Source organism: Amycolatopsis sp. NBC_00345 (genome assembly GCF_036116635.1).
GTDB lineage: Bacteria > Actinomycetota > Actinomycetes > Mycobacteriales > Pseudonocardiaceae > Amycolatopsis.
On sequence record NZ_CP107995.1, the window covers coordinates 339,755 to 453,200 of the forward strand.

Here is a 113,446-nt window from a genome sequence, read left to right on the forward strand (position 1 = left end):
GCGCCTCCAGGCGGCACGGCCGCCACTGCCGGGTGCGGCCGCGGCTCACGAGCCCGGCCTGTTCCAGCACTTTCAGGTGCTTCGACACCGCCTGCAGGCTCACCTCGAACGGCGCGGCCAGCTCGTTGACGGTGGCCTCGCCGTGGCAGAGCCGGGCGAGGATGGCCCGCCGCGTCGGGTCGGCCAGCGCGGAGAAGGTGATGCTGAGCTGATCAGTGGCCATGTCTATTCAATCATTCGGTTAATTAACATCTCGGTTGAATATAGCCCTTCACTGGACGATGTCAACCGGCCCGGAAGACGGGTTGAGACCTGCGTTACGTGGGACTCGGGTTTCCAATAGTAGGAAGTCCAAGTATTTTGGAGGGATGAGCAGCGACCTGTACCGTCCGGTGAACCCGGTCCGGTTCGTGACCGCGTCCAGCCTGTTCGACGGGCACGACGCCTCGATCAACATCATGCGGCGGATCCTGCAGTCGCAGGGCGCCGAGGTGGTGCACCTCGGGCACAACCGCTCGGTCGACGAGGTGGCCACCGCCGCCATCGCCGAGGACGTGCAGGGCATCGCCATCTCCGCGTACCAGGGCGGGCACGTCGAGTACTTCAGCTACCTGGTGGAGCTGCTGGCCGAGCGCGGCGCCGGGCACATCAAGGTGTTCGGCGGCGGGGGCGGGGTGATCGTCCGAGAGGAGATCGACCTGCTGCACTCCCGGGGCGTGGCCCGGATCTTCTCGCCCGAGGACGGTTACGAGATGGGCCTGCCGGGCATGATCAACTTGATGATCAAGGCCTGCGACGTGGACCTCTCGGCGCAGCCGCCCGCCTCCGTGGACAAGCTGCTCTCCGGTGAAGTCCCGGCGCTCGCGCGCGTGATCACGCAGCTGCAGCGCGAGGCCCTGCCCGGCGAGTGGCTCAAGACCATCACGGAAACGGCGAAGAAGCGCCACGTCCCGGTGCTCGGCATCACCGGCACCGGCGGCTCCGGCAAGTCCTCGCTCACCGACGAGTTGATCCGCCGCTTCCGCCTGGACCAGGAGGACAAGCTGCGGATCGCGGTGCTCGCCGTGGACCCGTCGCGGCGCAAGGGCGGCGGCGCGCTGCTCGGCGACCGCATCCGGATGAACTGTCTCGACGGCTCGCCCGTCTACTTCCGCTCGCTAGCCACCCGCACCACCGTCGGCGAGATCCCGGTCGGGCTGCGGGAGTCGATCCTCGCGTGCCAGGCCGCGGGGTACGACCTGGTGATCGTGGAGACGCCGGGCATCGGCCAGGGCGACGCGGGCATCGTCGACTACGTGGACGAGTCGCTGTACGTGATGACGCCGGAGTTCGGCGCCGCGTCACAGCTGGAGAAGATCGACATGCTCGACTTCGCCGACGTCGTCGCGATCAACAAGTTCGAGCGCCGCGGCGCCGAGGACGCGCGGCGCGACGTCGCTCGCCAGCTGGTGCGCAACCGCGAGGCGTTCTCGTCCGGGCCCGAGGACATGCCGGTCTACGGGACGAGCGCGGCGAAGTTCAACGACGACGGCGTCACCGCGCTGTACCAGCACCTGCGTGACCTGCTGGCGGGACAAGGGCTTTCGGTCGCGGCGGGGGTGCTGCCGGCGGTCGCGGGCAAGGTCTCCACCGACGCCAGCACGGTCATCCCCGGCAACCGCGCGCGGTACCTCGCGGAGATCGCCGAGACCCTGCGCGGCTACCACGAGAAGACCGCGCAGCAGGTCGCCGCCGTCCGCAAGCGCGACCACCTGGCCGCGGCCAGGGTGGCGTTGTCCGAAGCAGACGCCTCGACCGACGCGCTGGACGGCCTGCTGGCCGCGGCCGAGTCCGATGTGGACGGCGAGTCGACAAAGCTCCTCGAGCGTTTCGAGGCGCTGGCGGGGGAGTACCGCCAGGACGAGCTGGTGGTGAAGATCCGCGACAAGGAGCTGCGCACGCAGCTGTGGCGCGACACGCTGTCGGGCAACCGGATCCCGCGCGTCGCACTGCCGCGCTACTCCGAGCCCGGCGAGCTGCTGTCGTTCCTGCGCCGCGAGCACCTGCCCGGATACTTCCCTTACACCGCGGGTGTTTTCCCGTTCAAGCGCGAGGGTGAGGACCCGGCGCGCATGTTCGCCGGCGAGGGCGACGCGCTCCGCACCAACCGCCGGTTCAAGCTGCTCTCGGCCGACTCGGAGGCCAAGCGGCTGTCCACGGCGTTCGACTCCGTCACCCTCTACGGCCACGACCCCGACACCCGCCCGGACATCTACGGCAAGGTCGGCACGTCCGGCGTCTCCATCGCGACGCTGGAGGACATGAAGGTCCTCTACGACGGCTTCGACCTCACCGCGCCGAACACCTCGGTTTCGATGACGATCAACGGCCCCGCGCCGACGATCCTCGCGTTCTTCCTGAACACGGCGATCGACCAGCGCGTCGAGGCGTTCAAGGCGGAGCACGGGCGCGACCCGTCCGCGGCCGAGCACGCCGAGCTGGCCGAGTGGGCGCTGAAGAACGTGCGCGGCACCGTGCAGGCCGACATCCTCAAGGAGGACCAGGGGCAGAACACCTGCATCTTCTCCACGGAGTTCAGCCTGCGGATGATGGCCGACATCCAGGAGTGGTTCATCGAGCACGCGGTGCGCAACTTCTACTCGGTGTCGATCTCCGGTTACCACATCGCGGAGGCCGGGGCGAACCCGATCTCGCAGCTGGCGTTCACGCTGTCCAACGGCTTCACCTACGTGGAGTCCTACCTCGCGCGCGGCATGAGCATCGACGACTTCGCGCCGAACCTGTCGTTCTTCTTCTCCAACGGCATGGACGCCGAGTACTCGGTGCTCGGCCGGGTGGCGCGGCGGATCTGGGCCGTGGCCATGCGCGAGCGCTACGGCGCGAACGAACGCTCGCAGAAGCTCAAGTACCACGTGCAGACCTCGGGCCGCTCGCTGCACGCGCAGGAGATGAGCTTCAACGACATCCGCACCACGCTGCAGGCGCTCTGTGCGCTCTACGACAACGCGAACTCCTTGCACACCAACGCCTTCGACGAGGCGGTCACCACACCCAGCGAATCGTCGGTGCGCCGCGCGATGGCCATCCAGATGATCATCAACAAGGAGTGGGGCCTGTCGAAGAACGAGAACCCGCTGCAGGGCTCGTTCATCATCGACGAGCTGACCGAGCTGGTCGAGGAGGCCGTGCTGCTGGAGTTCGACCGGATCTCCGAGCGCGGCGGCGTGCTCGGCGCGATGGAGACCGGCTACCAGCGCGGCCGGATCCAGGACGAGTCGATCCTCTACGAGCGCAAGAAGCACGACGGATCGCTGCCGATCGTCGGCGTGAACACCTTCCGCAACCCGCACGAGGGCGAGGAGGACGTCGAGGTCGAGCTGGCGCGGGCGACCGAGGACGAGAAGAAGTCCCAGCTCGACCGGCTGGCCGACTTCCAGCACCGCCACCAGGTGGAGGCCCAGGACGCGCTCAAGGCGCTTCGCGAGGCCGCCACCCGCGGCGGCAATCTGTTCGGTGTGCTGATGGACGCCGCCCGGGTCTGCTCGCTCGGTCAGATCACCGACGCGTTCTTCGAGGTCGGCGGCCAGTACCGGCGCAACGTCTGAGGCGGCGGCCGGGTTACGCGCGTTCGGCGGCCAGCTGCCAGATGGGCGCGCGGACCCGGCCGTTCTCGTCCACTCCCAGCTCGTCGAGTGTGGCGATGTCGAAGTGCGTGCCCGGCGAGAGCGCTTCGACGGAGGCCTTCATCTCCTCCGGCGTCGTGGCCGTGGTGTAGAGCGCCGGCGCCAAGCTGGTGATCTTCCAGCCCTGGCCGACCGTTTCCCGCAGGTTCTGCTCGCTGATCTGGAACGGCGCGGGAAAGCCCTCGGGCAGCGCGTCGGAGAAACAGAGGATGTGCAAGCGGGCGCCGGGACGCGTGGCCCGGACGAGCGCGGCGACGTAACTGTGCCGCTGCTCTTCGTTCAGGCAGTGGTAAAGCGCGCTGTCGAGGACCGTGTCGAAGCGGTTCTCGAGCCCGTCCAGCCGGGTGGCGTCGGCGACCTGGAAGCTGACCTCCAGCCCCTTCGCGGCCGCGCGCTCCTGGGCCTGGCGCACGGCCGTCGGGGCGCCGTCGACGCCCGTCACCCGGTATCCGCGGGAGGCGAGGAACGCGGCGTTCTCGCCGAGCCCGCTGCCCACGTCGAGCACCTCGCCGCGGAAGCCGCCGGATTCCTCCAGCGCGACCAGAACCGGCTGCGGTGCACCGATGTCCCACGGCATCGAGCTGCCCATCGGACTCCGTCCCTGGTACAGCTGCTCGAAGTCGAGGTCCGGCAGGCTCATCTGGGGCTCCTTTTCAACGGTGAATGATTTCTACTCTGCGACCGATCCGGTGAGGTGTCAACCATGGCGGGAATACCCCGGCCGCACGAGGGGTAGAACGAGTCATGGACTTCGGGATCTCCACGTTCGTGACCGACGACGGCATCCGGCCCGATGTGCTGGGCGAGGCACTGGAGGAGCGCGGCTTCGGCTCGCTCTTCCTGGCCGAGCACTCGCACATCCCGGCGAGCCGGGAGACCCCGTACCCCGGCGGCGGTGAGCTCCCGCGGGTGTACTACCGGACGCTTGACCCGTTCGTGGCGCTGACCGCGGCCGCGGCGCGCACGTCCGACCTGGTGCTCGGCACCGGGATCGCCCTGCTGATCCAGCGCGACGTGATCCACACCGCGAAGGAGGTCGCCTCGCTCGACCTGGTCTCGCGCGGGCGGGTCGCGTTCGGCGTCGGCGTGGGGTGGAACCGCGAGGAGATGGCCAACCACGGCACCGACCCGGCCACCCGCGGCGCGCTGATGGACGAGCAGATCGAGGCGCTCAAGGCCATCTGGACCAGCGAGCAGGCCGAATACCACGGCAAGCACGTCGACTTCGACCCGATCTCCGCCTGGCCCAAGCCCGTGCAGCAGCCGCACCCGCCGGTCTACATCGGCGGCGAGAGCCCGGCCGCGCTGCGCCGGCTCGCCAAGCACGGCAACGGCTGGCTGCCGCGCTCGTCCACCCCCATCGACGAGATCCGGCGGGTCCGCGACTGGCTCGCCGAACAGGGCCGCACCGACGTGCCGTTCACCGTGTTCGGCGGTGCCGCGGACGGGGACGTGATCAAGCGGTTCGCCGACGCCGACGTGGAGCGCTACACGTTCATGCTGCCCACTCTGCCCGAGGCCGAGACGCTCGCCGCGCTCGACGACCTCGCCCGGCTGGCGGCGGGGTACCGGTGAACCGTGGTTCGATGAGCGCATGAAGTTCGGGATCTTCAGCTTCGTCACCGACGAGGGCATCCGGCCCGACGCGCTGGCTCGCGGCGTCGAGGAGCGCGGGTTCGATTCGCTGTTCGTCGGAGAGCACTCGCACATCCCCGCGGACCGGCAGTCGCCTTACCCGGCAGGGGGCGAGCTGCCGCCGTTCTACTACCGGATGTATGACCCGTTCGTGGCGCTGACCGCGGCCGCTTCGGTGACGTCGACGCTGTTGCTGGGCACCGGCGTCGCCCTGCTCGCGCAGCGCGACCCGATCCAGACCGCGAAGGAGGTCGCCACACTCGACCACTTCTCCGGCGGGCGGGTGCTCTTCGGCGTGGGCGCGGGCTGGAACCTGGAGGAGATGCGCGACCACGGCACCGACCCGGAGACCCGCGGCCGGCTGCTCGACGAGCGGCTGGACGCGATGAAGGAGCTGTGGACGGCCGAAGAGGCCACTTTCCACGGCGAGTTCACGAATTTCGACCGCGCCGTGGCGTGGCCGAAGCCGGTGCGGCAGCCGTACCCGCCGATCTACGTCGGCGGCAACAGCCGGTTCGCGGCGCGCCGGGCGCACCGGCACGGCGGGGTGTGGATGCCGAACTCGGTGGGCGTGCCGGAGGCGGTCCCGCCGCTGATGGCGCTGCGGGACGAGTTCGCGCCGGGCACCCCGGTGTCGATGTTCACCGTGGGCAGTAAGAACCGCGCCCTGCTGGACGCCTACGCCGGGGCGGGCGTCGAAGGGATCACCTTCCTGCTCGGCATGTATCCGGAGGCGGGGACCCTGAGTCGGCTGGACAATCTGGCCAAAATCGTCGAAGAGTATCGGTGAAGGAGCGGAAAACGCGTGAGTGACGTGCAAATCGGCCTGGCGGCGGCGCTGGAGCAGTTCTCGCCCCGGGAGTCGATCCGGTTGGCGAAGGCCGCGGAGGAGCGGGGCTTCTCCGGGCAGATGGCGGCGGACCACTTCCAGCCTTGGGTCCCGCAGCAGGGTGAGGCCTCGTTCGTGTGGAGCGTGCTGGCTTCGCTGGCCGAGAACACGACGGGTGACCTGGGGCCGGGCGTGACCTGCCCGTCGTTCCGGCTGCACCCGGCGATGGTCGCGCAGGCCGCGGCGACGCTGGAGGCGACCTACCCGGGCCGGACGTGGCTGGGCATCGGGTCGGGCGAGGCGCTGAACGAGCACATCATCGGCGGTTACTGGCCGGAGGCGCCGGAGCGCGTGCGGCGGATGTTCGAGGCGCTCGAGGTGATCCGGAAGCTGTTCACCGGCAAGGACGTCAAGCACAACGGCGAGTTCTTCAAGATGCACAGCACGCGGCTGTGGACGCTGCCGGACACGCCGCCGCCGGTGTACATCGCCTCCGCGGGCCCGTACACCTCGCGCAAGACCGGCGAGCTGGCCGACGGCCTGATCACGCCGGGCGCGTCGATCGACAAGCTGGCCGGGATCGTGGAGAACTTCAACGCCGGCGCGAAGAAGGCCGGCAAGAACCCGGACGAGATGCCGAAGCTGCTGCAGGTGCACCTGTCGTGGGCCGAGGACGACGAGACGGCGTGGGCCAACGCGCTGGACCAGTGGCCCAACGGCGGGATGAAGTTCCCGAAGGCCGACGTGCGCTCGCCGTTCGACTTCCAGCAGATGGCGAAGCTGGTCCGCCGCGAGGACTTCGAGGGCCGCATGGTCGTCTCGTCCGACCTGGACGTGCACCGCGCCGCGCTGCAGAAGTACGTGGACGCGGGCTTCAACCGGATCTACATCCACAACGTGGGCCGCAACCAAGACGCGTTCCTCGACGCCTTCGGCAAGGAAGTACTGCCGAAGCTGAACGCCTGACGCACTGGCGCCAACGCCGTCAAGGCCTCCTTACCCGCGTGCGACGCGGGTAAGGAGGCCTTGACGGACTTTCGGCTACTTGTCCAGCAGCAGGTGGACCGAGAGTTCCAGCCGGTTCGCGACGTCGGCGGCGGACGCCCGGCGCGTCACCCACGCCACCAGGTTCGCCATCCAGACGTCGGCGACCACGTGGAAGATGTCGCGGTCGGCGTCCGTCGGCTCGTCGATCCCCATGGCCTGGGCGAACATCTCCTCCATCTGCCTGCCGACCAGCTCGACCTCGGCGGCGGCGGAGGTGTCGGCGAACATGAACGCGCGCACCATCGCCTCGGTCAGGTGCGGGTCGCGTTGCATCAGCCGGGTATTGCGGCCCAGCACGACCATCAGCCGCTCCGCGGGGGTTTCCCCCGGGATCGCGGCGCGCTCCATCTTTTCCTGCGCCCGCTCGAACTGCCGGGCCAGGCCGGACACGAGCAGGTGGATCTTCGACGGGAAGTAGCGGTACAGCGTGCCCAGCGCGACGTCGGCCTTCTCGGCCACGGCCCGCATCTGGACGGCGTCGTAGCCGCCCTTCGACGCGAGCGCGAGGGTCGCGTCGATGATGCGGCGGCGCCGATCGCGCTGCGCCGCGGACCCGAGCTCGTCGCCGATCGAGCCGAGCCCGTTCGAGCGCGCCTTCGCCGCCGGAGCCTTCGCCTTGCCCGGCATCGGTTTCTCCTCCACGTCCGGAACTCGTTCCAGTTCTGGGCTGAGCGTACCTCCCCTGGCGAAAGGTTCAACCAGTGACCCACTGGCCGAAAAACTGTAACACGTTCTACACTCGCGAGTAGTCCCGTACCCCGCGAGGAGGGCCGATGCCGGTCGCACTCACCGAGGAACAGGCCGCGCTGACCGCGGCAATCCATGACTGGGCGGCTGCCCATGACCCGTTCGCGGCGGTCCGCGCCGCGGAAGGCAGTGGCGCGTCGCTGCCGGAAAGCTTCGCCGCGCTCGGCTTGTTCGGCGTCGCGCTGCCCTCGTCGGCCGGGGGCGCGGACGGAACCGTCGCTGACCTCGCGGCCGGGCTCGCCGCGGCGGCCGAGGCGCTGGTGCCAGGGCCGGTACTCGGCACGGCGCTGGGCGCGTTGCTGCTCGTCGACCATCCGCACGCGAAGGAATTGCTGCCCGCGCTGGCCGAAGGCACGGAACGGATCGCCGTCGGGCTGGCCGGCAGCCCGCTGGTGCCCGGCGCGGACGCGGCGTCGTGGCTGCTGCTGCCCGGACCGGACGGTCACGTGCTGCTGCCGCCGGGCGCCGCGGAGGTGGAACCGTTGGCGCCCATGGACTTCTCGCGTTCGCTGGCGCGGGTGAAGTACTCGCCGTCCTCGGCTGATGAGGGGATCGGCGGCGTCGAAGACATGGCCGCGACGCTCGCCGTCGCCGAGGCCGCGGGGGTCGCGCGGTGGTGCCTGACCACGGCGGTCGAGTACGCGAAGGTGCGAGAGCAGTTCGGTCACCCGATCGGGTCGTTCCAGGCGGTCAAGCACCTGTGCGCGGAGATGCTGTGCCGCGCCGAGTCCGCGGAGGCGCTGGCCTGGGACGCGGCCACCGCGGCAGGCGGTCCGGAACACGCGCTGGCGGCCGCGAGCGCGGCCGCCGTGGCGCTCGACGCGGCCGTCGAAAACGCGAAGGACTGCGTCCAGGTGCTGGGCGGCATCGGGTTCACCTGGGAGCACGCCGCGCACCTGTACCTGCGGCGCGCGCTGGCGCTGCGGCACTGGCTGGGCGGCTCGGCCCGCTGGCGGCGGCGGGCGGCGGACCTGACGCTGGCGGGGGTGCGGCGGACGTTGGCCGTCGACGTCGGCACGGACCCCGAGCTGACCCGCGTGGCCACGGAAATCGCCGCGCTGCCGCCGGAGCGGAGCCGGGTCGCGCTGGCGGAGGCCGGCCTGCTCGCCCCGCACTGGCCCGCGCCCCACGGCCGGGGCGCGGACGCCGCCGAGCAGCTGCGGATCGACGCGGCGCTGGCGTCGGCGGGCGTGCGCCGGCCCGACCTGGTCATCGGCGCGTGGGCGATCCCGACCATCCTCGACCACGGCACCGACGAGCAGCGCGCCCGCTTCGCCGGCCCGACCCTGCGGGGCGAGCTGACCTGGTGCCAGCTGTTCAGCGAACCCGGCGCGGGCTCGGACCTGGCCGCCCTGCGCACCACCGCCCGTCGCGCCGAGGGCGGCTGGCGGCTGACCGGCCAGAAGGTCTGGACGTCGCTGGCGCACGAGGCCGACTGGGCGATCTGCCTCGCCCGCACCGACCCGGAAGTGCCGAAGCACAAGGGCATCACGTACTTCCTGGTCGACATGCGCGCGCCCGGCATCACCACCCGCCCGCTGCGCGAGATCACCGGCGCGAGCGTCTTCAACGAGGTCTTCCTGGACGAGGTTTTCGTCCCCGACGCGGACGTGGTCGGCGAACCGGGCGCGGGCTGGCGCCTGGCCCGCACGACGTTGGCGAACGAACGCGTGGCCATCGGCAGCGGCTCGGCGGTGGGGGAGGGAGTGGAGAATCTGGTGGCCGCGCTGACGGGTTCGGCCGCTCTGGGCGAGGCCGCGCGGGAACGCCTGGGCGCCTTGGTGGGCGAGGGCAGCGCGTGCTCCGTGCTGGACCTGCGGGCCACTCTCCGCCGCCTGGACGGGCGGAGTCCTGGCGCGGAGTCGGGCGTCCGCAAGCTGCTCGGTGTCCGGCACCGCCAGGAGGTCGCGGAGCTCGCCCTCGACCTCTTGGGCCCGTCGGCCCTGGAGTCCGGCGGCGAGGTGCCGCACGAGTTCCTGCTCACCCGCTGCCTGTCGATCGCGGGCGGCACGACCCAGATCCTCCGTACCGCCGCCGCCGAACGGCTGCTCGGCCTGCCTCGCTGAGCGGTGCCGGTGGCGGGCGCGACCCCCAGTACGCGCCCGCCGCCGGGTCGCCCCGGTCTCCCCGTTCCTTCGCCGTGCCCCTAGGGTTTCCGACGCCGTCCTCGTTTCGTCCTCCGGTCGGCATCATGTGCTCCACCTGCGCGTTTTTCGAGCCAGGACGCCGGGTACCAGCCTGGGGGACGAGGGGGAAACGATGAGATTCCGGATTCTCGGGACGCTGGAAGTCCGGGCGTACGGGGACCGGGTCACCTTGGCGAGCCCGCGCCAGCAGCGCGCGCTCGCCGCCCTCCTGCTCAGCCCCAATTCCGTGGTCCCGGTGGAGCGCCTGATCGACGCGCTCTGGGAGGACGAGCCGCCGACGACGGCCGTGAAACAGGTACGGAACTGTGTTTCCGCGTTGCGGGGGCGGCTCGGGGAGGCCGGCGGGGCGATCGTCACCGACGGCCCCGGGTACCGGCTGGTGGCCAGCGCCGACGAGCTCGATTCGCTCCGGTTCCGCCGCCACGTCACGGTGGCGCGGGGGCTCGCCGGGCAGGTGAAGCTCGTTGACGCCGTCGACGAGATCCGGAACGCGCTCGCCCTGTGGCGGGGCCCGGCACTCGACGGGCTCCGGACGACCACGCTGGCCGGCCGGGCGGCGCTGCTCGACGAACAGCGCGCCGACGCCGTTGAGCTCTGCGCCGAATGGCAGCTGCGGCTGGGGGAGACGGGCGAGGTCATCCGTGAGCTGGCCGAGTTCTGCGGCGAGCACCCGATGCGCGAGCGGTCCCACCTGCTCCTGATGCGCGCGCTGGCGAAAGAGGGCCGCTACGCCGAAGCGTCGACGCTCTTCCACAGCCTGCGCCGTCGGCTCGCCGACGAACTCGGCGTCGACCCGAATCCTGACCTGCACCGGCTCCACGAGCAGATCCTCACCGAGGCCACGCCCGCGGCACCGGCCGTCACCGTCGCGGTCGCCGAGCCCGAGCCGGCCGTGGAAACCTTGCCGGAGCACAACTTCGGGCGTGCGGTCACCGAACTGGCCGAAGCCGTCACGTGGCAGTGGCGGGCGGAGGCGGAGCTGCGCTCGCTGCACCGGCCACGGCCGATCGCCCTGCGCTGGTCGGCGGTCTCGGGGAAACCGTCGCTGCGGGGCGAACTCGACGGCGTCGCGGAGATGTTCACCGCGTTGCCCGTCCGGCAGCTGGTCGTGCTCGGTGATCCCGGCTCCGGCAAGTCGGTGCTCTCCCTGGTGCTGACGCTGGACCTGCTGAGCGCCCGCGACCCGGGCGAGCCGGTCCCGGTGCTGCTTTCCCTCGCCTCGTGGGACCCGCGCCGGGAGCACCTGGACCGGTGGCTGGCGGGCCGGCTCGCCGAGAACCACCCGGCCCTGCTCAACGCCCGCGAGTACGGCCGCGACGCGCCGACCCGGCTCGTCCTCGGCGGCCACGTCGTGCCGGTCCTCGACGGCCTCGACGAGATGCCGGCCGACCTGCGCGCGACCGCGCTCGACGCACTGGACCAGACCATGGCCGGGGGCCGGTCACTGGTGCTGACCTGCCGCTCCGCCGAGTACGAGCAGATCACCCGTGAGTCCGGCGCGGCGCTGGGCACCGCCACCGTGGTCCGGCTCGAACCCGTCGCGCGGCAGGAGGCGATCACCTACCTGTCCGCCCGGGAGAGCGCCGAGCACGACCGCTGGCGCCCCGTGGCCGACCGGCTGCGCCGGGATCCGGACGGTCCGCTGGGCCGGGTGCTGCGGACCCCGCTGATGGTCGACCTCGCGCGGATCGCCTACGGCCGTCCCGGCACGGATCCCGCAGAGCTGCTCAGCACCGGCGACGCAGAGGCGCTGGAAGGGCGGCTGCTCGACTCGTTCGTCCCCAACGCCTACGCGCGGGTGCCGGAGCCGCCCGGGCGAAACCCGAAGACCAGCCCGTCCGGGCAGTACACCGCGGCGCAGGCGAACCGCTGGCTGGGCTTCCTGGCCCGGCGCCTCGAACGGGCCCGCAGCCGCGACCTGGCCTGGTGGCAGCTGTACCGCGCGGTGCCCGCCGGGACCCGGGCCGGTCTGGTCGGCCTGCTGATCGCGGTGTTCTTCGTCGCCACCGGCTGGGTCGACGACGGGCCGGTGCTGGCCGCGATCTACGCCCTCTCCTTCGGCGGCGCCGGCTACCTGACCCACCGGTTCGGGCGCCCGCCCGAGCCGCTGCGCACCGAGCTGCGCTTCGCCGGGGCCGCCCGGAAGTTCGCCGGCCGGTTCGCGATCGGCGCCGTCGTGGGCGTCCTGCTCGGCCTGGGCTGGTCGCTGGCCACCGGCCTGGTCGTCTTCCTGGCGCTTGTGTTCGGCCTGGTGTTCGCGGTGCACGTGTGGCTCGCGAAGCCGGTCGACGCGAGCCGCGTGTCCAGCCCGAGGACGATCCTGCGCAACGAGCGGACCGGGGCGATCGCGTTGTCCGCCTCCTTCCTGGTGTCATTGGGGCTGTTCGACGGGATGGCGTTCGCGTTCACCGCGCAGACGCGGTTCCTGCCGGTGTTCGGCGGCCGGTACGACCTCGCGCTGGCGGTCGCCGGCGGGCTGGCGGGCGCGTTGTTCGGGTTCTTCATGGCCCGCGGCGTCGCCGCCGTGTGTTACGGCCTCGCGGGCGCCATCGCCGGCGGCCAGGTGTTCCCGCCGACGACGAGCCCGGTCCTGCCGTTCGTGGTCGGCGTGTGCTTCGGCTGCGGCATCGGCCTCGCGGTCCTCGTGACGCGCGCCTGGGGCAACTACTTCGTCAACCACCTCTGGCTCGCCGCGACCGGCCGCGTGCCCTGGCGCCTCATGCACTTCCTCGACGACGCCCACCGCCGCGGCGTCCTCCGGCAGGCCGGCGGCGTCTACCAGTTCCGCCATGCCCGCCTGCAGGAGCGGCTGGCCGAGGCCGGCCACGACGAGGCGGACCGCCCGGGGTCCTGACCGGTCTCGTCCCCGGCGGCTGAACCCCGCGTCGCGGTGACGGTGATTTCTCCTTGTCACTTGTCGGCGGTACCTGTCTCCGTACATCATCAGTGGGCTGAGGGCTCATCACCCTGGCGTGGAGATGTTTCATACGGCGGGTGATCGACTTGCCGGGCTGTGCCCTGAATGATTGCGGCAGCCGAAATTCGCGTTAAACCCAGGAAGGTTCCCCGTTGCATCTCGTGAAGCGCGCTGTCCTTACCGCGGCGCCGGGATCGACGTAGACGTCAAGACGCCGTGAACATCGACCGCGCTCCGGCCATGGTCACGCGAGCTTACGCGAGTGCGAGGAATGGCCACGACACAACGGGATCGGGCCTGGCGCGCCGTGCGTGATCTCATCGGAGATGCGCTACGACGTCGTGACGTCAAGGCCGGTGTCCGCCGAGTCCGCGTCGGCAGCCGGAGCGGCCAGGAACATGATCCCGGTGGCGACGCCGGCCGTCATGATCAGCTTTCGCACTACGGGTCTCCTTACACCTTCAGGCAGGCGCGCCCACCTGCGTTGGCACTGGCAACTGGCCACTGTTCATCCTGCGCTATTCCCCTCACCGGGCCGCGTGCCGCGCCCTGGCGTACACGAGCTTGAGGCTCCAGTCCGCTTCGGCGCTGCTGGGCCGGTGTGACTAGGCGGGCGTTGCGGCTGCTGAACTACTTGCCTGCGTCGAGGTCGAGGTTTGCGCCTGTGCCGAGGTTGAGGTTTGCTTCGGCGTCGACGAGCCCGCTGTTGGCAGCCTCGTCAGATTTCGCGAGGGAGCCGCCGTTCAGGCCGATACCGATGTTGCCGACGCCTGCGCCGTTGGCGACGACGGCGCCGTTGGCGATGCCGGCAGCGTTGGCTAGCCCGCCGGTGTTCTTGACAATGACCGGGACACCAACGTTGACGACGGTGCCGAGGAGGCCTTCACCGAGGGCTTGAGGTTCCTGCGGGGCAGGATGGGCTGCGAGGGTGGCGAGCAATACCGCTGCGGCAGCGGTGGCGGTGATGGAGGCCTTCTTCATGATTCGCATGGAGCGATCTTTGAGGCCGGGCAGGCGGCCGTCGATACCTCGAAGTGATGAAAGGCGTCCCGTTCACCCCTCCTGACCGTGGGGCACGGGCGGCTGAACGTTCAGCGCAGCCAGTTGGGGCACCCTGCGGTCCGATGGACGTGGCGGACACATCGTCGCTTGATGGCCGCGCTCTCATCCGGGTGGCGTGCGCGTTGACCCGGTGCTCTTGTCACAGTCACAGTCGCGAAGGGGACTTTCGCACCGCCGGTTGCGCCGTTTGTCGTACCCCTGGCCTACGGTGCTGGGCGTGGAGTTCGGTACGCAAACCCAGGCCACCTACGTCCCGTCGGATCCGCCGCGGGACGGGGTGCTGGCGCTCTGGGGAGACGAGGTCGCGGGAGACACCGCGATCGAGCTGGTGCTGCCCTCGGGCGGGAAGTTCGCGCGCACCAAGGTTTCCGCGCGGCTCGTGCCGCTCGAGCGCGCCATCCCGCGGCTGCTCGTGGTGCCCGACGACGCCAGCCCGGCCGTCACCGCGTGGTCGGCGGCCGTCAACGCCGGGGTCAACCTCGTCGCGCGCGGGCGGCTCCGGCCCGCCGTCACGCCCGCCGGTGTCGGGTCGTGGCGGGTCGGGCCGCTTGATGCCGCGGACGAGGCGTTGTTGCGGGACCTGGCCGCCGCGTTGCCGCCGGAGGCCCACGCGCTGCCGCTGTCCGGCGTCAAGCGCATCCGCCTGCACTCGCCGGAGTCGCTGGTCCGCGCGCTCTGGGACGCGGCGGCCGACGTCCTCGTGCGCAGCCCCGCGGCCGCCGTCGGGGCGGGCGGCCCGGCCTTCGCCGAACCCGAGCCCACCCTGATCGGCCCGGACGGCGCGGCCTGGCTGACCGAGCTGGAGGCCCGCCGCCCGCACGGCGCCCAGCTGATCCTGCGCGTCGAGGCGCGAGAGGGCGACGAGCCGGAGTTCGCGGGGGTCCTCGCGGTCCGGTCCACTGTGGAGCCCAGCCTGATCGTCGAGGCCGCGACGCTCTGGGACGCGCCCGAAGCCGTGCTGCACCGCCTCGGCGAGCAGGTCGAGACCCAGCTCCTGCTCGGCCTGCGCCGCGGCGCGCGGGCGTGGGCGCCACTGGGGCGGGTGCTGTCCGAGGCGGCGCCCACCGAGCTGGCGCTGACCGACGACGAGGTCGTCGACCTGCTCACCGACGGCAGCCGCGAGCTGGGCGGCGCCGGCATCGAGGTGCTGTGGCCGAAGGACCTGTTCGCCGGTGAGCTGAAGGCGAAGGCGAGCGCCACCCAGGCCCCGGCGAGCGAGGGCGGCCCGGCCTTCCCGTTGAACGGCCTGCTGAAGTTCCGCTGGCGGCTGAGCCTCGGCGGGTCGGAGCTGACCGACGAGGAGGTCGCGGCGCTGGCCGAGGCCAAGCGCCCGCTGGTGCGCCTGCGCGGCCAGTGGGTGAAGCTCGATCCGTTCCTGCTGGCCCGCATGCGCGCCCGCCGGTCCCGCAAGCTGACCGGCGCCGAGGCGCTGGCCGCCGCGCTCACCGGTGAGCTGGAGCTGGACGGCGAGACGGTCGAGTTCGCGGCCCAGCCCGCGCTGGCCGGGCTGGTGGAACGGCTGCGCGAGCGTGAGCCCGAGCCCGTCGCGCCACCGCCGGGGCTGACCGCGACCCTGCGCCCGTACCAGCTGGCCGGCCTCGGCTGGCTGGCCACGATGACCGGGCTCGGCCTGGGCGCGTGCCTGGCCGACGACATGGGGCTGGGCAAGACCGTCCAGCTGATCGCGCTGCACCTGCACCGCCGCCCGCTCGGCGCCGGGCCCACGCTGGTGCTCTGCCCGACGTCGCTGCTCGGCAACTGGGAGCGCGAGTTCGCGAAGTTCGCGCCGGGCGTGCCGGTGCGCCGGTTCCACGGCGGCGGCCGGCACCTCGACGAGCTGGCGGCCGACGAGGTGGTGCTGGCCACCTACGGCGTGCTGCGCCGCGACCGCGAGTCACTGTCCGAAGTGGAGTGGGGGCTGGTCGCGGCGGACGAGGCCCAGCACGTGAAGAACCCGTTGTCCGCCACGGCGAAGGAGCTGCGGAAGGTGCCGGCGGCCGCGCGCGTGGCGCTCACCGGCACCCCGGTGGAGAACCGGCTCACCGAGCTGTGGTCCCTGGTGGACTGGACGACGCCGGGTCTGCTCGGCTCGCTGGAACGGTTCCGCCGCACCGTCGCGCGGCCGATCGAGCGCGACCGCGACCCGGCGGCGACGGAGCGGCTGGCCACCACCGTGCGGCCGTTCCTGTTGCGGCGCCGCAAAACCGACCCGGACATCGCGCCGGAGCTGCCGCGCAAGACCGAGACCGACCGGTTCGTCCCGCTGACGGCCGAGCAGACGACCCTCTACGAGGCCGTGGTGCGGGAGAACCTGGCGCAGATCCGCGAGTCCCAGGGCGTGCAGCGGCGGGGGCAGGTGCTCAAGCTGCTGACCGAGCTCAAGCAGATCTGCAACCATCCCGCGCAGTTCCTGAAGGAGCCCAACAGCTCGCTGACCGGGCGTTCGGGCAAGCTCGCCGCGTTCGAGGAGCTGCTCGACGTGATCCTCGACGAGGGCGACAGCGTGCTGGTGTTCAGCCAGTACGTGCAGCTCTGCCGGCTGCTCGAACGGCGGCTGGCCGAGCGCGGGCTGCCCACGGAGCTGCTGTCCGGCGAGGTCGGGCCGAAGCGGCGCGACGAGATGGTGGCGCGGTTCCAGGCCGGCGAGGTGCCGGTGTTCCTGTTGTCGCTCAAGGCGGGCGGCGTCGGGCTCAACCTGACGCGGGCCACGCACGTGATCCACTACGACCGCTGGTGGAACCCGGCCGTCGAGGACCAGGCGACCGACCGCGCGTACCGGATCGGCCAGGACCGGCCGGTGCAGGTCCACCGGCTGATCGCCGAGGGCACGCTGGAGGAGCGCATCGCCACCGTGCTGGAGGCCAAGCGCGGGCTGGCCGACGCCGTGGTCGGCGCGGGGGAGAACTGGATCACGGAGCTGTCGGACGACCAGATCGCCGACCTCGTCCGGCTCGGCGGTGCCTGATGCCGCCCCGGCGGACGTTCGGCAACACCTGGTGGGGGCGGGCCTGGGTGGAGGCGCTGGAACACCGCGCGAGCGTCGACCCGAACCGCCTTCCACGCGGGCGCACCTACGCGCGCAAGGACACGGTCAGCGAGCTGAGCGTCGGCGCGGGTGAGGTGACGGCGCGGGTACGGGGGAGTCGTCCGCAGCCGTACCGGGTGAAGATCCGCATGCGCGAGTTCACGCCGGAGGAATGGGAGACGCTGCTCGACGTCGCCGGTCGCCGGCTCGGCCACACCGCGGCGCTGCTCGACGGTGAGCTGCCCGAGGAGCTGGCCGCCCAGTCCCGCGAGGCGGGCGCCGACCTCCTGCCCGGCCCCGGCGACCTGCGGCCGCGCTGCTCGTGCCCGGACTCGGCGAACCCGTGCAAACACGTCGCCGCCGTCTACTACCTGGTGGCCGACGAGGTGGACGCCGACCCGTTTGTGTTGTTCAAGCTTCGCGGCCGGCCCCGCGACGAGGTGCTGGCCGACCTGCGCGCCCGCCGGGCCCCGGCCGCGCGTGCCGCATCCGGGGCCACGTCCGTGCGCCCGCCGGACCCGGGCCTGACGCCGCACCGGGCCTACTCCCGCCGGGTCACCGCTCCGCCCGCGTTGCCGCCGGTGCCCGCCGAGCCGGGTCCGCCCGCGGTCCTGGACCTCGACCCGCCCCTGAGCACCGGCTGGACGGCGGGCTCGTTGAGCACCTTGGCCGCCGACGCCGCGTCGCTGGCCCGTGAGCTGCTGGCCGGAACCGGGGCGGTGGACCTCACGTTCGAGGAAGACCTCGCCCGCCGCGCGGCCCGTCCGGCCGCCGACGTGCTGGCGTTGGCCGCCGCGGCCGGCGTCGCGGCTCCTGACCTGGCCTCGTGGGCTCACGCCTGGCGCGAAGCGGGCCGTCCTGGCCTGGCCGCACTGCGCGACACCTGGACCCCGGGCGCCGCCCCGCTCGCCGCGGCCCGCGCCGACCTGGCCGAGGCGGGCCTGCCGGACCCGGTGAAAACCTGGCGCAATCGCGTCACGCAGGGCCCCTTGCAACTCCGCTACGGCCGCGACCACCGCTGGTACCGCTTCCTCCGCTCCGGGGCGGCCTGGTCACTGGACGGCCCGCCCGCGACCCGGCCACTGGATCTGGCTTACCCGCCGGGTGACCCGGGGTGAGCGCAGTCAGTGCCCCGAAGCGCCCTGGAGTTCCACGCAGCACTCGCCGGGGCGGGGCGGCACCAGGACCGCGTCGACGTTCGGGACGCGCAGGCCGGTCACGATGCCCGTCAGGAACGCTTGCGTGACCCCGCAGACGAGGTCCGGGGCCTTGGCCGCCAGCGGGTGGAACGGGCAGTTGCGCAGGCGCACGCGGGTCGGCGTCTCGCGGCTCGGCTCGAAGCCGTGGCGGGCCAGCACCGTCTCGGCGAGGGTGAGGCCGCGTTCGGCCCCGAGGCGGCCCGGGCGCGAGCCGGCGCGTTCGGCCGTCCCGAGCTCCTCGCCCTGGTCGGCGGCGACGCGCAAGGTCGCCTGCCGGGCGTTTTCGCCTTCGCGCTCGGTGACCACGGCGTCGAGCAGGATGTCGGCGAGCACGCCGTGGCGGCGTGGCGGGATGGTGACCTCGAAGTCGGTGCCGGCGGGCTCGTAGACCTTCGGCGTGCGGCCGACCTTGCGGATCCCGCCGACCGCCTCGTACCGGGCGCGCAGCAGGCCGGCGTCCACGAGCTTGTCGAGGTGGAACGCGGCGAGCTTGCGGGAGATGCCGACCGACGCGGCGGCCTCGTCGCGCGTGACGGGGCGCCGCGCGGCGCGGATGAACGTGTACATGCCGCGGCGCCGGTCCTCTTCCAGCGCCGCCACGGCCTTGATCGCCGGGACGGCGGGCTCAGTCGTCACCCCGCCACGATAACGCCCAAGACCGTGTCCACAAGTGGCCACGCCCACACCTGAGCTGGTCATCTTGACCCCATCACCGAATAAGACCAAGATTCATATGCGAAATATCGACGAAACGAGGGACTGTCCATGCGCTCCGCTCTCCACGTCGTCCACGAACCCGATCCCGGCATCGACCTCGCCGCCGCCGAGCGCGCGGCGGGTGAGTTCCTGCGGGCGCTCGGCGTCAGCCTTGATTCGGAGAGCCTGCGGGGCACGCCGGAGCGCATGGCCCGCGCCTACGCGGAGATGTTCACCCCACGCCCGTTCGACCTCACCACGTTCCCCAACGACGAGGGGTACGACGAGCTGGTGCTGGCCAGGGACATCCCGGTGCGGTCGGTGTGCGAGCACCACCTGCTGCCGTTCACCGGCGTCGCGCACGTGGGCTACCTGCCCGGCGAGCGGATCCTCGGCCTGTCGAAGCTGGCGCGCGTCGTCGAGCACTTCGCGTGCCGGCCGCAGGTGCAGGAGCGCCTGACCAAGCAGGTCGCCGGCTGGCTGTCGGACCAGCTCGGCCCGAAGGGCGTCGGCGTGGTGATCGAGGCGGAGCACTCGTGCATGACCCTGCGCGGCGTGCAGGCCACCGGGTCCAGCACCGTCACCTCGGCCCTGCTGGGCACGCTGCGGGAAGACGCGCGCTCCCGTCAGGAGTTCTTCGCGCTCACCGGCGTCAACAAGTAGCGACTCACTCGCCGTTCGCGGCCCACGCCCGGTAGGTGTGGTCCAGGAACCGCTCCACCCCGCGGACCACGTGGGCGCTGCGGATCGACGGGAACACGTCGAACGCGTGCTGCGCGCCCGCCAGCTCCGCGTAGGCCACCGGCTGCTGGGACTTGGAGCGCAGGCGGTCGACGAACTCGCGCGCCTCCTCCACCGGCACCAGCGAGTCGTGCTTGCCGTGGATCACGAAAAACGGCGGGGCGTCGTCGGACACGCGGTCCAGCGGTGAGGCGGCGATGTAGTCGTCGAGGTAGTTCACCGGGTCGCGGTCGGCGGCGAAGACCCGCCTCGCGAGCAGGCTCTCCAGCCGGTACTGGCTTTCCTCCGCTCCGCTCGTGGCGGCGATGTCGTACACGCCGTAATGCGGCACGCACGCCTGCACGCTCGTGTCCACTTCGGTGAAGCCCGGCTGCAGCGCCGGGTCGTTCTGGCTCAGCGCGAGCAGCGCGGCGAGGTGCCCGCCGGCCGACCCGCCCGTGACGGCGACGAAGCCCGGGTCCCCGCCGTAGGACGCGATGTTCTCGCGGATCCAGGCCAGCGACCGTTTCGCCGCGACGATGTGCGCCGGCCAGCGGCTCGTCGGCGCCAGCGGGTAGTTGATCGCCACGCAGACCCAGCCGCGGCGCGCGAGGTGGCGCATCAGGGGCTGGCCCTGCTCGTCCTTGTTGCCGATCGTCCACGCTCCGCCGTGCACCTGCAGCAGGACGGGCGCGCCGGTCACCGGCTCGCGCGGCCGGAAGACGTCCAGCAGGAACCGCTTGCCGCCCGGCGCGTACGGGATGTTCCGCTCACGCACGACCTCTGGGTCCCGGCCGCGGAACGGCAGCGCCAGCTGTCCCCACGGCGTCGCGAGGTCGCGGGGGCTCGGCGGGTGCGCCAGCCGCGCGCTGTAGTCCGGGCCGAGCGCTTCCGTCAGCGCCGTCTCCACCTCGCCGCGGGCCTTCTGCGCGGTCGCGATCAGCGAGCCGAGCCCGGCGGCCGAAAGCGCGGCGAGCGCGAGCCCGGCGCGGTCGCCCGGAGTGCGCACGCCGCGGCGCGCGAGGTGCTGCGCGGTGTCGGCGAGGGTGAGCCCGAGCAGGTGCGGCGCCAGCTCGTCGGTCAGCCACGCGCCGAAGAACACCGGGACCGAAGTGGAACGACGCCGCGGCGGGCGCAGCGCGAGGGCGGTGAGACCGAGCTGCACCGCCCGGCGGGTCAGGAAGTTCGGCTTCACCACACCGATGCTACCTCCGCGATCCACCCCCCGGCGCGTTCTGGCTTACGCTGGCGACATGCAGAGATTGAGCGGGCTGGACGCGAGTTTCCTCTACCTGGAGACGCCTTCGCAGGTCCTGCACGTCTGCGGCCTGCTCGTCCTGGACGGCTCCACGATCCCCGGCGGCTACTCGTTCGGTGAGGTCAAGCGGCGGCTGGCCGAGCGCGTCGCGCTGATCCCGGCATTCCGCCGCAAACTCCACAATCCACTCTGGAACCTCAGTCACCCGGTGTGGGTCGAGGACGAGGACTTCGACCTCGACAACCACGTGCACCGCATCGGCGTCCCGTCGCCGGGGGACGATCGTGAGTTGGCCGAGCTGTGCGCGCACATCGCGGGTCAGCGACTGGATCGCGCGTACCCGCTGTGGCAGCTCTACGTGATTGAGGGCCTGTCGAACGGCCAGGTCGCGGTGCTGCTCAAGATGCACCACGCGAGTGTCGACGGCGTCGGCGGCGCGAGCCTGATCACTTACCTGGCCGGGCTGGAGCCCGACGCGCCGCTGCCCGAGGTCCCGCACGAGGCGCAGAACAACGGCCTGCCCACGCGCGTCGACCTGATGCGCGAGAGCGTGCAGTCGGTCGTGCGGCGTCCGTTCGAAGTGGTGCGGCTGCTGCCCGAGCTGGTGGAGCTGGTGCCGCGCTGGGTCGGGAAGGCGTTGCGCGGCAAGGGAATGCCCGTCCCGTTCACCGCGCCCCGCACTTCGCTCAACGGCACGATCACCGGCCACCGCTCGGTCGCGTTCGCGCAGGTCGAGCTCGAGGACGTCAAGCGTGTGAAGAACGCTTTCGGCGTCACGGTGAACGACGTGGTGCTGGCGCTCGTTTCCGGCGCGCTGCGGCAGTTCCTGCTCGGCCGCGGCGAGCTGCCGGAGGACCCGCTGGTGGCGACCGTCCCGGTGTCGGTGCACGAGCGCACCGAGCGGGACCAGGGCAGCAACAAGGTGTCCGCGTTCTTCGCGTCGCTGCCCACGCACCTGGGCGACCCGGCGGCGCGGGTGTTCTTCCTCGCCGAGGCGAACCGGCTGTCCAAGGACCACCACTACGACATCGACGCCGACATGCTCGCCGACTGGGCACAGTTCTCCCCGGCGACGGCGTTCGGCCTCGGCGTGCGCGCCTACTCGTCGCTGCGGCTGGCGGAGCGCCACCCGGTGGTGCACAACCTGATCATCTCCAACGTGCCCGGCCCGCCGGTGCCCCTGTACCTGCTCGGCGCGCGCGTCACCGGCCTGTACCCGCTCGGCCCGGTTTTCCATGGCGCGGGCCTGAACATCACGGTCCTGTCCAACGCGGGCAAGGTCGGCATCGGCCTGATCGGGGCCAAGGAACTGGTGAAGGACCTGTGGCCGCTGGCCGAGGCCCTGCCGGAGGCGCTGGACGAGCTGCTGAAGGCGGCGCCGGAGGGTTAGCGTCTGGTGCTCCGGTCGGCTTGATGCGCCCCAGGCTTGGTTGCTCCAGCTGTCGTGGGGTGAGGCGTGGGGCGGCTGGTAGGGCTGGGTTTGTGAGGACTGGGGCCAGCGTCCCTACGTGATTTCCTCTGGCGTCACGTTTGATGTGGCGCGCGAGTTGGCCCTGTTCATCGCCGGCGGCTGTGTGCCGGGGTCAGGCGGCTGCTTCGTGCCCGGCTTCGTCTGTGGTGTCTTTGGCTCGGCTTTCGTGCAGTGGTGGTGGTGTTGTCGCGTACACCCGTCCGGTCGGTGTGGTGATGGTGCCTTGACCGCCGGGTGCTGAAGTGAAGGACCAGTCTGGTTCGTCTTTGAGGCGGTGGTGTCGTCGGCAGCGCGGGCCGAGGTTGTCTTCGGCGGTGTGGCCGCCCTTTGCGAAGTCGCGGGTGTGGTCGATGTCGCTGTACTGCGAGGGACGATGACAGCCGCAATACCACTAAGTTAAGCCGCTGGAGGCCGTAGGGTAATGGTCGGCGGGCCGGCGTGTCGGATGCTGTGGTCGGTGGGTTTTTTGACTCTGTATCGGTTGTATCTGAGTCTCCTGAGGGCGCGTGGGTTTGTTCGGTGTCGCCGCGGCAGGTGGCGACGTTCAAGAATTTCAGTCGTCGTCTCCGCGCGTGCCTTTTTCAGTTTTTGAGGGGGAAAAAGCCGCCTGGCTTGTGACCTGGCGGCGGATGACGCGGAGAGTGCGCATGAACGACAAGCGGTCGGGATCGACATCGGCTTCGTCGGCAGCCCGGCACATGAGCGCCCGTATGCTGTAGTGAGTCAGCAGCAACGCCCATATTTCTTGCTTGACCATCTCCGGCGATTGAGACCTCAGCACTCGCCCTGGCCCGCGTTGATGAGTCTTGACCTCATCAAGCAGGCTTTCGTACTCCCAACGCTCACTATAGGCAGTAGCTAGCTCGATGGCGGGTATGTCTTCAGGGTCGAGTATTGAGGTGATCAGGCGAATGGTGTCATGTTCCTCGGTTCGCTCACGGTCGGGAATCTCGTATTCGACGACACGCACCACCATGGCCTGAGTCGTGTGCGGCATGGCACCGTCTCGGATCCGTGTGAGGATTTCCTTCTTGTGGTAGTTGCGTAATTTCGGCGGGAACACGGCCGAGAGGTAGGAACCGTCCGGCAGGACACGCGCGACCGGCAGCAGAAGATTCGACTTCACCCGCCACAGGGCATCGGCGCCGGTCTCGAGCGTCTCCTGCCAGGCAGGGAAGCTGTAGAAGCTGCGGTCGGCGGTGATGAGCATGTCTGCCTCGAACGAGCGGGTCAGCTCCTTGGCCAGGGTCGTCTCTCCGGCAGGCGCACCGCCAAGCGCGGCATCGACGAGGACATGTGAGCCGCATTCGCCAAGCCCGACGACCCGCACGATCGGGTAGGCACTCGCATTCGGACCGTTGTTGGACCGATCAAACTCGGCGACGTTGGCCGCAGTGTCCGGAATATTCAACGCGCACCCGTCAATCGACATCAACCGCCACGATCTCAGCCATGCGCCTTTCGTGCCCGGGCCCGCCACGGGAACCGCTATATCCTCGAACAACTCCCGCAACGGCTCGGCGCCCAAACGCTGCCGAGCCTGAGTGATCGCCGAGGTCGAAGGAACATGCCACGAATCCGACCACGATCTCATATCCTTCAAAGATCCCACGAGTTTACGCATCACTTCCTCGTAGTCATCATCGAAGAACAAGCACATCGCCATACAAAAACGAACCATCACATGGGCTGGCAGCAGTCGAGATCGCTGCTCGCGACGCCCAGTTCTATTCAGCACGTCCTCAATGAAATCTCTCGGCACCACATCAGACAAGACCCCCAGTGAAATCCGGTCCGTCAACCGAACGTCCGCTCCACCGTTTCCCAGCAATTTCACATGCCCAGTTCGACTCACCACTCAATACTACTCAATCCCGATACCCAAGGAAAGCAATTGCCAGGCGTGTTGCCCAATCATTTCCGCTGCGCAGACGCCCTTAACTTAGTGGTATTGATGACAGCCGGGGTGCTGGCACACCCGATCCCGTGCCTGCACCAGGTCGGCGAGGGCGGCTGGTGGCCGGTAGCGGGTGCGGCCGACGCTGAGGACCTGCCCGGTGTCGGGTTCGGTGATGATCCGCCGCCACACCGAATTCGAATCCGCCGCGAGCGCCCGCGCCAGCCAGGCCGGGACGGTGCCGCAGCCGGAGAGTTCGGCGGGATCCTCGTTCAGCCCGGCCAGCGTCATAAGGTCCACATACAGGTAGACAACGGGCTTGATGCCACTGTCGCCCGGTGTCCGGTTCAGCAGCCGGTCGACCAGGACATCCGCACGCAGTTGATCCAGTGTCCTGGCCTCGCCTCCGCGACGGAGCTTCCGTGCTTGGTGGTCGAGGGAGGTGTAGATCGCCGATGCTTGTTCCACGGGCAGATCACACAGCAAGGTGGACATCGTCTCGTCCTGGTGAATCAGGCAGACGTTGCGGTCGCGCCGTCGCGCGCGGGATCTTCGCTCATATCCTTCGGCGTCCACTTTCTGCACCACCCGATTCACTGCGGCCCGTAACGACGACGGGTTTTTCCCGGCCAGCCGGGTCGCAACAATCGCGTCAACCCGACCGGCCATCTCGTCAGAAAGAGCGATGGTCGGCTCGAATACCATTCGCGCTTTGAACGCGTCGATCTCTCCACGGCGGAATGCCGCGAACGTTGCCGGTAATCGGGTTGTCAGTGCCTGCGCCAGCGCGACATCAGCCCCCGCGCGCCGCTCTGTCACCGACAGCTCCAACGCCAGCTCGGCCGTCACCGACCGGGCAGACCCACCCGTCGCCGCGAACAGTGCGACATCGGCTGCCTGCTCGGCCTCCAGCTGTGCCACCCGGATGGCCCGTTCATGAATCCGAGACAAAACATCGACGGCGTCATTTAAAGAAGAATCTCTAGAACAACTCACCCTTTAATTTTACCGACGCCACCCACCAAAAACGTCACCGAATCGAGTGAACAAGACATCTCCATATCAACCATTAAGTCCGCCCATAATTCGGTTGACAAGCAGCGTCCTCTAACTAGCCGAGTCCTCTTCGGAATCCTCGCCCGCTTCGTCGACGATCGCCGCGTGTACCGCCGTGCAAGCCGCCATCACCGCCGGCACGAACTGGTTCGCCGCCAGCACGCAAGCCGTGTGCCCGGCCGGGATCTCGTACGTGGCCGCGCCCGGGATGCGGCGGGCGAGTGAACGCTGGTGTGCGGGGGCGATGAAGCCGTCGCGGGTCGTGACGACGACCGACGTCGGGATGCGCAGCGTGTGCAGCCACGGCGTCGAGTCGAAGCGGCCGATCTCGTCGAGCGCCACGGCGATCGCCCACGGGCTGGTGGAGCGGAACTCCTCGAGGGCCCACCGGTGGTCCTCCAGGCGCGCGAGCCGTTCGCGGCGCGGCTCGCCCGGCACGAGGCCGATCCGCGCCTGGTCGCGCATCAGGTGCAGGGTGCGGCCGAACAGGTCTAGCGCGACGCGCTGGCGGAAACCGCGGCGGAAGTTGCTCGCCGTGGAGCACAGTACGAGCCCGCTCACGCGTTCGCGCTCCTGGTAGGCGACGAGCTGGCCGACCATGCCGCCCATGGAGTAGCCCGCGATCATGAACCGGTTGATGCCCAGCGCGTCGGCCACCGCCACGACGTCGCCGGCGCAGTCCTGCAGCGTGAACTCCTGCGAGCGGATCCCCTGGCCGTGCCAGCGCTGGTCGAACACCACCACGCGGTAACGCGCCGAGAGCCGCTCCAGCACCGGGTACCAGGTGAGCAGCCCGGTGCACGCGACCGAGTGCAGCAGGATGATCGCGGGCGCGTGCCGCGGGCCGATGTCCACCACCACGGTCTGCCCGCGCCCGGGCAGCGACAGTGGCTGGGGGTCCGGCACGCCGGCGGTGGGCGGGATCGTCGCGAGCCGCCGTGTGGCCTGCCAGCCGACGTCACCCAGCGCGTCTTTGAGAACCTGTTCCGCACCCACGTCGACTCGGCGCCCCCTCTTCGTTCGACGGCGTCTTCCGCTTCTGTGTACCCGGTTGCCGAGGCTTCCGGGGGTTGCCGATCCGCCCCATTCTGGTTAAGACTAGAACGTGTTCCAGTTAGTTCAGGCATCCGGAGGGAGGCCCGGCGTGGACTTCACCCCTGACGATACGCAGGCGGAGATCACCGCGCTGACCGCGCGTGTGCTCACCAAGGCCGACGAGCCGGACGGGCAGTGGCGGGCGATGGCGGACGCGGGCCTGCTCGCGCTCGCCCTGCCCGCCGACCTCGACGGCGACGGTTTGGGCGTCGCCGAGGTCGCGCCGGTGCTCACGGAGGTCGGCCGCGCTGCCGCCGCCGTGCCCGCGTACGCCGCGCTCGCGCTGGGCGTGCTGCCGGTCGAGACGCTCGGCAGCCCCCGTCAGCGCGCGACGCTCCTGCCGTCCGTCGCGACGGGGGAGACCCTGCTCACGGCGGCCTTGCACGAGCCATCGGCGCCGCTGACCACCGTGCCCGGCGCCGTCGCCGAGGCCGTCGACGGCGTCTGGCAGCTGACCGGCGTGAAGGTCGGCGTGCCGTGCGCCGCCGAGTCGGCCCGGATCCTCACCCCGGTGGCGCTGGCCGGCGGAACGGCTGTGGCGCTCGTCGACCCGCGGGCCGACGGCGTCGAGCTGATCCGCGGCCACAGCTCGACCGGTGCGCCCGAGTACACCGTGCGCCTCGACCGCGTGCGGATCACCGACGAGGACCTGCTCCGCGACCGCGCGCCCGGCCACGCCGTCGCGACGTTGCACCGGTTCGCCCTCGCGGGCGCGCTGGCGCTCGGCGACGGCCTGCTGGCCGGGGCGCTCGCACTGACCTCGCGGTACGTCGGCGAACGCGTGCAGTTCGGCCGTCCGCTCGCCACGTTCCAGGCCGTGGCCGGGCAGATCGCCGACGTCTACGTCGCCTCCCGGACCGTGCACCTCGCGGTGACGTCCGCGGTCTGGCGGCTGGCCTCGGGACTCGACGCGGACACCGACCTCGAGATCGCCGCCTACTGGCTGACCGAGCAGGCGCCGCTGGCGCTCGCCACCTGTCATCACCTGCACGGTGGCGTCGGCGTCGACCGGACGTATCCGCTGCACCGGTACTCCTCGGCGGTGAAGGACCTGTCCCGTGCGGTCGGGGGCGCGGCCCACCGGCTCGGGCAGCTGGGCGAACGGGTGGCGGGATGAGCGTGCACATCGAACTGACGGCCGCGCAGCAGGCGTTGCGCGCGGAGCTGCGGGCGTACTTCGCGACCCTCGTGACGCCGGACGAGCGCCGGGCCATGCTGCGCGAGCGGCACGGCACCGTCTACCGGGAGATCGTGCGGCGGATGGGCCGCGACGGGCGGCTCGGCGTCGGCTGGCCGAAGGAGTACGGCGGCCAGGGCTTCGGCGAGATCGAGCAGCACATCTTCGTCGACGAGGCCGCGCGCGCCGACGTCCAGCTCCCGTCCGTGACGCTGCAGACGGTGGGGCCGACGCTGCAGGCGTTCGGCACGGAGGAGCAGAAGGCGCGCTTCCTGCCGAAGATCCTCGCCGGCGAGGTCCACTTCGCCATCGGCTACACCGAGCCGGAGGCGGGCACCGACCTGGCGTCGCTGCGGACCACGGCCGTGCGCGACGGCGACGAGTACGTGGTCAACGGCCAGAAGATCTTCACCACCGGCGGCCACGACGCCGACTACGTGTGGCTCGCCGTGCGCACCGCGCCGGACGCGCCGAAGCACAAGGGCATCTCGATTCTGATCATGGACACGCGCGACCCCGGTTACTCCTGGACGCCGATCATCACCTGCGACGGCGCGCACCACGTGAACGCGACGTACTACAGCGACGTGCGCGTGCCCGCGGAAATGCTGGTGGGCAAGGAGAACGAGGGCTGGCGGCTGATCACCACGCAGCTCAACCACGAGCGCGTGATGCTCGGCCCGGCCGGTCGTGTCGGCGGCCTGCACGACCGGGTGTGGGCGTGGGCGGCCGCGCGCCGCACTCCGGACGGCGTCCCGCTGCTCGACCTGCCGGACGTGCGCGCGGTGCTCGCCGAGACGTTCGCGGTGGCGCGCGTGAACGAGCTGCTGAACTGGCAGGTGGCGGTCTCCGCCTCGGCGGGGCCGGTCGCGGTGGCCGACGCGTCGGCCACCAAGGTGTTCTCCTCCGAGCGGATCCAGCGGATCGGGCGGCTGCTGGACGAGATCGTGGGCCGGCACGGCGACCCCGCCGACGCGGAGACCGCGGAACTCGCCGAGTGGCTGGACACGCTGGCGAAACGGAACCTGGTGCTGACGTTCGGCGGGGGCGTCAGCGAGATCCAGCGTGAGCTGATCGCCTCCGCCGGACTGGGACTGCCGAGGGTGCCGCGATGACGATCGAGGAAGCCGCCGCGAAGATCGCCGCGCAGGGCGAGTGCGCGCCCCGGTACGCGCGCGACCCGGTCAACCAGGCCATGGTGAACAACTGGGTCGAGGCGATCGGCGACGCCAACCCCATTTATACGGATGAGGACTTCGCTTCGTCGAGCGTCCACAAGGGACTCGTCGCGCCACCCGCGATGGCGCAGGTGTGGACGATGGCCGGCCTGCACGGCGGCCGTGCCGAGGACGACCCGATGGGCGCGATCATGGCTGTGCTCGACGACGCCGGGTTCACCTCCGTCGTGGCGACGAACTCCGAGCAGACCTACCACCGGTACCTGCGGCCGGGGGAGCGGCTCGCGGCCACGACGATCCTCGAGGACGTCACCGGCCCGAAGCGCACCGGCCTCGGCGAGGGCTGGTTCGTCACGACCCGCACGAACTGGTACGTCGGTGAGGAACTGGTGGCCGACATGGTGTTCCGGGTGCTGAAGTTCCGGCCGCCTGCTGCTGTTGCTCCGGCCGCGCCGGTGCTGCGGCCGGTGATCAGCCGCGACACGGCGTTCTTCTGGGAAGGGCTGAAGGCGGGCGAGCTGCGCATCCAGCGCTGGGGCACGACGCTGCGGCACCCGCCGGGGCCGATGCCGCCGGACGGGTCGCTCGACGCGGTCCCGGACTACGTCGTGGCGAGCGGCCGCGGCACGGTGTACAGCTACGTCGTCCACCATCACCCGGCGGTGCCGGGAAAGCGGCTGCCGTTTGTGGTGGCGCTGGTGGAGCTGGAGGAGGGTGTGCGCGTGATGGCCGAGCTGCTGGACGCGTCGCCGGAGGAAGTCCACGTCGGACTCCCGGTGATTGCGGCGTTCGTCCGGGTGGACGACGACCTGACCCTGCCCGCGTGGAAGGTGGCGCCATGACTGACTTTTCGGTGTCGGATTTTTCGGTGGGTGCGCAGCTGCCGCCGCTCACGATCGAGGCGACGCCGACGTTCGTGGTCAGCACGGCGCTCGCGACGCGGGACTTCCAGGACGTTCACCACGACCGCGACGCCGCCGTCGCCCGCGGTTCGAAGGACATCTTCCTCAACATCCTCACCGACACCGGCCTGGTGCAGCGGTTCGTGAGCGACTGGGCCGGCCCGGAGGCGCTGGTGCGGTCGATCAAGATCCGGCTGGGCGTGCCGTGTTACGCCTACGAAACCCTGACGTTCACCGGGCGCGTGGTCTCCCGCGACGGCGCCGACGTCGAGCTGGCCGTGTCCGCTGTGGACAGTCTCGGCGAGCACGTCACGGGCACGGTTTCGCTGACCCTGCCGGGAGGTGCCTCGTGACGCTCTCGCGGAAGGCGGCCATCGCCGGGATCGGCGCGACGGAGTTCTCCAAGGAGTCCGGGCGCAGCGAGCTGCGGCTGGCCGCGGAGTGTGTTTCCCACGCGCTGGCGGACGCGGGCCTTTCGTCGTCCGATGTGGACGGTCTGGTGTCGTTCACCATGGACGGCACCGCGGAGATCGCACTGGCGCGCGAACTGGGCATCCCGGAACTGTCGTTCTTCAGCCGGATCCACTACGGCGGCGGGGCGGCGGCCGCGACGGTGCAGCAGGCCGCGCTGGCGGTGGCGAGCGGGGTCGCGGAGGTCGTGGTGGCTTACCGGGCGTTCAACGAGCGTTCGGAGCAGCGGTTCGGCCAGGTGTCCTCCGCCGCGGCCGGGCAGGTGAACTCCTCGGGCGTCGACAACGCGTTCCACTACCCGATGGGCATCGCCACCCCGGCGGCGACGGTGGCCATGGTCGCGCGCCGCTACATGCACGAGTACGGCGCGACGAGCGAGGACTTCGGGCGGATCGCCGTCGTCGACCGCGCGCACGCGGCCACCAACCCGAACGCCTGGTTCCACGGCCGGCCGATCACGCTGGCCGAGCACCAGGCGTCGCGCTGGGTCGCCGAGCCGCTGCACCTGCTGGACTGCTGCCAGGAGAGCGATGGCGGCGTCGCGCTGGTCGTCACTTCGCTGGAGCGGGCGCGCGACCTGCGGTATCCGCCCGCCGTCATCGCGGCCGCGGCCCAGGGGAGCGGGCCGGACCAGTACGTGATGACCAGCTACTACCGTGACGACCTCGCGGGCTTGCCCGAGATGGGCGTGGTCGGGCGGCAGCTGTGGGCGCAGTCGGGACTGGGACCGTCCGATGTGGACGTCGCGGTGCTGTACGACCACTTCACCCCGTACGTGCTGATGCAACTGGAGGAGCTGGGTTTCTGCCCCCGCGGCGAGGCCCCGGGCTTCATCGCCGGCGACACGCTTTCGCTGGGCGGCGCGTTGCCGCTGAACCCGCACGGCGGCCAGCTCGGCGAGGCGTACATCCACGGCATGAACGGCATCGCCGAGGCCGTCCGCCAGGTGCGCGGCACGGCCGTGAACCAGGTGCCCGGCGCGTCGTCGGTGGTGGTCACCGCGGGCACCGGCGTCCCGACCAGTGGGCTGGTCTTGACGAGTCACTGAGCGCGACCCATACCCCGGCCCCGTACGCGTCTCGCGTGAGCCCCGGTAACTCTTGTGGGGCAACGGCTTTCACCCCTCTGCGGGCTGGCGTTCACCGGACCCGGATGTCACGGTTGAATCCCCGCCCGGCGACGCGGAGTGAGGCTGCCCATGACTGTGACGGTTGTGGTGGCGTGGCTGCTCACCGCGGTCTTCGCGGTGCTCGTGCTGCCGTGTGTGCTGCGCCTGATCCGTCTCGACTACGTGCGCCTCGGCCCCAACGTCCGTAATGGCGACCTCGCCGAGCTGCTGCTCGTGGTCGCCATGGTCGCGATGGCGTCGCCGGTCGGCGCCCCGATCCCCGCGGCCGGCTGGCAGGCAATCCTGGCCCTCACGACGGGCTGGTTCGCCGTCGCCTGGTGGCGTTCTCGCGCCGAAGCTGCCGGGTCGCACGCCTCAGGCTGTGGCCATCACGCGCTCTCCGCGGCGGCGATGCTCTACCTGGTCACCGCGATGCCGCACGGCGACATGGTCCACGGCCCCTGGCTCACCATGTCCACCATGGACACCGGGCTCGCCCTCCCGGCCCTCGCGATTCTGGGCGCCGTCTACTTCGCGGCCGACGCCGTCCGGTCGGGTTTCCTGGCCGTCCGCACGCGCGGCCGGTACTCGCCGGGTTTCACGTCGCGCACCGTCTGCCGCGCGGTGATGGGTGCGGGTATGGGGTACATGCTGGTCGCCGCGCTGTGACGGGGCGTATCAGCCAGCCTGCTCGCGGCCGGTCAGCCGAGCCGTCGGACTTCGCCGTCCGGCGGCGGTGAGCCCAGGGCGGGCAGCGCGGTCACCGGGTGACCGGCGACCCACTCGCGCGTCGCGGCCACGTCGCCGGCCAGCGCCTCGATCAGGGCCTCCGCCGTCGTGTACTTCTGCTGGTCACGCAGGTGCCGGCCGAGCCACACGGTGAGCGTCTCGCCGTACAAATCGTCCGCGAAGTCCAGCAGATGGGCCTCGACGAGCCGGTAGCCGTCGGCTCCGTAGTACGTCGGGCGGCGGCCGACCGAGACGGCCGACGCCACGAAAGTCCCGTTCGAGCGCTCCACCCAGCCAGCCCACACGCCGTCGCCGACCTGGCCGCTCTGGTCGCGCAGGGCGATGTTCGCCGTGGGGAACCCGAGCTCGCGGCCGCGTTTGTCACCCGGCTCGACCGGGCCGCGTACCACGAAAAAGGTGCCGTCGTGCTCGTCCGACATCCCGCCGTCCCGTCGTGTGCGAGGGTTTCCGTTCCGGACACGGTATCCCGGACGCGGTGGTCAGCGGGGCACGAGCACTGTGTCGGACAGCACAGGCGCGTCGTCGCGTTCGGGCGCGGTGGTGGTGACCAGCAGCCGGCCGTCCTCGCGCCACACCCGCGTCCGTAGTCGCTCACCAGGGAAAACGACGCCGGCGAACTTCGTGCTGAACGTCGCGACCCGCGCCGGGTCACCGTCGAGGAACGCGTCGATCAGCGACTTCGCCACCACTCCGTAGGTGCAGAGGCCGTGCAGGATCGGCCGGTCGAAGCCGGCCGCGCGGGCGAACGCGGGGTCGGCGTGCAGCGGGTTCCGGTCGCCGCACAGCCGGTACAGAAGCGCCTGCTGCGGCAGCGTCGGGGTCTCCAGCACGGCGTCGGGCTCGCGGTCCGGCCAGGCGATCCGGTCGGACGGCCCGCGCTCGCCGCCGAACCCGCCCTCGCCGCGCGCGAAGATGCTCGACCGCGCCGTCCACAGTGGATCCCCGCCGTCGGCGGTCACCTCGGTCTGCTGCACCAGCACCGCGGCCTTGCCCTTGTCGAACACGTCCACGATGCGCGTGCGCGCCACGGCCTTGCCCTCGACGGGGATCGGCCGGTGCAGCTCGATCTCCTGCTTGCCGTGCAGCACCTTGGCGAGGTCGATGTCCACCCCGGGGAACTTCAGCTTCGGCGGCTCGAACGTGCGCAGGTTCGCCGCCACGGTCGCGAACGTCGGGATCACCCGCAGGCCGTCCTCGTAGGTGTAGCGCAGCTCCCGCTCGTCGACCGGGTCCGCGCCCGCGCCGAGCCCCAGGTGGTACAGCAGCACGTCGGACGGCGTCCAGCCGAACGTCAGCTCGCCGAGATCGGCGCCGACGGCCAGCGCGGGGTCGATGGGCACGGGCTCTCCCTACTCGTAGCTGACGGAAACCTCGTCGGTCAACGGTACCGACTGGCACGCCAGCACGATCCCGTCGGCGATGTCCTCGGCGTCCAGGACCTCGTTGTTCAGCATCTTCACTTCACCGGAGACAAGCCGGCACGCGCACGCGCTGCACTGCCCATCACGGCACGAGTACGGCGCGTCGAGCCCCTCCTCGAGCAGGTGGTCGAGCAGCTTCCGCTGCCGCGGCCACGCGACCTGCCGCGTCTCGCCGTCGAGGCTGATGGTCAGCTGCGTGGTGCCCGCGTCGGCAGACTCGGATTCAGGCTCGGGCTCCGCGGCGCCGGCCTCGAACGGATTCCCGGTGAGCGACAGGAACTTCTCGACATGGACCCGTTCGCGCGGCACGTCCAGCTCGGTCAGCGCGGTCTTCGCCGCCGCCATGAACGGCGCCGGACCGCAGAGGAACGCCTCATGCCCGGCGTACGGCCGCACCAGTTCCCGCAGCTGTTCGGGCCGCGGCAGCCCCTGCAGGCTCTCCAGCCAGTGCAGGACGACGAGCCGTTCCGGATGGCGCGCGCCCAGCTCGGCCAGCGCCCGCGCGAAGATCACCGACTTTTCGTCCCGGTTCGCGTACACGAGCACAATGCGCCCACCGCCGCGTTCCAGTGCCGACTTGAGGATCGACATCACCGGCGTGATCCCGCTCCCCGCGGCGAACAGCAGAAAATCCCCGTCCAGCGACGCCGGGCAGAACACCCCCGACGGCGCCAGCACGTCGACGGCCGCCCCGGCCCGCAGCTCGTCGCACACCCAGTTCGAGCCGTACCCGCTGTCGGTGCGTTTCACGGTCACCTGCACCCGGTTCTCGTGCGGCGCACTCGACAGCGAGTAACACCGCGCGACCGATCCCGTGCGGTCGCTCGGAATCCGCAGGGTCAGGAACTGCCCGGGCTCGTAGACGAACGCGTCGGCGTGCTCCGCGGGCACCTCGAACACGATCGACCGCGCGTCGTCGGTTTCCCACACGACCTCGGCGACGGTCAGTGTGACGACCTCGCTCATCGCGCACCACCGGGAGCGACCCCGCCGCCTGGTTGCTCGGCGGCCGTGGCCAGGCCCAAAGCGCCGTCCCGCACCGCGTCGGCGATGCTGTCCGACAGCTTCTCGCAGGTGTCCAGCAGCGCGGTGTGCCCACCGGCCGCCGCGTGCGCCGCGAAGACCGGACAGCTGCGTGCGGCGTCCGTGGTCCACTGGATGCTGGTGTGCTTGAGGCTGTTCTTCTTCACCAGCACGCAGGTCCCGCAGCTGCGGCACTCGTGCGGCCGCAGCCCGGCGGTGAGGAACTCGGTGACCTCGGCCGTCACACCCCGGCCTCTTCCGCCTCCGCGCGCTGCCGCGCCAGGTTCTCCGCGACCTCCGCCGCCCACGCCTCGTTGGCCTTGGTCGTGTCCACCTCGAACTCGAACCGGCGGGTCATGTCCTCGCTGACGTCGGCGGCATCCACGTAGAACTGCTCGTACCAGCGCCGCAGCTGGTACACCGGCCCGTCCTCCTCGCACAGCAGCGGGTTGTTGATGGCCGACTTGTTCTTCCAGATCTCCACGTCCTGCAGGAAACCCACGCCGATGCCCTTGGCGAGCTTCGCCGCGATCTTGTCCGCGTGCTCGTCCGAGACGCCCGGCATCTTCTTCACCATGATTCCCCACTGCAGCACGAACGAAGTCGGCGACACGGGGTAGTGGCAGTTGATCAGCACGTTCTCGATCTCGAAGCCCTGGAACGAGTTCACCAGGTGGTTGATCATGTACGACGGGCCGAAGTACGAGGCCTCCGACCGCAGCAGGTTGTCCTCGCCGCCGTAGTTCGACGCCATCCCCATGTCCGGGCGGCCCTTGGTGTTGAGGTACTGCGTGGCGACGTGCCCCTCGAAGACGTTCTTGAAGTACGTCGGGTAGGCGTAGTGGATGTAGAAGAAGTGCGCCATGTCCACGACGTTGTCGATGATCTCGCGGCAGTTGGCGTTCTCGATCAGGATGGAGTCCCAGGTCCAGTTGCTCCACTCGTCGCTGAACGCGCCCTCGACGCGCGGCACCACCACGTTGTCCGGCGGCGGGTTGCCCTCGGGGTCGTGCCAGATCAGCAGCTGCTTGTTCTCCTCCAGCACGTGCCACGCGCGAGTGCGCGCCCGCAGCGGAACCCGCTTGGCGTAGGGGATCGAGACGCACTTCCCGCTGCCGCTCCACCGCCAGTCGTGGAACGGGCAGGCGATCTCGTCGCCCTTCACCGAGCCCTGGGAGAGGTCCCCGCCCATGTGCCGGCAGTACCCGTCGAGCACGTTCAGCTGGCCCGCCGAGTCGGCGAAGACGACGAGCTTGGTGCCGAACGCGTTGATGGCGTGCGGTTTCCCGTCACGGAAGGTGTCGGCGAGCCCGAGGCAGTGCCAGCCGCGGGCGAACCGCGCCGGCGGCGCGCCCGCGTCGATCGTGCGGACGGTCTCGGAACCTTGCGTCTGTGGCGTCACTGCCTGCCTCCCGTGCCGGTCCGATCTTCGTTCGCCAGCCGCTCGGCCGCAAGGTAGCCGAACACCATCGCGGGCCCGATCGTCGCGCCGGGCCCGGCGTAGGTACGGCCCATCACGGCCGCGCTGGTGTTTCCCGCCGCGTACAGCCCGGGGACGACGGAGCCGTCCTCACGCAGCACGCGCGCGTTTTCGTCGGTGCGCAGCCCGCCCTTGGTGCCGAGGTCGCCGGGCACGATCTTGACCGCGTAGTACGGCGCCTTCGACAGCTCTCCCAGGCTCGGGTTCGGCCGGTTGCGCGGGTCGCCGTAGTAGTGGTCGTACGCACTGCTGCCGCGGTTGAAGTCCTCGTCGACCCCGGCTCGGGCGAAGCCGTTGAAACGGTCGACGGTCGCCGTCAGCGCTTCGACGGGTACCTCGATGCGTTCGGCGAGTTCGGCGAGGCTGGGCGCCTTCGCGACGATCCCCGCCTTGTACCAGCGGCCGGGCAGCGGCTGCCGCGGGCCGATGCCGGTGAACAGGTAGCGGTCCTTGTACCGCTGGTCGAACACCAGCCACGTCGGGATGTGCTCACCCGGCCCGTCGCCTTCGCCGTACATCGCGTGCACTGCTTCGACGTACGGCGCGGACTCGTTCACGAACCGCTGCCCGCGCGTGTCCACCATCAGGCAGCCCGGCCGCGACCGCTCGGCGAGCGCGAACCACGGGCCGCCGGTCAGCGGCATCGTCGGTCCCCACCAGGCGTCGTCCATCAGGTCGACGGCCGCGCCGAGCTTGAGCCCGGCCGTGATGCCGTCGCCGGTGTTGGCCACGGCGCCGACGGTCCATTCGGTGCCGATCGGCGCGCGCTGGTACTTGGTGCGCATCTCCTCGTTGTGCTCGAAGCCGCCGCAGGCGAGGATCACGCCGCGCCGCGCGCGGAACAGCGTCTCGACGCCGTTGTGCCGGGCGAGCACCCCGGTGACCTGGTCGTCCTCGGTGTGCAGGTCGAGCAGCGGGGTGTCCAGGAGGACCTCGACGCCCGCTCGCCGCAACCCGATCCGGAGCCCGGCCGCAAGCGCTTGTCCCATGGCGAGCAGCTGCTGCCCGCGCAGGCGCCCGGCCAGCCACCGGGCGCCGAGCCCGAGCACCCGGGCCAGACCGCGGGGGTGCCGTGCGATCAGGCTCAGCCAGCGGTAGTCCGACTGCGTGATCGGCACTCCCAGCGGCGGCGCGCTGTACGGCGGCTCGAGGTGCGCGAGGTCCGCGCCGAGCAGCTTGCCGTCCAGCGCCTTCGGCTCCACCGACCGTCCGCCGGGCCGTCCGCCGGGCGCCTCGGGGTGGTAGTCGCTGTACCCGCGGACCCAGCGGAACTTCAGCGGGGTCCGCGCGCCGACGAACTCCAGCACCTCGGGCCCGCGGGCCAGGAAGGCGTCGCGGCGCTCGGCCGGGACGACGTCGCCGACGATCGCCTCCAGGTACTCGCGTGCCCGTTCGGGCGGTTCGTCGATTCCGGCTTCCTTCAGCGCGTGGTTCCCGGGGATCCAGACGCCGCCGCCGGACCGGGCCGTCGACCCGCCGAAGCAGGCCGCCTTCTCCAGGACGACGGTGGTCAACCCCCGGTGCGCGGCGGCTAGGGCCGCGGTCATCCCGGCAGCGCCGCTGCCGACCACCACAACGTCGTACTCGTTCGCCATGCCACCTCACATGCAACGTGTTATAGCGCGTTACTGGCCTGTTCGGAGCCGCTTCTGTCACCATAGACGAGAACGTGTTCCAGTTCTAGGGTGGCTCGATATGGACGAACTCGTGGCGGATGTCGTGATCATCGGATCGGGAGCGGCCGGCGCGTGCGCGGCCATCGAGGCGGCCGACGCGGGCGCCGAAGTGCTCCTGCTCGACCGCTTCGCCGGAGGCGGAGCCAGCCGGGTCAGTGGCGGCGTGGTCTACGCCGGCGGTGGCACCGGACAACAGCGTGCGGCGGGTGTCGAGGACACCGTCGACGCGATGTACGAGTACCTCCGGCTCGAAACCGGCGAAATCGTCTCCGAGCGGACGCTGCGGCGCTTCTGTGAGGAGAGTCCCGCCATGATCACCTGGCTGGAGGCCCAGGGTGTTCCGTTCGAGGGCAGCTTGTGCCCGTACAAGACGTCCTATCCCAGCGACAAGCACTACCTCTACTACTCCGGCAGTGAGGCCTCGGGCGGATTCCGGGAGGCGGCGAAACCCGCGCCGCGCGGACACCGGGTCAAAGGGCCGGGAACCTCGGGCAAGCTCCTCATGGCGCGCCTCGCCGAGGCCGTGCGCCGCCGCGGCATCCGGGTCCTGCCGCAAACGCAGGCGCAAAGCCTGGTGACGGCGGCTGACGGCACCGTCACCGGCGTGGTCGTGGAGAGTCTCCGCGATGCGCCTCGCTGGGCGCGTGCCCGTCACGCACGCCTCTCGGTATACTCCGCGAAGCCGGGCATCTATGTGCCGTCGCTGCGCAAATCGCTGCATCGCCGCGTCGAACGGATCGAACGGCGGCACGGCCGCGAGCTGAAGATCACCGCCCGGCGTGGCGTGATCCTCGCCGCGGGCGGGTTCATCGCGAACCGTGAACTGGTGCGTGAGCACGCGCCCGCCTACCGCGGCGGCCTCGCGCTCGGCACGTCGGCCGACGACGGGTCGGGCATCCGGCTCGGCGTCGAAGCCGGCGGGCGGACGGCCGAAATGGACCGGATCTCGGCGTGGCGGTTCCTGACGCCGCCGGCGGCGTTCCTGGGCGGCCTGCTCGTCGACGCGGCCGGCCACCGGATCATCGACGAGTCCCGCTACGGCGCCGCGATCGGCGAGCGGATGATCACCGCGCACGGCGGCCAGGGCTGGCTGCTCGTCGACGCGCCGATCGTGGCCGAGGCCCGCCGCGACGGGCGTCGGCAAGGACAGTGGTTCGCCTGGCTGCAACTGCGTTATCTCCTGCGCCGGGGCCGCGTCTCCGGTGTCACGGTGGAAGAGGTCGCGCGCCGCGCCGGCGTCGACCCGGCCGGCCTCACGGCCACCTATGAGGCGTATCGGCGCGGGCCGGATCCGATGGGCAAGCCGGCCGAGTTCACGCGCCCGCTGGACACTCCGCCGTATTCGCTCATCGACGTCTCGGTCAAGCCGAACCTCGGCTACCCGTGCCCGATGCTCACCCTCGGGGGGCTCGTGGTCGACGAGGACACCGGCGCGGTGGCCGGCGTGCCCGGGCTGTACGCCGCCGGGCGGACCGCGGTGGGAATCTGTTCTAGCTCCTACGTCAGCGGTCTGTCGCTGGCCGACTGCGTCTTCTCCGGTCGCAGGGCCGGATTGCACAGCGCGCTGGAGCCGGATCGCATCGACAAAAACGAGAACGTGTTCTAGTCTTGGTCGAGTCGAGCGAGAGAGGGACGGCCGATGAGCGAGCTGGCTGCCGACGCGGTGATCACGGCGATCCGGGACCTGCTCCCGGTGCTGCGGGACCGCGCACAGGAGACCGAGGACGCGCGCCGCGTACCCGCCGAGTCGGTCAAAGCACTGCAGGAGACCGGGTTTTTCAAGCTGCTGCAACCGAAACCGTATGGCGGGGTGGAAGCCGACCCGGTGAGCTTCTACACCGCCGTGAAACTCATCGCGAGTGCCTGCGGGTCCACGGGCTGGGTCGCCTCCATCCTCGGCGTCCACCCGTGGCACGTGGCGCTGTTCGATGCGCAGGCGCAGCAGGACGTCTGGGGTGAGGACACCGACGTGCGCATCTCGTCGTCCTACGCCCCGATGGGCAAGGCGACCGTGGTCGACGGCGGCTACCGGCTGTCGGGCCGGTGGAGCTTCTCCTCCGGCTGCGACCACTGCTCGTGGGTCCTGCTCGGCGGGCCGGCGCTCGCCGACGGCAAGCCGGTGGACTTCTGCACCTACCTGGTCCCGATCGCCGACTACTCCATCGTCGACGTCTGGGACACGGTCGGCCTGCGCGGGACGGGCTCCAACGACATCGTCGTCGACGACGTGTTCGTGCCGCAGCACCGGGCGCTGAGCTTCATGGCGACGTCGAAGTGCCGCACGCCGGGCCAGGACGTGAACCCCGGCCCGCTGTACAAGCTGCCGTACGGCTCGGTGCACCCCAGCACGATCACCGCGCCGATCATCGGCATGGCGCAGGGCGCCTACGACGCTCATGTGGAGCACCAGGGCAAGCGCGTCCGCGCGGCGTACGCGGGGGAGCAGTCCAAAGAGGACCCGTTCGCGAAGGTGCGGATCGCCGAGGCCGCCAGCGAGATCGACGCGGCCTGGCTGCAGCTCACGCACAACATCGACGAGCTGTACCAGCACGCGTGCCGCGGCGAGAAGCTGCCGTTCAGCACCCGGCTGCGCGTCCGGCGGGACCAGGTGCGCGGGACCGAGCGGGCGATCTCCGCCATCGACCGGCTCTTCGAGAACTCCGGTGGCCGCGCGATCCAGCGGGGCACGCCGATCCAGCGCTTCTGGCGCGACGCGCACGCCGGCCGGGTGCACGCGGCCAACGACGCCGAGCGCGCGTACGTCATGTTCGGCACCGGCGCCTTCGGGCTGCCCGTCGAGAATGCGATGGTGTGATGGCACCCGAGGGCGCGTACGTCAAGGTCCGAAGTGGACTGAAGCTGCACTACCACGAGGCCGGCTCCGAACACGAGGAGACGGTGATCCTCTTGCACGGCGGCGGCCCCGGCGCGTCGGCGTGGAGCAACTTCGGGCGCAACCTGCCGGTGTTCGGCAAGGCGTACCGCACGCTCGCCGTCGACCAGCCCGGGTTCGGCCGGTCCGACAAGCCGGCCGAGCATCCGCAGTACTTCCGGCACAGCGCCGACGCCGTCGCCGGGCTCATGGACGAGCTGGGCATCGAGCGGGCGCACCTGGTCGGCAACTCGCTCGGCGCCGGTGCCGCCGTCCGGCTGGCCCTCAACCACCCGGACCGCGCCGGCCGGCTGGTGCTCATGGGGGCCGGCGGCCTGAGCGTGAACCTCTTCGCGCCCGATCCGACGGAAGGCGTGCGTAACCTCGCCCGGTTCGGGGCCGACCCGTCGAGGGAGCGCATGGAGGCGTTCCTGCGCATCATGGTGCACAACCAGGCGCTGGTCACCGACGAGCTGATCGACGAGCGGCTCGCCGCCGCGAGCGCGCCGGAGTCCCTGGCCGCGATGCGGGCGATGGGCCGGTCGTTCACGCAGCCGGACACGTACGAGGAAGGGCTGCTCTGGCGCGACGCGTACCGGCTGCGGCAGCGGGTGCTGCTCGTCTGGGGCCGCGAAGACCGGGTCAACCCGCTCGACGGGGCGTTGCTGGCGCTGAAGACGATTCCGCGCGCGCAGCTGCACGTGTTCGGCGGGTGCGGGCACTGGGCGCAGCTGGAGAAGTTCGACGAGTTCAACCGGCTCGCCCTCGACTTTCTCGGGAGTTCGTGATGAGCATCCGCTCGCTGGCATACCTGCGCATCGAAGCGACCGACCTCGACGCCTGGCGTATGTACGGCCTCAAGGTGCTCGGCATGGTCGAAGGCTCCGGGAGCGACCCGGACGCGCTTTACCTGCGCATGGACGACTTTCCCGCGCGGCTCGTGATCTTCCCGGGCACTCGGGACCGGCTGGCGCAGGCCGGCTGGGAGACCGAGAACGCCGCCGGGCTCCAGGAGATCCGCTCGCGGCTGGAGGCGGCTTCCGTGCCGTACAAGGAAGGCACGCCCGAGCAGCTGGGCGACCGGCGGGTGGACGAGCTGATCAGCTTCGACGACCCCTCCGGCAACACCCTCGAGGTGTTCCACGGTGCGGCGCTGCAGCATCGCCGGGTGGTCAGCCCGTACGGCCACCGTTTTGTCACCGGTGAGCAAGGGCTCGGCCACGTGGTGCTGTCGACCCACGACGACGCCGCGTCCCTGGCCTTCTACCGCGACGTGCTCGGTTTCCGGCTGCGCGACTCCATGCGCCTGCCGCCGCAGCTCGTGGGCCGCCCCGCCGACGGCGAACCGGCGTGGCTGCGCTTCTTCGGCTGCAACCCGCGCCACCACAGCCTGGCGTTCCTGCCGATGCCCACGCCCAGCGGGATCGTCCACCTGATGGTCGAGGCCGAGGAGACCGACGACGTGGGGCTCTGCCTCGACCGCGCGCTCCGGCGCAAGGTGCCGATGTCCGCGACGCTCGGGCGGCACGTGAACGACCTGATGCTGTCGTTCTACATGAAGACCCCCGGCGGCTTCGACGTCGAGTTCGGCTGCGAGGGCCGGCAGGTCGACGACGAGAGCTGGATCGCCCGGGAGAGTACGGCGGTTTCGTTGTGGGGGCACGACTTCTCCGTCGGTGTCCAGTGACGGCCGTGCTGGACCCGTTCCGGTTCCGCGCGGTGCTCGGGCACTTCTGCACCGGGGTCACGGTGGTCACGGGACACGACGGTGCCGCACCGGCCGGGTTCGCCTGCCAATCCTTCGCGGCGCTCTCGCTGGACCCGCCGCTGGTGCTGTTCTGCGTGGCGCGGACGTCGCGGACCTGGCCGGTGCTCGCCGAGTCCGGGTCCTTCGCCGTCAACGTGCTCGCCGAGCACCAGCGGGAGGTCAGCGCCGTGTTCGGCGCTCGCGGGGCCGACAAGTTCGCGTCGGTGCCGTGGCGGCCGGCCCCCTCCGGGGCACCGCTGCTCGACGGCGCGCTGACCTGGGTGGACTGCACGCTCGAGGCCGTGCACACCGCCGGTGACCACCTCGTGGTGGTCGGCCGGGTGACGGCGCTGGGGGAGACGTCGGACGCTCGTCCACTGCTGTTCCATCGCGGCCAGTACACCGTGACGGAGCCGGTGCCGGACGCGCTCACGGCGCTGATGCCGTGGCCCCGCCCGGACGACTGGCTGTAGGTCACTTCCAGCGAAAGTGGACAAAAACCCGGCCGAAGTTGTCCTTGTCCTTTTCGACCCGGTGGTACAGCGCCTTGATGTCCTTGCGCTCCAGGAAGCGCAGGACGTGTTTCTTCAGCTGACCGGAACCCTTGCCGGGGATGATCTCGACCAGCGGCGCCTTCTTCGCCACGGCCTCGTCGATGACCGCCTGCAGGGCGCGGTCGATCTCGCCGCCGTGGTTGTAGATGTCGTGCAGGTCGAGTTTCAGCTTCATGGCCTCCAGCCTGCCACTGGTCTCGTCCGTCAAGGCCTCCTTACCCGCGTGGGACGCGGGTAAGGAGGCCTTGACGGCTTTCGGCCGGCAAGAAGTTGATCAGTTACGTGATGTTAACAATTGACCATCTACTCGGAGACTTGGTCCAAACCATGCGACCATCTTGGTCATGAATCATCTTCACGTTCGAGCAACGGCGCCGAACCCCATGATTCTCTTGATTCTCTACGCGCCAGCGGGAGCACGGCGGCGGAGGAACCGCCGAAGATGTGAACCACAGTAGGAGGACCACATGAAGGCAACCCGCTTACTTGTCGGCATCACCGCTGTCGCCGGGACCATGTTCCTGGCCGTCCCCGCCTACGCCGCCAGCGGCCAGGTCGACGGCAACATCACCGTGGGCGGCTCGAGCTGCTCGTGGACCAACGCGACCACCAGTGACGTACCGCCGAACACCGTGACCATCGACCACACGACCGTCAAGCCCAGTTGTAGCGGCAGCATCGTGGCGAGCCTGACCAACGACCCGACAGCGACCTTCGACGACACGGCCGGCACAGTGTCCGCGCCCGAGGTCGACGTCACCGGGACGGTGCTCGGCATCAACTGCTCCTACAAGGTGACCGGCCTGTCGCTCTCCCGCCAGGGAACGACGCGGACTTACACCGGTGGCCCCTTCACCGCCAACGGCGGCGGCGGGCTGTGCCCCAGCACGGAAACCGTGGACTCCGCCACGTTGACCTTCCACTGAGGCTGATGAGCTTCTCCTGATCGACAGCGGCGCGGAGCGACCCCTCTCTTCACGAGGGGCCGCTCCGCGCTTGCCGTTATTCGAGTGTCTGCCACCAGCCGTCGACCGCCGGCGGGTTCGCGACGTTGAGCCGCTCGCCCGGCTTCGGCACGGCGAGCGCGAGGTCGTTGGCCTTGGCTTCGCGCCACACGCGGTCGGCGGGCTCGGCCCAAGGGTGCATGGCGAGGGAGAACGTCGCCCAGTGCACCGGCACGAGCAGGCCGCCCCGCACGTCGATGTGCGCGGCGACGCCTTCCTCCGGGGTCATGTGGATGTCCGGCCAATGCGGGGCGTACGCGCCGATCTGGATCAGGGCGGCGTCGAACGGGCCGTGTTCTTCGCCGATTTTCGCGAAGCCGTCGAAGTAACCGGTGTCGCCGCTGTAGAAGACGCGGTGCCGGGGCCCGGCGATGACCCACGACGTCCAAAGGGTGCTGTCGTTGCTGATCCCCCGGCCGGAGAAGTGCTGTGCCGGGGTGGCGACGAAGCGGATGCCGCCGACCTCGGCCTCCTCGTTCCAGTCGAGCTCCACGATCCGCGAACTCGGCACCTGCCACCGTTCGAGGTGCGCGCCGACGCCCAGTGGCACCAGGAAGGGCGCGTCGTGGGTGGCGAGCAGCTCGCGCACGGTGGCGAGGTCGAGGTGGTCGTAGTGGTCGTGGGAGATCACGATCGCGTCCACCCGGCCGACGGAGCCGAGCGGCACCGGCGGTGCGTGCAGCCGCCGCGGGCCGGCGAACGCGGCGGGCGACACCCGGTCGCTCCACACCGGATCGCACAGCACGCGGGCCCCGTCGATCTCCACGAGCGTGGACGCGTGCCCGTACCAGGTCAGGTAGACGCCGTCGGTGGACTCCGCGGCCGGTTCCGCGACGAGCGGGATCTCCCCGCCGGGCTTGCGCTGCGCCCGGGTCTCACCGAAGAGCATCTCGCGCAGGATGCCGCCCGCGGCCGAGGGCGACGGCGACGCCCGGGTGGACGAGGTGTTGTGGAACAGCCCGTCGGCGAACTGAGGCGACCGGCGCATGCGCTCGGCCCGCGCACCGGTGGCCTTCGCGCCGAAGGCCACCGGGAAATCGCTGAGCGCCGAGACTGTCTTCCTCACCATGTCCCCGAGTCTACGAACGCTTCCTGAGAGGGGCCCCAGTTTCATGCAGGTGGGTGAGTGCTTGCCGGTAGGAGTCGATCAGGCCGGTCTGCAGGTAGGGCACGCCGAGCTCCGCGCAGTAGTCCCGCACGATCGGCTGCGCCCGGCGCAGGTGCACCGAGGGCATGCTCGGGAACAGGTGGTGCTCGATCTGGTAGTTCAGCCCGCCCAGCGCGACGTCGATCACCGCGCCGCCGCGGACGTTGCGGGAGGTGAGCACCTGCTTGCGCAGGAAGTCGAGCTCGGGGCGGCCGGTGAGCGTCGGCATGCCCTTGTGGTTCGGCGCGAAGATCGATCCCATGTAGACACCCCAGACTCCCTGGTGGACCACGAGGAAGAGCAGTGCCAGGCCGGGCGGGAGGACGATGAACAGGGCGGACAGGTAAACGACGAAGTGGGTCGCCAGCAGGGCGGCCTCGACGCGGCGGCCGCGCAGGCCGGGCTTGGCGACCGCGCGGATGCCCGACCAGTGCAGGTTCAGGCCTTCGAGGGTGAGCAGCGGGAAGAACAGGAAGGCCTGGTACCGCCCGATGAACCGGGGCACGCCGCGGCTCGCGCGGGCCTGGTCCTTCGACCAGACGAGGATGTCCGGATCCACGTCGGGATCCAGCTCCTCGTGGTTGGGGTTCGCGTGGTGGCGGGTGTGCTTGTCCATCCACCACCCGTAGCTCATGCCGACGCCGAGGTTGCCGGCGATGCGGCCGGCGATCTCGGTCGGGCGGCGGGTGCGGAACACCTGGCGGTGGGCGAGGTCGTGTGAGAGCAGGGCGATCTGGCCGAACATGAAGGCCTGGAACACCGCGATCGCGAGCTGCCACCACGAGTCGCCGAGCAGCGCGAACGCCACCCAGCCGCCGGTGAACAGCGCGGTCACGAGGGTGATCCGGAACGTGTAGTAGCCGGGGCGCCGCGCGAGCAGGCCGGCGTCGGCGATCCGCCGGGACAACCGGGCGAAGTCGCTGCCGGAACCGGCCGGGGCGGACTGGACGAGGTTCTCTGTGGTCACCTCGTTGAGTGTTTCGGCGATCAGGGCCGGGCAGAACCCTGCACACCCGACGAGCGTTGCGGGGGTTGCCCCTACCCCCTAGGGGTGGACGCGAGCGAGGTGGTGATGCGGCGGGCCGAACAGCTGCGCCGTCGCGTGGGCGCGTTTGAGGTACCGGTGGGCGGGATGTTCCCAGGTGACGGCGATGCCGCCGTGCAACTGGATCATCTCGGCGGCCACCGTCGTGAAGGCTTCGCTGCAGTGCACTTTGGCCACCGCGGCGAGCCGGGACGACGTGGGCGCGGCGTAGGCGGCCGAGCGGGCGGTCTCGACCAGGACGTGCAAATCGGCCATCCGGTGCTTGAGCGCCTGGAAGCTCCCGATCGGACGGCCGAACTGCTCTCGTCGCAGCGTGTAGCCGACGGTGAGCTCCAGGGCGCGCGCGGCGGCACCGGCTTGCTCGGCGGCGAGGACAGCACAGGCGACGTCCCGTACACGGCCGAGGTCGACGGGGCCGAGCGGCCGGGCCGGGACCTGGTCGAGGATCACCGTGGCCAGGTGGCGGGTCTCGTCCATGCCCGCGACGGCCGTCCGCCGGACGCCGGGGTGGGCCGGGTCGACCTCGAACAGAGCGGGGCCGTCGGCGGTCGTCGCGGCGACGAGGAGGACGGTGGCCTCGGCGCCGTCGAGGACGTAGTGCGCGCTCCCGTCCACAGTGTTTCCCTGCGCTTGGACTGCGGGGTGCTGCGGGTCCCAGCGGTCGCCGGCCCAGGCCAGTGCGCCGACAACGCCCTCGGCCAGCTGGGGCAGGATCCTGGCGCACGCGCTGTCGTCGCGGGTGGTGAGCAGTGCCGTCGTGGCGAGCACAGCGGAGCCGAGGAACGGCACGTCGGCCAGGACCCGGCCGAGTTCCTCCGCGACGATCTGCACCTCGGTGATGCCTGCGCCTTCGAGGCCGCCGAAGCGTTCCGGCACGGTCAGGGCGGCGACGCCGATCTGCGCGCACAGTGCGGTCCAAGGCTCGGGCTCGCGTTCGAGGAGCTTGCGCACACCGGCGCGTAGCTGGTCCTGCTCCGGGGTCACGGGGCGATCGCCGCCAGGACGCGGTGACGGTGGACGGCGGGGGTGCCCCAGGCGGTCGTCAGGGCGCGGACGCGGGTGAGCCGCAGGCCGAGTGGGTGTTCGGCGGTGTAGCCGATCGCGCCGTGGACCTGGAGGGCGGTGCGCGCGGCCAGGTGGGCGGCATCGCCGCAGGCGACCTTGGCGGCGGAGACGTCGGCGGGATCGGCGGTGACGGCGGCGCCGTGCAGCAGCGGCCGGGCCAGTTCGAGGGCGGTGGCGACCTCGGCGAGCAGGTGCTTGACCGCCTGGAAACGGCCGATCTCGCGGCCGTACTGGCGGCGTTGGCCGGCGTGCGCGACGGACATCTCCAGCAGCCCGCGGCCCGCGCCCAGGAGCTGGGCGGCGGTGAGGAGGGCACCCAGGTCGAAGGCGCGGGCCGGGTCCAGCGCGGGACCGAGTTCGTCGCCGGGGACGGGCTCGAAGAGATGACGGGAGGGATCGAGCGAGGCTAGGGGAGTGCCGGGGGCGAAGCCGCGCAGGCGAGCGCCGTCGACGAGGAAGCGGGCGTCGGCGATGTCGGCGTCCAAAGCGAACGGGACATGAGGAGGGAAGGCCAGGGACACAAGGGTTTCGCCGGCGGCGGTGGAGGCCAGGATCTCGTCGTCGAGCAGGCAGGGGAGGACGGCGGAGTCCGTCCACGGGCCGGGCGGGCAGAAGCGGCCGAGGACCTCGAAGGCGAGGACGGCGTCGACGGTGGTGGCGCCGGTGCCGTCCTCCTCGGCCAGGCCGCCGCGGTGGGCGGGAGTGGTCAAGGCCGCGACGCCCTGGTCGGCGAGGCGGCGCCAGATCTTCAACCCCGGGCCATGGTCGCCGCTTGCCCAGGCGCGGGTGGCCGCGTCACAGTCCTGAGTGGACAACAGGGAGTCCAGGGACGCGGCGAACGCCTCCTGCTCCGGGGACAACGCGAACTTCACCGGTCTCCCTTCGGCAGGCCGAGCAGGCGTTCCGCGACGATCGTGCGCTGGATCTGGTCCGTGCCGCCGTAGATGGGGCCGGCCAGGGAGAACAGCCAGCCGTCCGTCCAGGGGCCGCGGAGTTCGGCGGACGGGCCGAGGAGGTCGAGGGCGGTTTCGTGGAGGGCAACGTCGAGGTGTGACCAGAACAGCTTGTTGACGCTGGACTCCGGCCCCAGCTCGGCACCGGACGCGAGGCGCGTGACCGTGCCGAAGGTGTAGAGCTGGTACGCCCGCGCGCCGATCCACGCGTCGGCGACGCGCGCTGCCGTCGACTCCGGCCGGCCGGCCGAGGACCACAGGGACACCAGCCGGTCGGCGGCGGCGAGGAAGCGGCCGGGGCTGCGCAGCGACAGGCCGCGTTCGTTGTTGGCGGTGGTCATGGCCACGCGCCAGCCGTTGCCGGGGGTGCCGATCACGTCCGCGTCCGGGACGAACACGTCGTCGAAGAAGATCTCGGCGAAGCCGGGTTCACCGTCGAGCTGGGGGATGGGCCGGACGGTCACGCCGGGGGCGCGCAGGTCGGCCATCAGGTAGGTCAGGCCGTGGTGCCGGGCCGACTCGGGGTCGCTGCGGAACAGGCCGAACGCGCGGTCCGCGAAGGCGGCGCGGGAGCTCCAGGTCTTCTGGCCGTTGAGGAGCCAGCCGCCGTCGGCGGGGGTGGCGGTGCTGCGCAACGCCGCGATGTCGCTGCCGGCTTCGGGCTCAGACCAGGCCTGCGCCCAGACTTCCTCGGCGCGCGCCATCTTCGGCAGGATCCGCGCGAGCTGCTCGGGGGTGCCGTGGGAGAAAAGGGTGGGTGCCAGCATGAAGATGCCGTTCTGGTTGACACGGCCGGGCGCGCCCGCGGCGTAGTACTCCTCCTCGAAGAGCACCCACTCGAGCAGGCTCGCGTCACGGCCGCCGTACTCGCGCGGCCACGAGACGACGGACCAGTGCGCGTCCGCCAGCGCCGCCTCCCACTCACGGTGCGCGGCGAACCCTTCCGCGGTGTCGAACGACGGCAATGGCGACCGCGGCACGTGCGCGGCCAGCCATTCCCGGGCCTCGCCGCGGAACTGACGGGCGGCTTCGTCGAGGTCGAGGTCCATCGCGGTCACGCCTCGCGCTCGGGCGCCGGAGCGCGCATCGAACGGGCGTTCTGGCCGGCCAGGGAATCGCCGGTGGTTTCGGCATTGTGGGAGTGGCCGAGGTGATGGAGGGCGAAGGCCGAGTCCATACCCGAACGCAAGCCCATGAGGTCTTCGGCTTGATTCACGGCCTTTTTCGCCAGCGCCAAGCCAAAGCGCGGCATCTCGGCGATTTTCGACGCCAGCGCCAGGGTTTCCGACTCCAGTGCGGCCCGCGGCACCACGCGGTTCAACATGCCCCACGCCAGTGCCTGCTCCGCGCTGAAGCGCTCGCCCGTGAACAGCACCTCCTTCGCCGCGCGGGGGCCCAGGACCCACGGGTGCGCGAAGTACTCCACGCCCGGGATGCCCATGCGGACCACGGGATCGGCGAAGAACGCGTCGTCGGAGGCGACGATCAGGTCGCAGACCCAGGCGAGCATCAGGGCGCCCGCGATGCACGCGCCCTGCACGCTCGCGATCGTCGGCTTCGGGAGTTCGCGCCAGCGGCGGCACATTCCCAGGTATACCTCGGATTCACGGGCGAAGCGCTGGTCCGCGCCGGACGCGTCCACGTGGTCCCACCAGGTCACCGCGCGGCGGTCGAACGAGACGTCCGCGTCGCGGCCCGGGGAGCCGATGTCGTGGCCCGCCGAGAAGTGCTTGCCCGCGCCGGCCAGGACGATCACCTTCACGGCGTCGTCCGAGACGGCGCGGGTGAAGGCGTCGTCGAGGGCGTAGGTCATCGCCGAGTTCTGGGCGTTGCGATACTCGGGCCGGTTCATGGTGACGATCGCGACCGGTCCACGCCGCTCGTAGACGACCTCAGACATCCTTGTCCTCCCGCAGCACTCGTTTCAGCACCTTGCCCGCCGGGTTGCGCGGCAGCTCCGCCCGGAGCGCCACCGAACGCGGCAGCTTGTAGTTCGCCAGGCTCTCCCGGCAGTGCGCCAGCAGGTCCTCAGTGGACGGATGACGTCCCGGCCTCGCCACCACATACGCGCGGCCGACCTCGCCCAGCCGCGCGTCGGGCACGCCGACGACCGCCGACTCCGCGACGTCCGGGTGCCACGCCAGCACCTGCTCCACTTCGGCCGGGTAGACGTTGAACCCGCCGCACACGTACATGTCCTTCAGCCGGTCGGTGATCCGCAGGTAACCGCGCGGGTCCAGCTCGCCGACGTCGCCGGTGTGCAGCCAGCCCCCGGCGTCGACCGCCGCGGCGGTGGCGTCCGGGTCGTCGAGGTAACCCAGCATCACGTTCGGGCCGCGCAGCAGGACCTCGTCGTGGTCGCCGAGGCGCACCTCGAACCCCGCGGTCGCGCGGCCCGCGAAGCGCGCGACCACCTCGGGCGGGTCGTCGGGGCGGCTCATCGTCGCGACCACGGCCTCGGTCAGCCCGTACGCGGTCAGCACGGTCTCGAAGCCCAGCTCGGCGCGCATCCGCTCGACCAGCGCGACCGGCACCGTCGCCGCGCCCGTGACGGCCAGGCGCAGGCTCGACAGGTCCGCGGCCGCGCGCTCCGGCGCGTCCAGCAGCACCTGGTAGATCGTCGGCGCGCCCGGCAGCACGCTGATCCGCTCGTCCTCGACCATTCGCAGCGTCTCGCGGACGTCGAACACCCGCTGCGGCACGATCGTCGCGCCGGTCAGCACCGCGGCCAGGATCCCTGCCTTGTAACCGAAACTGTGGAAAAACGGGTTCACCACGAGATAGCGGTCGCGCTCGGTCAGCGCGCCGCACGAAGCCCACGCGGCCGCGACGCCGAGCGCCTGCCGGTGCGAGCTCATCGCCCCCTTGCTGCGGCCCGTGGTGCCCGAGGTGAACAGGATGTCGCTGACGTCGCCGGGCGCGGCCGTCGCGGTGAAGTCGTCGGAAAAGCCCTCCAGCGCGGACCACTCCGTGACGCCAGGGACCGGTTCCTCGGGACCTTCCACGGGCACCCGGAGCACCACCGGCGGGAGTGGGCCGAGGGCGGAAATCCGGTCGGTGTCCAGGAAACGGCCGGTGATCACCAGGGCCGACACGCCCGCCCGCGTGAGGATGTCGTGCGTTTCGCGTGCCGTGAACCGGGTGCTGACCGGCACCAGCGTCGCGCCCGCGTACAGCGCGCCGAGGCCCGCGACGACCCAGTGCCACGTGTTGGGGGAGTTGACCGCGACCCGCGCGCCCGGGCGGATGCCTTGTGCCGCCAGGAAGTTCGCGCACTGACGTACCCGGCCGCGCAGCTGGGCCCAGGTCAGCCGCACGGCACCGTCCACCACGGCTTCACCCGTGGGGTACCGCTCCGCGACCGCGTCCAGCGCCGCCGGCACGGTCGGATCGGACAGCGACATCGCAGGCCTCCCTAGCAAGTGCTTGGTAGGGTAACCTACGGACGAGCCCCGAGGCCAGAGGAGGAACGGTGGACGACTTCCGTGCGGACGTCCGGGCCTGGCTGGCCGAGCACCTCGACCCGGCGTTGAAGGGCCTCGGCGGGCCGGGCCGTGAACACGAGGCGTTCGAGGAACGCCGGGCGTGGGAGCGGAAGCTGGGCGCCGCCGGCTGGAACGGGATCGGCTGGCCCCCGCACCACGGCGGCCGCGGCGCGACGCTCGCCGAGCAGGTCGTCTTCCATGAGGAGTACGCCCGCGCCGACGCCCCCGCGCGCGTCAGCCATCTCGGCCAGGAACTGCTCGGCCCCACGCTGATCGCGTTCGGCAGCGAGGCGCAGCAACGCCGTTTCCTGCCGAAGATCCTCGCCGTCGAAGAGCTGTGGTGCCAGGGCTACTCCGAGCCGGGCGCCGGCTCGGACCTCGCCGCGGTGTCGACGTCCGCGCGCTCCGAAGACGGCGAGTGGGTGGTCACCGGGCAAAAGGTGTGGACCTCGCTCGCGCACGTCGCCGACTGGTGTTTTGTGCTCGCCCGCACCGAGCCCGGCTCGAAACGCCACCACGGGCTCAGCTTCCTGCTCGTGCCGCTGCGCCAGGACGGCGTCGACGTCCGGCCGATCCGGCAGCTCACCGGCACGGCCGAGTTCAACGAGGTGTTCTTCGACGGCGCTCGCACCACCGAAGTGGTCGGCGAGCCCGGTGACGGCTGGCGGGTCGCGATGGGGCTGCTCGGCTTCGAACGCGGGGTCGCCACGCTCGGCCAGCAGATCGGCTTCCGCCGTGAGCTGGAAGCGCTGTGCCGGCTCGCCGAAGAAAGCGGCGCGGCGGCCGACCCGCACATCGCCGAACAGCTGAACCGCGCGTGGGTGGGGCTGGAGGTGCTGCGCGCGCACGCCGTCCGCACCCTCGGCGACAGCGGCCCCGGCGCGGCCAGCGTCGTCAAGCTCGTCTGGGCGGGCTGGCACCGGAGGCTGGGCGAGCTGGCCATGCTGGTGCGCGGCGCCTCCGGCCTCGTCGCGCCGGATGAACTCGACTCGTGGCAACGGCTTTTCCTGTTCTCTCGCGCCGACACGATCTACGGCGGCTCCGACGAGATCCAGCGCAATGTCATCGCCGAGCGAGTGCTCGGCCTGCCGAGGGAGGCCCGTCCTTGATCAGTGTCGGAAAATACCCCGAGGGTGCGAACCTGTTGCGGGACAAGGTCGTGGTGGTCACCGCGGCCGCCGGGACGGGCATCGGGTCCGCCGCCGCGAAGCGGTGCCTGGAGGAGGGCGCGCGCGTGGTCGTCAGCGACCGGCACGAGCGGCGCCTGCGCGAGACGGCCGAAGAGCTGGGCGCCGACGTCCACGCCGTCCCGTGCGACGTCACTCGTGAGGAGGACGTCCAACACCTCGTCGACAGCACTGTCGAACACTTCGGCCGCCTCGACGTGCTGATCAACAACGCGGGCCTCGGCGGCACCTGCTCGCTGCTGGACATGACCGACGACGAGTGGTCGCGGGTCCTCGATGTCACCCTGAACGGCACCTTCCGCGCCACCCGCGCCGCGCTGCGCCGGTTCGCCGCGCAGGGGACCGGCGGCGCGATCGTCAACAACGCGTCCGTGCTCGGCTGGCGCGCGCAGGGCGGGCAGGCGCACTACGCGGCGGCCAAGGCCGGGGTGATGGCCCTGACCCGGTGCGCCGCCGTGGACGCCGCCCCGTACGACGTGCGGGTCAACGCCGTGGCGCCCAGCCTCGCGATGCACCCGTTCCTGGCGAAGGTGACCAGCGACGAGCTGCTCGCCGAGCTGACCGCGCGCGAGGTGTCGGGGAGGGCGGCGAAGCCGTGGGAGGTCGCGAATGTGATGGTGTTCCTCGCCAGTGAGTACGCCTCGTACCTCACCGGCGAGGTCGTGTCCGTGAGTGCCCAGCATGCGTGAGGTCGGTCAGTGAGCCCAGTCGTGAAGAACGCCCCCGGATCCCGGCGCGCCGAGCTGCTGGGCTTGGCCGCGCGGCTGTTCGCGGACCGCGGTTACGTGTCCACGACCGTCCGCGACATCGCCGACGCCGCCGGCATCCTGTCCGGCAGCCTCTACCACCACTTCGACTCGAAGGAGTCGATGGCCGACGAGATCCTCACCGGCTTCCTGGACGAGCTCTTCGGCGCGTACGCCGACATCGTCGGGCAGGGCCTGCCGCCGCGCGAGACGCTGGAGGCCGTGGTCGTCGCGTCGTTCGACTCCATCCACCGGCGCCCGGCCGAGGTCGCGATCTACCAGAGCGAGGCCAAGCACCTGATGTCGCTGCCGCGCTTCGCCTACCTCAACGACCGCAACGCCGAGTTCCGCAAGCTGTGGAACGGAATCCTCGCCGACGGGGTCGCGGCGGGCGTGTTCCGGCCGGACCTCGACGTCGAGCTGGTCTACCGGTTCATCCGCGACACGGTGTGGGTCGCGGTCCGCTGGTACAACCCGGACGGCGCGCTGTCCGCGCGTGACGTCGCCGAGCAGTACCTCGGGATCCTGCTGGAGGGCATCGCCGTGCCGGCCGGGAAGCCCGGGACCACGAAGAAACGGAGGAGCCGTGGCTGAGGCCTATGTGCTGGACGCCGTCCGAACCCCCGTCGGCCGCCGCGGCGGCGCGCTCGGCGGGGTGCACCCGGCGGACCTGGGCGCGCACGTGATCCGCGCGGTCGTCGAACGCTCGGGCGTCGACCCGGCGCTGGTGGACGACGTGATCCTCGGCTGCGTCGACACGCTCGGCCCGCAGTCGGGCAACCTCGCGCGCACCGCGTGGCTCGCCGCCGGGTTCCCGAACCACGTGCCGGGCGTGACCGTCGACCGCCAGTGCGGCTCCAGTCAGCAGGCGGTGCACTTCGCCGCGCAGGCCGTGCTCAGCGGCACGGCGGACCTGGTGCTCGCCGGCGGCGTGCAGAACATGACCGCGATCCCGATCAGCGCGGCGATGCTGGCGGGGCGCGAATACGGCTTCCCTGACCCGTTTTCCGGTTCGAAGGGCTGGCAGGAGCGGTACGGCGGGGTGGAGGTCTCGCAGTTCAGCAGCGCGGACATGATCGCCGCGCACTGGGACATCTCACGCGCCGCGATGGAGGAGTTCGCGCTGCGCAGTCACGAGCGCGCGCTGGACGCCATCGCCCACGGCCGCTTCGACGCCGAAATCACGCCGTTCGGCGAATTCCGCACCGACGAGGGACCCCGCCCCGACACCAGCCTCGAGCGGATGGCCGCGCTGAAGCCGTTGAGCGAGGGCTCGCGGATCACCGCGGCCGTCGCGAGCCAGATCTCCGACGGCGCCAGCGCGACCCTGCTCGCGTCCGAGGCCTTCGTGAAAGAGCACGGGCTCAAGCCGCGCGCCCGGATCCACCACCTGTCCGTGCGCGCCGCCGATCCCGTGTGGATGCTGACCGGCCCGATCCCCGCGACCGCGCACGCGTTGCGCAAGACCGGGCTGACGATCGGTGACATCGACCTGTTCGAGGTCAACGAGGCGTTCGCGAGCGTGGTGCTCGCCTGGCTCGACGAGACCGGCGCCGACCCGGAACGGGTGAACGTCAACGGCGGCGGCATCGCGCTCGGCCACCCCATCGGCGCGTCCGGCACGAAGCTGTTCGCCACGCTGCTGCACGAGCTGGAACGCCGGGGCGGCCGTTACGGCCTGCAGACCATGTGCGAGGGCGGCGGCACCGCGAACGTCACGATCATCGAACGGCTCTGACCGCCGGGGACTCCGTCAAGGACTCCTTACCCGCGTAGGACGCAGGTAAGGAGTCCTTGACGGCGTGGGGTTGCCAGTGCCGGGAACTTGAGCGCCCCGCCCCCGCACCGCCGACGCGCACTGTCCACCGTGGACGATTGAAGGCTACATTTGTCCCCTTTAAGACCCATTTGACCGAGTCGGTGGTGCCCTGAAGGCCACCATGAGGGACGTAGAGGCCCTCATGGTGGCCTTCAGGGCACCACCCCCACCTTCGACAGCCCACTGTCGAACTTGAGTTCTGGCATTGGCGTGGGACGCGGTCAAGGAGGCCTTACCGGAACCCAAAGAGACCGGTCACCACACCGCCCAGCCGCGAGGGGCGATGTGGTGACCGGCGAAGGGGCGCGACCGCCGCGCGCGGCCTCGCCCCGCTTCAGCCCACCGGCTCGGACGACCAGGTCGCCGATGGCGCCGGGATCGAGCTGGTGGGCCCGTCGGAGGCGAACTGGCTCTCGAAATCGGCCTCGAACTGGGCGGTGCCGATGCGCGGACCGTCCAGGGAGCTGTGCTCCGGCGACGGGTCGAACCGGGGGTCGAACGGCACGTCGAACTCGCTGTCGAAGCCGCTGTCGAAGCCGCTGCCGAACTCGCTGGGCACCTCGATCTCGGGGGCCGGCGTGTACTCGGGCACCGGCAGCCGCCGCTCGAGTTCGGCGGTCCAGTGGAGCATCGCGCGCGGCTTGTCCCACCCGCAGACGCCCACGAGTTCACCGCCGCGGACGTACCCCGTGATGCCGCCGGCCAGCGGGACGGTGTCCTCGCCGAGCGCGGGCATGCCGGCCGTCTGCAGGCGCACGTCGTACTGCGTCGACCACGCCCGCGGCATGGGCGTGAACGGCTGGGCCGAGGACCGGCCCGCGAGCAGGTTCTCCGCCGCCGCGCGCGCCGACTCCACCGCGTTGATCCAGTGCTCGACACGGCGGGGGACCTCGTCGAAGCGCAGGTTCGGCCACCGCGCGAGGTCTCCGGCGACCACGACGTCGGCCGCGCCCTCGGCGAACAGCGCCGGGTCGCACAGCACGCCGTCGGAGGTGTCGAGGCCGGAGCCGCGCAGGTAGTCGACCGCCGGGACGCTGCCGATCGCCAGCACCACGACGCTCGCCACGAGCAGCTTGTTGTTCGTCAGGTGCAGCCCGACGGCCTCCTTGGTGCTGATCCAGTGCCGCACCTCGGACCTCATCGACAGCTTCGCACGGTGCTGCTTGTGCAGGCCCGCCACGCCGTCCGAGACGCGCTCGCCGAAGCGGTGCAGCGGTGCCTTGGCGTCGCTGACGAGGGTGACGTCGCGGCCGAGGTGCCGCATGCTCGCGGCGAACTCGCAGCCGATCAGGCCGCCGCCGATCACCACCGCGGGCTTGGTGCTCGCCTGCAGGCAGCGGCGCACGGCGATCGAGTCCTCGATCGTGCGCAGCACCCGCACCCGCGGGTCGTGGCGCGGCGAGCCGGGCAGGTGCCGCGGCACGACGCCGGTGGCCAGGATCAGCCCGTCGTACCAGAGCGGCTCGCCGCCGGGCAGGTGCACGACCCGCTCGGCGGTGTCGAGCCACGTGGCCCGGGTGCCGAGCCGCCAGTGCACGTCCAGGTCGCGGTAGGCCCGCAACGACATTTCGTTCGGCCGCACGGTGCCGGTCACGAGCTGTTTCGAGACCATCGGCCGGTGGTACGGGCGGCGGGCTTCGTCGCCCACCAGCACGATTTCGCCGTCGAAGCCGAGCTCACGCAGCCGTTCCGCGGAGCGCAGCCCGGCCACGCCGGCCCCGGCGATGACGATCCGGTCGCCGTCAGCCATCGAAGTCCCCTCTCAGTACCACTGCCTGTGCCGGGCACACCCGCGCGGCGGCGATCGCCTGGTCGATGTCGTCCTCGCCGAGCAGGCGCTTGCGGAAGCGGAGCCGGCCGTCCTGGCCGAGTTCGAAGAGCCGGGGCGCGTCCATCGCGCAGATCCCGTAGAGCTCGCAACGGTCGTTGTCGACGCTGATGCGGGGCCCGCCGCCGGGGCGCTTCACGCGACCTGCTCCTCGACGAGGCCGATCCGCTCCAGCGTCCGTGGCGGCAGGAACCGGAGCAGGGCGAGCGTGAGGGCGGGCACGGCCAGCGTGATGCCGCCGAGCCAGACCACCGACAGGTTCCCGTTCGCGACCGCGCCGAAAAACGCGTGCAGCGCGGTCAGCGCGACGGCCGGGTAGGCGAGCCGGTGCAGCCACAGCCAGCGGCGGTAGGACGTCCACCGCCGGACGCACGCCGTGAGCGCGATGGCCAGCATCAGCTCCAGCCCGACGATCCCGAACGTGTGCCGGGCGAGCGTGCCCGGCATGAACGGGATGCTCAGGTAGGCAAAGGAGAACGGGTTCACCGTCAGGTACAGGAAGGTCAGCGCGTGCAGCGTGCCGAACGCCAGCGTCAGCGTGGCGAGGACCATGTGCCCGCTGCGCAGGGCTTTGCGGCCGGTGACCGAGCGCACCCAGCCGGTGGCGGTGAGCACGCCCCAGCTGAGCGTGAGGCACATGAACGCGTAGGACAGCCGGGCGGAGAGGGCGGTGACGCCCCGGGCGGAGGTGTCGGTGGTCTGCTGCGCGAGGGTGGTCACCGCCTGGTGGAAGGCGTCAACCATGGCTTTCTCCTGATTTCGGGCGAAGCCGGCGGCCGGACTTCACGTAGCGCACCCCGAACATCGTGGCGCCGCCGAGCAGCAGGGCCAGCGCCGCGGCGGTGAGGAGGTCGGTGGTGCGCAGGTCGAGGGCGGCGCCGGCGGGGGCCGCCGTGGTGGACCCGGACGACTGCGGCAGCGCGCTGTAGTCGACGAGGCCGGTGCTCTCGAGCAACGTCATGTGCCGCAGCACGGCCTGGTTGGCGACGGTGGCGTAGTTCCGGATCTCCGGGTTGCGCGTGCCGGCGCGGACCGACGCGATGACGGCGAACACCTGGCCGTGGGCCGCGCGCAGCCGGTTGGCGAAGACGCGGTCGAAATCCTGCGGCGTCGCCGCGTTCCGCAGCTCCGCGAGCCAGCCCTGCTGCTCGGCCGAGGGCTCGTCGGGCAGCGTGACGCCGAGCTTGGCGGCCAGCTGCCGGGTCAGCACGTCGATCCGGCCGTGGTCGACCATCAGCGCCGCGCCGACCGCCTTCACCTGGGGATCGGCGCCGCGGGTCTCGGCCTGCAGGCCGGCCGGCATCTCCCAGAGACCGGCCTGGCGCACCTTCGTGAGCAGCAGCCGGTCACCCGCGTCGACGCCAGGTGCGGTGCTCTGCGCGAACGCGGGGGCAGGCCACAGGAGCGCGAGCACGCCGGACGCGACGAGCAGCACCCGGGCGAGGCGGCGGATCCGGCCGGTTTCGTCAGATCCGGAAGGCATCGGCCCGCCAGGTTTCGGTGGTCGTCTCGATCTTGTGGCCTTCGGGGGTCAGCGGGAACCAGGCGTGGTCCTTGCCCTGGCCCGCGGTCTCGCCCGGCATCTCGTCGCCGCTGAAGCGGTACAGCGGCCAGCCGCCGAGGGTCACCTGGTCGGTGCCGTCGGGCCGGGTGACGCGGCCGACCAGTGCCTGGTCGATGCCGGTGAGGGCGACCTCGCCGGTCGCGCGGACCGGCAGCCACTTCTGCGCACACGCGTCGTCGCAGGTGGCGCGGGAGGGATCGGAGCTGTCCTTGTCGTAGCGGTACACGGTGAACCCGCTGCCGTCGACCACCATCGGGCCGAGGTCGAAGGGGCGGGCGGCGCGCAACGCGGCCCTGCCGGGGTCCGTGACGTCGGTGGGCATCGACAGGCTCATCGGGCCCATACCGGGGTCGCTTCCGGACGGGGAGTAACCGCCGCCGGACTGACATGCGGTCAATACAACGAAAGCGGCCAGGCCGGCGGCCGGCGGGGCGGCCGCGCGGATCAAGCGGTTCACGGCTTCCTCCAGGGGGCGGAACCGCGCCGCGTCGCCGGGGGAGCGACGGGAAAAGGGCGCGGTTGATCCACTGTGGACAGTAAGCCCAAGGTGAATGCGGGGCGTTGCGGGGGGACAACGCTTGTCGGGGTCTTCGAGGGGGGATACGGACACGGCTTGGAAACGGTTCAAAAAAGTTTTGGTACCCGCCGCCGTGATTTTGGTACTGGACGTAGCGGCCCGTGCGCACAAAGATGTGCGGCGTGGGACGGCACAATCGCACGCTGCGCCTTATGGACGATCATGAAAACGAATCCGACGGTCATCACGAGGACCTGGCAAAAGCGCTGTACCAAGAGTTCGGCGGAGCCCTGATGGGGTTCGCGCTGCGCCTGACCGGGAACGACCGTCAATGGGCTGAGGACGTGGTGCAGGAGACCTTGATCAAGGCGTGGCGAAACGCGGACAAGCTCGATCGCCGCCCGGCGATGCTGCGCGCCTGGCTCTTCACGGTGGCGCGACGTACTGTCATCGACGGCTGGCGAAGCCGCAGCGTAAGGCCCCAGGAACTCGAGGAGATCGGGTCCGACGCCATCTGCGTGCCCGACGAGTCGGACAAGACGCTGGCCGCCATGATCATTTACGGTGCGCTGCAAGACCTTTCGCCCGAACAGCGGGAGGCCGTGCAGCAGACCTACCTGAAGGACCGCACCGTGAACGAGGTCGCGGCGACACTGGGTGTGCCGCCGGGCACCGTGAAGTCGCGGATCCACCACGCCGTCCGCGCGCTGCGGAAGGCGCTGGGTTAGATGCGGGCCTGGTCCGCCCACACCGACATCGCCGCGTACGTGCTCGGCGTGCTCGGCGAGGCCGGCAGCCTGCGGTTCGAGGAGCACCTCATGGACTGCCCGGACTGCCAGCTCGACCTCGTCGAGCTGCACGAGCTGCCCGACGTGCTCGACCTGGTGAAGAAGAACTGGCCCGACCCGCCGGTGCCCGCGCCCGGCGGTCGCACCCTGGCCCCCGGGCCGCGGGTGCTGCGGGCCCTGCTGGCCGAGGCGAAGCGGAAGCGACGCCGCCGGACCGGGCTGCTCGTCGCCGTCGCGGCCGCTGCCCTGGTGGTGGCCGCCCCGCTCGTCACGCTCGTGGTGCGCCCGGCCGACGCGGCCGGCCCTTCGGTGAGCCTCGGCGCGCCGACGTCCGTGGAGCAGCCCTCTGTATCCCCGTCCGCGGTACCCCAGCCCTCGGTGTCCCCGTCCGCTGTGTCTCTGTCTGCGGTGCCTCCGCCCGCTGCGTCCCCGCCGATTGGGGCCCTGTCCGTGCCCGGCGGCGGAACCTCGTCCGGCCAGACCGGCGGCGGCTTCGCGGTGACCGCGCGCGTGGCCGTGACCCCGCGGGAGTGGGGCAGCTCCATCGACCTCGAACTGGGCGGCATCACCGGCCCGATCGACTGTGAGCTGCTCGCCATCGCGTCCGACGGGGCCATCCGCACGGTCACCGGCTGGTCCGTGCCCGCGAAGGGCTACGGCATCCCGGGCTCGCCGGGCCTGCTGCACATCAACGGCGGAACTTCCTTGGTGGACAAGGACATCACCCGCTTTGAGGTGCGTTCGGCCGATGGCACGCTGCTCGTCGCGGTCAACCGCTGACCGGGAATCCCTGCTCACGCAAGGGTTTTCGGTCCGGCGACGACGTCTCCGGCCGCCTTGGGTTGATAACGAAAAGATAACGCGCAGATCTCGATGTGAACCATAGGCGCTCGCTCGACGTATTCCCCAGTGCCGGCACCGGAAGTACGGCTCTTCCCCGGGTGCCGCGTGTTTCGACCTCGAGTTGTCGGTAGTTCATGCCCGGGCCGCGGCCGGTTTCGGCGCGCCCGGAGAAACGAACGAGGTGAGCAGTTTCATGACCCGTGATCTTCCACGCCATCGTCCGGCGAAACGGACGAAGATCGTGACCGGCGCGCTCGGCCTGGCGGTCGCCGTCGGCGCGCTGACCGTGATCGCGACCTCGGGCCAGCCGGGAGAGGCAGGCGCGGACCCGGCCGACAAGGCGTTCTTCTTGGACATCACCAAGGTTCCGCGGGGATCGAACGTCAGCCGGACGCAGAACCGCGGCGCCCGCGGCACGTTCACCGTCGACTGTGGACGGAACGAGAACGGCCACTTCAACCCGGACAACTTCATCGCCCAGCCCGGCGTCCGCAACGGGGCCCAGCACCTGCACGACTACGTCGGGAATCTCTCCACCAACGCGGACTCGACCAACGAAAGCCTGGCGAAGGCGGGCACCACCTGCAAGAACGGCGACAAGTCCACTTACTACTGGCCGGTGGTCCGGATCGACACCGACGACGAAGAGGGTGCCTCCGCCGATCCCGCGGCCGAGCCCAGCGCTGACCCCGCGACCGATGCCGGTGCCGACGCGGCCGCCCCGCAGGGTGAAGACGTCGCCGCCGACCGGGCGGACGCGGCGAAGGACGCGGCCGAGCCACACGTCGACTGTCCGGACGTCGCGAGCGCGCTGCCCGAGGTGCCCGACGCCGCGTTGGATCCGGTGAACGCCGAACTCGACGCGATGGACGCCCAGGTCGGCCAGGCGGACCAGCAGCTGACGCAGGGGCAGGACGCTACAGCGGTGCTGGATCAGGTGAAGGGCCAGCGTTCCGCGTCGCTCGGGAAGATCTCGGACGAGATGGCCAAGCAGGGCGCGAAACCCGGCGACACCACGGCACTCACCACGTGCGCCGTGCCGGACCAGCAGGGCAAGGGCCTCGACAACGGCGGCGCCAACAGCGACGGCAGCCAGGGCGAGAGCGCCGCGCAACAGAAACAGAAGCAGGACAACGGGGCCGCGGCCGCGCTGCCCGGAGTGAACGACCAGAACGAGGTGGCCGGCAACGACGGCGACATCCAGCGCGTGGTGTCCGCGACGCTGTCGTTCGGCAGCGGTGGCGCGCGCAAGGTCGTGGCCATGCCCCGATTCCTGCGTGTGCTCTACGGCGACGCCAAGGAAGGCGCGAACGGCCCGGCGAACGCCCGCGCGAGCTGGACGTGCACCGGGTTCGAAGACCGGCTCACCGACCACTACCCGATCTGCCCGCAGGGCAGCAATGTCGAGCGCGTCCACGCGTTCCCGAACTGCTGGGACGGCAAGGACATCGACAGCGCGAACCACCGCACGCACATCGTCTTCCCCGGCGCGAACGGCAACTGCCCGGCCGGCTTCAAGGCCGTGCCGCAGCTGAAGATCACCCTCGTCTACCGCATCCCGCACGACGTCCAGGTCAAGGGACAGTACAAAGTGGACGCTTTCCCGGAGGAGAAGCACAACCCGCGCTCGGACCACGACGACTTCGCCAACGTGATGTCGCAGTCGCAGATGAACCGCGTGGTCTCCTGCATCAACACCGGAAAACGCTGCCAGAACCGGTGACAGCCTCGTGAGTGTTTATGCCGGTTCTAACCGGCATAAACACTCACGAGCCCTGCACTGGGGCCCAGAAGTCGAGCGGCACCCGGCCCGCGGCGAGGCCGTCGTCGTCGAGCAGGTGGCCCATCAGCTTGATACCGCGCAGGGTCACGGCGCGGTCCACGATCTCCAGCCACGGCAGCTTCGCGGCCAGCGCGCTTTCCAACGGCACCGTGTCGTGCTGCGAGTTGAGCCAGACCACCAGCATCAGGTTGGCGGCGCCGCTGATGGCCGCGCACATCCGCACCTCCGGCAGAACCGCCAGCGAACGCGCCGTCGTCTCCAGCTTGTCCGGTGGCACGCGCAGCCACAGCATCGCCGTCACGGGTGCGGGGGACAGCGGGCGCGCGATCTCGCAGCGCAGCCGCACCGCGCCGCGGGCGACGAGCGCGTCCAGCCGGCGGAGCACGGTGCTCGCCCCGACGCCCAGCCGCAGTGCCAGCGAAGCCGCCGAAGCCCGGGCGTCCTCGCCGAGCGCCAGGATCAGCGCCTGGTCGAGTTCGCTGAAGCGCAGTGGTGACGTCGGGCGCGTGGCCGGCACCGCGAGTGCCTCCCGCTGGCCCGGCGAGATCGCCCGCACCCGCCAGCGGCTGCCCTCGGTGAACATCCGCGGCGACACCACCGTCCGCGCCGCCACCACGCCGGGCAGCGTGGCCAGCCGGTGGAGCACGTAGTCGGAGAGGTCGCGCAGGGTGGGGGCGATCAGGTGAACGTGCAGGTCGCAGTGCCCGGCCAGGTACTCGACGGTCGCCACGTGCGGGTCGGCCGCCAGCGCCCGCGCCACCGGTAGCGCCTCCCCGGGCGCGCAGTCGATCTCGACGAACGCCAGCGCCAGCTGCGCCACCACCTCGCCGCCCGGGTACGCGGTCAGCCAGGCCTCGCCCCGCGCCACGAGCGCGTCCCAGCGCCGGGCGGCCGTGACGGCGCCGACCCCGAGCGTCCGGCCCAGCACGGACCACGACGTCCGCGGGCCGGTCTGCAGCGCGTCGACCAGTTTGAGGTCGCTCTCGCTCAACATGGCCGATCCTTCGTATCCAGACGGCGGTTCTGGCGGATTCCCGCGATTCCGGCGGTGGTTGTGTCTGACCCTTGTTTCATCGTCAGGCCACCTTAATGTCGCCGATCCTGCGAGGGAGTCCCTGTGACCTTGCGCTCCGACGCCGCCGCCCTGCACCCCGAACTGGTCGCGTTGCGCCGCGACCTGCACCGCACCCCCGAGATCGGCCTCCACCTGCCGCGCACCCAGGCGAAGGTGCTCGCCGCGCTAGACGGCCTCGGGCTGGAGACCAGCATCGGCCGGAGCCTCAGCTCGGTCACCGCGGTCCTGCGCGGGGGCGGCGGGACCGGCGGCACCGTGCTGTTGCGCGGCGACATGGACGCCTTACCCGTGACCGAGGCGTCCGGCGAGGAGTTCTCGTCCGAGATCCCCGGCGCGATGCACGCCTGCGGGCACGACCTGCACACGGCCGGGCTCGTCGGCGCCGCGAGGCTGCTCGTCGCGCGCCGGGACCAGCTGCCCGGCGACGTCGTCTTCATGTTCCAGCCCGGCGAGGAAGGCTGGGACGGCGCGGGGCACATGATCGAAGAAGGCGTGCTGACCGCGGCGGGCCGTCCGGTCGATGCCGCGTACGGGCTGCACGTCTCCTCTTCACGGCACGAGCGCGGGGTGTTCACCAGCCGTCCGGGGCCGCTGATGGCGGCGTCCGACATGGTGAAGGTGCGGGTGGTCGGCGCCGGCGGGCACGGCTCGTCGCCGGAGGCGGCGCGCGACCCGATCCCGGCCGCGTGCGAAATGGTCACCGCCCTGCAGACGCGGGTGACCCGCGGCTTCGGCGCGTTCGAGCCCGTGGTGCTCACCGTCGGCAGCTTCCACGCGGGCACCCGGCGCAACGTCATCCCGGACGACGCGGTGTTCGAGGCGACCACCCGCTCGTTCGACCTGGAGGTCGGCGCCCGGATCAAGACCGAGTTCATCCGCGTCTGCCAGGGCATCGCCGCGGCGCACGGGCTGGAGGTCGAGATCTCCTACGAGCCCGAGTACCCGCTCACCGTCAACGACGCCGAGGGGCACGAGTTCGTCGCCGACACCGTCCGCGACGTCTTCGGCGAGGAGCGCTTCACCGAGCTGCCGAACCCGATGACCGGCGCCGAGGACTTCTCGCGGGTGCTCCAGCGCGTGCCGGGCGCGTTCGTCTTCCTCGGCGCAGTCCGTGGCGACGACCCGGACCACGCGCCGGGCAACCACTCGCCGCGCGCCGCGTTCGACGACTCGGTGCTGGCCGACGGCGCGACGCTGCTGGCCGAGCTGGCGTGCCGACGGCTCACCGCTCTGGCAGCGTGAGCGCATGCGCAGCTACCACCTCCCGCCGGTCCTCCCCGTGATCGCACTGGTCCTGATGCCGTTCCTGCCGTTCGTCAACTCCACCGGGCTCTGGCTCGGGCTGCCGAAGATGCTGGTGTGGGGCGGCTTCTGGTGCCTGATGTTCACCCCCGCGCTGCTGCTGTCCGAGCGGCTGCTGGCGCGCGCGGGCGAGGAGGAGGGCCGATGATCCTCGCCTTCACCCTGGCCGGGATCGTGCTGATCGGCGTGCTCGGGTTCGTCGGGCGCCGCGGTCCCGCGTCGGACCTGGCCGAGTGGACGGTCGGCGGCCGCAAGTTCGGCGCGCTGACCATGTGGTTCCTGCAGGCGGGCGAGGTGTTCACCACCTTCACCTTCCTGGGCATGGCCGGGCTCGCCTTCTCCGGCGGCGTCGCGGCGATGTACGCGCTGCCGTACGTGCCGATCGCTTACGTGGTCCTGTTCTTCCTGTCCAAGCGGATCTGGGTGATGGGCAAGGAGCGCGGTTACCTGACCCAGGGCGACTTCCTGGAGGACCGGTTCTCCAGCCGCGCGCTCGGCACGGTGTCGGCCGTGCTGGGCGTGGTCTTCGTGCTGCCGTACCTGCAGCTGCAGATCACCGGCCTCGGCCTGATCGTCCGGCTGGTCACCGGCGACACGGCCTCGGGCAACCTGAGCATGGTGGCGGGCAGCGTGCTGGTCGTCGCGTTCGTGCTGTGGGCGGGGCTGCGCGGGGTCGCGGCGACCTCGTACTTCAAGGACGCGATCATGCTGGTGGTACTGGTGGTGCTGATCATCGCCGTGCCGGCGCACTTCGCGGGCGGTGTGTCCGGGGTGTTCCACAAGATCGAGCAGCTGCACCCGGAGAAGCTGTTCATCCACGCCGGCGCGAACGACCAGACCTGGTTCATCACCAGCATGCTGGTCAGCGCGATCGGCGTCGGGCTGATGACGCTGCCGCACAACTGGCCCGCGCTGATGTCCGCGCGCGACCCGAAGGTGCTGCGCCGCAACTACGCCTGGATGCCGGTCTACGAGCTGTGCCTGCTGCTGCCGATGATCATCGGGTTCGCGGCGATCCTGGTGGTGCCCAAGGGCAGCGACCCGAACGGCGTGCTGCTGACCCTGAGCAAGGACGCGCTGCCCGGCTGGGTCACCGGGCTCGTGGTGGTCGCCGCGACGGCGACCGCGATGGTGCCCGCGGCCGGCATCCTGATCGGCATCTCGTCGCTGGTGGCCCGCAACATCGCGCGGGTGCGCGGGGAGCGGCGGCAGTTCTGGATCAACCACGGCACGGTGGTGCTGGCCAGCGCGCTGGCGCTGGTGCTCGGCATCTTCCGGCCGGACCTGCTGGCGAACCTGCTGCTGCTGACCTACTCCGGCTCGGTGCAGCTCGCGCCGGCCAACGTGGCGGGCTTCCTGAAGAAGGTCCCGGTGGGCAAGGTGCCCGTGTTCGCCGGGCTGATCGTCGGCGAGGCCGTGGTGATCTGGCTGACCTTCGTCGACACCAAACTCGCCGGCACGATCAACGTCGGCCTGATCGGGCTCGTCGCGAACATCGTCGTGCTCATGGTCGCGGCGGTGCTGGAGCGGTTCTTCGCCCGTCCCGAAACCCCTGCCAGGCAAGGAGAACCGGCATGACTCGGACCGTGTTCACGGGCGGCTCGGTGTTCGACGGCACCGGCGCCGCGCCCGCCGCCGCGGACGTGGTGATCGAGGACGGCCGCATCGTCGACGTCGGCCCCGGGCTCGACGGCGACCGCGCGGTCGACTGCACCGGCACGACGCTGCTGCCCGGCCTGTTCGACTGCCACGTGCACGTGACGGTGTCCGACATCGGGCTGCTGCCGCGGGTGCAGAAGCCGTTCTCGTACCAGTTCTACGAGGCGGCGCGGAACCTGTGGACCACGCTGAAGCTCGGCATCACGACGGTGCGCGACGCGGCGGGCGCCGACCTCGGCATCAAGCAGGCGGTCGACGACGGCCTGATCCCCGGTCCGCGGCTGCAGATCGCGATCGGCCTGATCAGCCCCACCGGCGGGCACGGCGACCACTGGACGGTGTCCGGCCACTGCGTCCCGCTGTTCCTGCCGCACCCCGGACGGCCCGAGGCGCTGGCCGACGGGCCGGACGAGATGCGCCGCGTCGCCCGGACGCTGCTGCGCGCGGGCGCGGACGTGCTCAAGGTCTGCACCACCGGCGGGGTGCTGTCGCCGCGCGACGACCCGCGGCACTCGCAGTTCACGCTGGAGGAGCTGGACGTGCTCGTCACCGAGGCGGAGATGCAGGGCCGCGCGGTGATGGCGCACGCGCAGGGCGCGGAGGGCATCAAGAACGCCGTGCGCGCCGGCATCCGGTCGGTCGAGCACGGCATCTACCTCGACGACGAGGCGATCGAGCTGATGCTCGTCAACGGCACCTGGCTGGTGCCGACGCTGGTGGCGCCGGTGAACGTGATCCGCGCGGCCGCACGGGGCGTCTCGCTGCCGGACGCGGTGGTGCAGAAGGCGAAGGAGGTCGCGGAGGTGCACGCCGACTCCGTGCGCCGCGCCGTCGCCGCGGGGGTCCGCATCGCGATGGGCACCGACAGCGGCGTCGGGCCGCACGGGACCAACCTGGAGGAGCTGGAGCTGATGCGCTCCTGCGACATGACCCCGGCCGACGTGCTGGCGGCGACCACCTCCTCGGCCGCGCGCCTGCTCGGCCTGGACGGCGACCTGGGCCGCCTGGCCCCCGGCCACCGCGCGGACCTGGTCGTGGTGGCGGGGGATGCCTACGACTTCCCCGCGCTGGCCGGGAACGTCCGCGAGGTGTGGCAGGACGGCGTCCGCGCCGTATGACCCTCCCGCCGTCGTGACCTTGGGTCTCAGAAAGCGCCGAGGCCGGACGGCACGCCGAGCCCGGTCGGGCCGTCCCAGCCCGGCGCGGAGGTGCAGACGGCGGTCTTGAACGGAGCGCAGCCCTGCTGGGCGTTGGAGCCGTTCGCGATGTCGGTGATGCTGCCGGCCGGGGCGCGGTACAGCGTGTTCGGTCCGTCCACATCGGACAGATGGCCGCCACGCGCGTAGAGGCCCGCGACGAACGGCGAGGCCGCGCTGGTGCCACCGGCCACCAGCCAGCCGGCCTTGCCGCCGGCCGGGGCGTAACTGCGGTAGACGGCGACGCCGGTCAGCGGGTCGGCGACGGCGGAGACGTCCGAGCCGGCCCGGTGCCCGTCGCAGTTCGCCGCGACGTCCGCGGGCTGGCCCTGGGCCGGGCCGAGGTCGAGCGCGCAGCCGCTGCCCGCGCCGACCCACCGCTGCTGCTCGCCCGTCGGCGTGAACAGCCCGCCCCAGGCGTGCTGCGTGAAGGTCCCGTTCGCGCCGGTCAGCGACGTGCCGCCGACCGACGTCACCCACGGCAGCTCCTGCGGCCACAGCTGTGCGCCGCCGAGGTAGCCGCGGTCGCCGGAAGCGGCGAGGACCGCCATGCCCGGGTGGTGCAGCGCGACGGCCGGGGCGCCGGTGCCCAGGTACTCGCCCTGCAGGCCGATCGGGATGCCGTAGCTCATGCTGACCGCGCTCGAGCCGAGGCCCGCCGCGTACGTCACGGCCGTGCCGAAGTCGTCGGCGAGCGGGCCGGGCTGCTGCAGCAGGACGGCGCCGAGCAGCCGCGTGACGTCCATCGGGATCTGGACCATCGAGATCCGGCAGCCGGGGCACGCGGCCGAGGCCAGGTCCACGTCCAGCGCCGTCTCGGTGGCGTACGACTCCTCGACGCCCGCGAGGCTCTTGTCCGGCGCGAGCGGCGGGCCGCCGTGGTAGTCGGTGACCTTCAGGCAGCCGTTCGCCGTGGTGCACGCGGGCAGGCCGAACTGGCTCCGGTAGGTGCCGAGGTCCGCCTCCAGCGTCGGGTAGGCGCCGATGCCGACGATCGTCACCATCCCCTTCGCGCCGGTGGCCGCGTCCGGCAGGCCGAACGCGCGCGCCAGCTCCGCGGGGCTGAAGCCCGCGGGCGACGGTGTGGTGAGCGGGCTCGCCGACGTCCGGTCCTGCGCGACCACCCGCGTGAGACAGCCGAGGTCGACCTGGTGGCCCTGCACCACGCCGCCGCACGGGTCGTCGAGGGTGTGGCTGTCGCCCAGGGTCCCGTTCCGCAGGGCCTGCGAGACCGCGGCGGCCGAGCTGTCCGGCGCCGCCGCCACGGCGGGCCCGGCGAGGCCGGTGGTGAGGAGGACGGCCGCGGCGACTACCCGACCCAGCTGCATGGTTTCTCCGTTCGCGAGGACCGGCGACGTTCCAGGCCTACACCGGCCCGGGCCGCTCGGCAGTGGCGGCCACTCGCCCGGGTGACAGCGGCCGCCGCTCTACTGTGGACGGACCGGGCGGCCGGGCCCCGGGCCGTCCGCCGGGCCCGTGGTCGTCCGTCCCGGGATCTGCCCGCTACTGTCGCCGCCGTGAGCGAGAAACCGGAGGACCCGGCCGAAGAGCGGCACGCGTCCTGGCTGGAGCTGTTCTTCGACCTGGTGGCCGTCGCCGGGGTGGGCCAGCTCGCCCACCTGGTGCACGGCAGCACCTCGTGGGCGGACGTCGGGCTCTACGTGGTGTGCTTCCTGGCCTTCTGGACGGCCTGGATGTGCTTCACGGTGTACGGCAACGTGGTCGGCGGCGCCGCGAAGACCATGCCGGTGCTGGCGGCGATGGCGGGCCTGGTGGTGATGGCCGCGTCGGTGGCGGGCATCCACGGTGACCACGCGAAGGTCTTCGCCATCGCCTACATCGCCGTCCGCGTGCTGTCGGACCGGGTCTGGGAGCACCGCAAGGACGGCGTCCGGGTGCTCGTCGACTGGCCGGTGGCGCACATGGGCTTCGGCGTGACGCCGTGGATAGTGTCGATCTGGACGCCCGATTCGTGGCGTTACTGGCTGTGGGCCCTCGGCGTGCTGGTCGACCTGGTGATCACCTTCACCTTCTCCGGCAAGCGCCTGACCGAGAACGTCACGGCCAAGCTGGCGAGCCGGCGCGGCCCGGCCGTCCAGGCGACCGCCGCGCGGCTGGACACGGCGCACTTCGGCGAGCGGCTCGGGCTGTTCACCATCATCGTGCTCGGCGAGGGCGTGCTGACGGTGACCGACGCGATGGCCGAAACGCCCAAGTGGGACCGCCCCCTGTACTGGACGGCGCTCGCCGCGCTGGGCCTGCTTGCGACCCTGTGGGGGGCCGCGCTGCGCGAGGGCTCCGGCGGGATCCCGTACCTCGCCGCCGACCGGCTGAAGCCGCGGCTGCTGCTGCCGCTGCACTGCCTGGTCGCGGGCCTGCTGGCGGCGTTCGCGGGCGGGCTCGGGGACGCCATCGAGTCGGTCGGGCACGAGCACATCGAGACGAGCACGCGCTGGCTGCTGGCCGGGTGCGTGGCGGCGCTGGCGGTGATCGGCGCGCTGTGCGGGCTGAAGTCCGGGCGTCGCGCGTGGTGGGCCGCGGTGGTGCTGGTGCCCGGTCTGGTGCTGCCGGCTGTGGTGGGGTTCTTCGGCGGGAGCTTCACCCCGGTGCGGGTGCTGTGGCTGCTGGTGCTCGCGGCGGGCGCCGGCCTCGGCGGGTGGTTCTTCGCACGGCGGATCACCGCGCGCGGTGAGGCGGGCCGGGGTGTGCGCCCGGTTTAGGCGATTCCGGTGCCGCGAGGATGCCGCGGACTCAGGTCGAGCGCCCGGGTGCGGGCGATTCCGGTGCTGCCGGGACGTTTCCCGCCGTCGGCCGGGCCGTGATCGCAGGCCGTGATCGCAGGCCGGCGGTGCGGGCGCTCAGCCGGCCAGCAGATCGCGCAGGGCCGCGGCGAACTTCGCCGGCATCCGCTGCGGCGCCAGGTGCGCGCCGGGCACCTCGGTGAACGGCAGGCCCAGCTCCAGCGCCAGGATCCGGGCCGGCTGGTAGTGGTAACGGCCGCGGCTGCCCTCGCCGGCCACCGGCAGGATCTCGGTGCTCGCGCGGCGCAGGGCGCGCAGGTCGGGCAGGTAGTCGAAGAACCCGGTCAGCTCACGGTCGAACAGCCGTAGCCAGTCGGACTCGTTCGGCAGCCGCAGGTTCGGCAGGTCCGGCAGCGCCGCGCCCGCGATGGCGTCGGCGAACCGCGTCACCGCGCCCATCAGGTCACCCGAACGGGCCAGCCGCACCTGCTCGGCGGCGGCCGCCAGCCAGCCGGTGGCGTCGGGCATCAGCTGGACCGCGGGCGGCTCGTGCGCCACCAGCACGCTCACCCGGTCCGGGTGCCGTGCCACCAGGTCCAGCCCGATCAGCGCGCCCGCGCTGGTGCCGAACACCGGGATCGCCGCCGCGCCGACGTGGTCGAGCACCGCGAGCGCGTCGTCGGCCTGCCGGGACACCGGCACCGGGCCGGTGGTGGTGTCGGTGCTCGCGAAGTGCCCACGGCGGTCGTAGGTGACGACGGTGTGGTCGGGCTCCAGCTGCTTGCGCAGCGCGCGGTACGCGTCGCCCGCCCCGGTCCCGCCCGGGATGAGCAGCAGCAGCGGACCCGTCCCGCCGACACGGACCTGCAGCTCGCCGTCCGTGACCGGGCACCGGCTTTCCGGGATCATGCAATGAAGTCAAGCACAACGCCCGTCGCCGAGGCGTCGCAGGATCGCCTCCGCGTCGGCCACGATCGCCTCGATCAGCCCGGCCACGGACGGCAGGTCGCGCAGCAGCCCGACGACCTGCCCGGACGCCAGCACCCCGGCCTCGCGGTCGCCGTCGACGAGCCCCGCGCGCAGCAGCATCGGGGTGTTCGCCGCCATCAGCACCTGCGCCCAGTCGCGGCCGCCGCCCCGGCGCATGCGCACGCCCTCACGCACCAGCGCGGGCCAGGAAAGCCCGCTCAGCTTGCGGAACCGGGCGGCGTTGGCGGCCGCTCGCGCGAGCCCGGTGACGCGGCCGGAGCGTTCCAGCGCGTCGACCAGCTCCGTGCGCAGGACCCGGTGCGGCATCCCGTCGACCTTGCGCGTGACGACGGTGCCGGTGAGGTCGTGGTCCAGGTAGGCCTGTTTGACGGAGTCGGGGACCGTGCTCTCGCGGGTGAGCAGGAACCGGGTGCCCATCGCGATGCCGGCCGCGCCGTAAGCCAGCGCGGCGGCCAGGCCGCGCCCGTCGAAGAACCCGCCCGCGGCCACCACGGGGATGTCGACGGCGTCGAGCACGGACGGCAGCAGCAGCGTCGTCGCGACACCGCCGGTGTGCCCGCCGCCCTCGCCGCCCTGCACCACGACGGCGTCCGCTCCCCAGGCCGCCACCTTTTCGGCGTGCCGGGCCGCGCCGACGGACGGCAGCACGACCACGCCGTGGTCCTTCAGCTTCGTGATCAGGTCCCGTTTCGGCGCCAGCGCGAACGACGCGACGCGCACGCCCTCTTCGATCAGCAGGTCGACGCGGCGGGCGGCGTCACCGGCGTCCGCGCGCAGGTTGACGCCGAACGGGTTCGCCGTGCGGGCCTTCGTCTCCTTGATCGCGGCGGCCAGCTCGTCGAACGTCATCGTGGCCGACGCCAGGATGCCCAGCCCGCCCGCCTCCGCCGTCGCCGAGACCAGGCGCGGGCCGGCGACCCAGCCCATCCCGGTCTGCACGACGGGGTGACGGACGCCGGCCAGCTCCGTCAGCGCGGTCTTCACTGGGGAACTTCCTTGTCCCGCGACGAATCCGGGTCAAGCCGGGTGCGCAGCAGCTCCAGCTCATCCGTCGTCGGCAGCCGCGTTTCCCCGGTGTCCGCGGTGTCCAGCGGGAACGACGTGGCTTCCGTGACCTCGTCCACCGACACCCCGGGATGCACCGACAACAGCCGCGGCGCGTGGTCCGGCCCGCCGAAGTCGAGCACGCCCAGGTTCGTCACCACGCGGTGGATGTCGTGGTACGGCAGCGAAAACGCGCCCGCCCGCTGGTAGCCGACGCCGGAGACGACATCCACCTGCGCCACGAAGACCCGCTTGCTGTGCCGCGGCACCCAGTAGCTGGTGCGGTGGTTCACCGTGTTGCCGGGCCCGCCGCGGACGCCGAGCAGCTGCTTGACCGGCTTCCCGTGCGGGCCGATCGCGGAGATGTTCTGGTTGCCGTGCCGGTCGACCTGGTTGGCGCCCATCACCACGTGCCGCTTCCCGTGCGGCACCACGGTGTCCAGCACCTTCCGGAACGGCTGCCAGCCCTCGACGACGCCGTCGGCGGTCACCAGCGACGCCTCGCCATCGGAGAGCAGGATGTCCGGCTCGAAGGTCAGGCGGGCGAGCTTCGCGCCCAGCGCGGGGATGAAGCCCATGGGACTGACCACGATCTCGCCGTCGCCGCGGAACAGGTCGGCGCAGGCGGTCACGCAGACCTCCGCCCGGGTCACGTCGCTCATGCCGCCTCCTCGCTGAATTTCTTGACGGCCTTTTGATAGTCGGTCTCGTCGCCGCTCAGAAATCGGTCCACAAAGGACGGCCACTGGCCCGGGTCCTTGGCCGACGCCGCGTAGTGCCGCTGGAACCGCTCGTCCCGCCCGTAGTCCGGCGCGGCGGTGGTGAAGTGCGCGCCATGCGGGGTTTCGACGACGCCGTGCACACTCGCGCGGTTCAGCAGCAGGCTCTGCACGGGCCCGGCGGCGGTCAGCTCGGCGGTCTCGACGATCCGCTCGGTGGAGACGTAACAGCGGTCGGCGGCCAGGGCGTACAGCTCGTCGAAGTACGGGTCCGGGCCGAGGTACTGGGCGTTGCCGCGGGCGTCCGCGCGGTTGAGGTGGACGAGCGCGGCGTCGAGGCGCAGCGCGGGGACGGCCAGCAGCTCCTCGCCGTCGGCGTACGGCGAGCGGACGGTGCGCAGCCCCGGGTTCAGCGTCATCACGTCGGACCCGAGGCCCGCGCGGGTGGGCAGGAACGGAAGCCGTTGCGCGGCCGCGGAAAGACCGGTGCCGAGGACGCCCTCGTCGTACTCCGTCACCGCGATCGAGCCGGACTCGCGCACGCGGTTGAACCACGGGTCGAACGGCACGGAGTCGAGGGTCACGAAGCCGAACACCAGCCGCTTGAGCTTGCCCGCGGAGGCGAGCAGGCCGACGTCCGGGCCACCGTAGGAGACGACTGTCAGGTCCTTCAGCGGCGAGCGCAGGATCGCGCGCACCAGCGCCATCGGCTTGCGCCGCGAGCCCCAGCCGCCGATGCCGAGTGTCATGCCGTCACGCAGTTCGGCGACCACCTCGTCGGCGGTCATCCGCTTGTCGGTCAAGGCTTCTCCCTCCCGTCCAGGAACTCCTGCCGGGCACCGTCGGACACGCCCGCGAGGTTGAGCTGGAAAGTGAAGCCCTGCTCGAACCGGTAGCTGCGGTGTACGGGTTGCACGTCGATGCCGTTGATGGCCTGCTTCGCCGCGCGGATCACGCGGGTGTCCTTCGCCGCGATGCGCCGGGCGAGGGCGAGCGCGGTCTCGTCCAGCTCTTCGCGCGGCACCACCGCGTACACGGAGCCGTGGTGGTGAAGCTGCTGCGCGGTGATCGTCGACGCTGTGTAGTACAGCGCGCGCATGAGGTGCTGGGGCACGAGCCGCGCGAGGTGCGTGGCCGCGCCGAGCGCGCCGCGGTCCACCTCGGGCAGGCCGAACTCGGCGTCCTCGCTGGCCACCACCACGTCGGCGTTGCCGGCCAGCCCGACCCCGCCGCCGAGGCAGAACCCGTGCACGGCCGCGATCACCGGCACCGCGCAGTCGTAGACGGCGGAGAACGCGGCGGCGCAGCCCTCGTTCGCGCCGATCAGCGCGCTGTAGCCGGGATCGCGCTGGATCTCCTTGATGTCGACGCCCGCGTTGAAGCCGCGTCCCTCGGCTCGCAGGACGACAACGTGTGTGTCCGGATCGCGCCCCGCCTGCTCGACGGCGGCGGCCAGATCGAACCAGCCGCGCACGGTCAGCGCGTTCACCGGGGGCGCGGCCACGGTCACCAGCGTGACGCCGGGCTCCGGGGAGTGCGTGGAAACGGTCGCGGCCATAGTCACCTCTTATGGGTTACAAACCTAGCACTTGCTTGGTACGTTAGCACGGGTACGGCGACGCAGGAGGTCGGTTGTGGCACTGGATCTTCGGCTGGACGGCAGGGTGGTGCTGGTGACCGGAGGGACCCGTGGGGTCGGCGCCGGGATCGCCTCGGTGTTCCGGCAGGCGGGCGCTTCGGTGGTCACCTGCGCGCGCACCGGCGAAGCGGGGCCAGGCTTCGTGCCCTGCGACGTCCGTGATCCCGCCGACGTCACGAGGTTGGTTGACGAAGTCGTGTCGCGTCACGGGCGGTTGGACGTGCTGGTCAACAACGCCGGTGGAGCGCCCTTCGCGGACACGGCCACGGCGTCGCCGCGATTCCACGACAAGGTGGTGGCGCTGAACTTGCTGGCGCCATTGGCCGTCGCGCAGGCGGCGAACGCCGTGATGCAGAAGCAGGACGGCGGCGGGGTGATCGTGAACGTGAGCAGTGTCAGCGCGTTGCGTCCTTCGCCGGGTACAGCTGCGTACGGCGCCGCGAAAGCGGGGCTGGACAACCTGACGGCGACTCTCGCGGTCGAGTGGGCGCCGAAGGTGCGGGTGAACGCGCTGGACGTCGGGATGGTGCGGACCGAGGCGTCCGGGCACTACGGCGACCTGGCGGCGGTGAGCGCGACTGTCCCTTTGGGACGGTTGGCGGAACCGGAAGAGGTGGGCCGGTGCGCGGCGTTCCTGGCGTCGCCGCTGGCCTCCTACGTGAGCGGGGCGCGGCTCGCGGTGCACGGCGGCGGCGAGTCGCCGGCGTACCTGAGCGCGGCCGAGCAGACGGGAGCGAAATGAGTGGGCTGGTCGAAGGACGCGTTGTGGTGGTCACCGGCGCGGGGCGCGGGATCGGGCGGGCGCACGCGCTGGCGTTCGCGGCCGAGGGTGCGCGGGTGGTGGTGAACGACGTCGGCGCGGCGCTGGACGGCAGCGGCGGCGGTGGCGGTCCGGCCGACCTGGTGGCCGACGAAATCCGGGTGCTCGGCGGGAAAGCCGTGGTGAACACCGACGACGTCGCGGATTGGGCCGGTGCGGCGCGGCTGGTTTCGACGGCCGTCGAAGAGTTCGGCGCGTTGGACGTGCTGGTGGCGAACGCCGGCTTCCTGCGCGATCGGATGCTGGTGAACCTGGCCGAGGACGAGTGGGACGCCGTGGTGCGCGTGCACCTGAAGGGACATTTCGCGCCGTTGCGGCATGCCGCGGAGTACTGGCGCGCGGAGTCGAAGGCGGGGCACACGCGGGCGGCGCGGGTCGTGATGACGAGTTCGGGCGCGGGCCTGCTCGGCAGCGTCGGGCAGGGCAACTATTCCGCGGCCAAGGCGGGGATTCTGGGGCTCACGACCGTCGCCGCCGCCGAGCTGGGCCGCTACGGCGTGACGGTGAACGCCATCGCCCCGGCGGCGCGCACGCGCATGACCGAGGGGACGTTCGACATGGCCGCCCCCGACGGCGGTTTCGACGCGATGGCGCCGGGGAACGTGTCCCCGCTGGTGGTGTGGCTGGGTTCGGCGGAGTCGGCGGGCGTCACCGGCCGGGTGTTCGAAGTGGACGGTGGCCGCGTCTGCCTCGCCGACGGCTGGCGCCACGGCCCGGCGCGGGACAAGGGCGCGCGCTGGGAGCCGGGGGAGCTGGGGCCGGTGGTGGCCGAACTGCTGGCGTCGGGCGAGAACCCGGAGCCGGTGTACGGGGCCTGAACCCGCGGGTGACGCTCCTGCTCCGACCCGCCCCCGTCCGGCGGTTTGCTTCGCTGCCGAATTGGCCCATTGTTGTTCCTGAACGCGGTCTCGCGCATTCCACTGAGGACTGAACCCCGGCGATCGGTATGCCTAGTGTGACACTTGCCGACGTCCATGTATCGCGCCGGTAGTGCGGATATAGGCAATTGCCGATATTGCCCCGGTCGGGCGCCCCGTGCGTAACTTGGCCGGGTACACCGTGGCGATCGTTGCGGTTCTTCAGTGTTCTTGCGTAAGTAGGGGAGTTCCCGCGTGTCCGCTTCAGTCATGTCACCGGCCGTCCGCCGTCGGTGGTGGTGGTTCTTGTGGAGTCTGCTGGCCCTGCTGGCGATCGGCGTCGCGGCCTACTTCGTGCCGCCGTACCTGACGGGGAGCTCGGCCGTCCCGATCGACCGGGCCATCGTGGGCTACTACGCGAGCCTGGTGGTGCACGCGCTGCCGGCGGGCCTGACGCTGATCATCGGGCCGTGGCAGTTCGTGCCGCGGCTGCGGGCCCGTTTCCCGCGGCTGCACCGGGTGATGGGCCGGGTGTACTTGATCTCGGTCGTCGCGGCCTCGGCGGCGGCGGCGTATGCGTCCGCGGTCACGAAGAGCGGTTTCGCCCTGCAGGTCGCGTTCTACCTGCTGATCGTGGCTTGGCTGTACACCGCGGCCAAGGCCTACCGGACGATCCGGCGCCGCGAGGTGGCGCTGCACCGGATCTGGATGGTGCGCAACTACGCGCTCACGTTCGCCGCGGTCACCCTGCGGGTCTACCTGATGATCGGCATGCAGGTCCTGCCGTCGTCGGTGCCGTACAAGGACATCTACACCGCGGCCGCGTGGGCGGGCCTTTTGGGCAACGTGCTGATCGCGGAGTACTTCATCATCCAGCGCACGCTGGCGCCGCTGGCCCGGCGGGCCGGCCGCGCCAAGGAAACGGCGGCTGACAGCACGGTTGCCGGCAGCACGGTCGCCGAGCCGGCGCAGCCGGTGGGTCAGGGCAGCTGACGGTCTGGATGCCGGTCTTCCCGGCCGACGGGGTCGTCGGCCGGGATTTCGGTGTGGGGCTGGTTTCCCGGTCGGCAGGGGGTCGGCTGGGGTTTCGGTGGAGGTGCCGGTCGGGAGGGGTTTGGTCCGGGCGTCGGCCGAGGAGCTCGGTGAGGCCGTTTTCCCTGGTCTTGCCGGGCTTTCCCGGTTTTGTCGGTGCCGGGTGCGACACTGCTGAGCATGGCTACCTGGCAGGCGTTCGCGGCGGCGGCACCGTCGCTCGCGGACCGCGTACGTAAGCGTTTCACCTCCGCGGAGTCCCACATCCTGGCCACCCTGCGCCGTGACGGCTCACCCCGAGTCAGCGGCTCGGAGGTGGACTTCCGAGACGGCTCGCTTTACGTCGGCTCGATGCTCGACGCCGTCAAGGCCCGCGACCTCCGCCGCGACGGCCGCTTCGCCATCCACGCCGCCCCAGGCGACCCAGCCGCAGGCGGCGACGCGAAGCTGGCGGGCGTCGCCACCGAGGTGACGGACCCGGCGTTGCTTGCCCGGATCCAGGGCGGCGGCGAACCGAGCCACCTGTTCCACCTCGACATCCGCGAGGCCGCACTGACCTGGGTCGAGGGCAACACCCTGTTCGTCGAGTCCTGGCAGGAGGGAAAAGGCCTCGTGCGTTTCGCCCGGCCGGACAACGGCCCCGCCATCCGCACCGAACTGGACTAGCCCGCCCGCGACAGCGCGGCACACCCACCGGCGACAGCGCGGCGGCGACGGCGTGGTGGCGATGGTGGGCGGGCGTGGGGCGATGGCGGCTGGGCGCGGTGGCGGACAGTGCGGCGGCCGGGCGTGCGGTGGCGATGGTGGGCGGGCGTGGGGCGATGGCGGCTGGGCGCGGTGGCGGACAGTGCGGCGGCCGGGCGTGCGGTGGCGATGGTGGGCGGGCGTGGGGCGATGGCGGCTGGGCGCGGTGGCGGACAGTGCGGCGGCCGGGCGTGCGGTGGCGATGGTGGGCGGGCGTGGGGCGATGGCGGCTGGGCGCGGTGGCGGACAGTGCGGCGGCCGGGCGTGCGGTGGCGATGGTGGGCGGGCGTGGGGCGATGGCGGCTGGGCGCGGTGGCGGACAGTGCGGTGGCACTGCGCGCGGTGGCTGGGCGTGCGGGGGTGATGGTGGGCGAGGCGTGGGGGCGATGGCGGCCGGGTGCGGCGGCGGACAGCGTGGTGGCACTGCGCGCGGCGGCAGGGCGCGCGGTGGCGGACAGCGTGGCGGCAGGGCGCGTGGTGGCGATGGTGGCCGAGATGCGCGGTGGCGATGGCGCTGTGCCTCGCAGCTCCCGTGCCTATTCCGTTTGCGCGTTTGCGGTGGCGGGTCCGGGGCCGGGGCGGCTGGCGTGGTGCCCGCGGTCCGGGCCGGAGGGCGGGTCCAGGGGTCAGGAGTCTGCCCTGGGTCCCATGGCAGGTATCAGGGATTGGCCCAGAGACAGAACGGATGACCGGCGGGGTCCAGGTAAACGCGGACATGCTCCTGCGGCTGGAAGTCCGCGAGCCGCGCACCCGCGGTTTCGGCCTGGGCGGCGGCTTCGGCGAGGTCGTCGGCTTCGATGTCCAGGTGCAGCATCATCTGCTGGTCACCGGGGCGCGCGGGCCAGGCCGGGGGCACGTGGTCCGTTTCCAGCTGGAAGGACAGGCCGGGGCCACCGCCTTCGGGCCGCAGGGTGACCCAGTCCGGCTCGTCCGTGTCGATCGGCCAGCCGAGCAGAGCCTGGTAGAACCGCGCCAGCGCCCGTGGCTCCGGTGTGCCCAGAACAGTTGAGGTCAGCCTCACCACGTCAGCTTAGGTCCGGCAGTTGCCGGGCGAAACACTGCCGGTGTGGTCCGCCGGGCCGACCTCAGCCACCTCACAGGACAGAAGCCCCGCGGGTTGACCTCGGCCCAGCCCACAGGACAGTCGCCCCTGGTCAGCGGCCGCTCAAGTTCACTGCGCCCGCCCCGGATCACGGGTCCGCCGGCCGGCCAACGGTGGCGCTGCCCTCTTCCCCGGCCACCGATGCAACGCTCCCCGGCCTGCCGACAATATGAGGGCAGTACCGATCTCCGCTCTGAAAGGGCTTTCATGCATCGTTTCCCTGGGGGAGCCGTCGTGCGCGGCTTGATTGTCGCGCTCGGCGCCTCGATGGCTGTCGTGGCTGGGCCGGGGGCGGCTTCGGCCTCCGTCGACTCCGTTCCGACGCCGAAGCTGGGCTGGTCCGACTGTGCGGACGGGTTCCTGTGCGCCACCGCCGCGGTGCCGCTGGACTACGACCAGACGTCCGGCCCGAAGATCGACCTCGCGCTCATCAAGCTGCCGGCCACCGATCCCGCGCGGCGGATCGGCACGCTCTTCGTCAACTTCGGCGGGCCGGGCGCGTCCGGCCTGGAGCGGCTGCGGGAGCGGGGCAAGTGGCCGTGGCTGTTCTCCGCCGAGCTGCGCGCGAAGTTCGACGTCGTGTCGTGGGACCCGCGCGGGATCGGCAGCAGCGCCGCGGTCCGCTGCTTCGACTCGCTGGCCGAGCAGGAGTCGTTCTTCGGGTCGTTCCCGGAGATGCCCGGCAACCCGAGCGGCAACGCGGCCTTCTACGCCAAGTCGAAGGAGCTGGCCGACCGCTGCTCGGCCAAGGCGGGCCCGATCCTGGAGCACGTCTCGACGGCCGACACCGCGCGGGACCTGGAGCTGCTGCGCCGCGCGGTCGGTGACACGAAGCTGACCTACCACGGCATTTCCTACGGGACCCAGCTCGGCGCCACGTACGCGAACCTGTTCCCGGACCGCATCCGCGCGATGGTGTTCGACGGCACGATGGACTTCGCCGGCAAGACCGTGCCGCTGGACACCCGGCAGGACGTCGCCACCGGGATCTCGGACACGTTCACGCAGTTCCTCCGGCTGTGCACCGAGGCCGGTCCGAAGTGCGCGTTCTCGTCGGGCGACCCGAAGGCGAAGTGGGCCGCACTGACCGCTCGCGCCAAGCAGGCGCCGATCACTGTGGACGGCGAGACGTGGACGTACTCGGGGATCATCAACGCGGCAGCCGACCTGTCCGACTCGCGCGGCTGGCCGGACATCGCTTCGCTGCTTCAGCGCCTGTACGACGCTCTGTCGACAACTGCTGTGTCAACGACTGCCCTCCGCGCCGCTTCCGAGCCCTACACCTCGAACCGGACCGAGGCCTTCAACGCGATCCAGTGCAGTGACAGCGACGTGCCCACCGACCCGGCGGTCTACAGCCGGTACGCGGAGTCCGAGGACCAGCGGGTCCCGTACTTCGGCCGGATCGCGGTCCTGGACATGATGAGCTGCGCCTTCTGGCAGGCGAAGGCCGCGGACCGGTACACCGGCCCGTGGAACCGCCGGACCTCGGCGGAGATCCTGGTGCTGAACAACCGGTTCGACCCCTCGACTCCGCTACCCGGCGCACAAGACGGCGCCGCGGAGCTGGCCCGCGCGCGGGTCTTCGTGACCGAGAGCTACGGGCACTCGTCGATGTATGTGCCGAGCACGTGCACCGAGCAGGTGAAGCGGGACTACCTGATCTCGGGCGTGTTCCCGGCCGCGGGCAAGACCTGCGCGATCGACGCGAGCCCGTTCGCGGGCTGACCGAGGGCGGGCCTCGCCGTCCTCCGGCGAGGCCCGCCACCCCAGCTAAAAGCCGCTCAGATCCGTTCGATGATCGTCGCCGTGGAGAGGGCGCCGCCGGCGCACATGGTGACCAGGGCAGTGGTGGCGTCGCGGCGTTCCAGCTCGTGCAAGGCCGTCGTGAGCAGGCGGGCGCCAGTGCTGCCGACCGGGTGGCCGAGGGCGATGGCGCCGCCGTTGACGTTCACGCGGGTTTCGTCCGGGTAGTGCACCTGCAGCCACGACAGCACCACCGAAGCGAACGCCTCGTTGATTTCGAACAGGTCCGGGTCACCGATGGTCATGCCCGCCGACGCGAGCACGCGCGACGTCGACTGCACCGGGCCGTCCAGGTGGTAGTACGGCTCAGCGCCCACCAGCGCCTGCGCCACGATCCGCGCGCGCGGGCGCAGGCCCAGCTCGCGGGCCCGCGAAGAGTCCATCAGCAGCAACGCCGCCGCGCCGTCGGAGATCTGCGACGACGTGCCCGCCGTGTGGATCCCGTCCGCCACCACGGGCTTCAGCCGGGCCAGACCGTCCACAGTGGTCTCTCGCAGCCCCTGATCCTTGGTCACCAGGCGGGTTTCGCCCGTCGGCGCACCGTCCGCAAGCACCGGGGCCTTCACCGGCACCACCTCGCGGTCGAAGTGCCCGGCTTCCCACGCGCGCGCCGCCTTCTGTTGCGACGCCGCGCCGAACGCGTCCACGTCCGCGCGCGTCAGCCCGCGCCGCACGGCGATGCGCTCCGCCGCGCCGTACTGGTCGGGCATGTCGATGGACCACGACGCCGGCCGCGGCGTCCCGGTCGTGCCGCGGTTCGCGCCCAGCGGCACCCGGCTCATCGCCTCCGCCCCGCACGCGACCCCCGCGGAGATCGCGCCCGCCGCGATCAGGCCCGCGACCAGGTGCGTCGCCTGCTGGGCCGAGCCGCACTGGGCGTCGATCGTCGTCGCGCCGGTGGTCTCGGGCAGGCCCGCGTGCAGCCACGCGGTCCGGCTCAGGTTCCCGGCCTGCTCACCCGCCTGCGTCACGGCCCCGCCGATCACCTGCTCGACGAGCGCCGGGTCCAGGCCCGCCCGCTCCAGCAGCGCACTCTGCGCCGCGCCCAGCAGCTCGGCCGCGTGCAGCCCGGCCAGCCAGCCGCCGCGCTTGCCGATCGGCGTCCGCACGGCCTCGACGATCACCGGCTCGCCCATAGGTCTCCTCCGTCCGTAGGCACTCCCCAAAACTAGAACACGTTTCGATTTTAGACAAGGCGGCCCTGTAATCCCGACATTTTGATCTTGACCAACTGAGCGCTCGTTCACCTGCGCTTATTTACTCTGCATCGGTAAAGTAAACGGGTTTCACTAAGTGGGTTCCGTAAGTTAACACCGTATGCTCCAATGAGGCTTAGAACGTGTTGCAGTGTGGGAATCAGCGCCGAACCCCGTGCAGGAGGCAGCCGTGGCCGCTCCGCTTTTCCCCGTCGGTTTCGACTTTTCGGACCCGGACCTCTACGCCAGCCGACTGCCGCTGGCCGAGTTCGCGGAGCTCCGGCGAACCGCGCCGGTCTGGTGGAACCCCCAGCCGATGAACACCGCCGGCTTCGGCGACGAAGGCTACTGGGTCGTTTCGCGGCACCAGGACGTCAAGGAAGTCTCCCGCGACAGCGAGCTGTACTCGTCGTGGGAGAAGACCGCGATCATCCGCTTCGACGACCAGATGACGCAGCAGAACCTCGACGCCAATCGCCTGGTGCTGCTGAACATGGACGCCCCGCAGCACACGAAGCTGCGGCGCATCGTCTCGAAGGGCTTCACCCCGCGCTCCATCGCGAAGCTGGAGGACACCCTTCGCGACCGCGCCGAGCGCATCGTCGCCGAAGCCCGCAAGAAGGGCTCGGGCGACTTCGTCACCGACGTCGCGTGCGAGCTGCCGCTGCAGGCGATCGCCGAGCTGATCGGCGTGCCGCAGGAGGACCGGCTCAAGATCTTCGACTGGTCCAACCAGATGGTGGCCTACGACGACCCCGAGTACGAGCTCGAGCCGCTCACCGCGTCCGCCGAGATCGTCGGCTACGCCTGGAACATGGCCGAGGAACGCCGCCGTTGCCCGATGGACGACATCGTCACCAAGCTCGTGCAGGCGGACGTCGACGGCGAGTCGCTCGGCTCCGACGAGTTCGGCTTCTTCGTGATCCTGCTGGCCGTCGCGGGCAACGAAACGACGCGCAACGCCATCACCCACGGCATGAAGGCCTTCCTCGACCACCCGGACCAGTGGGCGCGCTACCGCGAGGAGCGGCCGAAGACGGCGCCGGACGAGATCGTCCGCTGGGCCACGCCGGTGGTCGCGTTCCAGCGCACCGCCACCCGCGACACCGAACTCGGCGGCGCGCACATCCGCAAGGGCGACCGCGTCGGGATGTTCTACAGCTCGGCCAACTTCGACCCCGACGTGTTCGACGAGCCTGAGCGCTTCGACGTGTTCCGTGAGGACAACCCGCACGTCGGCTTCGGCGGCACCGGCTCGCACTACTGCATCGGCGCGAACCTCGCCCGGCTGGAGATCGACCTGATCTTCAACGCGATCGCCGACGTGATGCCGGACATCACCGAGGCCGCGCCGCCGGAACGGCTGCGTTCGAGCTGGATCAACGGCATCAAGCACTACCAGGTCCGCTACGGCTGAGCCCCGCGCCCGGCGGCCGGGCCGGGCATGATGGGCCGATGGTCCAAGCCACCGTCGACGTCGAGTTCGGCGTCCGCGTCACCAAGCCCGGCCTCGCCGCGATTTCGATCGCCGCCGTGCGCGCCGACGAGGACGAGCTGACGGTCTCCGGCGGCGGGACGCCCCGGACCGCCGAGTTCGAGCACGGCACCCGCGCGGAGGTCTACGACCTGCCCGAGGGCGAGCACCGCGTCACCTACCACGGCGTGCGCACGCTGCGCCGGGTCGCGGCCGAGCCGGTGACCGTCGCCGACATCGCCCGCTACACCCGGCCGAGCCGGTACTGCCCGTCCGACCGGATGGGCGGCCTGGTGCCGCCCGCGGTCTACGCCGCCGAAGGTGACGCGGCGCGGGTGCGCGCGATCGTCGACCACGTGAACGGGCGGCTCGCGTACGTCGTGGGCTCCGGGCGCCCGACTGACGACGCGATCGACACGCTGCTGGCCGGCGAAGGCGTCTGCCGCGACTTCGCGCACGTCTGCGTGGCGCTCTGCCGGATCGTCGACATCCCCGCGCGCTTCACCGCCGTCTACGCGCCGGGCCTGCGGCCGATGGACTTCCACGCCGTGTTCGAGGCCGCGGTCGGCGGCCACTGGCAGGTGTTCGACGCCACCCACCTCGCGCCGCGCCAGACCATGCTTCGCATCGCCACCGGACGGGACGCCGCCGACACCCCGTTCCTGGCCACCCTCGGCTGCGAGCTCGACTTCCTCGGCGCCACCGTCTTCGCCACCACCGACGGCGCGCTGCCCCATGACGACTGGGACAAAGCGGTGACCCTGGCCTGAACGCGTGTCCGGTGCGACAAACCGGTGCGTGCTGGGTAGACAGACACCGTGAAGCGTTCCCGTGACAGCCCGGGGCCCAGCCGGTGGGCCCGTGCGCGGGCCCGGTACCGGTGGCTCGACCACCTGGCCCGGGCCACCAACCGGTACATCGACTACGGCGGCTACCACTACGTCGCCTCGATCACCTACTTCAGCCTGCTTTCGCTGGTGCCGCTGCTGATGCTGTCGTCATCGGCCGCCGGTTTCGTGCTGGCGACCCAGCCGCAGCTGCTCGGCTCGCTGGTGCACGCGATCTCCGGCACGCTGCCGGGCACGCTCGGGACCAAGGCCACCGACCTGCTGACCGGCTTCGTCGAGCAGCGCACCAGCGTCGGCCTGGCAGGACTGGTCGTCGGGCTGTACTCGGGCTGGAACTGGATGAACGCGCTGCGGGACGCGCTCACCGCGATGTACGGGCAGAACCGCTCGGACCAGCCGCTGCTGCGCACCATCCTGATGGACGTGCTCGCGTTGCTCGGCCTCGCCGCCGCGCTGCTGGTGTCGTTCCTGATCACCGTGTCCGGCACCGCGGTCGGCCGGTACCTGCTGGGGCTGGTCGGGGTCACCGACGAGAGCTGGGGCCACACCGTGCTGTCGGCGACGTCCGTGCCGCTGGCGCTGCTCGCGGACTGGCTGGTCTTCCTCTGGGTGCTCACGCGGCTGCCGCGCGAGCGGGTCGGCTGGCGCAGCGCGATGCGCGGGGCGGTCGCCGCGGCGCTCGGCTTCGAACTCCTGAAACAGGCCGGTGGCTTCTACCTGAGCCTGATCAGCGACTCGCCTTCGGGCGTCGCGTTCGGCTCGGTGATCGGCCTGCTGTTCTTCATCTCCCTGATCGCGCGGATGCTGATCTACATCACCTCGTGGACGGCCACGGCCGGCGACGCCCCGCAACGGCCGATCCCGCCGCCGTCGCCGACCTCGCTGCGGCCGGTGGTCGCGCCGAAGCCGAGCGGCGCGCTGCCCGCGGCCCTCGGCGTTGTCGCCGGGGTGCTGGGCACGCTGTTCGCTTTGCGCGGCCGCCGCCGTCGAGACTCGTGAGTGTTTATGACGGTTCTAACCGTCATAAACACTCACGAGCTTGGCTTGCCTGACCCGACCACCCACATGCTGAAGTACTGCGAGCCGCCGCCGTACGCGTGGCCGAGCGCGACCCGCGCGCCGTCCACCTGGTAGTCGCCGGCGCGGCCCATCACCTGCTTGGCCGCCTCGGAGAAGCGCAGCATCCCGGACGCGCCGATCGGGTTGGACGACAGCACGCCGCCGGAGGGGTTGACCGGCAGCCGGCCGCCGAGCGCGGTGTCGCCCGCCTCCGTCACCTTCCAGCCCTGGCCCTCCGCGGCGAAGCCGAGGTTCTCCAGCCACATCGGCTCGAACCAGGAGAACGGCACGTAGATCTCCGCGACGTCCACTTCGGACAGTGGGTCGGTGATCCCGGCCTCGTGCCACAGCGCCGCCGCGGCGTCCCGGCCGGCCTGCGGGCTCACCTGGTCCCGCCCGGCGAACGTGGTGGGCTCGGTGCGCATGGCCGTCGCGTGGATCCAGGCGGCGCCGCCCTCGACGGCGTCACCGGCCGCTTCGTCGCCGATCACCATCGCGCAGGCGCCGTCGGAAGACGGGCAGGTCTCGTCGTAGCGGATCGGGTCCCACAGCATCTGCGACGCCTGCACGGACTCGACCGTGATGTCCGCCTGCCGCAGGTGTGCGTACGGGTTGAGCGCCCCGTTGCGACGGTCCTTCGCCGCGACGATGGCGCCGATGTGCTCCGGCGTCCCGGAACGGCGGATGTAGGAGCGCACGTGCGGCGCGAAGTAGCCGCCCGCGCCGGCGCCCACCGGCATCTGGAACGGTGGCAGGATCGACAGGCCCCACATCGCGTTCGACTCCGACTGCTTCTCGAACGCCACGGTGAGCACCCGCCGGTGGATCCCGGCCTGCACCAGCGACGCGGCCACGAGCGCGGTCGAGCCGCCGACGGAGCCCGCGGTGTGCACGCGCAGCAACGGTTTCCCGGTGGCGCCGATGGCGTCGGCCAGGAACAGCTCGGGCATCATCACGCCCTCGAACAGGTCCGGTGCCTTGCCGAGGACCACGGCCTCGATCTCGTCCCAGCCGACGCCGGCGTCGGCCATCGCGCGGTCGATCGCCTCACGCAGCAGGCCGGGCATGGACACGTCGAGGCGCTTGGCCCGGTGGTGCGTCTGCCCGGTGCCGAGCACGGCGGCGAGTTGCTTGGTCATCGCGACTCCAGTGTCTTGCGGGACACCCGCACCCGGTCGGCACGACGAGCGGGCTGTCGCGATGGTGTGCTCATCGTGCCTCCAGGACGGCGAGGAGGTTCTGCTGCAGGGCTGGGCCGCCGGTCGCGTGCGCGAGCGCCTTGGCCGCCTCGCCCCGGTGGATGCGGGCGGCGGCCTCGCCGATCCGGGCCAGCCCGGCGGAGAACATCGGATTTCCGGTCAGCGCGCCGCCGGAGGGGTTGATCCGGACGTCGGCGCCGAGGCCGAGCGCGCCGCGCAGGATCAGCTCCTGGTGCGTGAACGGCGCGTGCAGCTCCGCCAGCTCGACGCCGTCGAGGTCCAGCGCCTTCGCGGCGGCCTCGGTGGACGGCGAGCGGGTGAGGTCCCGCGCGCCGAGCACGGGGGAGTCGACGCGGTGCTCGATCCCGGTGAGGATCGCGGGCCGGTCCACCAGGTCCTTCGCTCGCTCCGCACTGGCCAGCACGATCACCGCGGCGCCGTCGGAGACCGGCGCGATGTCGTGTTCCCGCAACGGATCCGCGACGTACGGCGTGTCCAGCAGCTCGGCCGTCCCGACCACTCCGGACACCTGCGCGGCAGGATTGCCGGCGGCGTCGGCGCGCGAGCGGACGGCGACTTCGGCGAGGTCCTTTTCGGACCACAGCCCGGCGTCCAGGCCCATCCGCGCCTGGAGCCCGGCGATCGCCAGCGAGTCCGGCCACAGCGGGCCGACGACGTACGGGTCCAGCTGCAGCGCGAGCACCCGGCGCAGCTGTCCCGCGCTGGCCTTGCCGAAGCCGTAGACGAGCGCGGTGTCGACCTCGCCCATGCGGATCTTCAGCCAGGCCTCGTACAGCGCCCAGGCCGCGTCCATCTCGACGTGGGACTCGTGGATGGGCGGGAACGCGCCGATGGCGTCCACCGCGGCGATGAACGAGAACGCGCGCCCGGCCAGGTAGTCCGACGAGCCGGAGCACCAGAACCCGATGTCCTCTTTGGACAGTCCGGTGGCGGCGAAGACCTCGGCGAAGATCGGCACCAGCATCTCGACGCCGTTGGTGGTGCCCGGCGTCTCCCGGACGTTCGGCGCCTGCGCGAACCCGGCGACGGCGACTTCAGGCATGTGGTGACCTCACAGCTGACCTCACAGGTGGTGGGCGAAGGATTCGTACGGCGCGTCCGGCTCGCCGGTCGGCTCGAAGTGGCTGATGTTCTCCAGCGACGTCCACCACTCCTCGCGCGGCTTCCACGCGGCGCGCACGCGCAGGCCCATCCGCACGTCCGCGGCGTCGCAGCCGAGCACCAGGTGCAGGAAGGCGATGTCGGCGCCGTCGAGCAGGATGTACGCGGCGACGTACGGCGGCTTGATCCGCTGGCCGAGGAACGGCACGTTGACGATGCAGAACGTGGTGACGATGCCGGTGTCGGGCAGTTCCACCTCGTCGGTGGTCGGCACGCCGTCGGTGGGGCAGGCGCCGCGCGGCGGGATGTAGACCTTGGTGCAGGCCGGGCAGCGCTGCCCGATCAGCTTGCCTTCGGCGAGCCCCCGCAGGTAGCGGCTCTCCTCGGGCGACGCGGAATGCCGGTAGCGCAGGTGTACTGGCGTCATGACCACGCTGACGGGCGCGCCCTCCTCGCGTTTCGCGACCGGGGGCGGCGGCTCGGTGGGCGTGGTGTCCGGCGCGCCGGCGGGCAGGAAGTAGGCGATGTCGCGGATGTGGCCCACGGTCTCGTCGGCCCAGCGGACGCGCACGCGCTGTCCGGTGTGGACACTGCCGGGGTCGCCCGCGTCGAGGGCGTGCAGCAGGGCGGTGTCCGCGCCGTCGAGCCGCACCAGCACCCAGGCGAACGGGCGGCCCAGCGGCTGGCCGTCGAGCGGCTCCGCGCACCACGACCACGAGACGACGGTGCCCTCCTCGGCCACCGGCACGAACTCGGTCAGCGGCGCGGCGGTCACCGGGTCGTACTCGGGCGGGGGCACGTGCACCCGCCCGTCACTGCCGCGCACGCCTTCGATCCGGCGCTCGCGCAGCGCGTTGACGAACCGGCCCAGTACCGGCCCGGTCGAGCGTGTGTAGTCGAAGCCGACGTCGAGCGGGGCGGAGAGCGGGATCTCTGAAACCGTCACGTTCCCGAGTGAAACACGTTCTCGATTCAGGGGCAAGACGCCTGTTGTGCTGTTGTGGAACGCGTTCTAGATTTGAGGGCATGAACCTCGGACTGTGGACCATCGCCGCCGCGGCACCGGACCGGACCGCGCTGGTAGACCCGGACGGCCGGGAAGTCGGCTACGGCGAGCTGGCCGCCAAGGCGGACCGGTACGCGCGCGGGCTGCGGGAGCTGGGCCTCGGCGTCGGCGACGTCGTGGTGCTGCTGCAGCCGAACGGAGACGAACTCGTGGCGGCGTACTTCGCCGCGATCCAGTCCGGGCTGTACGTGGTGGTGGTGAACTGGCACCTCGTCGGCCCGGAAGTCGCCTACATCCTGCAGGACAGCGGCGCGAAGGCGTTCCTCGCGCACGAGCGGTTCGCCGAGGTCGCCGTCGCGGCGGCCGACGAGGCGGGCCTGCCCGAGTCCGCCCGGTTCGCGGTCGGCGCGGTGCCCGGGTTCCGCCGGGTGGAGGAACTGGGCGCGGGCCTGGGCGACGGCCGCCCCGAGGAGCGCACCGCGGGCTCGCCGATGCTGTACACCTCGGGCACGACCGGGCGGCCCAAGGGCGTCCGGCGGCCGCTGACCGGCGCGGACCCGGACGACGTGCCCGCGGCGTCCACCTGGTTCTTCGGGATCTTCGGGCTGAAGCCGCACGACGGGCACGTGCACCTGTGCGGCTCGCCGCTCTACCACACGGCGGTGCTCAACTTCGTCGTGATCTCTTTGCAGCTCGGGCACACCGCGGTGCTGATGGACCGCTGGGACGCGGCGGACATGCTGCGGCTGATCGAGCGGCACCGGGTGACGCACAGCCACATGGTGCCCACGCAGTTCCGCCGGCTGCTGGCGCTGCCGGACGACGTGCGCTCGGGCCACGACCTGAGCTCGCTGCGCGTGATGATCCACGGCGCGGCCCCGTGCCCGCTGGAGGTCAAGCGGCGCATGCTCGACTGGTGGGGCCCCGTCGTCACGGAGTACTACGCGGCCACCGAAGGCGGCGGCACAGTGATCTCGGGGGAGGACTGGCTGCGCAAGCCGGGCTCGGTCGGGCTGCCCTGGCCGGGCTCGACGATCCGCATCCTCGACGACGGCGGTTCGGAGCTGCCGGCGGGCGAGGTCGGCACGGTGTACATGAAGATGGGCGACTCGAAGTTCGAGTACCACCGCGACCCGGAGAAGACGAAGCAGTCGCGCGTCGCGGACCTGTTCACCCTGGGCGACGTCGGGCACCTCGACGCGGACGGCTACCTGTACCTGCACGACCGCAAGGCCGACCTGATCATCTCCGGCGGCGTGAACATCTACCCGGCCGAGATCGAGGGTGAGCTGGTGATGCACCCGAAGGTCGCGGACATCGCCGTGTTCGGCCTCCCGCACGAGGACTGGGGCGAGGAGATCAAGGCCGTGGTCCAGCCGGCGGAGGGGATTTCGCCTTCTCCCGAGCTGACTTCGGAGCTCCTGGCCTACGCGGCGACGCGGCTGGCGCGCTTCAAACTGCCGCGATCGGTGGATTACCTGGACGAGCTGCCGCGTGACCCGAACGGGAAGCTGTACAAGCGGCGGCTGCGGGAGCGCTACGTTTCCTGACGCGTTTCCTGCCTCGTGAGTGGTTATGCCGGTTAGAACCGTCATAGCCACTCACGAGGTTTTTCCCTACTTCGTGGGCACCGAAAGATCGGCGGGTTCGTTGCCCAGAGGCTCGCCGTTGTCGGCCGTCACCCGGATGATGCTCGCGTAGTATTCTTCGCCGCGACAACTCCCAACCCCGCCGTCGCCAACGAGGCACCTTCAGTGCGCTTCATCGGTTCTCAGTCGCGACGCCGTCGATCGGTGTTACAGATCGCACTCACGAGTCATTTGCCCTGAAACCGAGGTTTCCGCTTCTCCGCGAACGCCCGCGGCCCCTCCTTCGCGTCGGCGGAGGAGAAAACCTCGATCCCGTACTGCGCGTCCAGCTTGAAGGCGTCCTCTTCGTGCATGCCTTCGGTGTCGCGCATGGTCTTCAGGATCGCGCGGACGGCGAGGGGGCCGTTCGCGTCGATCAGGGACGCGATCTCCAGCGCGCGCGAGAGGGCTTGGCCGTCCGGGACCACGTGGCCGATCAGGCCGATCGCCAGCGCCTCCTCGGCCGTGATGTGGCGGCCGGTCAGGAGCAGGTCGGCGGCGACGGTGTACGGGATCTGGCGCGGCAGCCGCACGGCGGAGCCGCCCATCGGGAACAGGCTCCAGCGGGCTTCGGAGACGCCGAAGCGCGCGCTCGTGCCCGCCACGCGGATGTCCGTGCCCTGCAGGATCTCCGTGCCGCCCGCGATCGCGGGGCCCTCGACGGCGGCGATCAGCGGCTTGGTGAGACGGCGGCCCTTCAGCAGGCCCTCGATGCGGCTCGGGTCGAACGCGCCGCTGCCGAACGCCGGCGCGTCGCGGGCCATCGCCTTCAGGTCCGCGCCCGCGCAGAACGCGCCGCCCGCGCCCGTCAGCACGCAGCTGCGGACGTCGTCGTCGGAGTCGACGCGGTCCCAGGCCTCGACCATGATCGCGAGCATCTCGCCCGACAGCGCGTTGCGCGCCTCGGGCCGGTTCATGGTGACGACGAGCGTGTGGCCCTCCAGCGTCACCAGTGCGTGCGGCTCAGTCACCGAAACCTCCCGGCACTCCTTCGGACATTGCCCAGAACGATAACATGTTCTACTTTAGGGGAGTGGCACTCAACATCGCGGATTTACTCGAGCACGCCGTCGACGCCGTGCCGGAACGCGTCGCGGTCGTGTGCGGCGAGAGGCAGGTGACGTTCGCGGAGCTGGAAGCCCGCGCGAACCGCCTGGCCCACCATCTCGCCGCCCACGGCGTGGGACGCGGTTCCCACATCGGTGTCTATTCCCGCAACTCCATCGAGGCCCTCGAGGCCATGTTCGCCGCGTACAAACTGCGCGCCATCGCGGTGAACGTCAACTACCGATACGTCCACGGCGAGCTGCGCTACCTGTTCGACAACGCCGACCTGGTCGCACTCGTGCACGAGCGCCGTTACGCGGACAAGGTCGCCGCGGTGCTCCCCGAGACGCCGAAACTGAAACACGTTGTCGTCATCGAAGACGGCTCCGACACCGCTTACGAGACCGGTGTCGCCTACGAGACGGCGCTGGCGGAGAACTCACCCGAGCGCGACTTCGGCGAGCGCAGCGCCGACGACCTGTACATCCTCTACACCGGCGGCACCACCGGCTATCCGAAGGGCGTGCTCTGGCGCCACGAGGACATCTGGCGCGCGCTCGGCGGCGGCATCAACTTCATCACCGGCGAGTACGTGCCCGACGAGTGGGCGCTCGCCGAGCAGGGTAAAGCCGGCTCGCTGGTCCGGCTGCCGGCCGCGCCGCTCATCCACGGCGCCGCGCAGTGGGCCGCGTTCGGCGCGCTGTTCACCGGCAGCCCGGTCGTGTTCGTGCCGCAGTTCGACGCGCACCAGGTGTGGCAGGCCGTGCAGGCGCACAAGGTCCAGGTGCTCACCATCGTCGGCGACGCCATGGCGCGGCCGCTGATCGAGGCCTACCGCGAAGGCGGCTACGACCTGTCGTCGCTCGTCGCGGTGTCGAGCCACGCCGCGCTGTTCTCGCAGTCGGTCAAGCAGGAGCTGCTGGGCCTGCTGCCGAACGTCGTGATCACCGACGCCATCGGCTCCTCGGAAAGCGGTTTCACCGGGATCGGCATGGTGGGCAAGGACTCCGACCACAGCGCGGGCCCGCGGGTCGCGTTCGGCAAGGACGCGATCCTGGTCGACGACGACGGCGCGCTGGTCGAGCCGGCGCCCGGCGCGATCGGGCTGATCGGCCGCCGCGGGCACGTGCCGCTCGGCTACTACAACGACCCGGAGAAGAGCCGCACGATCTTCGTGGACGTCGGCGGCGTCCGGTATGTCGTGCCCGGCGACTACGCGCGGTACGAGGAGGACGGCACCGTCACGTTGCTGGGCCGCGGCTCGCAGTGCGTGAACACCGGCGGGGAGAAGGTGTACCCGGAGGAGGTCGAGGGCGCGCTGAAGTCGCACCCCGACGTGTTCGACGCGCTCGTGATCGGCGTCCCGGACGAGCGGCTCGGCCAGCGCGTGGCCGCCGTCGTGCAGGTGCGGCCGGGCGTGACGCTGAACCTCGACGCGATCGAGGCGCACGTGCGCACCGAGGTCGCCGGTTACAAGGTGCCGCGCACGGTCTGGCTGGCCGAGGAGATCGGCCGGTCGCCGAGCGGCAAACCCGACTACCCGTGGGCGCAGCGCTACGCCGCGGACCACGAACCCGCCTAGGAGCGTGCATGCGGACTTCCCTGTGCGACCGGTTCGGCATCGAGCTGCCGATCGTCGGCTTCACGCCGTCGGAGCACGTCGCCGCCGCGATCAGCCGCGCCGGCGGGCTCGGGGTGCTCGGCTGCGTCCGGTTCAACGACGCCGCGGAACTTGACGCCGTATTGGACTGGATGGACGAGAACACCGACGGGAAGCCGTACGGGGTCGACATCGTGATGCCGGCGAAGATCCCCGAAGAGGGCAGCCAGGTCGACCTCACGAAGCTGATCCCGGACGGCCACCGGGCCTTTGTCGACAAAGTGCTGCGGGAGCTGTCCGTGCCCCCGCTGCCGGACGACACCGACGAGCGGGCCGGGGTGCTCGGCTGGCTGCACTCGGTCGCCCGGTCCCATGTGGACGTCGCGCTGAAGCACCGGATCAGCCTGATCGCGAACGCGCTGGGCTCGCCGCCGCCGGACGTGATCGAGCTCGCGCACGAGGCGGGCGTGCCCGTGGCCGCGCTCGCGGGCAAGGCCGAGCACGCGGTGCGGCATGTCGACAACGGCGTGGACTTCGTGGTGGCCCAAGGCTACGAGGCGGGCGGGCACACCGGCGAGATCGCGTCGATGGTGCTGGTGCCGGAGATCGTGGACGCCGTCGGCTCGCGCGTGCCGGTGCTCGCCGCGGGCGGAATTGGCTCCGGCCGCCAGGTGGCGGCGGCGCTGGCGCTGGGCGCGTCGGGGGTGTGGATGGGCTCGTTCTGGCTCGCCACCGAGGAGTACCGCCAGACCATGACGGGCTCCGGCGGGATGCAGGAGGCGCTGGTCGGCGCGACGTCCTCGGACACCGTCCGCACCCGCATCTACACCGGCAAGCCCGCGCGCCTGCTCAAGACGCGCTGGACGGAGGCCTGGGCCGCGCCGGACGCGCCCGAGCCGCTGCCGATGCCGTTGCAGAACCTGCTCGTTTCCCCAGCGCACAACCGCATCCACGCCTCGGGCGACCCGGGGGTGGTGGCCATGCCGGTGGGGCAGATCGTCGGCCGGATGGACCGCGTCCGCCCGGTGGCCGAGGTGATCGCCGAGCTGGTGGGCGGGTACGAGGAAGCGTTGGCACGGCTGGACAAGACGCGCTGAAAGACTCGTGAGTGGCTATGACGGTTCTAACCGTCATAGCCACTCACGAGGTTGCTAGATGGACGAAGCGGCCGAAGCGATCGCGCTCGCGAAGCTGCTCACCTCGGTGTACACGCCGGGCGCGTGCGCACGGGCACAGCCGGTGCCCCAGCTCGTGATGCCGACCTGGACCCAGGCGTTGTTGTTGTCCCGGCGGAACATCGGGCCGCCGGAGTCGCCCTGGCAGGTGTCGACGCCACCGGAGTCGACGTTGCCCGCGCAGATCTCGGCGTTGGCGATCAGGCCGGTGTAGTCGCCGCCCTGCGCCTTGCAGGTGGCGTCGCTGACGAACGGGACCTGGGCCTTGAGCAGGTACCGCTGCTGCGCCCCGCCCTCGGAGGCGGCGCCCCAGCCGGCGACGGTGAACGTGCCGCTGTTGTTGGCCGTGCTCGACGAGACGGGCAGCGTCGCGATGCCGGTGACCGGGCTGGCCAGCTTGATCAGGGCCCAGTCGCCGCCGGTGGTGTCGTAGGTCGGGGACCGGTAGACGTAGGTGGACTTCACCTTCTTGGCGCTCGCGCTCTGCAGGTCGACCACGCCGAGCGTCGCGGTGATCGAGCTGTTCGAGCCGGTGCGGTCGACGCAGTGGGCGGCGGTGAGGACGATCTGCGACGTGTACAGCGCGCCGCCGCAGCCCATCGACAGCCGGACCATCCAGGGGAACTCACCTTGTGCGGCGCGGCTGCCGCCGATGACCTGCGTGCCGTCCGTCGACGGCGGCGGGGCGGCGACCGCGGCGGGGGTCGCCAGCCCGGCCAACGCGGTGGCGGCGGCGACGCCGATCGCGGCTTTTTTGAGCAGGGTGAACCATCTCTTGCTGGCCAAGGGATTCGTCCTTCCGGTGTCCATGGGTACTGATGTCCACAGTGGAACTACGGGGAAGCGGGAACTTTCGGGGAAACGGGGAGTGCCCCTTCGACTACACCAGAGCCGGAACAACCGGACAACCAACTTTCTTCGGATCTTTCCGGCCCTGGCTCGGCGGACGGGCGAAACTTCCGTGACGGTGCGTCGGCGCGCACCGAAGAGGCCCGGGCCGCGGTGGCCGCGTGGCACGGCTCGATCGAGCGTTGGACCGGTCGTTACCTGGAACTGGCGGCTGTCCGGCGCCACCGGATGACGCGCGGCGCCGGTGTCATCCGATCAGGCGTCCGATCGGGCGGTTCCTGGGACGGCGGGCCACGGGCCGCCCGGCTCGCATAGGCTCGGGACTCGTGCCCACGTCATCGCTGCCTTCGCTGCCGCCGCCGTCACTGCCGCTGTCCCGCCTGTCCGCCGACGGCCCGGTGCGCGACGGCATTCCCGAGCACGGCCGCGTCCCGCGGTACTACGCCGTGAAGGTCGAGCTGCTCGCGGTGATCGCCGAGCTGGGGGAGGGCGCGGTGCTGCCCGCCGAGCGGGAGCTGTGTGAACGCTTCAGTGTTTCGCGCGCCACGGTGCGCCAAGCCGTCAGCGAGCTGGTCCTCGAAGGCCGGCTCAGCCGACGGCAGGGGAGCGGCACGTACGTCGCCCCGCCGAAGCTGGTGCAGCCGCTCGCGCTGGTCAGCTACACCGAGGGCCTGCGCCGTCAGGGCATCGCGCCGGGCCGCACGCTGATCTCGCTGGAGCGCCGGGCCGCGGGGGCCGGGCTGGGCGCCGACCTGCGGATCGACCCGGCTGACGAGGTCATCCACATCGAACGGGTGCTGCTCGCCGACACCGAGCGCGTCGGGCTGGAGTCGACCTACCTGCGGGCGTCCCGGTTCCCGACGCTGCTGGAGGTCTTCGACCCGGAGCAGTCGCTTTACGCCTTCCTGCGCGAGAACCTCGGCGTGGTGTTCGACGGCGCCGAGGAGCGGGTCGAGACGGTGCTGGCCACCCCGCGCGAGGCGCTGCTGATCGGCACCAACCCGGCGCTGCCGATGCTGCTCATGCACCGCGTCTCGTGGGGCCCGGACGGCGAGCCGTTCGAACGCGTCCGCTCGCTCTTCCGCGGCGACCGGCTGAGCTTCATGACGCGCCTGGGCCGCATCGAGTAGCTGTCACGTTCGCGGCGCCCGCCCCGTCCCTCCGTTACCCGGCCGCCCGGCCGGCTCCAGGAGGGAGCAGAAACGATGAATGCCGCACTCTGGACCGGGCAGATCTTCCTGGCCTTGGTCTTCGCGTTGTCGGGGTCGCTGAAGTCGACGATGTCGCGGCAGCGGATGCTGGAGACGGGTCAGACCGGCGCCGCCGCGTTCCCGCTGCCGGTGGTCCGGTTCGCCGCGGTCTGCGAGCTGATCGCCGTGCTCGGCCTGATCTTGCCGCAGCTCACCGGTGTGGCCCCGGCGCTGACCGGCTGGGCCGCGCTCGGCCTCGTCGTGGTGATGATCGGCGCGATGGCGAGCCACGGGCGGCTCGCGGTCGTGCAGCACAAGCCCGCGGAATGGCGCAACGCCGGCGTCAACGTGCTGCTGCTCGCGGTGTGCGTCTTCGTCGCGGTCGGCCGGCTGTGAAGATAACAGAACGGTAACTCATCCGATCCAATATTCGGGGTCGGTTCACCTCGCGTTCGCTGGGGGGTCAGGCGGCGTTGGTGGCGGCCAGCGAGCGTGGCGGCCGTGCGAATCCTCATTGCAGGCGGCGGCGTGCTGGGCACCATGCACGCCTGGTCGGCCGTCGAACGTGGTCATGAAGTCGTCCAGCTGGAGCGGGAGGCCGAGGCGCGCGGCGCGTCCGTGCGGAACTTCGGCCTGGTGTGGGTCGGCGGGCGGGCGGCCGGCGCCGAGCTGGCCACGGCCGTGCGGGCCCGGCGGCTGTGGGAGCGGATCGGCGAGCGGGTGCCGGACCTCGGCTTCCGGGCCAACGGCTCGCTCACGCTCGTGCGCACCGAGGCGGAGCTGGCCGTCGCGAAGGAGGCGGCGGCGAGCCCGGACGCCGCGCGCGGGTTCAAGCTGCTCGACGCCGCGGAGGCGCGCGAGCTGAACCCCGCGCTGCGCGGCGATTTCCTGGGCGCGCTGTGGTGCGACCGCGACGCCGCTGTCGAGCCGCGCACCGCGCAGCCCGCGCTTCGGGCCGCGCTGACGGCGACCGGCCGCTACACCTGGCGCCCCGGCCGTGAGGTCCGCGCGCTGACCTCCAACGGCGTCGTCGACGACCACGGCGAGCGGCACGAGGGCGACGTGGTGCTGTTCTGCACCGGCGCGTGGCTCGGCGGCCTGGTCCGCGAGGTGGCCGGCGAGCTGCCCGTCCGCCGCGTGCGGCTGCAGATGGCCCAGACCGAGCCGCTCGGCGAGCCGCTCACCACGAGCGTCGCCGACGCCGACAGCTTCCGCTACTACCCGGCCTACCGCGGCCCCGCCCTCGACGGGCTCGGCACCGGCCAGCCGCAGGGCGAGGTCGCCGCCGGCCACGCCATGCAGCTGCTCATGGTGCAGCGGCTCGACGGCTCGCTGACGATCGGCGACACGCACGAGTACGCGCAGCCGTTCGGCTTCGACGTCACCGAAGACCCATACGACCACCTCGCCGAGGTGGCCGGCGCGCTGCTCGGCCGCCCGCTGCCGCGGATCCGGCGCCGCTGGGCCGGCGTGTACGCCCAGGCGACCGACGTGGGCGCGATCGTGCACCGGGAACGCTTGGCGGACAACGCTTTCCTCGTCACCGGCCCGGGCGGCCGGGGCATGACCTGCTCCCCGGCCATCGCCGAGGACACGGCCGTGGAGCTGGACCTGTGACCCCCGAGCTGGTGGTGCTGGACATGGCCGGCACCACGGTGCTGGACGACGGCCTGGTCGTGCGCGCCTTCACCGAAGCGATCGGCTCCGCCGGAGTGTCCGAAGAGGACAAACGCTTCCCGGAGATGCTCGCCTACGTCGAGGAGACGATGGGCCAGTCGAAGATCACCGTCTTCCGCGCCCTGCTCGGCGACGAGGCGGCCGCGCAGGAGGCGAACGCCGCGTTCGAGCGCGCGTACGCCCGGCTGGTGGCGGCGGGGGAGTGCGCCCCGGTCGAGGGCGCCGAGGACGTGATCCGCGCGCTGCGCCGCGACGGCGTCAAGGTCGCCTTCGGCACCGGGTTCGCCCCGGCCACGCAGACGGCGATCCTCGACGCGCTGGGCTGGCGCGACCTCGCCGACCTCGCGCTCGCCCCGGGCGAAGGCGTCCGCGGCCGCCCGTTCCCCGACCTGGTGCTGGCCGCGGCGCTGCGGCTCGAAGTGTCCGACGTGCGGCGGATCGCCGTCGCCGGGGACACCCCGTCCGACGTCCGCTCCGGGCTCGCCGCCGGCGCGTCCGTGGTCGCGGGCGTGCTGACCGGCGCGGGCACCCGGGCCGGCCTCGAAGCCGCCGGCGCCACCCACGTCCTCGATTCCATCCGCGACCTCCCCTCTCTGCTGGACTGAAGGAGCTATCCCCATGAAGACCCCGAAGAGAGTGGCGTACGTCTTCGCCGCGGGACTGCTCGGCCTGCTCGCGGCCTGCGGCGGGACCGGCGGCGGCGCGGCCGCGGACGGCAAGACCGTCACCGTGTACACAGTGGACGGTCTCGAAGACTGGTACACCGCCCGGTTCGCCGAATTCAAGCAGCAGACCGGGATCACTGTGCAGGCCGTCACCGCCGGCTCCGGCGAAGTGGCTTCGCGGGTGGAGAAGGAAAAGAGCAACACGAAGGCCGACGTGCTGGTCACGCTGCCGCCGTTCATCCAGCAGGTCGCGCAGCAGGGCCTGCTCGCCTCGTCCGCGCCGCAGGGCACCGAACAGGTGCCGGCCGCGGAGAAGGACCCGCAGGGCCGCTACTTCGCCATGATGAACAACTACATCAGCTTCATCTACAACCCGCAGCAGGCCAAGCCCGCGCCGAAGACCTGGAACGACCTGCTCGACCCGAAGTACCGCGGCAAGCTGCAGTACTCCACGCCCGGCGAGGCCGGCGACGGCACCGCCGTGCTGCTCCAGCTCCAGCACGTGCTGGGCGACCAGGGCGCGCTGGACTACCTGGGCAAGCTGCAGGCGAACAATGTCGGGCCGTCCTCGTCCACCGGCAAGCTGCAGCCGAAGGTGGCGAAGGGCGAGCTGCTGGTGGCCAACGGCGACGTGCAGATGAACCTGGCCGAGATCGGCAAGAGCGGTGGCTTCGACGTCTTCTTCCCGGCGGACGCGCAGGGCAAGCGCTCGACCTTCGCGATCCCGTACGAGGCCGGGCTGGTCACGAACGCGCCGCACGCGGACAACGCCAAGAAGCTGCTGGACTTCCTGTTCTCGCCGGCGACCCAGGCCAAGGCGGCCGACGCCTTCGGCATCCCGGCCCGCGCCGACGTCAAGTCCACCGGCGCGAACGCGGACCGGATCACGGCCGCGATGACCGGCGTCGACATCTGGCAGCCGGACTGGACCGCGGTGCTGGCCCGGCTCGACTCGGACCTGGCCGCCTACAAGAAGGCCATCGGCCAGTGACCCCGGCGGTCGAGTTCCGCGGCGTCTCCGTCCACTTCGGAGCGACGCAAGCGCTTGCGCCCCTGGACCTCACCGTGGCCCGCGGGGAGACGCTGGCCCTGCTGGGCCCGTCGGGCTCGGGCAAGTCGACGGCCCTCAAGGCGCTGGCCGGGTTCGTCCGGCCGAGCGCCGGGCGGGTGCTGCTCGACGGCGAGGACGTCACCGACCTGCCGCCGCACCGGCGCGGGCTCGGGGTGGTGGTGCAGAGTTACGCGCTGTTCCCGCACCTGCGGGTGGACGGCAACGTGGCGTTCGGGCTGAAGGCCCGCGGGCTCCCGCGGGCGGAGGTGGCCCGGCGGGTGGCCGAGGTGCTGGAGCTGGTGGGCATGGGCGCGTACGCCCGGCGCTTCCCGCGTGAGCTGTCCGGCGGGCAGCAGCAGCGCGTGGCGCTCGCCCGGGCGCTGGCGATCCGGCCCGGCGTGCTCCTGCTGGACGAGCCACTGTCCGCTTTGGACGCCGCCCTGCGTGAGGAGATGATCGCCGAGCTGCTGCGGCTGCGGGCGGAACTGCCGGACACCACGATGATCCACGTGACCCACGACCAGGCCGAGGCGCTCGCGCTGGCCGACCGGATCGCGGTGCTGCGGGACTCGCGGCTGGTCGAGCTGGGCCCGTGCGAGGAGCTTTACCGGCGCCCGGCAAGCGAGTTCACCGCGAGCTTCCTCGGCGGGGCCAACCTGGTCCCGGTCGAGCTGGTCCGGTTCGACGGCGGCCGCACCGCGGTCGTCCGCCTCGGCGGGCGCGAGCTGTCCGCCGAGGCCACCGGCGTGCTCGGCGAGGGCCAGTCCGTGGCGCTCGGCGTGCGGCCGCACCGCGTCGGCGTCGGCGCGCCGGGACCGGACGCGTGGCCCGCGCTGGTCCGCGGGGTGCAGTGGCGGGGCACGGGCTACCGGCTGGACCTGCACCTGCCCGCCGCGGACTGCGAGCTGCGCGCCGAGGTCCCGGACGGGCCCGGCCTGCCCGCCGTCGGCGACTCGGTGGGAGTGTCCATTCCGGACGGTTGCCCGCTGCTGGGTGTGGGCGCGTGACCGGTCTCCTGCTCGACGCCGTCGCCCCGGTGCGCGCCGGGCGCCGTCCACGGGTGCGGCGCGCCCGGTTGTGGTGGCTGCTCCCGCCGGTGGTCGTGCTGCTCGGCTTCTTCGGCTACCCGCTGGTGCTCGTCGCGCTGCAGTCGTTCACCTCGAAGTCCGGCGGGCTCACGTTTTCGGTGTGGGGCGACGTGCTGGGCTCGGCCGAGTTCCGGGACGCGGCCTGGCAGACCGTGCTGCTCGCGCTGGGCGCGACGGCCGGCTGCCTGCTGCTCGGCACGTTCCTGGCGCTGGCGGTCGCGTTCGTGCCGTTCCCCGGCGCGCGGGCGCTGGCGCGGCTGGTCGACACGCTGCCGGCGTTCCCGTCGTTCCTCATCGCGCTCGCGTTCACCTTCCTCTACGGCAGCGCGGGCGTGTTCGGCGCCGGGGGCTTCCTGTACTCGCCGTGGGGCGTGCTGCTGGCCGAGGTCACCTTCTACACGCCGTTCGTGATGCGCCCGGCGCTCGCGGCGTTCGGCCAGGTGCCCGCAGCGCAGCTGGAGGTCGCGGCGAGCCTCGGCGCGCGGCCGGGCCGGGTGCTGCGGCAGGTGGTGCTGCCGGAGGCGCTGCCGTCGCTCGCGTCCGGCGCCTGCCTGGTGCTGCTGCTGACCATGAACGAGTTCGGCATCGTGCTGTTCCTCGGTGCCAAGGGCGTCACGACCCTGCCGATGCTGGTGTACGGCAAGGCGATCGTGACGTTCGACTTCCCGGCCGCGTCCGTGGTCGCGATGGTGGACGTGGTGCTGTCGCTGGTGCTCTACGCGGGTTACCGCCGGGCTATGTCATCTGTGGGATCTGGGGGAGGAGGACGCCGTGCTGCTGTGGACCAGGCGTAGCCGGGTATTGCTGTGGCTGGTGGCCGGTGTGGTGTTCGCCGTCGTGGTGGCGGCGCCGCTGGTGATGATCGTGCTGGCGTCCTTCGCCGGGCACTGGACCGGCGTGCTGCCAGGTGGCTTCACCGCGGCGCATTATGTCGACGCGCTGTCCGGCGACACCTTCGCGAGCCTTTCGGTGAGCGTGCAGACGGGGGTGATCGCCTCCGCCGCGGCCGTGCTGCTCGGCACCTGGGCGGCGCTCGCGGCCGACGGCGCGCCGTCGCGGGTGCGCCAGGTCGTCGGCACGCTGTTCCACCTGCCCATCGCCGTGCCGTCGGTGGTGCTGGGGCTGGCGCTGCTCGTGGCGTTCAGCCGGCCGCCGCTCGCGCTCAACGGCACGCGGTGGATCGTGATGGCCGCGCACCTGATGCTGTTGCTGCCCTTCGCCTACAGCACGGTGTCGGCCGCGCTGGCCCGCGTGGACCCGTTGCTGGCGCAGGCCGCGGCGAGCCTCGGCGCACGGCCGGCGCGGGTGCTGCTGCGCGTCCGGATTCCGGTGCTGCTGCCCGCGATGTCCGCTTCGGCGAGCCTCGCGCTGGCGATGTCGATGGGGGAGCTGGGCGCCACGATGATGCTGTACCCACCGGATTGGCGGACGCTCCCGGCCAGCGTCTTCGCGTTGACCGACCGTGGGCAGGTGTTCCTCGCGTCGGCGAGCACCGTCGTGTTGCTGGTGGTGACGCTGGCGGGAGTGGTGCTGCTGGGGCTCGTGCGCGGCCGTGGCGCGGCCCGTTGAGGGAGCCGCCGCGGAGATTCCGGGCCCTCTCGTGCAACCGTTCGGGCCCGGATTCCGTCCGCTGAGTATGCGGACAACGGTGAAAGTCCTGGGTGTGAGCGTTCTGCTGCTCTCTGTGGCGGCTTGTGGCGGGCAGTCCGGTTCGGGCGCCTCCGCACCGTCCACTTCGGCGTCTCCGGCGCCGGGTCCGACGACGGTCGCGCCGCCGTCGGGCTCGACGTCCCCGCCGCCGGTGCCGCTGCCCTCGCCGTCCGGGCCGCCCCAAAGCCGCCCGACGCAGGGCGTGCCGCCGGGTGACACGGCACCGGCGCCGGGGCAGGTCGACGCTTCGGCCCTGCCGGCCGGTTACCCCCACGACCTCACGCTCGCCCAAGGCGGCAAGGTCGTGGTGATCCAGGCCGAGGAGGGCGGCTGCGACAAGCTTTCCGCGCGCGCGGGCGAGCAGACGGCCCAGCAGGCCGTCGTGGTGGTCACCGTGACGAAGGCGCCGCACGGCCAGATGTGCCCGATGCACATCAGGGAGATCTCCCTGCCCGTCACGCTCGACCAGCCGCTGGGCGGCCGGAAGCTGGTTCTGCGCGCCGGTTCCTGATCACGTGCAACCCGCGGCGGGGCCCGTTCCGTCCTTGCTGCATGAGGCACTTGACGAAGCTGGTCGGCACGGGCCTGATCCTCATGACGGTCACGGCCTGTGGCGGCCAGGAAACGATGGCAATCCAACCAGCGTCCGGGGGCGACTCCGCGGCGCCGAGCGGCAGTATCGCGACCGCACCACCCTCGCCCTCGGGCAAACCCCAGCTCCAACTGCCGCCGGGCAGCACGCCGGTGGCGGCGGGCAAGGTCGACGCCGCGGCGCTGCCCAAGGGCTTCCCGCGCCAGGTCTACACGGCGAACGGCGGCACGATCATCAACCTCCGCGCGGAGGAGGGCGGCTGCCAGCACGCGCTCGGCCAGGCGATCGAGCAGACCGCGCAGCACGTGGTCCTCGACCTGAGCGAGACCAAGGCGCAGACCGGGCAGATGTGCACTATGGACCTGCGGTACCCGTACATCTCCGTGGCTCTCGCCGCCCCGCTGGGCGACCGCACGGTGGTGCTGAAGCAGTCGCCGCCGCGCTGACACTCCCATGAGCGGCCTCCGCGGCCGCCGGGCGACTCGGAGTCGGGGGGCCGCCCGGAGGCCGCGTAGGCGACCGGGCCGCGGCGGGGTTTTCCACCACTGGTGCGGGAAACCCCGCCGCGGCCCATTTCGTGGCCACCCTGCGAACGCCTTAGTCTCAGCGCCCATGGGAACACGCCAGGTTTCGCGGACCGCGGTGATCGCCGCCTCGCCCGAGCAGCTGTTCGAGCTGCTCGCCGATCCCGCCAAGCACCCGCTGATCGACGGCTCCGGCACGGTCCGGGCCAGCCGCGAGGGCGGCCCGGACCGCCTGTCGCTCGGCGCGCGGTTCGGCATGGAGATGAAGATGGGCGCGTCGTACCGGATCCAGAACACCGTGGTGGAGTTCGAGGAGAACCGCCTCATCGCGTGGCGGCACTTCATGGGCCACCGCTGGCGCTGGCTGCTCAAGCCGCTGGACGGCGGGAAGACCGAGGTCACCGAGACCTTCGACTGGTCCACCGCGAAGTCGCCGCTGGCCATCCGGCTCGCCGGATTCCCCAAGAAGAACGCCCAGGGCATCGAGCAGACACTGGAGCGGCTCACCGGGATGTTCCCCGGCTGAGCCCTCGGACCCAGGCCCGCCGGTAAGGCCTCCTTAACCGCGTCCTACGCCGGTAAGGAGTCCTTACCGGCGTTTGTCCGACGGAGCCGCGGTTGCTCGTGTGACCTGTGCCGCCTTCGATCGGACGGCCGGAAAGTTAGTTGTAGTATGTTAAATGTTATAGCTCTACAACTACTTTGGGGCTTTACAACTACTTCGGGGGAGTGCCGTGCCCGAGCTGAGCCGCCGGCGGCGGCAGGCGGTACTGGCCGTCTGCTGCATGAGCCTGTTCATCGTCGGGCTCGACAACACCATCGTGAATCTCGCGCTCCCGTCCATCCAGCGTGAGCTCGGCGCGTCCGTCTCGAGTCTGCAGTGGACGATCGACGCCTACACACTCGTGCTCGCCAGTTTGCTTATGCTGTCCGGTTCCATGGCCGACCGGCTCGGCCGGCGGCGGACGTTCCAGACCGGGCTGGTGCTGTTCGGCCTCGGCTCGCTGCTGTGCGGCGTCGCGCCGAGCATCGGGCTGCTCATCGCGTTCCGCGCGCTGCAGGCGATCGGCGGCTCGATGCTCAACCCGGTGGCGATGTCGATCATCACCAACACCTTCACCGAGCCGAAGGAGCGGGCGCGCGCGATCGGCGTGTGGGGCGGCGTGGTCGGGCTGAGCATGGCGATCGGGCCGGTGGTCGGCGGCGCGCTGGTCGGCCCGTTCGGCTGGCGCTCGATCTTCTGGATCAACGTGCCGGTGGCGATCGCCGCCGTGGTGCTCACCGCCGTCCTGGTGCCCGAGTCGCGCGCGCCGCGGCCGCGCCGGATCGACCCCGTGGGCCAGCTGCTCGTGATCGTGTTCCTGGCCGGTCTGACGTACGGGATCATCGAGGGCCGCGAGGCGGGTTACGGCTCGCCGCGGATCCTGGGCGTGTTCGCGCTGGCGCTGCTCGCGGTCGCCGTGCTGGTGCCGTACGAGCAGCGGCGCCGGGATCCCTTGCTGGAGTTGAGGTTCTTCCGCAGCGCGCCGTTCTCCGGGGCGACCGTGATCGCGATCTCCGCCATGGCCGGCCTCGCCGGGTTCCTCTTCGTCAACTCGCTCTACCTGCAGGACGCCCGCGGCTACAGCGCGCTGCACGCGGGCCTGCTGACGCTGCCGATGGCCGTGATGACGGCGATTTGCGCGCCGATCTCAGGCCGCCTGGTCGGCTCGCGCGGTGCCCGGCTGCCCCTGATCTTGGCCGGGGCCGGCATCACGGTGGGCGCCGCGGGGCTGTCCTGGGCCACCGAGGGCACGTCCGTATGGCCGCTGATGGCCTGTTACGTCGTCTTCGGCTTCGGGTTCGGCCTGGTCAACGCGCCGATCACGAACGCGGCGGTGTCCGGCATGCCGCGCTCGCAGGCGGGGGTCGCCGCCGGGATCGCGTCGACGAGCCGTCAGGTCGGGGCGTCGTTCGGCGTCGCGGTGATCGGCACGGTGGTCACCGCCCGGGTGCACGGCCCGTTCAGCACGGGCTTCGCGGCGGCCAGCTACGTGGGCTGGTGGATCATCGCCGGCTGCGGCGTGCTGGTGCTCGTGCTCGGCCTGGTCACGACCAGCGGCTGGGCCCGCGCGACCGCCGCCAAGGTCGCCGACGGGCTCGAGGACGAGCCCAGCGCGGGCCTGGTGTCCGCGCGATGAGCGACGAGACGGCCGCGCGCGCCTGGGCCCGGATGCGGTCGGTGGTGCTGGACCAGCACGACCGCCGCCGCGAGGTCTGCGACGCGCTCGGCATGAGCTTCATCAAGGTCAAGGCGCTGTACCGGGTCGCCGACGCGCCGATGACCATGCGCGAGCTGACCGAGACGCTCAACACCGACCCGCCGTACACCACGCTCGTGGTGGACGACCTGGTGCGCCGCGAGCTGGCGGTCCGCGAGCCGCACCCCGGCGACCGCCGCAGCCGCGTCGTCACGCTCACCCCGGCCGGCCGGGAAGCCGCCGCGCTGGCCCTGCGGATCCTGGGGGAGCCGCCCCAGGCCGTGCTCGCGCTGCCGCCCGCCGACCTCGCGGCGCTCGACCGCATCATGGCGCGGCTCGCCGGCGACTGACCTGCTCGTGAGTGGCGATGACGGTTAGAACCGTCATCGCCACTCACGAGCCTTACTCAGTGGAAACTGATCTGCAGCACCGGTTCGCTGGTGGCGGCGAAGAAGTCGTTGCCCTTGTCGTCGATGACGATGAAGGCGGGGAAGTCCTCGACCTCGATCTTCCAGACGGCTTCCATGCCCAGCTCGGCGTACTCGAGCACGTCGACCTGCTTGATGCAGTCCTTGGCCAGCCGGGCGGCGGGGCCGCCGATCGAGCCGAGGTAGAAGCCGCCGTGCGACTGGCACGCGGCCGTGACCTGCTTGGAGCGGTTGCCCTTCGCCAGCATCACCAGTGAGCCGCCGGCCGCCTGGAACTGCTCGACGTAGGAGTCCATCCGCCCGGCCGTGGTCGGGCCGAACGAGCCGGACGCGTAACCCTCCGGCGTCTTCGCCGGGCCCGCGTAGTACACCGGGTGGTCACGCAGGTACTGCGGCATCTCTTCACCCGCGTCGAGGCGCTCGGCGATCTTCGCGTGCGCGATGTCGCGGGCCACCACCAGCGGCCCGGTCAGCGAGAGCCGCGTCTTCACCGGCAGCTGCGCGAGCTGCGCGCGGATCTCGGCCATCGGCCGGTTCAGGTCGACGTTCACGACCTCCTCGGACAGGTCGTCCTCGGTGACCTCCGGCAGGAACCGCGCCGGGTCGCGCTCGAGCTGCTCGATGAACACCCCGTCGGCGGTGATCTTCGCCTTGGCCTGGCGGTCGGCCGAGCAGGACACCGCGATGCCCACCGGGCAGGACGCGCCGTGGCGCGGCAGCCGGATCACGCGCACGTCGTGGCAGAAGTACTTGCCGCCGAACTGCGCGCCGATGCCGAACTGGCGCGTCATCTCCAGCACCTGCTGCTCCAGGCTCGGGTCGCGGAACGCGTGGCCCAGCTCCGAGCCCTCCTGCGGCAGCGTGTCCAGGTAGCGCGCCGAGGCGAGCTTCGCGACCTTCAGGTTGAACTCCGCCGACATGCCACCGACGACGATCGCCAGGTGGTACGGCGGGCACGCCGCGGTGCCGAGGCCGCGCAGCTTCTCGTCGAGGAACCGGGCGAGCCGCTTCGGGTTCAGGACGGCCTTGGTCTCCTGGAACAGGAACGTCTTGTTCGCGCTGCCGCCGCCCTTGGCCATGAACAGGAATTCGTAGGCGGGGTCGCCTTCTCCATCCTTGTGGTACAGCTCGACCTGGGCGGGCAGGTTGGTGCCGGTGTTGCGCTCGTCCCAGAAGTTGACCGGCGCCATCTGCGAATAACGCAGGTTCAGCTGCTGGTAGGCGTCGAAGATGCCCTGCGACAGCGCGCGCTCGTCGTCGCCGCCGGTGAGCACGCCCTCGGAGCGCTTCCCGATGACGATCGCCGTGCCGGTGTCCTGGCACATGGGGAGCACGCCGCCGGCCGAGATGGCGGCGTTGCGCAGCAGGTCCATCGCGACGAACCGGTCGTTGCCGCTGGCCTCGGGGTCGTCGACGATGGCCCGCAGCTGGGCCAGGTGTGACGTGCGCAACAGGTGCTGGATGTCGGTGATGGCCGTGCGCGCGAGCGTGGTCAGCGCGGCCGGGTCGACCTGCAGGAACTTGCGTCCCGCGGCCTCGACGACCTCGACGCCGTCCGCGGTGACCAGCCGGTACTCGGTGGTGGTGTCCTTGCCGAGCGGCAGGACTTCGGTGTGCTGAAACGTGGTGGACGGCACAGCCAGGCTCCTTTGCCCTGATCGGGATCCGACCACGGTACTCAGCGCCGGTGACCGCCCGGCACGCCCCGGAGCCCCGTGTGTCGCAAAGCACGGCGCGAGGCGAGTGCCGGGGAGGGCTGGGTGACTTGGCGCCAGCGAGGCGAAGCGAGCGAGACCTGGGTTTGGTTCGGGAGGCCGGGCCCACCCCGACGGACCCGACCTCCCGGGGAAAGCGGACGGATGCGCACACATCCGGCCCGCGTGGCTCAAACCAGGCGCCCGGCGGCTGCCGTCGAACGTCCCAGTCACGACATTGTCGTGACGCAGGTCATAAGTCAACGCGGCCGAACGGGTATCGCCGAGGGCTTGCTACCCACTCCCGGTGGCCCTCAAACCCGAAGGTCCTTCCACCACGCCCGCCAACGCCAAAGATCCCGTGAACACACCGTTCACGGGATCCCAGGACAAGAAAGCAGCTACCGCCGGAAAACTCTAACCACCACCGCTAGCCAAAGCTGACCACCGACCGCAAGCGCAGCCGGAAGGCGACCACCGCTGGGGGTCCAGGGGGCTCGCCCCCTGGCGGGGGTTTGGGGGTTCGACCCCCAAAGGACACCTGATGTGGGGCTGGGGTGAGCGTGTTCCGCGAGCACAGCTCACCCAACCCCCCCACATCAGCTGGCGTAAGCCCGCAACCGCTCGGCCCGCTCGCCCTGGCGCAGCTTCGACATGACCTCGCGCTCGATCTGGCGCACGCGCTCGCGTGACAGGCCGAAGTGCTTGCCGATCTGGTCGAGGGTGCGCGGCTGGCCGTCGTCGAGGCCGTAGCGCAGGCGGATCACGTGCTGCTCGCGGTCGTCCAGCGTCGCGAGCACGCGGCGCAGGTCGTCCTGGAGCAGGCCGGAGATGACGGCGCTCTCGGCGTCGGTGGCCTCGGAGTCCTCGATGAAGTCGCCCAGCGGGGCGTCCTCCTCGGTGCCGACCGGCATGTCCAGGCTTACCGGGTCACGCGAGTGGTCGAGCAGGTCCGAGATCTTGTGCGCCGGGATGCCGGACTCGGCGGCCAGCTCCTCGTGTGTGGCGTCGCGGCCGAGCTGCTGGTGCAGGTCGCGCTTGATGCGGGCGAGCTTGTTGACCTGCTCCACCAGGTGGACCGGCAGCCGGATGGTGCGTCCCTGGTCGGCCATCCCCCTGGTGATGGCCTGGCGGATCCACCAGGTGGCGTAGGTCGAGAACTTGAACCCCTTGGAGTAGTCGAACTTCTCCACCGCGCGGATCAGGCCCAGGTTCCCCTCCTGGATCAGGTCGAGCAGCGGCATCCCCCGGCCGGTGTAGCGCTTCGCCAGCGAGACCACCAGGCGGAGGTTGGCCTCCAGCAGGTGGTTCTTGGCCACGTGGCCGTCGCGCACCAGCGCGTTCAGCTCCGTGCGCCGCTTGGCGGTGAGGTTCTCGCCGGTGTCCGCCATGTGCTGGGCGAACACCCCGGCCTCGATGCGCTTGGCCAGCTCGACCTCGTCGGCCGCGCTGAGCAGCGCGGTCTTGCCGATGCCGTTGAGGTACACGCGTACCAGGTCGGCGGCCGGGCTCTGGGCGTCGAGGTCTTCCGCGGTGAGTGTCCCCACACCCGCCGGCGGCTCCTCGACGTAGGGCCGTGTTGGAATCCCGCGCTCGCGAATCCCGCGCGCTTCGCGTTCGAGAGTCTGGACTGACATTCTGCCTCCCCGGTCACGGGCTGAACGTGTCTCGCCGGTGATGCGCCTGCGGTGACGGGCCCTGTGGAAACCCGGACCGCGGGCCCAGCCGGCTTGGCTGGACATCGATCTCAACGCCCCGGGAGCTCAAAACGTTCCCGGCTCGCTGAATAGAGGACGGCGGGAAACGCCTCGCGGTTGCTCCACCAAAACTGAGCTTTTCCTGAGAAGCCCGCTGTGGCCCGGGAATCGTGAGGATCCGGTGAGAATCGTCGCTTCCGGTGAACCGGGACGGCCGCGGATCCGTACCGCGTTCCGGCCGTGGCGGAAATGTGGTCTAGACCTCTACGAGAAGGGTGAACGGGCCGTCGTTCACGCTCTCCACTGCCATCATCGCCCCGAACTCGCCGGTAGCCACGGTCGCGCCGCGGGCCCGCAGCTCCTCGATCATGGCTTCCACCAGGGGTTCGGCGACTTCGGGGCGGGCCGCCGCGGCCCACGACGGGCGGCGGCCCTTGCGGGTGTCGCCGTACAGCGTGAACTGCGAGACGACGAGCAGTGGCGCGCCCGCGGTGGCGCACGACTGCTCGTCGCGCAGGATGCGCAGCTCGTGGAGCTTGCGGGCCATGGCCGCCGCTTTCACCCGATCGTCCGAAGCGTGAATTCCCAGCAGCACCAACAGTCCCGGTTCCTTGATGGCCCCGATCACATTTCCGTCCACTGTCACACTCGCCCGGGTGACGCGGGCCGCGACCGCCCTCATGACGCGGGTCTCAGCGCCCGGCCGGCACGAGCATCCCGTGCCGCACCAGTTCGCGGACCACGGGCAGCGCCGCGGCAGCCAGTTCGCCGGGCTCGAGGCCCTGCGCCGCCGCCAGCAGCTCGATCAGATCCTCCAGCGGCAGCGCGCCCTGACAGCCCGCGAGCAGGCGCGTGGCGAGCTCGTCGACCTCGTGCTGCCACCCGGGCCCGTCGGTGCGGTGCAGGCGCCGCACGGTCGTCTCCCAGCCCTCGGGGCCGGGGGAGTCGACGCGTTCCAGTAGCACCGTTTCCGGCACGCGGAACGCGACGTCCATCAGTTCGCCGGAGTGTGTGCGAAGCCACTCCACGCGGTCGAGCCAGTTCGCGGCCTCCGGGCCCAGCGGGTCGTCATAAGCCTGGCGCAGGTCTTCGCACACCACGGTCGGATTTTTCCCGGCAGCGCGGCGCAAAGTGACAAAACCGAAGCCGATGCCCCGCACGTCGTTCTCGGTGAACCAGTCCAGCCACGCGGCGGCCTTGGCCCGGCCCTCCGGCGAGCGCGGGTCGATGCCCTCGTCGCGCAGCCAGGTGCCCACGTACAGCGCCGGGTCGGCGACGTCGCGCTGGACGAACCACGCGTCCGTCTCCGCGGGCAGCCAGCGGGTGACGCGGTCGGCCCAGTCCTCACGGCCGGTGTGCAGCCAGGACGCGAGCAGCTGGCCGACGCCGCCGTCGTTGAGGAAACCCGGCAGCTGGCGCACCACGAGCGCGCTGGCGTCGTCGCCGGCCAGCCCGGAGTCGCGGTAGGTGTAGTCGACCCGCGGCGGGCCGACGACAAACGGCGGATTGCACACGACCTGGTCGAACCGCCGCCGCGCGACGGGCGCGAACCACTCGCCGCGCACCAGCTCCACGTCCAGCTCGTTGAGCCGGAACGTGCCCGCGGCCAGCGCCAGCGCCCGCGCGGAGACGTCGGTGGCGGTGACCCGCTGTGCGTGGCGGGTGGCGTGCAGCGCCTGGACGCCGTTGCCGGTGCCGACGTCGAGCAGGCTGCCCACCGGGCGGCGGCTCGTCGCGCGGATCAGGTTCAGCGAGGCGTGCCCCACGCCGAGCACGTGGTCCTCAGGGACGGTGTGGCCGAGCAGGTCGGCGTCGAGGTCCGAAACCACCCACCAGGAGCCTTCGTCGTCGCCGTGGGGACGGATGTCGAGAGCCGCTTTGAAGCCGCCGTCGTCCGCTTTCAGCACTCCGGCGGCCACGGCCGCCTCGACGGAAAGCGGGGCAAAAGCCGCTTCGACCGACTTTTCGGGCTCGGCCAGGCCGAGCAGGAACAGGCGGATGAACGTGCCCAGGTCGCCGGCGTCGAGGCTCGCGCGGCGGGCGGGTTCCGGCTCGCCGCGGCCGAGCGCGGAGTGGGCCGCGCCGCCGAGCGCGTCGACTACACCGTCGGTGTCGTAGGCAGCGCGGAGGAAGGCCTCGCGCAGCCGCGCGCAGACGTCGTCGGACAGGTCGGGCAGAGGCGTGTTCGTGCTCACGGTGGGTAAGCCTGCCACGATGGTCGTTGTGACCTACGAACGTGTCCTCGCTCCGCTTGACGCCGCACTGCCCGGCCTGGAAGCGCTCTACATCGATCTCCATCGCCATCCCGAGCTGGCGTTCGCGGAGACGCGCACCGCCGCCGAGCTGGCGCGCCGGCTGGCGGACGACGGGTTCGAGGTGCACACGGGCGTCGGCCGCACCGGTGTGGTCGGCGTGCTGCGCAACGGCGAGGGGCCCACCGTGCTGCTTCGCGCCGACATCGACGCGCTGCCGGTCGAGGAGAAGACCGGCCTGCCGTACGCGAGCACCGCCCACGGCGTCGACGACGAAGGCCTCGAAGTGCCGGTGATGCACGCCTGCGGCCACGACATGCACGCCACCTGGCTCTCCGGCGCCGCGAGCCTGCTGAGCGCCGCGCGCGACACCTGGTCCGGCACGCTGCTGGCCGTGTTCCAGCCGGGCGAGGAGGGCGGGAACGGCGCCGCCGTCATGGTCGGCGACGGCGTCTTCGACCTCGCGGGCAAGCCCGACTTCGTCTTCGGCCAGCACCTCGCGCCCGGTCCCGCGGGCTGGGTGCTGACCCGGCCGGGCGTGATCATGGCGGCGTCGGACTCGCTGCGGATCACCCTGCACGGCCGCGGCGGCCACGGCTCGCGCCCGGAGACCACCGTCGACCCGGCCGTGCTCGCCGCCTCGGTGGTGCTGAAGCTGCAGACGATCGTCTCCCGCGAGACCGCGGCCACCGAGCCCGCGGTGGTCACCGTCGGCTCGATGCACGTGGGCACCACGGGCAACGTGATCGCCGACGACGCGGTGCTGGAGGTGAACACCCGCGCCTTCGACAACGCCGTGCTGCTGCGCGTGCGGGCCGCGATCGAACGGATCGTGCAGGGTGAGGCCGCCGCGGCGGGCGCGCCGAAGCCGCCGGAGATCGAGCTCACCAGCTCCTACCCGGTCACGGCCAACGACGAGGCCGTGACCGGCGAGCTGACCGAGGCGTTCCTCGGGCACTTCGGGCCCGCGGCCACCATGCCCGCGCCGCTGGTCACCGGCAGCGAAGACTTCGGCGAGTTCGGCCGCGCGGCCGGTGTGCCCTCGGTGTTCTGGCTGGTCGGCGGCCTCGATCCGGAAGAGGTGATCACCGCGATGACCGAGGGGCGTTTCGAGAGCGACATCCCGTCGAACCACTCGCCGCGGTTCGCGCC

Annotated in this window: 105 protein-coding genes (2 of these 105 cut by a window edge); 59 read left to right on the top strand and 46 right to left on the bottom strand. The window is 71.3% G+C overall.

The window, feature by feature from the left end:
• A protein-coding gene (locus OG943_RS01620; protein WP_328607861.1) for an ArsR/SmtB family transcription factor crosses the window boundary here: on the bottom strand, positions 1–223 show its 5' portion. The gene continues 122 nt to the left of window position 1, outside the view; 223 of the gene's 345 nt are visible here — the first part of the coding sequence; its start codon is at positions 221–223; its stop codon lies beyond the left edge, outside the window.
• 145 nt (positions 224–368) lie between these two features.
• Here OG943_RS01620 and icmF point away from each other — a divergent pair, with 145 nt between their 5' ends.
• Positions 369–3,605 carry a fused isobutyryl-CoA mutase/GTPase IcmF gene (gene icmF, locus OG943_RS01625; RefSeq protein ID WP_328607862.1) on the top strand — a complete coding sequence of 1,079 codons (3,237 nt, stop codon included), beginning with the start codon at positions 369–371 and terminating at the stop codon, positions 3,603–3,605.
• Positions 3,606–3,618: 13 nt separating this feature from the next.
• Here icmF and OG943_RS01630 read toward each other — a convergent pair whose 3' ends face one another.
• Positions 3,619–4,323 (bottom strand): class I SAM-dependent methyltransferase, encoded by a 705-nt coding sequence (locus tag OG943_RS01630; protein ID WP_328607863.1) that lies wholly within the window; start codon positions 4,321–4,323, stop codon positions 3,619–3,621.
• A gap of 104 nt (positions 4,324–4,427) precedes the next feature.
• Between OG943_RS01630 and OG943_RS01635 the strand changes: the two genes are divergently transcribed.
• Genes OG943_RS01635 through OG943_RS01645 form a run of 3 tightly spaced genes read left to right on the top strand, consistent with a single transcriptional unit; the run spans position 4,428 to position 7,113 of the window.
• Positions 4,428–5,258, top strand: coding sequence for an LLM class F420-dependent oxidoreductase (locus OG943_RS01635; protein ID WP_328607864.1), 831 nt, complete (start codon positions 4,428–4,430; stop codon positions 5,256–5,258).
• Positions 5,259–5,277: 19 nt separating this feature from the next.
• On the top strand, positions 5,278–6,108 hold the full coding sequence (locus OG943_RS01640) for an LLM class F420-dependent oxidoreductase (protein WP_328607865.1): 831 nt from the start codon (positions 5,278–5,280) through the stop codon (positions 6,106–6,108).
• Positions 6,109–6,123: 15 nt separating this feature from the next.
• Positions 6,124–7,113 (top strand): TIGR03557 family F420-dependent LLM class oxidoreductase, encoded by a 990-nt coding sequence (locus OG943_RS01645; protein ID WP_328607866.1) that lies wholly within the window; start codon positions 6,124–6,126, stop codon positions 7,111–7,113.
• Positions 7,114–7,188: 75 nt separating this feature from the next.
• Here the strand turns inward: OG943_RS01645 and kstR are convergent, their stop codons facing one another.
• Positions 7,189–7,821, bottom strand: a complete 633-nt coding sequence (kstR, locus tag OG943_RS01650; protein WP_328611967.1) for a cholesterol catabolism transcriptional regulator KstR — start codon at positions 7,819–7,821, stop codon at positions 7,189–7,191.
• A gap of 146 nt (positions 7,822–7,967) precedes the next feature.
• On the opposite strand from kstR, the gene OG943_RS01655 reads away from it, so the two are divergent.
• Complete coding sequence (locus OG943_RS01655; protein WP_328607867.1) at positions 7,968–10,007, top strand: acyl-CoA dehydrogenase family protein; 2,040 nt, start codon at positions 7,968–7,970, stop codon at positions 10,005–10,007.
• A 193-nt stretch (positions 10,008–10,200) separates the two neighbouring features.
• Entirely contained in the window at positions 10,201–12,942 is a 2,742-nt protein-coding gene (locus OG943_RS01660; protein ID WP_328607868.1) for a BTAD domain-containing putative transcriptional regulator, read from the top strand.
• Between the two features lie 693 nt (positions 12,943–13,635).
• Here the strand turns inward: OG943_RS01660 and OG943_RS01665 are convergent.
• Complete coding sequence (locus tag OG943_RS01665; RefSeq protein WP_328607869.1) at positions 13,636–13,995, bottom strand: hypothetical protein; 360 nt, start codon at positions 13,993–13,995, stop codon at positions 13,636–13,638.
• A gap of 289 nt (positions 13,996–14,284) precedes the next feature.
• On the opposite strand from OG943_RS01665, the gene OG943_RS01670 reads away from it, so the two are divergent.
• Positions 14,285–17,032, top strand: coding sequence for a DEAD/DEAH box helicase (locus tag OG943_RS01670; protein ID WP_442874679.1), 2,748 nt, complete (start codon positions 14,285–14,287; stop codon positions 17,030–17,032).
• Complete coding sequence (locus OG943_RS01675; RefSeq protein ID WP_328607871.1) at positions 17,032–18,210, top strand: SWIM zinc finger family protein; 1,179 nt, start codon at positions 17,032–17,034, stop codon at positions 18,208–18,210. Before OG943_RS01670 ends, OG943_RS01675 begins: the two co-directional genes overlap by 1 nt.
• A 6-nt stretch (positions 18,211–18,216) precedes the next feature.
• Here OG943_RS01675 and OG943_RS01680 read toward each other — a convergent pair whose 3' ends face one another.
• Entirely contained in the window at positions 18,217–18,858 is a 642-nt protein-coding gene (locus OG943_RS01680) for a helix-turn-helix transcriptional regulator (RefSeq protein WP_328611968.1), read from the bottom strand.
• Positions 18,859–19,056: 198 nt separating this feature from the next.
• Here OG943_RS01680 and folE point away from each other — a divergent pair, with 198 nt between their 5' ends.
• Positions 19,057–19,650, top strand: coding sequence for a GTP cyclohydrolase I FolE (gene folE / locus OG943_RS01685; RefSeq protein WP_328607872.1), 594 nt, complete (start codon positions 19,057–19,059; stop codon positions 19,648–19,650).
• 4 nt (positions 19,651–19,654) lie between these two features.
• On the opposite strand, the gene OG943_RS01690 is transcribed toward folE, so the two are convergent.
• Positions 19,655–20,902 (bottom strand): alpha/beta hydrolase, encoded by a 1,248-nt coding sequence (locus tag OG943_RS01690; RefSeq protein WP_328607873.1) that lies wholly within the window; start codon positions 20,900–20,902, stop codon positions 19,655–19,657.
• A gap of 58 nt (positions 20,903–20,960) precedes the next feature.
• On the opposite strand from OG943_RS01690, the gene OG943_RS01695 reads away from it, so the two are divergent.
• Positions 20,961–22,355 carry a WS/DGAT/MGAT family O-acyltransferase gene (locus tag OG943_RS01695; RefSeq protein WP_328607874.1) on the top strand — a complete coding sequence of 465 codons (1,395 nt, stop codon included), beginning with the start codon at positions 20,961–20,963 and terminating at the stop codon, positions 22,353–22,355.
• 634 nt (positions 22,356–22,989) lie between these two features.
• Here the strand turns inward: OG943_RS01695 and OG943_RS01700 are convergent.
• The 3 genes from OG943_RS01700 to OG943_RS01710 form a co-directional block, all read right to left on the bottom strand.
• A complete protein-coding gene (locus OG943_RS01700; protein ID WP_442874773.1) occupies positions 22,990–24,273 on the bottom strand; it encodes an IS4 family transposase in 1,284 nt (427 codons plus the stop codon).
• Positions 24,274–24,378: 105 nt separating this feature from the next.
• Entirely contained in the window at positions 24,379–25,254 is an 876-nt protein-coding gene (locus OG943_RS01705; RefSeq protein ID WP_328607876.1) for a DUF222 domain-containing protein, read from the bottom strand.
• 186 nt (positions 25,255–25,440) lie between these two features.
• Positions 25,441–26,385, bottom strand: coding sequence for an alpha/beta fold hydrolase (locus tag OG943_RS01710; RefSeq protein ID WP_328607877.1), 945 nt, complete (start codon positions 26,383–26,385; stop codon positions 25,441–25,443).
• A 148-nt stretch (positions 26,386–26,533) separates the two neighbouring features.
• Between OG943_RS01710 and OG943_RS01715 the strand changes: the two genes are divergently transcribed.
• From OG943_RS01715 to OG943_RS01740, 6 genes are all read left to right on the top strand, one after another.
• Complete coding sequence (locus tag OG943_RS01715) at positions 26,534–27,601, top strand: acyl-CoA dehydrogenase family protein (RefSeq protein ID WP_328607878.1); 1,068 nt, start codon at positions 26,534–26,536, stop codon at positions 27,599–27,601.
• 2 nt (positions 27,602–27,603) lie between these two features.
• The gene (locus OG943_RS01720; protein ID WP_328611969.1) at positions 27,604–28,776 is read left to right on the top strand and encodes an acyl-CoA dehydrogenase family protein; all 1,173 of its coding nucleotides are present in this window, start codon (positions 27,604–27,606) and stop codon (positions 28,774–28,776) included.
• A complete protein-coding gene (locus OG943_RS01725; protein ID WP_328607879.1) occupies positions 28,773–29,681 on the top strand; it encodes a bifunctional MaoC family dehydratase N-terminal/OB-fold nucleic acid binding domain-containing protein in 909 nt (302 codons plus the stop codon). The genes OG943_RS01720 and OG943_RS01725 overlap by 4 nt, the downstream gene beginning before the upstream one ends.
• Positions 29,678–30,094, top strand: coding sequence for a MaoC family dehydratase (locus OG943_RS01730; protein WP_328607880.1), 417 nt, complete (start codon positions 29,678–29,680; stop codon positions 30,092–30,094). Before OG943_RS01725 ends, OG943_RS01730 begins: the two co-directional genes overlap by 4 nt.
• Positions 30,091–31,260, top strand: a complete 1,170-nt coding sequence (locus OG943_RS01735) for a lipid-transfer protein (RefSeq protein ID WP_328607881.1) — start codon at positions 30,091–30,093, stop codon at positions 31,258–31,260. The genes OG943_RS01730 and OG943_RS01735 overlap by 4 nt, the downstream gene beginning before the upstream one ends.
• Positions 31,261–31,410: 150 nt before the next feature.
• On the top strand, positions 31,411–31,989 hold the full coding sequence (locus OG943_RS01740) for a DUF5134 domain-containing protein (protein ID WP_328607882.1): 579 nt from the start codon (positions 31,411–31,413) through the stop codon (positions 31,987–31,989).
• Between the two features lie 32 nt (positions 31,990–32,021).
• Here the strand turns inward: OG943_RS01740 and OG943_RS01745 are convergent, their stop codons facing one another.
• From OG943_RS01745 to kstD, 6 genes are read right to left on the bottom strand one after another with little or no spacing between them, the layout of a single operon-like run.
• Positions 32,022–32,489, bottom strand: coding sequence for a riboflavin kinase (locus tag OG943_RS01745; protein ID WP_328607883.1), 468 nt, complete (start codon positions 32,487–32,489; stop codon positions 32,022–32,024).
• Between the two features lie 60 nt (positions 32,490–32,549).
• Entirely contained in the window at positions 32,550–33,410 is an 861-nt protein-coding gene (locus OG943_RS01750; protein WP_328607884.1) for a MaoC/PaaZ C-terminal domain-containing protein, read from the bottom strand.
• A 9-nt stretch (positions 33,411–33,419) separates the two neighbouring features.
• On the bottom strand, positions 33,420–34,457 hold the full coding sequence (locus tag OG943_RS01755) for a ferredoxin--NADP reductase (protein WP_328607885.1): 1,038 nt from the start codon (positions 34,455–34,457) through the stop codon (positions 33,420–33,422).
• Positions 34,454–34,759: a hypothetical protein gene (locus tag OG943_RS01760; RefSeq protein ID WP_328607886.1), complete on the bottom strand. Its 306-nt coding sequence runs from the start codon at positions 34,757–34,759 to the stop codon at positions 34,454–34,456. Before OG943_RS01760 ends, OG943_RS01755 begins: the two co-directional genes overlap by 4 nt.
• On the bottom strand, positions 34,756–35,916 hold the full coding sequence (locus tag OG943_RS01765) for a Rieske 2Fe-2S domain-containing protein (protein ID WP_328607887.1): 1,161 nt from the start codon (positions 35,914–35,916) through the stop codon (positions 34,756–34,758). Before OG943_RS01765 ends, OG943_RS01760 begins: the two co-directional genes overlap by 4 nt.
• Positions 35,913–37,589, bottom strand: a complete 1,677-nt coding sequence (gene kstD / locus OG943_RS01770) for a 3-oxosteroid 1-dehydrogenase (protein WP_328607888.1) — start codon at positions 37,587–37,589, stop codon at positions 35,913–35,915. The genes OG943_RS01765 and kstD overlap by 4 nt, the downstream gene beginning before the upstream one ends.
• Positions 37,590–37,689: 100 nt before the next feature.
• On the opposite strand from kstD, the gene OG943_RS01775 reads away from it, so the two are divergent.
• Genes OG943_RS01775 through hsaB form a run of 5 tightly spaced genes read left to right on the top strand, consistent with a single transcriptional unit; the run spans position 37,690 to position 42,762 of the window.
• Entirely contained in the window at positions 37,690–39,276 is a 1,587-nt protein-coding gene (locus OG943_RS01775) for an FAD-binding protein (protein WP_328607889.1), read from the top strand.
• Between the two features lie 33 nt (positions 39,277–39,309).
• Positions 39,310–40,485, top strand: a complete 1,176-nt coding sequence (gene hsaA, locus OG943_RS01780; protein ID WP_328607890.1) for a 3-hydroxy-9,10-secoandrosta-1,3,5(10)-triene-9,17-dione monooxygenase oxygenase subunit — start codon at positions 39,310–39,312, stop codon at positions 40,483–40,485.
• Positions 40,485–41,330: a 4,5:9,10-diseco-3-hydroxy-5,9,17-trioxoandrosta-1(10),2-diene-4-oate hydrolase gene (hsaD, locus tag OG943_RS01785; RefSeq protein WP_328611970.1), complete on the top strand. Its 846-nt coding sequence runs from the start codon at positions 40,485–40,487 to the stop codon at positions 41,328–41,330. Before hsaA ends, hsaD begins: the two co-directional genes overlap by 1 nt.
• Positions 41,330–42,229, top strand: coding sequence for an iron-dependent extradiol dioxygenase HsaC (gene hsaC / locus OG943_RS01790; protein ID WP_328607891.1), 900 nt, complete (start codon positions 41,330–41,332; stop codon positions 42,227–42,229). The genes hsaD and hsaC overlap by 1 nt, the downstream gene beginning before the upstream one ends.
• Positions 42,226–42,762 carry a 3-hydroxy-9,10-secoandrosta-1,3,5(10)-triene-9,17-dione monooxygenase reductase subunit gene (gene hsaB, locus OG943_RS01795; protein ID WP_328607892.1) on the top strand — a complete coding sequence of 179 codons (537 nt, stop codon included), beginning with the start codon at positions 42,226–42,228 and terminating at the stop codon, positions 42,760–42,762. Before hsaC ends, hsaB begins: the two co-directional genes overlap by 4 nt.
• 1 nt (position 42,763) lies before the next feature.
• On the opposite strand, the gene OG943_RS01800 is transcribed toward hsaB, so the two are convergent.
• Positions 42,764–43,018 (bottom strand): Smr/MutS family protein, encoded by a 255-nt coding sequence (locus OG943_RS01800; RefSeq protein ID WP_328607893.1) that lies wholly within the window; start codon positions 43,016–43,018, stop codon positions 42,764–42,766.
• 292 nt (positions 43,019–43,310) lie between these two features.
• Between OG943_RS01800 and OG943_RS01805 the strand changes: the two genes are divergently transcribed.
• Complete coding sequence (locus OG943_RS01805) at positions 43,311–43,769, top strand: hypothetical protein (protein WP_328607894.1); 459 nt, start codon at positions 43,311–43,313, stop codon at positions 43,767–43,769.
• Positions 43,770–43,845: 76 nt separating this feature from the next.
• Here OG943_RS01805 and OG943_RS01810 read toward each other — a convergent pair whose 3' ends face one another.
• From OG943_RS01810 to OG943_RS01840, 7 genes are all read right to left on the bottom strand, one after another.
• On the bottom strand, positions 43,846–44,913 hold the full coding sequence (locus tag OG943_RS01810; protein WP_328611971.1) for an MBL fold metallo-hydrolase: 1,068 nt from the start codon (positions 44,911–44,913) through the stop codon (positions 43,846–43,848).
• 13 nt (positions 44,914–44,926) lie between these two features.
• Complete coding sequence (locus OG943_RS01815; RefSeq protein ID WP_328607895.1) at positions 44,927–45,961, bottom strand: fatty acid desaturase family protein; 1,035 nt, start codon at positions 45,959–45,961, stop codon at positions 44,927–44,929.
• A 78-nt stretch (positions 45,962–46,039) separates the two neighbouring features.
• Positions 46,040–47,023, bottom strand: a complete 984-nt coding sequence (locus tag OG943_RS01820) for an acyl-CoA dehydrogenase family protein (RefSeq protein ID WP_328607896.1) — start codon at positions 47,021–47,023, stop codon at positions 46,040–46,042.
• Positions 47,020–47,976: an acyl-CoA dehydrogenase family protein gene (locus tag OG943_RS01825; RefSeq protein ID WP_328607897.1), complete on the bottom strand. Its 957-nt coding sequence runs from the start codon at positions 47,974–47,976 to the stop codon at positions 47,020–47,022. Before OG943_RS01825 ends, OG943_RS01820 begins: the two co-directional genes overlap by 4 nt.
• Positions 47,973–49,106, bottom strand: coding sequence for an acyl-CoA dehydrogenase family protein (locus tag OG943_RS01830; RefSeq protein ID WP_328611972.1), 1,134 nt, complete (start codon positions 49,104–49,106; stop codon positions 47,973–47,975). Before OG943_RS01830 ends, OG943_RS01825 begins: the two co-directional genes overlap by 4 nt.
• A gap of 5 nt (positions 49,107–49,111) precedes the next feature.
• Positions 49,112–49,957, bottom strand: a complete 846-nt coding sequence (locus tag OG943_RS01835) for an enoyl-CoA hydratase (RefSeq protein WP_328607898.1) — start codon at positions 49,955–49,957, stop codon at positions 49,112–49,114.
• A complete protein-coding gene (locus OG943_RS01840; RefSeq protein ID WP_328611973.1) occupies positions 49,950–51,455 on the bottom strand; it encodes a FadD3 family acyl-CoA ligase in 1,506 nt (501 codons plus the stop codon). The genes OG943_RS01835 and OG943_RS01840 overlap by 8 nt, the downstream gene beginning before the upstream one ends.
• Positions 51,456–51,529: 74 nt before the next feature.
• Between OG943_RS01840 and OG943_RS01845 the strand changes: the two genes are divergently transcribed.
• Genes OG943_RS01845 through OG943_RS01860 form a run of 4 tightly spaced genes read left to right on the top strand, consistent with a single transcriptional unit; the run spans position 51,530 to position 55,213 of the window.
• A complete protein-coding gene (locus OG943_RS01845; protein WP_328607899.1) occupies positions 51,530–52,651 on the top strand; it encodes an acyl-CoA dehydrogenase family protein in 1,122 nt (373 codons plus the stop codon).
• Positions 52,648–53,418: an SDR family oxidoreductase gene (locus OG943_RS01850; protein ID WP_328607900.1), complete on the top strand. Its 771-nt coding sequence runs from the start codon at positions 52,648–52,650 to the stop codon at positions 53,416–53,418. Before OG943_RS01845 ends, OG943_RS01850 begins: the two co-directional genes overlap by 4 nt.
• A gap of 21 nt (positions 53,419–53,439) precedes the next feature.
• A complete protein-coding gene (locus tag OG943_RS01855; RefSeq protein WP_328611974.1) occupies positions 53,440–54,069 on the top strand; it encodes a TetR/AcrR family transcriptional regulator in 630 nt (209 codons plus the stop codon).
• Complete coding sequence (locus OG943_RS01860; RefSeq protein WP_328607901.1) at positions 54,062–55,213, top strand: acetyl-CoA C-acetyltransferase; 1,152 nt, start codon at positions 54,062–54,064, stop codon at positions 55,211–55,213. The genes OG943_RS01855 and OG943_RS01860 overlap by 8 nt, the downstream gene beginning before the upstream one ends.
• A gap of 415 nt (positions 55,214–55,628) precedes the next feature.
• On the opposite strand, the gene OG943_RS01865 is transcribed toward OG943_RS01860, so the two are convergent.
• Genes OG943_RS01865 through OG943_RS01885 form a run of 5 tightly spaced genes read right to left on the bottom strand, consistent with a single transcriptional unit; the run spans position 55,629 to position 59,143 of the window.
• Positions 55,629–57,044, bottom strand: coding sequence for an NAD(P)/FAD-dependent oxidoreductase (locus OG943_RS01865; RefSeq protein WP_328607902.1), 1,416 nt, complete (start codon positions 57,042–57,044; stop codon positions 55,629–55,631).
• Positions 57,037–57,261, bottom strand: a complete 225-nt coding sequence (locus OG943_RS01870) for a ferredoxin (RefSeq protein WP_328607903.1) — start codon at positions 57,259–57,261, stop codon at positions 57,037–57,039. The genes OG943_RS01865 and OG943_RS01870 overlap by 8 nt, the downstream gene beginning before the upstream one ends.
• Positions 57,258–57,866, bottom strand: a complete 609-nt coding sequence (locus tag OG943_RS01875) for a ferric reductase-like transmembrane domain-containing protein (protein ID WP_328607904.1) — start codon at positions 57,864–57,866, stop codon at positions 57,258–57,260. Before OG943_RS01875 ends, OG943_RS01870 begins: the two co-directional genes overlap by 4 nt.
• Positions 57,859–58,605 (bottom strand): DUF4142 domain-containing protein, encoded by a 747-nt coding sequence (locus tag OG943_RS01880; protein WP_328607905.1) that lies wholly within the window; start codon positions 58,603–58,605, stop codon positions 57,859–57,861. The genes OG943_RS01875 and OG943_RS01880 overlap by 8 nt, the downstream gene beginning before the upstream one ends.
• The gene (locus tag OG943_RS01885) at positions 58,589–59,143 is read right to left on the bottom strand and encodes a hypothetical protein (protein WP_328607906.1); all 555 of its coding nucleotides are present in this window, start codon (positions 59,141–59,143) and stop codon (positions 58,589–58,591) included. The genes OG943_RS01880 and OG943_RS01885 overlap by 17 nt, the downstream gene beginning before the upstream one ends.
• 242 nt (positions 59,144–59,385) lie before the next feature.
• On the opposite strand from OG943_RS01885, the gene OG943_RS01890 reads away from it, so the two are divergent.
• The 3 genes from OG943_RS01890 (at position 59,386) to OG943_RS01900 (ending at position 62,557) form a co-directional block, all read left to right on the top strand.
• Positions 59,386–59,931, top strand: a complete 546-nt coding sequence (locus OG943_RS01890) for a sigma-70 family RNA polymerase sigma factor (RefSeq protein WP_328607907.1) — start codon at positions 59,386–59,388, stop codon at positions 59,929–59,931.
• Positions 59,932–60,771 (top strand): anti-sigma factor family protein, encoded by an 840-nt coding sequence (locus OG943_RS01895; RefSeq protein WP_328607908.1) that lies wholly within the window; start codon positions 59,932–59,934, stop codon positions 60,769–60,771.
• 256 nt (positions 60,772–61,027) lie between these two features.
• The gene (locus tag OG943_RS01900; protein WP_328607909.1) at positions 61,028–62,557 is read left to right on the top strand and encodes a DUF1996 domain-containing protein; all 1,530 of its coding nucleotides are present in this window, start codon (positions 61,028–61,030) and stop codon (positions 62,555–62,557) included.
• 43 nt (positions 62,558–62,600) lie between these two features.
• On the opposite strand, the gene OG943_RS01905 is transcribed toward OG943_RS01900, so the two are convergent.
• Entirely contained in the window at positions 62,601–63,611 is a 1,011-nt protein-coding gene (locus OG943_RS01905; RefSeq protein WP_328607910.1) for an Lrp/AsnC family transcriptional regulator, read from the bottom strand.
• A gap of 123 nt (positions 63,612–63,734) precedes the next feature.
• Between OG943_RS01905 and OG943_RS01910 the strand changes: the two genes are divergently transcribed.
• From OG943_RS01910 to OG943_RS01925, 4 genes are read left to right on the top strand one after another with little or no spacing between them, the layout of a single operon-like run.
• Positions 63,735–64,934 (top strand): M20 metallopeptidase family protein, encoded by a 1,200-nt coding sequence (locus OG943_RS01910; RefSeq protein WP_328607911.1) that lies wholly within the window; start codon positions 63,735–63,737, stop codon positions 64,932–64,934.
• A 4-nt stretch (positions 64,935–64,938) separates the two neighbouring features.
• Complete coding sequence (locus tag OG943_RS01915; protein WP_328607912.1) at positions 64,939–65,142, top strand: hypothetical protein; 204 nt, start codon at positions 64,939–64,941, stop codon at positions 65,140–65,142.
• On the top strand, positions 65,139–66,572 hold the full coding sequence (locus tag OG943_RS01920) for a sodium:solute symporter family protein (protein ID WP_328607913.1): 1,434 nt from the start codon (positions 65,139–65,141) through the stop codon (positions 66,570–66,572). Before OG943_RS01915 ends, OG943_RS01920 begins: the two co-directional genes overlap by 4 nt.
• Positions 66,569–67,771: a metal-dependent hydrolase family protein gene (locus OG943_RS01925; protein WP_328607914.1), complete on the top strand. Its 1,203-nt coding sequence runs from the start codon at positions 66,569–66,571 to the stop codon at positions 67,769–67,771. The genes OG943_RS01920 and OG943_RS01925 overlap by 4 nt, the downstream gene beginning before the upstream one ends.
• 26 nt (positions 67,772–67,797) lie before the next feature.
• On the opposite strand, the gene OG943_RS01930 is transcribed toward OG943_RS01925, so the two are convergent.
• Positions 67,798–69,177 carry a hypothetical protein gene (locus OG943_RS01930; RefSeq protein ID WP_328607915.1) on the bottom strand — a complete coding sequence of 460 codons (1,380 nt, stop codon included), beginning with the start codon at positions 69,175–69,177 and terminating at the stop codon, positions 67,798–67,800.
• A gap of 189 nt (positions 69,178–69,366) precedes the next feature.
• Here OG943_RS01930 and OG943_RS01935 point away from each other — a divergent pair, with 189 nt between their 5' ends.
• Complete coding sequence (locus OG943_RS01935; protein ID WP_328607916.1) at positions 69,367–70,569, top strand: low temperature requirement protein A; 1,203 nt, start codon at positions 69,367–69,369, stop codon at positions 70,567–70,569.
• A gap of 138 nt (positions 70,570–70,707) precedes the next feature.
• Here the strand turns inward: OG943_RS01935 and OG943_RS01940 are convergent, their stop codons facing one another.
• Genes OG943_RS01940 through OG943_RS01960 form a run of 5 tightly spaced genes read right to left on the bottom strand, consistent with a single transcriptional unit; the run spans position 70,708 to position 74,901 of the window.
• Complete coding sequence (locus tag OG943_RS01940; RefSeq protein ID WP_328607917.1) at positions 70,708–71,499, bottom strand: alpha/beta fold hydrolase; 792 nt, start codon at positions 71,497–71,499, stop codon at positions 70,708–70,710.
• A gap of 9 nt (positions 71,500–71,508) precedes the next feature.
• Positions 71,509–72,564, bottom strand: a complete 1,056-nt coding sequence (locus tag OG943_RS01945; protein WP_328607918.1) for an NAD(P)H-dependent flavin oxidoreductase — start codon at positions 72,562–72,564, stop codon at positions 71,509–71,511.
• On the bottom strand, positions 72,561–73,286 hold the full coding sequence (locus OG943_RS01950) for a CoA-transferase subunit beta (protein ID WP_328607919.1): 726 nt from the start codon (positions 73,284–73,286) through the stop codon (positions 72,561–72,563). The genes OG943_RS01945 and OG943_RS01950 overlap by 4 nt, the downstream gene beginning before the upstream one ends.
• Positions 73,283–74,146 carry a CoA transferase subunit A gene (locus tag OG943_RS01955; protein ID WP_328607920.1) on the bottom strand — a complete coding sequence of 288 codons (864 nt, stop codon included), beginning with the start codon at positions 74,144–74,146 and terminating at the stop codon, positions 73,283–73,285. Before OG943_RS01955 ends, OG943_RS01950 begins: the two co-directional genes overlap by 4 nt.
• Complete coding sequence (locus OG943_RS01960) at positions 74,143–74,901, bottom strand: enoyl-CoA hydratase family protein (protein WP_328607921.1); 759 nt, start codon at positions 74,899–74,901, stop codon at positions 74,143–74,145. The genes OG943_RS01955 and OG943_RS01960 overlap by 4 nt, the downstream gene beginning before the upstream one ends.
• A gap of 76 nt (positions 74,902–74,977) precedes the next feature.
• Here OG943_RS01960 and OG943_RS01965 point away from each other — a divergent pair, with 76 nt between their 5' ends.
• From OG943_RS01965 to OG943_RS01980, 4 genes are all read left to right on the top strand, one after another.
• A complete protein-coding gene (locus OG943_RS01965) occupies positions 74,978–75,724 on the top strand; it encodes an SDR family oxidoreductase (protein ID WP_328607922.1) in 747 nt (248 codons plus the stop codon).
• Positions 75,721–76,620 (top strand): SDR family oxidoreductase, encoded by a 900-nt coding sequence (locus OG943_RS01970; RefSeq protein WP_328607923.1) that lies wholly within the window; start codon positions 75,721–75,723, stop codon positions 76,618–76,620. Before OG943_RS01965 ends, OG943_RS01970 begins: the two co-directional genes overlap by 4 nt.
• A gap of 345 nt (positions 76,621–76,965) precedes the next feature.
• Positions 76,966–77,652 carry a DUF2306 domain-containing protein gene (locus OG943_RS01975; protein ID WP_328607924.1) on the top strand — a complete coding sequence of 229 codons (687 nt, stop codon included), beginning with the start codon at positions 76,966–76,968 and terminating at the stop codon, positions 77,650–77,652.
• 219 nt (positions 77,653–77,871) lie between these two features.
• Positions 77,872–78,357 carry a pyridoxamine 5'-phosphate oxidase family protein gene (locus OG943_RS01980; RefSeq protein ID WP_328607925.1) on the top strand — a complete coding sequence of 162 codons (486 nt, stop codon included), beginning with the start codon at positions 77,872–77,874 and terminating at the stop codon, positions 78,355–78,357.
• 736 nt (positions 78,358–79,093) lie between these two features.
• On the opposite strand, the gene OG943_RS01985 is transcribed toward OG943_RS01980, so the two are convergent.
• Positions 79,094–79,456, bottom strand: coding sequence for a VOC family protein (locus OG943_RS01985; RefSeq protein WP_328607926.1), 363 nt, complete (start codon positions 79,454–79,456; stop codon positions 79,094–79,096).
• Positions 79,457–79,771: 315 nt separating this feature from the next.
• Between OG943_RS01985 and OG943_RS01990 the strand changes: the two genes are divergently transcribed.
• Entirely contained in the window at positions 79,772–81,265 is a 1,494-nt protein-coding gene (locus OG943_RS01990; protein ID WP_328607927.1) for an alpha/beta fold hydrolase, read from the top strand.
• Positions 81,266–81,321: 56 nt separating this feature from the next.
• On the opposite strand, the gene OG943_RS01995 is transcribed toward OG943_RS01990, so the two are convergent.
• Positions 81,322–82,479: a steroid 3-ketoacyl-CoA thiolase gene (locus OG943_RS01995; RefSeq protein WP_328607928.1), complete on the bottom strand. Its 1,158-nt coding sequence runs from the start codon at positions 82,477–82,479 to the stop codon at positions 81,322–81,324.
• A gap of 250 nt (positions 82,480–82,729) precedes the next feature.
• On the opposite strand from OG943_RS01995, the gene OG943_RS02000 reads away from it, so the two are divergent.
• Genes OG943_RS02000 through OG943_RS02010 form a run of 3 tightly spaced genes read left to right on the top strand, consistent with a single transcriptional unit; the run spans position 82,730 to position 85,860 of the window.
• On the top strand, positions 82,730–83,956 hold the full coding sequence (locus OG943_RS02000) for a cytochrome P450 (protein ID WP_328607929.1): 1,227 nt from the start codon (positions 82,730–82,732) through the stop codon (positions 83,954–83,956).
• Between the two features lie 38 nt (positions 83,957–83,994).
• Entirely contained in the window at positions 83,995–84,783 is a 789-nt protein-coding gene (locus OG943_RS02005) for a transglutaminase-like domain-containing protein (RefSeq protein ID WP_328607930.1), read from the top strand.
• A gap of 48 nt (positions 84,784–84,831) precedes the next feature.
• Positions 84,832–85,860: a YhjD/YihY/BrkB family envelope integrity protein gene (locus OG943_RS02010; RefSeq protein WP_328607931.1), complete on the top strand. Its 1,029-nt coding sequence runs from the start codon at positions 84,832–84,834 to the stop codon at positions 85,858–85,860.
• A 32-nt stretch (positions 85,861–85,892) separates the two neighbouring features.
• Here OG943_RS02010 and OG943_RS02015 read toward each other — a convergent pair whose 3' ends face one another.
• The 3 genes from OG943_RS02015 to OG943_RS02025 all read right to left on the bottom strand — a co-directional run bounded on the left by OG943_RS02015 (position 85,893) and on the right by OG943_RS02025 (position 89,187).
• A complete protein-coding gene (locus OG943_RS02015; RefSeq protein ID WP_328607932.1) occupies positions 85,893–87,059 on the bottom strand; it encodes a thiolase domain-containing protein in 1,167 nt (388 codons plus the stop codon).
• Between the two features lie 70 nt (positions 87,060–87,129).
• Positions 87,130–88,182 (bottom strand): thiolase domain-containing protein, encoded by a 1,053-nt coding sequence (locus tag OG943_RS02020; RefSeq protein WP_328607933.1) that lies wholly within the window; start codon positions 88,180–88,182, stop codon positions 87,130–87,132.
• Positions 88,183–88,203: 21 nt separating this feature from the next.
• Entirely contained in the window at positions 88,204–89,187 is a 984-nt protein-coding gene (locus tag OG943_RS02025; RefSeq protein WP_328607934.1) for a Zn-ribbon domain-containing OB-fold protein, read from the bottom strand.
• An 80-nt stretch (positions 89,188–89,267) separates the two neighbouring features.
• Between OG943_RS02025 and OG943_RS02030 the strand changes: the two genes are divergently transcribed.
• On the top strand, positions 89,268–90,797 hold the full coding sequence (locus OG943_RS02030; RefSeq protein WP_328607935.1) for an acyl-CoA synthetase: 1,530 nt from the start codon (positions 89,268–89,270) through the stop codon (positions 90,795–90,797).
• A gap of 266 nt (positions 90,798–91,063) precedes the next feature.
• On the opposite strand, the gene OG943_RS02035 is transcribed toward OG943_RS02030, so the two are convergent.
• Positions 91,064–91,846: a crotonase/enoyl-CoA hydratase family protein gene (locus tag OG943_RS02035; protein ID WP_328607936.1), complete on the bottom strand. Its 783-nt coding sequence runs from the start codon at positions 91,844–91,846 to the stop codon at positions 91,064–91,066.
• A gap of 62 nt (positions 91,847–91,908) precedes the next feature.
• Between OG943_RS02035 and OG943_RS02040 the strand changes: the two genes are divergently transcribed.
• Complete coding sequence (locus OG943_RS02040; RefSeq protein WP_328607937.1) at positions 91,909–93,504, top strand: acyl-CoA synthetase; 1,596 nt, start codon at positions 91,909–91,911, stop codon at positions 93,502–93,504.
• Between the two features lie 8 nt (positions 93,505–93,512).
• Positions 93,513–94,619: an NAD(P)H-dependent flavin oxidoreductase gene (locus OG943_RS02045; protein WP_328607938.1), complete on the top strand. Its 1,107-nt coding sequence runs from the start codon at positions 93,513–93,515 to the stop codon at positions 94,617–94,619.
• 54 nt (positions 94,620–94,673) lie between these two features.
• Here OG943_RS02045 and OG943_RS02050 read toward each other — a convergent pair whose 3' ends face one another.
• On the bottom strand, positions 94,674–95,483 hold the full coding sequence (locus OG943_RS02050) for a S1 family peptidase (RefSeq protein ID WP_328607939.1): 810 nt from the start codon (positions 95,481–95,483) through the stop codon (positions 94,674–94,676).
• Positions 95,484–95,896: 413 nt separating this feature from the next.
• Here OG943_RS02050 and OG943_RS02055 point away from each other — a divergent pair, with 413 nt between their 5' ends.
• The 13 genes from OG943_RS02055 (at position 95,897) to OG943_RS02115 (ending at position 106,573) form a co-directional block, all read left to right on the top strand.
• Positions 95,897–96,676, top strand: coding sequence for a GntR family transcriptional regulator (locus tag OG943_RS02055; protein WP_328611975.1), 780 nt, complete (start codon positions 95,897–95,899; stop codon positions 96,674–96,676).
• A gap of 75 nt (positions 96,677–96,751) precedes the next feature.
• Entirely contained in the window at positions 96,752–97,132 is a 381-nt protein-coding gene (locus OG943_RS02060; RefSeq protein ID WP_328607940.1) for a DoxX family protein, read from the top strand.
• A gap of 105 nt (positions 97,133–97,237) precedes the next feature.
• Positions 97,238–98,353: a TIGR03364 family FAD-dependent oxidoreductase gene (locus OG943_RS02065; RefSeq protein ID WP_328607941.1), complete on the top strand. Its 1,116-nt coding sequence runs from the start codon at positions 97,238–97,240 to the stop codon at positions 98,351–98,353.
• Complete coding sequence (locus OG943_RS02070) at positions 98,350–99,018, top strand: phosphonatase-like hydrolase (RefSeq protein ID WP_328607942.1); 669 nt, start codon at positions 98,350–98,352, stop codon at positions 99,016–99,018. Before OG943_RS02065 ends, OG943_RS02070 begins: the two co-directional genes overlap by 4 nt.
• 13 nt (positions 99,019–99,031) lie before the next feature.
• A complete protein-coding gene (locus OG943_RS02075; RefSeq protein ID WP_328607943.1) occupies positions 99,032–100,069 on the top strand; it encodes a 2-aminoethylphosphonate ABC transporter substrate-binding protein in 1,038 nt (345 codons plus the stop codon).
• Positions 100,066–101,136 (top strand): ABC transporter ATP-binding protein, encoded by a 1,071-nt coding sequence (locus tag OG943_RS02080; RefSeq protein ID WP_328607944.1) that lies wholly within the window; start codon positions 100,066–100,068, stop codon positions 101,134–101,136. The genes OG943_RS02075 and OG943_RS02080 overlap by 4 nt, the downstream gene beginning before the upstream one ends.
• Positions 101,133–102,011, top strand: coding sequence for a 2-aminoethylphosphonate ABC transporter permease subunit (locus OG943_RS02085; protein WP_328607945.1), 879 nt, complete (start codon positions 101,133–101,135; stop codon positions 102,009–102,011). Before OG943_RS02080 ends, OG943_RS02085 begins: the two co-directional genes overlap by 4 nt.
• Complete coding sequence (locus OG943_RS02090; RefSeq protein ID WP_328607946.1) at positions 101,989–102,786, top strand: ABC transporter permease; 798 nt, start codon at positions 101,989–101,991, stop codon at positions 102,784–102,786. The genes OG943_RS02085 and OG943_RS02090 overlap by 23 nt, the downstream gene beginning before the upstream one ends.
• Before the next feature lie 94 nt (positions 102,787–102,880).
• Entirely contained in the window at positions 102,881–103,378 is a 498-nt protein-coding gene (locus tag OG943_RS02095; RefSeq protein ID WP_328607947.1) for a hypothetical protein, read from the top strand.
• Positions 103,379–103,419: 41 nt separating this feature from the next.
• Positions 103,420–103,905: a hypothetical protein gene (locus OG943_RS02100; RefSeq protein WP_328607948.1), complete on the top strand. Its 486-nt coding sequence runs from the start codon at positions 103,420–103,422 to the stop codon at positions 103,903–103,905.
• A 166-nt stretch (positions 103,906–104,071) separates the two neighbouring features.
• Entirely contained in the window at positions 104,072–104,509 is a 438-nt protein-coding gene (locus tag OG943_RS02105) for an SRPBCC family protein (protein ID WP_328607949.1), read from the top strand.
• Positions 104,510–104,717: 208 nt separating this feature from the next.
• Positions 104,718–106,163, top strand: a complete 1,446-nt coding sequence (locus OG943_RS02110; RefSeq protein WP_328607950.1) for an MFS transporter — start codon at positions 104,718–104,720, stop codon at positions 106,161–106,163.
• Positions 106,160–106,573 (top strand): MarR family winged helix-turn-helix transcriptional regulator, encoded by a 414-nt coding sequence (locus OG943_RS02115; RefSeq protein ID WP_328607951.1) that lies wholly within the window; start codon positions 106,160–106,162, stop codon positions 106,571–106,573. Before OG943_RS02110 ends, OG943_RS02115 begins: the two co-directional genes overlap by 4 nt.
• Before the next feature lie 56 nt (positions 106,574–106,629).
• Here the strand turns inward: OG943_RS02115 and OG943_RS02120 are convergent, their stop codons facing one another.
• The 4 genes from OG943_RS02120 to OG943_RS02135 form a co-directional block, all read right to left on the bottom strand.
• On the bottom strand, positions 106,630–108,288 hold the full coding sequence (locus OG943_RS02120) for a fumarate hydratase (RefSeq protein WP_328607952.1): 1,659 nt from the start codon (positions 108,286–108,288) through the stop codon (positions 106,630–106,632).
• Between the two features lie 656 nt (positions 108,289–108,944).
• Positions 108,945–109,982 (bottom strand): sigma-70 family RNA polymerase sigma factor, encoded by a 1,038-nt coding sequence (locus OG943_RS02125; protein WP_328607953.1) that lies wholly within the window; start codon positions 109,980–109,982, stop codon positions 108,945–108,947.
• 316 nt (positions 109,983–110,298) lie between these two features.
• Positions 110,299–110,724, bottom strand: coding sequence for a D-aminoacyl-tRNA deacylase (gene dtd / locus OG943_RS02130; RefSeq protein ID WP_328607954.1), 426 nt, complete (start codon positions 110,722–110,724; stop codon positions 110,299–110,301).
• Between the two features lie 10 nt (positions 110,725–110,734).
• Positions 110,735–112,237, bottom strand: coding sequence for a DUF7782 domain-containing protein (locus OG943_RS02135; protein ID WP_328607955.1), 1,503 nt, complete (start codon positions 112,235–112,237; stop codon positions 110,735–110,737).
• Positions 112,238–112,265: 28 nt separating this feature from the next.
• Here OG943_RS02135 and OG943_RS02140 point away from each other — a divergent pair, with 28 nt between their 5' ends.
• On the top strand, positions 112,266–113,446 hold the 5' portion of the coding sequence (locus tag OG943_RS02140) for an amidohydrolase (protein ID WP_328607956.1). Its footprint extends 85 nt past the window's final position; 1,181 of the gene's 1,266 nt are visible here — the first part of the coding sequence; its start codon is at positions 112,266–112,268; the stop codon falls past the right edge of the window.

What these genes read in the sequence shown, in the direction of transcription:
- icmF (WP_328607862.1), top strand. Translation starts at nt 369, where the DNA reads ATGAGCAGCGACCTGTACCGTCCGGTGAACCCGGTCCGGTTCGTGACC.
- OG943_RS01630 (WP_328607863.1), bottom strand. Translation starts at nt 4,323, where the DNA reads ATGAGCCTGCCGGACCTCGACTTCGAGCAGCTGTACCAGGGACGGAGT.
- OG943_RS01635 (WP_328607864.1), top strand. Translation starts at nt 4,428, where the DNA reads ATGGACTTCGGGATCTCCACGTTCGTGACCGACGACGGCATCCGGCCC.
- OG943_RS01640 (WP_328607865.1), top strand. Translation starts at nt 5,278, where the DNA reads ATGAAGTTCGGGATCTTCAGCTTCGTCACCGACGAGGGCATCCGGCCC.
- kstR (WP_328611967.1), bottom strand. Translation starts at nt 7,821, where the DNA reads ATGCCGGGCAAGGCGAAGGCTCCGGCGGCGAAGGCGCGCTCGAACGGG.
- OG943_RS01655 (WP_328607867.1), top strand. Translation starts at nt 7,968, where the DNA reads ATGCCGGTCGCACTCACCGAGGAACAGGCCGCGCTGACCGCGGCAATC.
- OG943_RS01660 (WP_328607868.1), top strand. Translation starts at nt 10,201, where the DNA reads ATGAGATTCCGGATTCTCGGGACGCTGGAAGTCCGGGCGTACGGGGAC.
- OG943_RS01665 (WP_328607869.1), bottom strand. Translation starts at nt 13,995, where the DNA reads ATGCGAATCATGAAGAAGGCCTCCATCACCGCCACCGCTGCCGCAGCG.
- OG943_RS01675 (WP_328607871.1), top strand. Translation starts at nt 17,032, where the DNA reads ATGCCGCCCCGGCGGACGTTCGGCAACACCTGGTGGGGGCGGGCCTGG.
- OG943_RS01680 (WP_328611968.1), bottom strand. Translation starts at nt 18,858, where the DNA reads ATGTACACGTTCATCCGCGCCGCGCGGCGCCCCGTCACGCGCGACGAG.
- folE (WP_328607872.1), top strand. Translation starts at nt 19,057, where the DNA reads ATGCGCTCCGCTCTCCACGTCGTCCACGAACCCGATCCCGGCATCGAC.
- OG943_RS01695 (WP_328607874.1), top strand. Translation starts at nt 20,961, where the DNA reads ATGCAGAGATTGAGCGGGCTGGACGCGAGTTTCCTCTACCTGGAGACG.
- OG943_RS01725 (WP_328607879.1), top strand. Translation starts at nt 28,773, where the DNA reads ATGACGATCGAGGAAGCCGCCGCGAAGATCGCCGCGCAGGGCGAGTGC.
- OG943_RS01730 (WP_328607880.1), top strand. Translation starts at nt 29,678, where the DNA reads ATGACTGACTTTTCGGTGTCGGATTTTTCGGTGGGTGCGCAGCTGCCG.
- OG943_RS01740 (WP_328607882.1), top strand. Translation starts at nt 31,411, where the DNA reads ATGACTGTGACGGTTGTGGTGGCGTGGCTGCTCACCGCGGTCTTCGCG.
- OG943_RS01745 (WP_328607883.1), bottom strand. Translation starts at nt 32,489, where the DNA reads ATGTCGGACGAGCACGACGGCACCTTTTTCGTGGTACGCGGCCCGGTC.
- OG943_RS01755 (WP_328607885.1), bottom strand. Translation starts at nt 34,457, where the DNA reads ATGAGCGAGGTCGTCACACTGACCGTCGCCGAGGTCGTGTGGGAAACC.
- kstD (WP_328607888.1), bottom strand. Translation starts at nt 37,589, where the DNA reads ATGGCGAACGAGTACGACGTTGTGGTGGTCGGCAGCGGCGCTGCCGGG.
- OG943_RS01775 (WP_328607889.1), top strand. Translation starts at nt 37,690, where the DNA reads ATGGACGAACTCGTGGCGGATGTCGTGATCATCGGATCGGGAGCGGCC.
- hsaA (WP_328607890.1), top strand. Translation starts at nt 39,310, where the DNA reads ATGAGCGAGCTGGCTGCCGACGCGGTGATCACGGCGATCCGGGACCTG.
- hsaD (WP_328611970.1), top strand. Translation starts at nt 40,485, where the DNA reads ATGGCACCCGAGGGCGCGTACGTCAAGGTCCGAAGTGGACTGAAGCTG.
- hsaC (WP_328607891.1), top strand. Translation starts at nt 41,330, where the DNA reads ATGAGCATCCGCTCGCTGGCATACCTGCGCATCGAAGCGACCGACCTC.
- OG943_RS01800 (WP_328607893.1), bottom strand. Translation starts at nt 43,018, where the DNA reads ATGAAGCTGAAACTCGACCTGCACGACATCTACAACCACGGCGGCGAG.
- OG943_RS01805 (WP_328607894.1), top strand. Translation starts at nt 43,311, where the DNA reads ATGAAGGCAACCCGCTTACTTGTCGGCATCACCGCTGTCGCCGGGACC.
- OG943_RS01830 (WP_328611972.1), bottom strand. Translation starts at nt 49,106, where the DNA reads ATGGACCTCGACCTCGACGAAGCCGCCCGTCAGTTCCGCGGCGAGGCC.
- OG943_RS01835 (WP_328607898.1), bottom strand. Translation starts at nt 49,957, where the DNA reads ATGTCTGAGGTCGTCTACGAGCGGCGTGGACCGGTCGCGATCGTCACC.
- OG943_RS01865 (WP_328607902.1), bottom strand. Translation starts at nt 57,044, where the DNA reads ATGGCTGACGGCGACCGGATCGTCATCGCCGGGGCCGGCGTGGCCGGG.
- OG943_RS01875 (WP_328607904.1), bottom strand. Translation starts at nt 57,866, where the DNA reads ATGGTTGACGCCTTCCACCAGGCGGTGACCACCCTCGCGCAGCAGACC.
- OG943_RS01880 (WP_328607905.1), bottom strand. Translation starts at nt 58,605, where the DNA reads ATGCCTTCCGGATCTGACGAAACCGGCCGGATCCGCCGCCTCGCCCGG.
- OG943_RS01895 (WP_328607908.1), top strand. Translation starts at nt 59,932, where the DNA reads ATGCGGGCCTGGTCCGCCCACACCGACATCGCCGCGTACGTGCTCGGC.
- OG943_RS01900 (WP_328607909.1), top strand. Translation starts at nt 61,028, where the DNA reads ATGACCCGTGATCTTCCACGCCATCGTCCGGCGAAACGGACGAAGATC.
- OG943_RS01905 (WP_328607910.1), bottom strand. Translation starts at nt 63,611, where the DNA reads ATGTTGAGCGAGAGCGACCTCAAACTGGTCGACGCGCTGCAGACCGGC.
- OG943_RS01915 (WP_328607912.1), top strand. Translation starts at nt 64,939, where the DNA reads ATGCGCAGCTACCACCTCCCGCCGGTCCTCCCCGTGATCGCACTGGTC.
- OG943_RS01920 (WP_328607913.1), top strand. Translation starts at nt 65,139, where the DNA reads ATGATCCTCGCCTTCACCCTGGCCGGGATCGTGCTGATCGGCGTGCTC.
- OG943_RS01925 (WP_328607914.1), top strand. Translation starts at nt 66,569, where the DNA reads ATGACTCGGACCGTGTTCACGGGCGGCTCGGTGTTCGACGGCACCGGC.
- OG943_RS01930 (WP_328607915.1), bottom strand. Translation starts at nt 69,177, where the DNA reads ATGCAGCTGGGTCGGGTAGTCGCCGCGGCCGTCCTCCTCACCACCGGC.
- OG943_RS01940 (WP_328607917.1), bottom strand. Translation starts at nt 71,499, where the DNA reads ATGATCCCGGAAAGCCGGTGCCCGGTCACGGACGGCGAGCTGCAGGTC.
- OG943_RS01950 (WP_328607919.1), bottom strand. Translation starts at nt 73,286, where the DNA reads ATGAGCGACGTGACCCGGGCGGAGGTCTGCGTGACCGCCTGCGCCGAC.
- OG943_RS01960 (WP_328607921.1), bottom strand. Translation starts at nt 74,901, where the DNA reads ATGGCCGCGACCGTTTCCACGCACTCCCCGGAGCCCGGCGTCACGCTG.
- OG943_RS01970 (WP_328607923.1), top strand. Translation starts at nt 75,721, where the DNA reads ATGAGTGGGCTGGTCGAAGGACGCGTTGTGGTGGTCACCGGCGCGGGG.
- OG943_RS01980 (WP_328607925.1), top strand. Translation starts at nt 77,872, where the DNA reads ATGGCTACCTGGCAGGCGTTCGCGGCGGCGGCACCGTCGCTCGCGGAC.
- OG943_RS01995 (WP_328607928.1), bottom strand. Translation starts at nt 82,479, where the DNA reads ATGGGCGAGCCGGTGATCGTCGAGGCCGTGCGGACGCCGATCGGCAAG.
- OG943_RS02005 (WP_328607930.1), top strand. Translation starts at nt 83,995, where the DNA reads ATGGTCCAAGCCACCGTCGACGTCGAGTTCGGCGTCCGCGTCACCAAG.
- OG943_RS02015 (WP_328607932.1), bottom strand. Translation starts at nt 87,059, where the DNA reads ATGACCAAGCAACTCGCCGCCGTGCTCGGCACCGGGCAGACGCACCAC.
- OG943_RS02020 (WP_328607933.1), bottom strand. Translation starts at nt 88,182, where the DNA reads ATGCCTGAAGTCGCCGTCGCCGGGTTCGCGCAGGCGCCGAACGTCCGG.
- OG943_RS02030 (WP_328607935.1), top strand. Translation starts at nt 89,268, where the DNA reads ATGAACCTCGGACTGTGGACCATCGCCGCCGCGGCACCGGACCGGACC.
- OG943_RS02045 (WP_328607938.1), top strand. Translation starts at nt 93,513, where the DNA reads ATGCGGACTTCCCTGTGCGACCGGTTCGGCATCGAGCTGCCGATCGTC.
- OG943_RS02060 (WP_328607940.1), top strand. Translation starts at nt 96,752, where the DNA reads ATGAATGCCGCACTCTGGACCGGGCAGATCTTCCTGGCCTTGGTCTTC.
- OG943_RS02075 (WP_328607943.1), top strand. Translation starts at nt 99,032, where the DNA reads ATGAAGACCCCGAAGAGAGTGGCGTACGTCTTCGCCGCGGGACTGCTC.
- OG943_RS02100 (WP_328607948.1), top strand. Translation starts at nt 103,420, where the DNA reads ATGAGGCACTTGACGAAGCTGGTCGGCACGGGCCTGATCCTCATGACG.
- OG943_RS02105 (WP_328607949.1), top strand. Translation starts at nt 104,072, where the DNA reads ATGGGAACACGCCAGGTTTCGCGGACCGCGGTGATCGCCGCCTCGCCC.
- OG943_RS02115 (WP_328607951.1), top strand. Translation starts at nt 106,160, where the DNA reads ATGAGCGACGAGACGGCCGCGCGCGCCTGGGCCCGGATGCGGTCGGTG.
- OG943_RS02125 (WP_328607953.1), bottom strand. Translation starts at nt 109,982, where the DNA reads ATGTCAGTCCAGACTCTCGAACGCGAAGCGCGCGGGATTCGCGAGCGC.
- dtd (WP_328607954.1), bottom strand. Translation starts at nt 110,724, where the DNA reads ATGAGGGCGGTCGCGGCCCGCGTCACCCGGGCGAGTGTGACAGTGGAC.